105 protein-coding genes (1 of these 105 only partly in view) are annotated in these 113863 nt (G+C 54.4%); 58 read left to right on the forward strand and 47 right to left on the reverse strand.

Annotation, left to right across the window (positions count from 1 at the left end; translation table 11 throughout):
* Positions 1-103 precede the first annotated feature (103 nt).
* The 4 genes from G461_RS0119940 (at position 104) to G461_RS0119955 (ending at position 6636) form a co-directional block, all read left to right on the forward strand.
* The gene (locus tag G461_RS0119940) at positions 104-3214 is read left to right on the forward strand and encodes an efflux RND transporter permease subunit (protein ID WP_026973170.1); all 3111 of its coding nucleotides are present in this window, start codon (positions 104-106) and stop codon (positions 3212-3214) included.
* Between the two features lie 63 nt (positions 3215-3277).
* Positions 3278-3817 carry a CueP family metal-binding protein gene (locus tag G461_RS25710; RefSeq protein WP_051333717.1) on the forward strand — a complete coding sequence of 180 codons (540 nt, stop codon included), beginning with the start codon at positions 3278-3280 and terminating at the stop codon, positions 3815-3817.
* A 61-nt stretch (positions 3818-3878) separates the two neighbouring features.
* Entirely contained in the window at positions 3879-4346 is a 468-nt protein-coding gene (locus G461_RS24970) for a cupredoxin domain-containing protein (protein ID WP_051333718.1), read from the forward strand.
* 166 nt (positions 4347-4512) lie between these two features.
* Positions 4513-6636, forward strand: coding sequence for a methyl-accepting chemotaxis protein (locus tag G461_RS0119955; protein WP_026973171.1), 2124 nt, complete (start codon positions 4513-4515; stop codon positions 6634-6636).
* 81 nt (positions 6637-6717) lie between these two features.
* On the opposite strand, the gene G461_RS0119960 is transcribed toward G461_RS0119955, so the two are convergent.
* Positions 6718-7191: a YHS domain-containing (seleno)protein gene (locus G461_RS0119960; protein ID WP_026973172.1), complete on the reverse strand. Its 474-nt coding sequence runs from the start codon at positions 7189-7191 to the stop codon at positions 6718-6720.
* Positions 7192-7310: 119 nt separating this feature from the next.
* Between G461_RS0119960 and G461_RS0119965 the strand changes: the two genes are divergently transcribed.
* Positions 7311-8126 (forward strand): AraC family transcriptional regulator, encoded by an 816-nt coding sequence (locus tag G461_RS0119965; protein WP_026973173.1) that lies wholly within the window; start codon positions 7311-7313, stop codon positions 8124-8126.
* A gap of 42 nt (positions 8127-8168) precedes the next feature.
* Here the strand turns inward: G461_RS0119965 and G461_RS0119970 are convergent, their stop codons facing one another.
* Positions 8169-8810, reverse strand: a complete 642-nt coding sequence (locus G461_RS0119970; protein WP_026973174.1) for a peroxiredoxin-like family protein — start codon at positions 8808-8810, stop codon at positions 8169-8171.
* Between the two features lie 197 nt (positions 8811-9007).
* Here G461_RS0119970 and G461_RS0119975 point away from each other — a divergent pair, with 197 nt between their 5' ends.
* The 4 genes from G461_RS0119975 to G461_RS0119990 all read left to right on the forward strand — a co-directional run bounded on the left by G461_RS0119975 (position 9008) and on the right by G461_RS0119990 (position 12438).
* Positions 9008-9580: a TetR/AcrR family transcriptional regulator gene (locus G461_RS0119975; protein WP_026973175.1), complete on the forward strand. Its 573-nt coding sequence runs from the start codon at positions 9008-9010 to the stop codon at positions 9578-9580.
* Positions 9581-9856: 276 nt separating this feature from the next.
* Entirely contained in the window at positions 9857-11608 is a 1752-nt protein-coding gene (locus G461_RS24975) for a bifunctional diguanylate cyclase/phosphodiesterase (RefSeq protein ID WP_035480914.1), read from the forward strand.
* A 162-nt stretch (positions 11609-11770) separates the two neighbouring features.
* The gene (locus G461_RS0119985; protein ID WP_026973176.1) at positions 11771-12151 is read left to right on the forward strand and encodes a hypothetical protein; all 381 of its coding nucleotides are present in this window, start codon (positions 11771-11773) and stop codon (positions 12149-12151) included.
* A 47-nt stretch (positions 12152-12198) separates the two neighbouring features.
* A complete protein-coding gene (locus G461_RS0119990; protein WP_026960065.1) occupies positions 12199-12438 on the forward strand; it encodes a DUF2960 family protein in 240 nt (79 codons plus the stop codon).
* A gap of 113 nt (positions 12439-12551) precedes the next feature.
* On the opposite strand, the gene G461_RS0119995 is transcribed toward G461_RS0119990, so the two are convergent.
* The 4 genes from G461_RS0119995 to G461_RS0120010 all read right to left on the reverse strand — a co-directional run bounded on the left by G461_RS0119995 (position 12552) and on the right by G461_RS0120010 (position 15753).
* Entirely contained in the window at positions 12552-12899 is a 348-nt protein-coding gene (locus G461_RS0119995) for a DUF2750 domain-containing protein (RefSeq protein WP_026973177.1), read from the reverse strand.
* A 188-nt stretch (positions 12900-13087) separates the two neighbouring features.
* The gene (locus tag G461_RS0120000; protein ID WP_026973178.1) at positions 13088-13432 is read right to left on the reverse strand and encodes a hypothetical protein; all 345 of its coding nucleotides are present in this window, start codon (positions 13430-13432) and stop codon (positions 13088-13090) included.
* Between the two features lie 164 nt (positions 13433-13596).
* A complete protein-coding gene (locus tag G461_RS0120005; protein ID WP_026973179.1) occupies positions 13597-14574 on the reverse strand; it encodes a D-cysteine desulfhydrase family protein in 978 nt (325 codons plus the stop codon).
* 24 nt (positions 14575-14598) lie between these two features.
* Positions 14599-15753 (reverse strand): hypothetical protein, encoded by a 1155-nt coding sequence (locus G461_RS0120010; RefSeq protein ID WP_026973180.1) that lies wholly within the window; start codon positions 15751-15753, stop codon positions 14599-14601.
* Positions 15754-15951: 198 nt separating this feature from the next.
* Here G461_RS0120010 and G461_RS0120015 point away from each other — a divergent pair, with 198 nt between their 5' ends.
* Entirely contained in the window at positions 15952-16599 is a 648-nt protein-coding gene (locus G461_RS0120015) for a carbohydrate-binding protein (RefSeq protein WP_026973181.1), read from the forward strand.
* 508 nt (positions 16600-17107) lie between these two features.
* Here the strand turns inward: G461_RS0120015 and G461_RS24980 are convergent.
* From G461_RS24980 to gcvA, 5 genes are all read right to left on the reverse strand, one after another.
* Positions 17108-18481, reverse strand: coding sequence for a patatin-like phospholipase family protein (locus tag G461_RS24980; RefSeq protein ID WP_084429411.1), 1374 nt, complete (start codon positions 18479-18481; stop codon positions 17108-17110).
* Between the two features lie 266 nt (positions 18482-18747).
* On the reverse strand, positions 18748-19089 hold the full coding sequence (locus G461_RS24985) for a hypothetical protein (RefSeq protein WP_051326824.1): 342 nt from the start codon (positions 19087-19089) through the stop codon (positions 18748-18750).
* 296 nt (positions 19090-19385) lie between these two features.
* The gene (locus tag G461_RS24990) at positions 19386-20285 is read right to left on the reverse strand and encodes a DMT family transporter (RefSeq protein WP_051333720.1); all 900 of its coding nucleotides are present in this window, start codon (positions 20283-20285) and stop codon (positions 19386-19388) included.
* A complete protein-coding gene (locus tag G461_RS0120040; RefSeq protein WP_035480915.1) occupies positions 20285-21490 on the reverse strand; it encodes a M24 family metallopeptidase in 1206 nt (401 codons plus the stop codon). The genes G461_RS24990 and G461_RS0120040 overlap by 1 nt, the downstream gene beginning before the upstream one ends.
* A gap of 111 nt (positions 21491-21601) precedes the next feature.
* The gene (gene gcvA / locus G461_RS24995; protein WP_051333721.1) at positions 21602-22531 is read right to left on the reverse strand and encodes a transcriptional regulator GcvA; all 930 of its coding nucleotides are present in this window, start codon (positions 22529-22531) and stop codon (positions 21602-21604) included.
* Positions 22532-22851: 320 nt separating this feature from the next.
* On the opposite strand from gcvA, the gene G461_RS0120050 reads away from it, so the two are divergent.
* The 5 genes from G461_RS0120050 (at position 22852) to G461_RS0120070 (ending at position 27514) form a co-directional block, all read left to right on the forward strand.
* Positions 22852-23709, forward strand: a complete 858-nt coding sequence (locus G461_RS0120050; protein ID WP_026973183.1) for a transporter substrate-binding domain-containing protein — start codon at positions 22852-22854, stop codon at positions 23707-23709.
* Between the two features lie 77 nt (positions 23710-23786).
* Positions 23787-24434, forward strand: a complete 648-nt coding sequence (locus G461_RS0120055; protein WP_026973184.1) for an amino acid ABC transporter permease — start codon at positions 23787-23789, stop codon at positions 24432-24434.
* Between the two features lie 8 nt (positions 24435-24442).
* On the forward strand, positions 24443-25099 hold the full coding sequence (locus tag G461_RS0120060) for an amino acid ABC transporter permease (RefSeq protein ID WP_026973185.1): 657 nt from the start codon (positions 24443-24445) through the stop codon (positions 25097-25099).
* A gap of 2 nt (positions 25100-25101) precedes the next feature.
* Positions 25102-25917: an amino acid ABC transporter ATP-binding protein gene (locus G461_RS0120065; protein WP_051333722.1), complete on the forward strand. Its 816-nt coding sequence runs from the start codon at positions 25102-25104 to the stop codon at positions 25915-25917.
* A gap of 226 nt (positions 25918-26143) precedes the next feature.
* Complete coding sequence (locus G461_RS0120070; protein WP_026973187.1) at positions 26144-27514, forward strand: MATE family efflux transporter; 1371 nt, start codon at positions 26144-26146, stop codon at positions 27512-27514.
* 49 nt (positions 27515-27563) lie between these two features.
* Here G461_RS0120070 and G461_RS0120075 read toward each other — a convergent pair whose 3' ends face one another.
* Both G461_RS0120075 and G461_RS0120085 read right to left on the reverse strand, forming a co-directional pair.
* The gene (locus G461_RS0120075) at positions 27564-28358 is read right to left on the reverse strand and encodes a Cof-type HAD-IIB family hydrolase (protein ID WP_026973188.1); all 795 of its coding nucleotides are present in this window, start codon (positions 28356-28358) and stop codon (positions 27564-27566) included.
* Between the two features lie 139 nt (positions 28359-28497).
* Positions 28498-29181: an HAD family hydrolase gene (locus G461_RS0120085; protein ID WP_035480919.1), complete on the reverse strand. Its 684-nt coding sequence runs from the start codon at positions 29179-29181 to the stop codon at positions 28498-28500.
* A gap of 82 nt (positions 29182-29263) precedes the next feature.
* On the opposite strand from G461_RS0120085, the gene G461_RS0120090 reads away from it, so the two are divergent.
* The 5 genes from G461_RS0120090 to G461_RS0120110 all read left to right on the forward strand — a co-directional run bounded on the left by G461_RS0120090 (position 29264) and on the right by G461_RS0120110 (position 34957).
* Positions 29264-30658, forward strand: coding sequence for an alpha/beta hydrolase (locus G461_RS0120090; protein WP_157360378.1), 1395 nt, complete (start codon positions 29264-29266; stop codon positions 30656-30658).
* 137 nt (positions 30659-30795) lie between these two features.
* Complete coding sequence (locus G461_RS25000; RefSeq protein ID WP_051333724.1) at positions 30796-31944, forward strand: glycoside hydrolase family 5 protein; 1149 nt, start codon at positions 30796-30798, stop codon at positions 31942-31944.
* Positions 31945-32152: 208 nt separating this feature from the next.
* Positions 32153-33319 (forward strand): glycoside hydrolase family 5 protein, encoded by a 1167-nt coding sequence (locus G461_RS0120100; protein WP_051333725.1) that lies wholly within the window; start codon positions 32153-32155, stop codon positions 33317-33319.
* Positions 33320-33465: 146 nt separating this feature from the next.
* Positions 33466-34380 carry a GGDEF domain-containing protein gene (locus G461_RS25715; RefSeq protein WP_051333726.1) on the forward strand — a complete coding sequence of 305 codons (915 nt, stop codon included), beginning with the start codon at positions 33466-33468 and terminating at the stop codon, positions 34378-34380.
* Between the two features lie 88 nt (positions 34381-34468).
* Entirely contained in the window at positions 34469-34957 is a 489-nt protein-coding gene (locus G461_RS0120110) for an SRPBCC family protein (protein ID WP_026973192.1), read from the forward strand.
* A gap of 199 nt (positions 34958-35156) precedes the next feature.
* Here G461_RS0120110 and G461_RS0120120 read toward each other — a convergent pair whose 3' ends face one another.
* Positions 35157-36089 carry a permease gene (locus tag G461_RS0120120; RefSeq protein WP_035480921.1) on the reverse strand — a complete coding sequence of 311 codons (933 nt, stop codon included), beginning with the start codon at positions 36087-36089 and terminating at the stop codon, positions 35157-35159.
* 159 nt (positions 36090-36248) lie between these two features.
* On the opposite strand from G461_RS0120120, the gene G461_RS0120125 reads away from it, so the two are divergent.
* Complete coding sequence (locus G461_RS0120125; protein ID WP_026960046.1) at positions 36249-36557, forward strand: ArsR/SmtB family transcription factor; 309 nt, start codon at positions 36249-36251, stop codon at positions 36555-36557.
* On the opposite strand, the gene G461_RS0120130 is transcribed toward G461_RS0120125, so the two are convergent.
* The 4 genes from G461_RS0120130 to G461_RS0120145 all read right to left on the reverse strand — a co-directional run bounded on the left by G461_RS0120130 (position 36554) and on the right by G461_RS0120145 (position 39972).
* Entirely contained in the window at positions 36554-37456 is a 903-nt protein-coding gene (locus G461_RS0120130) for a M14 family metallopeptidase (protein ID WP_026973194.1), read from the reverse strand. The genes G461_RS0120125 and G461_RS0120130 overlap by 4 nt on opposite strands.
* Before the next feature lie 110 nt (positions 37457-37566).
* Positions 37567-38946: a serine hydrolase domain-containing protein gene (locus tag G461_RS0120135; RefSeq protein WP_051333727.1), complete on the reverse strand. Its 1380-nt coding sequence runs from the start codon at positions 38944-38946 to the stop codon at positions 37567-37569.
* A 66-nt stretch (positions 38947-39012) separates the two neighbouring features.
* Positions 39013-39429, reverse strand: a complete 417-nt coding sequence (locus G461_RS0120140) for a hypothetical protein (protein WP_026973196.1) — start codon at positions 39427-39429, stop codon at positions 39013-39015.
* A gap of 198 nt (positions 39430-39627) precedes the next feature.
* Positions 39628-39972 (reverse strand): hypothetical protein, encoded by a 345-nt coding sequence (locus G461_RS0120145; protein WP_026960043.1) that lies wholly within the window; start codon positions 39970-39972, stop codon positions 39628-39630.
* 180 nt (positions 39973-40152) lie between these two features.
* On the opposite strand from G461_RS0120145, the gene prfB reads away from it, so the two are divergent.
* Together prfB and lysS are read left to right on the forward strand one after the other, a co-directional pair.
* A protein-coding gene (gene prfB / locus G461_RS25010) for a peptide chain release factor 2 (RefSeq protein ID WP_157360379.1) occupies positions 40153-41251 on the forward strand; the annotation gives its coding sequence in 2 pieces (ribosomal slippage) (positions 40153-40227 and positions 40229-41251; 1098 coding nt in all).
* A 24-nt stretch (positions 41252-41275) separates the two neighbouring features.
* Positions 41276-42799 carry a lysine--tRNA ligase gene (lysS, locus tag G461_RS0120155; protein ID WP_026973197.1) on the forward strand — a complete coding sequence of 508 codons (1524 nt, stop codon included), beginning with the start codon at positions 41276-41278 and terminating at the stop codon, positions 42797-42799.
* A 175-nt stretch (positions 42800-42974) separates the two neighbouring features.
* Here lysS and G461_RS0120160 read toward each other — a convergent pair whose 3' ends face one another.
* Positions 42975-44207: a hypothetical protein gene (locus G461_RS0120160; protein ID WP_026973198.1), complete on the reverse strand. Its 1233-nt coding sequence runs from the start codon at positions 44205-44207 to the stop codon at positions 42975-42977.
* A 295-nt stretch (positions 44208-44502) separates the two neighbouring features.
* Here G461_RS0120160 and G461_RS0120165 point away from each other — a divergent pair, with 295 nt between their 5' ends.
* The 5 genes from G461_RS0120165 (at position 44503) to G461_RS0120185 (ending at position 46742) form a co-directional block, all read left to right on the forward strand.
* Complete coding sequence (locus tag G461_RS0120165) at positions 44503-44754, forward strand: HP1242/YdcH family protein (protein WP_026973199.1); 252 nt, start codon at positions 44503-44505, stop codon at positions 44752-44754.
* Between the two features lie 134 nt (positions 44755-44888).
* On the forward strand, positions 44889-45134 hold the full coding sequence (locus tag G461_RS0120170; protein WP_026973200.1) for an HP1242/YdcH family protein: 246 nt from the start codon (positions 44889-44891) through the stop codon (positions 45132-45134).
* Between the two features lie 235 nt (positions 45135-45369).
* Positions 45370-45813: an ABZJ_00895 family protein gene (locus tag G461_RS0120175; RefSeq protein WP_026973201.1), complete on the forward strand. Its 444-nt coding sequence runs from the start codon at positions 45370-45372 to the stop codon at positions 45811-45813.
* 29 nt (positions 45814-45842) lie between these two features.
* Positions 45843-46004, forward strand: coding sequence for a hypothetical protein (locus G461_RS26185; RefSeq protein ID WP_157360380.1), 162 nt, complete (start codon positions 45843-45845; stop codon positions 46002-46004).
* Positions 46005-46061: 57 nt separating this feature from the next.
* Positions 46062-46742, forward strand: coding sequence for a DUF3157 family protein (locus G461_RS0120185; protein WP_026973202.1), 681 nt, complete (start codon positions 46062-46064; stop codon positions 46740-46742).
* On the opposite strand, the gene G461_RS0120190 is transcribed toward G461_RS0120185, so the two are convergent.
* The 5 genes from G461_RS0120190 to G461_RS0120210 form a co-directional block, all read right to left on the reverse strand.
* A complete protein-coding gene (locus G461_RS0120190) occupies positions 46739-46966 on the reverse strand; it encodes a hypothetical protein (protein ID WP_157360381.1) in 228 nt (75 codons plus the stop codon). The two genes, G461_RS0120185 and G461_RS0120190, sit on opposite strands and share 4 nt — an antisense overlap.
* 140 nt (positions 46967-47106) lie before the next feature.
* Complete coding sequence (locus G461_RS0120195; RefSeq protein WP_084429415.1) at positions 47107-49044, reverse strand: 5'-nucleotidase C-terminal domain-containing protein; 1938 nt, start codon at positions 49042-49044, stop codon at positions 47107-47109.
* A 166-nt stretch (positions 49045-49210) separates the two neighbouring features.
* The gene (gene panF, locus G461_RS0120200; RefSeq protein WP_026973205.1) at positions 49211-50635 is read right to left on the reverse strand and encodes a sodium/pantothenate symporter; all 1425 of its coding nucleotides are present in this window, start codon (positions 50633-50635) and stop codon (positions 49211-49213) included.
* Positions 50628-50837, reverse strand: coding sequence for a DUF997 family protein (locus tag G461_RS0120205; protein ID WP_026973206.1), 210 nt, complete (start codon positions 50835-50837; stop codon positions 50628-50630). Before G461_RS0120205 ends, panF begins: the two co-directional genes overlap by 8 nt.
* A 180-nt stretch (positions 50838-51017) precedes the next feature.
* Positions 51018-52223, reverse strand: a complete 1206-nt coding sequence (locus G461_RS0120210) for an ammonium transporter (protein ID WP_026973207.1) — start codon at positions 52221-52223, stop codon at positions 51018-51020.
* Positions 52224-52594: 371 nt separating this feature from the next.
* On the opposite strand from G461_RS0120210, the gene G461_RS0120215 reads away from it, so the two are divergent.
* The gene (locus tag G461_RS0120215; protein ID WP_026973208.1) at positions 52595-53047 is read left to right on the forward strand and encodes a DUF1499 domain-containing protein; all 453 of its coding nucleotides are present in this window, start codon (positions 52595-52597) and stop codon (positions 53045-53047) included.
* A gap of 18 nt (positions 53048-53065) precedes the next feature.
* Here G461_RS0120215 and G461_RS0120220 read toward each other — a convergent pair whose 3' ends face one another.
* Entirely contained in the window at positions 53066-53629 is a 564-nt protein-coding gene (locus G461_RS0120220; RefSeq protein WP_026973209.1) for a DJ-1 family glyoxalase III, read from the reverse strand.
* On the reverse strand, positions 53622-54539 hold the full coding sequence (locus G461_RS0120225; protein WP_026973210.1) for a ketopantoate reductase family protein: 918 nt from the start codon (positions 54537-54539) through the stop codon (positions 53622-53624). The genes G461_RS0120220 and G461_RS0120225 overlap by 8 nt, the downstream gene beginning before the upstream one ends.
* 189 nt (positions 54540-54728) lie before the next feature.
* Between G461_RS0120225 and G461_RS0120230 the strand changes: the two genes are divergently transcribed.
* Complete coding sequence (locus G461_RS0120230) at positions 54729-55061, forward strand: PBPRA1643 family SWIM/SEC-C metal-binding motif protein (RefSeq protein WP_026973211.1); 333 nt, start codon at positions 54729-54731, stop codon at positions 55059-55061.
* Here the strand turns inward: G461_RS0120230 and G461_RS0120235 are convergent.
* Together G461_RS0120235 and G461_RS25015 are read right to left on the reverse strand one after the other, a co-directional pair.
* Positions 55058-55426: a DUF1622 domain-containing protein gene (locus G461_RS0120235; protein ID WP_026973212.1), complete on the reverse strand. Its 369-nt coding sequence runs from the start codon at positions 55424-55426 to the stop codon at positions 55058-55060. The two genes, G461_RS0120230 and G461_RS0120235, sit on opposite strands and share 4 nt — an antisense overlap.
* A gap of 98 nt (positions 55427-55524) precedes the next feature.
* Positions 55525-55935 (reverse strand): BLUF domain-containing protein, encoded by a 411-nt coding sequence (locus G461_RS25015; RefSeq protein ID WP_051333728.1) that lies wholly within the window; start codon positions 55933-55935, stop codon positions 55525-55527.
* Positions 55936-56075: 140 nt separating this feature from the next.
* On the opposite strand from G461_RS25015, the gene G461_RS0120245 reads away from it, so the two are divergent.
* The gene (locus tag G461_RS0120245) at positions 56076-56558 is read left to right on the forward strand and encodes a YajQ family cyclic di-GMP-binding protein (RefSeq protein ID WP_026959256.1); all 483 of its coding nucleotides are present in this window, start codon (positions 56076-56078) and stop codon (positions 56556-56558) included.
* Positions 56559-56637: 79 nt separating this feature from the next.
* Here the strand turns inward: G461_RS0120245 and G461_RS0120250 are convergent, their stop codons facing one another.
* From G461_RS0120250 to G461_RS0120265, 4 genes are read right to left on the reverse strand one after another with little or no spacing between them, the layout of a single operon-like run.
* Complete coding sequence (locus G461_RS0120250) at positions 56638-58089, reverse strand: AmpG family muropeptide MFS transporter (protein WP_211236304.1); 1452 nt, start codon at positions 58087-58089, stop codon at positions 56638-56640.
* 17 nt (positions 58090-58106) lie between these two features.
* Entirely contained in the window at positions 58107-58691 is a 585-nt protein-coding gene (locus tag G461_RS0120255; RefSeq protein ID WP_026973214.1) for a peptidylprolyl isomerase, read from the reverse strand.
* A complete protein-coding gene (locus tag G461_RS0120260) occupies positions 58688-59275 on the reverse strand; it encodes a YajG family lipoprotein (protein ID WP_026973215.1) in 588 nt (195 codons plus the stop codon). The genes G461_RS0120255 and G461_RS0120260 overlap by 4 nt, the downstream gene beginning before the upstream one ends.
* A gap of 14 nt (positions 59276-59289) precedes the next feature.
* Positions 59290-60435: a methyltransferase gene (locus tag G461_RS0120265; protein WP_026973216.1), complete on the reverse strand. Its 1146-nt coding sequence runs from the start codon at positions 60433-60435 to the stop codon at positions 59290-59292.
* Positions 60436-60561: 126 nt separating this feature from the next.
* On the opposite strand from G461_RS0120265, the gene G461_RS25020 reads away from it, so the two are divergent.
* Positions 60562-60948 carry a MerR family transcriptional regulator gene (locus tag G461_RS25020; RefSeq protein WP_035480927.1) on the forward strand — a complete coding sequence of 129 codons (387 nt, stop codon included), beginning with the start codon at positions 60562-60564 and terminating at the stop codon, positions 60946-60948.
* A 49-nt stretch (positions 60949-60997) separates the two neighbouring features.
* On the opposite strand, the gene G461_RS0120275 is transcribed toward G461_RS25020, so the two are convergent.
* Positions 60998-61942: an aldo/keto reductase gene (locus G461_RS0120275; protein WP_026973217.1), complete on the reverse strand. Its 945-nt coding sequence runs from the start codon at positions 61940-61942 to the stop codon at positions 60998-61000.
* A 235-nt stretch (positions 61943-62177) separates the two neighbouring features.
* On the opposite strand from G461_RS0120275, the gene G461_RS0120280 reads away from it, so the two are divergent.
* From G461_RS0120280 to lacZ, 13 genes are all read left to right on the forward strand, one after another.
* Positions 62178-62510, forward strand: coding sequence for a hypothetical protein (locus G461_RS0120280; protein ID WP_026973218.1), 333 nt, complete (start codon positions 62178-62180; stop codon positions 62508-62510).
* 15 nt (positions 62511-62525) lie between these two features.
* On the forward strand, positions 62526-63104 hold the full coding sequence (locus G461_RS0120285; RefSeq protein ID WP_026973219.1) for an alpha-ketoglutarate-dependent dioxygenase AlkB family protein: 579 nt from the start codon (positions 62526-62528) through the stop codon (positions 63102-63104).
* A gap of 14 nt (positions 63105-63118) precedes the next feature.
* Complete coding sequence (locus G461_RS0120290; RefSeq protein WP_026973220.1) at positions 63119-63427, forward strand: BolA family protein; 309 nt, start codon at positions 63119-63121, stop codon at positions 63425-63427.
* 566 nt (positions 63428-63993) lie between these two features.
* A complete protein-coding gene (locus G461_RS0120295) occupies positions 63994-65334 on the forward strand; it encodes a Na(+)-translocating NADH-quinone reductase subunit A (RefSeq protein ID WP_026973221.1) in 1341 nt (446 codons plus the stop codon).
* 2 nt (positions 65335-65336) lie between these two features.
* Positions 65337-66551 (forward strand): NADH:ubiquinone reductase (Na(+)-transporting) subunit B, encoded by a 1215-nt coding sequence (locus tag G461_RS0120300; RefSeq protein ID WP_026973222.1) that lies wholly within the window; start codon positions 65337-65339, stop codon positions 66549-66551.
* Complete coding sequence (locus G461_RS0120305) at positions 66541-67320, forward strand: Na(+)-translocating NADH-quinone reductase subunit C (RefSeq protein ID WP_026973223.1); 780 nt, start codon at positions 66541-66543, stop codon at positions 67318-67320. Before G461_RS0120300 ends, G461_RS0120305 begins: the two co-directional genes overlap by 11 nt.
* A complete protein-coding gene (locus tag G461_RS0120310) occupies positions 67320-67952 on the forward strand; it encodes an NADH:ubiquinone reductase (Na(+)-transporting) subunit D (RefSeq protein WP_026973224.1) in 633 nt (210 codons plus the stop codon). Before G461_RS0120305 ends, G461_RS0120310 begins: the two co-directional genes overlap by 1 nt.
* 4 nt (positions 67953-67956) lie before the next feature.
* Positions 67957-68565, forward strand: coding sequence for an NADH:ubiquinone reductase (Na(+)-transporting) subunit E (gene nqrE, locus G461_RS0120315; protein ID WP_026959242.1), 609 nt, complete (start codon positions 67957-67959; stop codon positions 68563-68565).
* 29 nt (positions 68566-68594) lie between these two features.
* Complete coding sequence (nqrF, locus tag G461_RS0120320) at positions 68595-69818, forward strand: NADH:ubiquinone reductase (Na(+)-transporting) subunit F (protein ID WP_026959241.1); 1224 nt, start codon at positions 68595-68597, stop codon at positions 69816-69818.
* A gap of 3 nt (positions 69819-69821) precedes the next feature.
* Positions 69822-70850 carry an FAD:protein FMN transferase gene (locus G461_RS0120325; protein ID WP_026973225.1) on the forward strand — a complete coding sequence of 343 codons (1029 nt, stop codon included), beginning with the start codon at positions 69822-69824 and terminating at the stop codon, positions 70848-70850.
* 41 nt (positions 70851-70891) lie between these two features.
* On the forward strand, positions 70892-71128 hold the full coding sequence (gene nqrM, locus G461_RS0120330; RefSeq protein WP_026959239.1) for a (Na+)-NQR maturation NqrM: 237 nt from the start codon (positions 70892-70894) through the stop codon (positions 71126-71128).
* Between the two features lie 374 nt (positions 71129-71502).
* Positions 71503-72870, forward strand: coding sequence for a melibiose:sodium transporter MelB (gene melB / locus G461_RS0120335; protein WP_026973226.1), 1368 nt, complete (start codon positions 71503-71505; stop codon positions 72868-72870).
* A gap of 45 nt (positions 72871-72915) precedes the next feature.
* Complete coding sequence (lacZ, locus tag G461_RS0120340) at positions 72916-75990, forward strand: beta-galactosidase, LacZ type (protein WP_026973227.1); 3075 nt, start codon at positions 72916-72918, stop codon at positions 75988-75990.
* Between the two features lie 75 nt (positions 75991-76065).
* On the opposite strand, the gene G461_RS0120345 is transcribed toward lacZ, so the two are convergent.
* Positions 76066-77070, reverse strand: a complete 1005-nt coding sequence (locus G461_RS0120345) for a substrate-binding domain-containing protein (protein WP_026973228.1) — start codon at positions 77068-77070, stop codon at positions 76066-76068.
* A gap of 358 nt (positions 77071-77428) precedes the next feature.
* On the opposite strand from G461_RS0120345, the gene G461_RS0120350 reads away from it, so the two are divergent.
* Both G461_RS0120350 and G461_RS0120355 read left to right on the forward strand, forming a co-directional pair.
* On the forward strand, positions 77429-79546 hold the full coding sequence (locus tag G461_RS0120350; protein ID WP_026973229.1) for an alpha-galactosidase: 2118 nt from the start codon (positions 77429-77431) through the stop codon (positions 79544-79546).
* Between the two features lie 210 nt (positions 79547-79756).
* Positions 79757-81004, forward strand: coding sequence for a carbohydrate porin (locus G461_RS0120355; protein WP_026973230.1), 1248 nt, complete (start codon positions 79757-79759; stop codon positions 81002-81004).
* An 83-nt stretch (positions 81005-81087) separates the two neighbouring features.
* Here the strand turns inward: G461_RS0120355 and G461_RS0120360 are convergent, their stop codons facing one another.
* From G461_RS0120360 to cysK, 5 genes are all read right to left on the reverse strand, one after another.
* On the reverse strand, positions 81088-81573 hold the full coding sequence (locus G461_RS0120360) for a GNAT family N-acetyltransferase (protein ID WP_026973231.1): 486 nt from the start codon (positions 81571-81573) through the stop codon (positions 81088-81090).
* 129 nt (positions 81574-81702) lie between these two features.
* A complete protein-coding gene (gene crr / locus G461_RS0120365; RefSeq protein WP_026973232.1) occupies positions 81703-82212 on the reverse strand; it encodes a PTS glucose transporter subunit IIA in 510 nt (169 codons plus the stop codon).
* Positions 82213-82257: 45 nt separating this feature from the next.
* Entirely contained in the window at positions 82258-83985 is a 1728-nt protein-coding gene (ptsI, locus tag G461_RS0120370; RefSeq protein WP_026973233.1) for a phosphoenolpyruvate-protein phosphotransferase PtsI, read from the reverse strand.
* 49 nt (positions 83986-84034) lie between these two features.
* A complete protein-coding gene (locus G461_RS0120375) occupies positions 84035-84292 on the reverse strand; it encodes an HPr family phosphocarrier protein (protein WP_026959230.1) in 258 nt (85 codons plus the stop codon).
* Between the two features lie 397 nt (positions 84293-84689).
* A complete protein-coding gene (cysK, locus tag G461_RS0120380) occupies positions 84690-85658 on the reverse strand; it encodes a cysteine synthase A (protein WP_026973234.1) in 969 nt (322 codons plus the stop codon).
* Between the two features lie 267 nt (positions 85659-85925).
* Between cysK and G461_RS0120385 the strand changes: the two genes are divergently transcribed.
* The gene (locus tag G461_RS0120385; protein WP_026973235.1) at positions 85926-87392 is read left to right on the forward strand and encodes an HD-GYP domain-containing protein; all 1467 of its coding nucleotides are present in this window, start codon (positions 85926-85928) and stop codon (positions 87390-87392) included.
* 19 nt (positions 87393-87411) lie between these two features.
* Here the strand turns inward: G461_RS0120385 and G461_RS0120390 are convergent, their stop codons facing one another.
* Entirely contained in the window at positions 87412-87732 is a 321-nt protein-coding gene (locus G461_RS0120390) for a hypothetical protein (RefSeq protein WP_026973236.1), read from the reverse strand.
* Between the two features lie 25 nt (positions 87733-87757).
* A complete protein-coding gene (gene cysZ, locus G461_RS0120395) occupies positions 87758-88540 on the reverse strand; it encodes a sulfate transporter CysZ (protein WP_026973237.1) in 783 nt (260 codons plus the stop codon).
* 95 nt (positions 88541-88635) lie between these two features.
* On the opposite strand from cysZ, the gene smc reads away from it, so the two are divergent.
* From smc to G461_RS0120415, 4 genes are all read left to right on the forward strand, one after another.
* Positions 88636-92061 (forward strand): chromosome segregation protein SMC, encoded by a 3426-nt coding sequence (gene smc, locus G461_RS0120400; protein WP_026973238.1) that lies wholly within the window; start codon positions 88636-88638, stop codon positions 92059-92061.
* 20 nt (positions 92062-92081) lie between these two features.
* Positions 92082-93320, forward strand: a complete 1239-nt coding sequence (gene zipA, locus G461_RS0120405) for a cell division protein ZipA (protein WP_026973239.1) — start codon at positions 92082-92084, stop codon at positions 93318-93320.
* A gap of 63 nt (positions 93321-93383) precedes the next feature.
* On the forward strand, positions 93384-95399 hold the full coding sequence (gene ligA, locus G461_RS0120410) for an NAD-dependent DNA ligase LigA (RefSeq protein WP_026973240.1): 2016 nt from the start codon (positions 93384-93386) through the stop codon (positions 95397-95399).
* Positions 95400-95566: 167 nt separating this feature from the next.
* Complete coding sequence (locus G461_RS0120415; protein ID WP_026973241.1) at positions 95567-95956, forward strand: hypothetical protein; 390 nt, start codon at positions 95567-95569, stop codon at positions 95954-95956.
* 141 nt (positions 95957-96097) lie between these two features.
* On the opposite strand, the gene G461_RS0120420 is transcribed toward G461_RS0120415, so the two are convergent.
* Both G461_RS0120420 and G461_RS0120425 read right to left on the reverse strand, forming a co-directional pair.
* Positions 96098-97546 carry a lyase family protein gene (locus G461_RS0120420; RefSeq protein WP_051333729.1) on the reverse strand — a complete coding sequence of 483 codons (1449 nt, stop codon included), beginning with the start codon at positions 97544-97546 and terminating at the stop codon, positions 96098-96100.
* 123 nt (positions 97547-97669) lie between these two features.
* Positions 97670-99151, reverse strand: coding sequence for a DASS family sodium-coupled anion symporter (locus G461_RS0120425; protein WP_084429417.1), 1482 nt, complete (start codon positions 99149-99151; stop codon positions 97670-97672).
* Positions 99152-99291: 140 nt separating this feature from the next.
* Between G461_RS0120425 and G461_RS0120430 the strand changes: the two genes are divergently transcribed.
* Together G461_RS0120430 and G461_RS0120435 are read left to right on the forward strand one after the other, a co-directional pair.
* A complete protein-coding gene (locus G461_RS0120430) occupies positions 99292-100224 on the forward strand; it encodes a LysR family transcriptional regulator (RefSeq protein WP_084429419.1) in 933 nt (310 codons plus the stop codon).
* A gap of 210 nt (positions 100225-100434) precedes the next feature.
* Positions 100435-103065, forward strand: coding sequence for a LuxR C-terminal-related transcriptional regulator (locus G461_RS0120435; protein WP_026973245.1), 2631 nt, complete (start codon positions 100435-100437; stop codon positions 103063-103065).
* 49 nt (positions 103066-103114) lie between these two features.
* On the opposite strand, the gene G461_RS0120440 is transcribed toward G461_RS0120435, so the two are convergent.
* The 4 genes from G461_RS0120440 to G461_RS0120455 all read right to left on the reverse strand — a co-directional run bounded on the left by G461_RS0120440 (position 103115) and on the right by G461_RS0120455 (position 107812).
* The gene (locus G461_RS0120440; protein ID WP_035480932.1) at positions 103115-104449 is read right to left on the reverse strand and encodes an MATE family efflux transporter; all 1335 of its coding nucleotides are present in this window, start codon (positions 104447-104449) and stop codon (positions 103115-103117) included.
* A 157-nt stretch (positions 104450-104606) separates the two neighbouring features.
* Positions 104607-106646, reverse strand: a complete 2040-nt coding sequence (locus G461_RS0120445; RefSeq protein ID WP_035480934.1) for a 2Fe-2S iron-sulfur cluster-binding protein — start codon at positions 106644-106646, stop codon at positions 104607-104609.
* A gap of 15 nt (positions 106647-106661) precedes the next feature.
* Positions 106662-107315: a glutathione S-transferase family protein gene (locus G461_RS0120450; RefSeq protein WP_026973248.1), complete on the reverse strand. Its 654-nt coding sequence runs from the start codon at positions 107313-107315 to the stop codon at positions 106662-106664.
* 32 nt (positions 107316-107347) lie between these two features.
* Complete coding sequence (locus G461_RS0120455) at positions 107348-107812, reverse strand: nuclear transport factor 2 family protein (protein WP_026973249.1); 465 nt, start codon at positions 107810-107812, stop codon at positions 107348-107350.
* Between the two features lie 168 nt (positions 107813-107980).
* Between G461_RS0120455 and G461_RS0120460 the strand changes: the two genes are divergently transcribed.
* The 4 genes from G461_RS0120460 to G461_RS0120475 all read left to right on the forward strand — a co-directional run.
* Positions 107981-108889, forward strand: coding sequence for a LysR family transcriptional regulator (locus tag G461_RS0120460; protein WP_026973250.1), 909 nt, complete (start codon positions 107981-107983; stop codon positions 108887-108889).
* 296 nt (positions 108890-109185) lie between these two features.
* On the forward strand, positions 109186-111723 hold the full coding sequence (locus G461_RS25025; protein ID WP_051333730.1) for an ExeM/NucH family extracellular endonuclease: 2538 nt from the start codon (positions 109186-109188) through the stop codon (positions 111721-111723).
* A 283-nt stretch (positions 111724-112006) separates the two neighbouring features.
* Positions 112007-113056, forward strand: coding sequence for an NAD-dependent epimerase/dehydratase family protein (locus tag G461_RS0120470; RefSeq protein ID WP_026973251.1), 1050 nt, complete (start codon positions 112007-112009; stop codon positions 113054-113056).
* Positions 113057-113115: 59 nt separating this feature from the next.
* Positions 113116-113863: the 5' portion of an SDR family oxidoreductase gene (locus tag G461_RS0120475; RefSeq protein WP_026973252.1), read on the forward strand. Its footprint extends 68 nt past the window's final position; the window shows 748 of its 816 coding nt (coding positions 1-748); its start codon is at positions 113116-113118; the stop codon falls past the right edge of the window.

A 113863-nucleotide genomic window follows, 5' to 3' on the forward strand; every position in this document is an offset into this window, starting at 1 on the left:
CACAGCAGCATGGACCATTCGAGCATGAATCACGCGGAGATGGATCATAGCAGCATGGACCACGGCAGTATGAACCACAGCGAGATGGGACATGGAGGTGAGCATGATTGAAGCAATCATCCGCGCCTCACTAAACAACCGTTTCCTGGTGTTATGTGCGGCGTTGCTGCTCGGCGTGTATGGTCTGTTCTCGCTGCGCACCACCGCGGTGGATGCGATCCCAGACTTGTCTGACGTTCAGGTGATCATCAAGACCAGCTACCCGGGGCAAGCGCCGCAGGTGGTGGAAGATCAGGTGACCTATCCATTGACCACCGCCATGTTGTCGGTGCCGGGAGCGACCACGGTGCGTGGTTATTCGTTCTTTGGCGATTCTTATGTGTACATCCTGTTTGAAGATGGCACCGACATCTACTGGGCGCGTTCGCGAGTGCTGGAGTACTTGTCGCAGGTGAGTGGCAGACTGCCCGCTACCGCTAAACCCGAGCTGGGCCCGGATGCCACCGGGGTGGGCTGGATCTTCTCCTACGCCTTGAGCGATCGCAGCGGTCAGCATGATTTAGCCCAGCTGCGCAGCTTGCAGGACTGGTTCCTGAAATACGAGCTGCAAACCGTGCCGGGGGTGTCGGAGGTGGCCACCGTTGGCGGCATGGTGAAGCAGTATCAGGTCAGCGTCGACCCAGACAAGCTACGCGCCTACGACCTGCCGCTGAGCGCCATTAGCATGGCCATCAAACGAGGCAATCAAGAAAGCGGCGCCAGTGTGATTGAGCTGGGCGAGGCCGAATACATGGTGCGCAGCGGCGGCTATTTGAGCAGTATCAGCGATCTTGAAGCGCTGCCGCTGAAAGTCAGTCAGCGCGGTACCCCACTACTGTTGGGCGAGGTGGCTAAGATAAGCCTTGGGCCACAGATGCGACGCGGACTATCTGAGCTGAACGGGGAAGGCGAGGTAGTCGGTGGCGTAGTGGTGATGCGCTATGGCGAAAATGCCCGCGAGGTAATCGCCGCAGTAAAAGCCAAGTTAAGCGAGCTGCAGCGCAGCTTGCCGGAAGGGGTTGAGCTGGAGGTGACCTACGACCGCGCAGGCTTAATCGAAGAGGCAGTCAGTAACCTCAACCAAACCTTACTCAAAGAGTTGGCAGTGGTAGTGCTAGTGTGTGCGCTGTTCCTGTTCCACCTGCGCTCATCGATGGTGATCTTGCTCAGTTTGCCTTTGGGGATCTTAGCCGCCTTTGTGGTGATGCGCCTGCAGGGCATCAACGCCAACATCATGTCGCTGGGCGGGATTGGTATCGCCATTGGCGCCATGGTTGATGGCGCGATCGTGATGATTGAAAACCTCCACAAGCACAACGAGCGAACACCACTTAACGAGCACAACCGCTGGCAAATCGTAGGCCTAGCCGCCAGTGAGGTGGGCAAGCCGCTGTTTTTCTCACTGTTGATCATCACCCTAAGCTTTGTACCGGTGTTCGTACTGGAGGGGCAAGAGGGCAAGATGTTCGCGCCCTTGGCCTTCACCAAGTCCTATGCCATGGCGGCCGCGGCGATACTGGCGATTACCCTAGTGCCAGTGCTGATGGGCTATTTTGTGCGCGGTAAGATCCTGGCCGAGCAACGTAACCCGCTAAATCGCATGCTGATCGCTGCCTATCGGCCGATGCTGAACTTTAGCCTGCGCCGACCCAAAACAGTGATCTCCTTGTCGTTGTTGGCGCTGGCCTCCTCTTGGTATCCCTACTCACAGATGGGCAGCGAGTTTATGCCGCCGCTGGATGAGGGCGACTTGATGTATATGCCCACCACCTATCCGGGGATCTCCATTGGTAAGGCGCGCGAGCTGTTGCAGCAAACCAACAAGCTGATCAAAACCGTCCCGGAAGTGAAAAGCGTTTGGGGCAAGGTTGGACGCGCCGACACGGCCACCGATCCTGCGCCGCTGACCATGATTGAGACCTTCATTCAGCTCAAACCGCGATCCGAGTGGCGGCCCGGACTGACCAGCGAAGGGTTGCGTCAGGAGCTGGACAGCTTGGTGCAGTTCCCGGGCTTGAGTAACGCCTGGGTGATGCCCATCAAGACCCGCATCGACATGTTGGCCACCGGCATCAAAACCCCGGTGGGCATCAAGATTGCGGGGCCTGACTTACAGGTGATTGAAGGGCTGGGCGAGCAGCTGGAAGAGCTACTTAAGCAGGTTCCCGGTACCGCATCAGCCTACGCTGAACGGGTAGCGGGCGGGCGTTACATCACCATCGACATCGACCGGCAGCGGGCGGCCCGCTATGGGCTGAGCATCAGCGATATCCATGAGCTGACCAGCGCCGCGGTGGGTGGTATGAACGTCTCCGAAACCGTGGAAGGGCTGGAGCGCTACCCCATCAACCTGCGCTATCCCCAGCGTTATCGCGACTCATTAGAGAAGCTGAAATCGCTGCCGATCATCACACCCGCTGGTCAGCGTCTTCTGTTAGGCGACATCGCCGAACTGCGCTTTGCCGATGGCCCGCCGATGATCAAAACCGAAAACGCGCGCCCCAATGGTTGGATTTTCGTCGACATTGAGGGGCGTGATTTGGGCTCCTACGTGGCAGACGCTCAGGCCTTTGTGGGTCAGCATCTCACCCTTCCCGCCGGTTATTCGCTGAGTTGGGCTGGGCAGTATGAGTACATGCAACGAGCTATGGAGAAGCTGCGAATGGTCATTCCCGCCACCATGGTGATTATCGGCCTGCTGCTCTACATGAGTTTTCGCCGCTTTGCGGAGGTGGCCATTATTGTCGGAACCTTACCGCTGGCCTTAGTGGGGGGCCTTTGGTTGATGCACTGGCTGGGCTTCAACATGTCTATCGCGGTTGGGGTGGGCTTTATCGCGCTAGCCGGGGTGGCGGTGGAAACCGCCATCATCATGTTGGTGTATCTCAATCAAAGTTGGCAAGCCGCCCAAGCTAGCGGCCGCCAGTTAGGGCGCGAGCAGTTGGAGCAGGCGATCCGTGAGGGGGCTGGGCAGCGGATCCGTCCGGTGATGATGACCGATCTGACGGTGATTATTGGCCTGATCCCAATGTTAATCAGCAGCGGCACCGGCTCGGAGGTGATGAGTCGTATCGCCGCGCCAATGCTCGGCGGCGCACTGTCATCGGCGCTGTTAACGCTATTGGTACTGCCTGCCATCTACAAGCTGTGGAAACAGCACAGCCACCAACTTTAACCGAACCTAACAACGTTAATCGCATTTTATGCCCCGCCACGCGGGGCTCATAAGGAGAACAACATGACTAAATCACTACTTATTGCCACACTGTTGGGCTTAACTGCACACTCGGCACTGGCGATGGACGCCAGCGAGTACCGCAAGCTGTCAGCTGAGCAAGCACTGCAGCAGGCCCATCAGTGGCACCGTAGCGGTGATGCCAGCGTTAAGGTGCTGCCGCGTCAAATCGATACCGAGTTTGCCAATGGCGAGAAGGTGAGCATTCCCACCGAGCGCCACTTGCTCTCTATCGCGCCCTTCGTGAATCAAACCCACCCTTGCACCTTTCATGTGCCAACCGGCTGCCAAGGTGAGCTGGTCGATGCGCAAATGCACGTGATGGTGAAAGACTTGGCCACCGGAGAGCTGGTGCACAACACCATGGTGCGCACCCAGCACGATGGCTTTATTGATTTCTGGATGCCTAAAGATGGTCGCTATGAGTTTATGTTCCACTACGGCGACTTGATGGCCAGCGAAGTGCTCAGCACCGATGCTCAAAGTCGCACCTGTATCACCAACATGCAGTTGACCAAAACCGACCATAAACACCACCACTAAATCTGGCCGGGTCACTGGCTTTAAGCGCTGCCAGTGACCCGTTCTTCAGGGAGCAGCAGGTATGACTAAAGGGAAAACAAAGCGGCGCAGTGCATTGCTGGCAATGCTAATCGCCGCCAGCCCACTTGCATGGGCCAGTGAATCGCAGGTGCGCAGCGTGTCGGTCACCATGCTAGATAGTATGCGTTTTCAGTTCGAGCCAGCGTTATCGGAGCTCAAGCCCGGCGAGCAGGTCGAGTTTGTGGTGACCAACCAAGGACAGATCGTACATGAGTTTGTGTTGGGCTCGCCGACTGAGCAGGCTGAGCATCGCGAGCAGATGCGCAACAGTGGCCATCATCACCATCATCATTCAAGCAATGCCGTCACTCTCGAAGCTGGCGAACATGCGACCTTGGCGTGGCAAATGCCGCACAGTGGTCAACTGGAAGTAGCGTGTAACATTCCCGGCCACTACGAGGCAGGGATGTTTGAGGTTTGGAAAATAGAGAAAGAAAAGAGTAGAGAAGGACCATTAGCAGCCCCATGACCTTGTTGGTTGCTCCGGGGACATAGTGACTTAGTTTGCGTCCTTTGCTCGGGAGAATGTTTTCGAGTGGATGACAAAAATATGCACACCATGCTGGATAAGTAATTAATTTATAAGTAAATTATTTAGCTTGGACAGATTGGGAATCATGAACTAAGGAAAGACTATGAATCTTAGCGAGCGCGAGCGTCGTTGGTTACCCCTGTGGGGCAAGACAGGAAAACTGGCGATGCGCTTTGCCTGCCGGGCGAACCGTCATCGAATTGGGCAAATCAAACAGACCTTTGAGGGCATTGCCCAGACTCGGGTGAAGCTGATGCAGAGCTGGGCCAATACCCAGTGGGAGTTCTTGCAAGACGCTGAGATGTATCTATCCACCAAGTCGGCCGATGAGCGCACTACGGTGCTTACCCAACTATTGGCGCGCAATGCCGATTTCTCAGAGCTTGCGGTAGTTGACCCGCGCGGCCGGGTACTGGCATCCAGCTTTAGCGGCCACTTAAGCGAGCAGATTGTCGACCCGGATAAGGTCGCGCGCGGTCTGGATAAACCGTTTCTGCACGGCCCCTATATCGATAAACGCTCCTTGGCCGTGGGGGCATCCAGCTCCAGCTTCCATGACGAAGTGACCCTGATGTTCTTCCAGCCCTTTGTGCAGCAAGGCGAAGTGGTGGGCTGCCTGTGTGGGCGGGTGCCCAACGATGTGCTGGGCGATCTGATCCAGCGCGAAGCCGGTCATATCTTTAATGAATCCGGCGATAACTACCTGTTTATGGTCGATTCGCAAGTTGACCCAACCATTCGCCCGGGCACCGCCTTATCGCGCTCACGTTTTGAAGACTCCACTTTCTCCCATGGCGAGAACCTTAAATCCGGCGTGCACACCCGCTGGGGGACGGTGAAGGTGCAAAAGCACACTGAGTTTGAGATCCGCTTTACCGATCCCGCCACTGGCGAGCTGCACCCCGGGGTGCGCGAGACCATCAAAAACGGCAGCAACCTGTATGTAGACTACCCCGGCTACTCGGATTACCGACATATTCCAGTGATCGGTAAAGGAGTCACCTTCCAGCTACAAGGTTCTGAAGACCGCTGGGGGATGATGTGCGAGGCCGATCTGGAAGAAGTGCATCGATATCGCTCGCTAGGGCAGCGCTTAGCCGGTGGTTATTTCTGGGGACTAATGGCAGCGGCGATGTTGCCACAAGTGCTTGGGGTGGTGTTCGACCTGTCGCACATCAGCCAACTTGGTATGGCGGCGGTGATTGCGCTGCTGTGTTTTGCTGGCTTCTATTTCGTGAAGGCCAAGCCACTAGCGGCGTCCATCGCCCAGATGAGCCAGATGCTGCAAGATGTCTCCGAGGGGGGCGGTAACTTGAATCGCCGTCTCGATAGCAGCCAGTTCCGCGCCGACGAAGTGGGCGATCTAGGGCGGTGGATCAACAGCTTTATCGACAATCTGGAGACGGTGGTGCGTGACATTATTTATGCCACCGGCGAGCTGGAGCAGGTGAGTAGTTCGATGCTGCGTCGCTGTAACATGGTGGACGATTGCAGCCGGCAAACCGCCGACTCGATTGAGTCTTTGCTGGGGCTGACCCAACATCAGCTGCAGGAGATCAACCAAGCCTCGCATACCGTGGAAGAGCTGCAACAGGCGATGAATGATGTGGTAAGCAAGGCCGCCCAAGAGTATCAGGTGGCGGTGGAGAGCAATGAAGCGATCCGCAATATTGTGGAAGCATCGGCGGCCAGCGTGAATGATGTGAACGCCGATATGAAACAGATTGGCGATATCGTCAGCCTGATTAGCGAGATCACCGACCAAACCAACCTGCTGGCACTGAACGCCGCCATTGAAGCGGCCCGTGCCGGTGAGCATGGCCGTGGTTTCTCGGTGGTGGCCGACGAGGTACGCAGCCTGGCCAGTAAGACTGCGCAGGCGGCCAACCACATCGGTGAGACCATGAGCAAGCTGCGCGCGAAATCGCAAGAAGCGGTGCGCCAGATGGAGCAGGGCGTGACCAACGTGGACCGCAATGCCAATTTAGTGGAAAGTGGTGCGGGCAACCAGCAGCTACAACAAGCGGTGAGCGATATGCATGGCGCCATCGCGCAACTGGCGGGCCAGAGTGAGCAGCACAACTCCACGGCCACCGAAGCCAAGCATACTACCTCGTCGCTGGAGGTCTCTTCTGGTCAGTTGACTCGCCGAACCACCTTGGTGAAAAACGCCATCGTGCGCTTGAGTAAAGTTGTCGGCCGCTTTGAGGTTGATCGCGTCGCCTAACAGCCTTACCCAAGCTGTCTAAATGCAAAACGCCAAGCATCATGCTTGGCGTTTTTTTTACAGGGAGGGAACAGCAAGTGCCTACAGCTTGGAAGGCGATACCGTTTTAATCTCCAGCCAGTTGCTATCGGCATCATCGATAAACTCGGCGGTATTCTCCAGCCAGCGCTTCTGAACCTTCTCATCCAGATTCAGGTAGAGCTTACCATCGACGATCCGCCACGCTTGCGGGTCGGTGTCGAACTTCTTCTCCATGGCCACCCCAAAGGCGCAATAGCCGCCATATTGCGGGGCGTATTTCACCGGATCGGCGCGAAAGGCATCGCGATTCTCGGCGCTGCTGAAGTGGTAGATGGCGTTGTTGTAGGTCGCGCTATACTCGCTGCTGCCTTGGGTAGCCTGGCTGTCGGTGAAATAGGCAACCGGGTCATAGCCTTGAATGGCCAGATCGTTGCCATCGACACTCATACCCGGGTCGGCGGCAAATACCGATGAGGACAGGGCGAGCGCGCCGAAAACGAATGAGCGACGAAGGGTTTTGGTTAGTGCGTTCATAAACTTCTCCTTGTGATGCGTTGAGGTCAACCTCGTTACACAAGTAAATTTACGCTGGCTCGCAAGGGGAAAAGAGGACTATCATCCGCAAAAGTGTGCCAATCGTACAAACGGGATTCATGGACGAACTTTCTAGCCTATTACAGCGCCTCGCGATTAAAGCGGGCGTGTTTCACTCCGGCCCACTCTGCGGCTTGAGTCAATTCGATAAGGCCCAAGGTGGGCATTTGCATCTGCTACAGAGCGGCCGCTTGGAGCTGCAAATCAGTGGACACGCAGTGCAGAAGATTGACCAGCCGCACCTGCTGTTTTTCCCGCGCGCTAAAAGTCATCGGCTGTTTAGCCCCGACGAATCGGCCAGTCTGGTGTGTGCTGATCTGAGCTTTGGCAGCGGCAGTGGCCGCTTGATTGAGCAAGCTCTGCCCGAGTACTTGTTGCTGCCGCTAGCCGAGTTCCCGCAGCTGCAGCGCTGCTTGGAGATGTTGTTCGCCGAGGCCTTTGCCAGCGAGCCGGGCCGGCAGCTAATCAGCGATCGGCTCAGTGAGGTGTTGATTACCCTGCTGCTTCGCGAACTTTTAAGCCGCGGCAAGTTTCAACAAGGGGTGTTGGCGGGGTTGTGTCATCCCAAGCTGGTGAAGGCTCTGAACGCTATCCATGAGGATCTTAGCCAAGTGCACAGCCTGCAGAGCCTGAGCGAGCAGGCGGGCATGTCGCGTAGCAGCTTTGCCCAGACCTTCTCTGAGGTGATGCAATGCTCGCCGGGGGATTATCTGAGTGAGTTGCGTTTAGCCGAGGCTCAGCAGCTACTGTTAGCGGGTAGGCCGCTGGCCATCGTGGCCGAAGAGGTGGGTTACGCCAGTTTGTCAGGCTTGAATCGAGCCTTTCGTGGCCGCTTTGCCTGCTCGCCGAAGCAGTGGCTGGCGCAGCAGTCTTAGTCACAATGAGGGCCTGGTAAGGCCCTCATTGTGACTCGCATCTTACTTGCTTAGCAGGGCCACAATCTCGCTTGGCTCTTGGCGCTTGGTGTAGTCGGCATCCACAAAGGCGCTGATGATGGTTTTATCTTGCGCTACCACAAAGGTTGCCGCCAGTGGCAGGTCAAACTGGCCTTCACCGTTATGCGCTTCCACATCGATACCAAAGCTCAGGTAGATCGGACGCAGCTCTTCGGGTAGCGAGAACACCAAACCTAACTCCTTGGCATAACGCGACTGTGGATCGCTCAGCACTTCAAACTGCAGCGCATTCTTCTCGGCGGTCGACAGCGATTGGTCTGGCAGCTCAGGGGTGATTGCCACTAGGTTAGCACCGGCTTGTTTTAGCTCGGGCAGAACGTCTTGATAGGCCTTGAGCTCCAAATTGCAGTAGGGGCACCAACCGCCACGATAGAAGGTGATCACCAGTGGCCCTTGCTCGAGCAGTTGCTCAAGGTTACGGGTTTCGCCTAGCTGGTTGTTCAGAGTAAAGCTGGCTAGGGCCTCGCCTTGCTTGGGGGAGGCGTCACTAATGCCCGACTCAAGCAGTGTTTGAGTGGCGTTGGCCATGGTTTGCTGGATATCTTCGGGCACCTTGGCTTTGAATCCGGCGCGGTAGTCAGCGATAGCTTGTTGCAGTGTCATGGTAGCGTCCTTTCAGTGATGTCAGTGATGAAAAAGGTCTTTGAGCCGTTAACGCCGCTGGTTAACTTGAATGTTCGTTCAAAATTATTCAAGCAGAGCTTGAGCGATCATTCAAGTTGATTTTGAACATTCATTCAAAATTCATTAAACTCAAATTAACATTCACAGATTCAATTGCCCCTAGCGCAGGAGAGCAGATGGCCAGAGCGCAGTTTGACCGAGACCAAGTGATCGACAATGCCATGCAGTTGTTTTGGCAGCGCGGCTTTGCCGGGGGCTCAATGCAGCAGATAGTTCAGGCAACCGGTCTCAAGCCCGGCAGTATCTACCTAGCCTTTGACAGCAAAGAGGGGCTCTATGCCGCGTGCTTAAAACGCTATGCCGAGCACAGCAAGCAGATGATCGATAGCCAGTTATCGGGTGCCCCCGATGTGCCATTGGCGCTCTGTCAGTTACTACTAAAGCTGGTGGATGAGTCGCGTTGCAGCGACTACTTCAGCTGCTTTTTGGTGCGTAGCTGGCTAGAGCTGGAGGCAGATTCTGAGCTGCATCAATTGGCGGGACAGTTACTGAGCGAGATCGAGCAGCGCTATGTGGCTTACCTGACTCAGGCCTTCTCTGCTGAACAAGCCGCGGCCTATGCCAGTAGTTTGATGATGCATATCTTTGGCTTGCGGGTGTATGGCTTTCATCAGCAGCGGGCGGCGGCAATGCGTCAGTCATTGGAGCTAGGCTTATCGTGGCTACCGTGGCAAAAACTGCACAACTAGCCAGTAGCGCACATCCAAATATGCGGTAACTTGCAGCCTACTCAGTATTAGATGCTTTGTCCTATCTGTACCCACATGCCACGTACTATCGGCAGTTTATGTCGCCAAACCCAGCGCAAACCACTGCTTCTGCTAGCCCAAAGTAGCCTGTCAATCCAACGTAACAGTAAGGCGTAGTACATACTTACTCATCAGGCAAGCCTGTAAAGATAATGTCATACATCTAATTCATCATATAAATCAGTTACTTTAGCCGTTTTCCAGGGAACCACGGAAATGGAACACGATCTACACGAGTTAAAACGGATTTTAACTGAGCGGCTGTTCACCACCTTATTCCAGCCCATCATTGACTGTAAAAGTGGTCAATTACTGGGTTTGGAGGCCTTGGTGCGTGGCCCCGAGGGCAGCAGTTTATTCTCTCCAGAACGCATCTTCGCCACCGCCCAACAGTACGACCTACTATTTGCGGTTGAGCGCGCGGTCAGTGAACAGGCGATTGCTTGTTATGTACTGCTTGGCAAACCGGGGCGACTATTTCTCAACTTCTCGCCGGTGGTGCTAGGGGATAACTCAACCCTTGAATGGCTGGAGAATATGGTTGAGCGCTACCAGCTGCGCAGTGGCGACTTGGTGATGGAGCTCTCCGAAAGTTATGTGATTGGAGATATTCAGGCCCTGGCCAAGCAGCTTGAGCGTTGCCGCGAACATGGCTTCGTGTTTGCCATCGATGATTTGGGCGCGGGTTATTCGGGCTTGCGACTGTGGTCGGAGTTACACCCCGAGTATGTGAAAATCGACCGCCACTTCATCAAAGACATCGACAAAGATCCGGTTAAGCATGAGTTTATGCGCGGCATCGTCGAGCTCTCCCAGCGTTTGGGCTGCGGCATTATCGCCGAGGGGGTGGAAACCCGCGCCGAGCTACAAACGGTCAATCAGTTGGGGATTAATCTTTGTCAGGGCTTCTATCTGGGGCGGCCCAGCACCAAGCCCAAGCTTAGCTGCGAGCTGGACGACGACAAGCTAAGCGCGGTCACCGCGTTGCCGATCAAGTACAGCGAAACGGTGCAGGTGCTGTGTAGTTATGTGGAGCCGCTGCCGATCAACGTGACGCTGGCCAAGGTGTGGGACCGCTTTAAAAACCGCGAGCAGTACTCCTCCTTACCGGTGGTGCACAACGGGCGATTGATTGGCCTGATTCACCGCGCCTTGGTGCTGGAAATGCTATCTGGCCCCTATGGCCGTGCGCTGTATGCCAAGAAACGCGCCTCTGAGCTGGTCACCGATAATGCGATTGTAGTGGAGAAGATGGCCAGCCTTGGAGAGGTGTCGCAGATGGTGACCGACGAAGACGACATGTACGTGCGCCAGCACTTTGTGATTGTTGACCAAGGCCGTTATGTGGGCATGGGCAACACCCGCGACTTGCTGCGGCGGATCACCGAGGTGCGCCTGATGCACGCCCGCCATGCCAACCCATTGACCCTGCTACCGGGCAATGTGCCGATCAACCAACATATCCAGCAGCAGATTGACGTAGAGGCTGACTTCACCGTGGCCTACGTCGACATTAACCACTTTAAGCCCTACAACGATTTGTACGGCTACCAGCGCGGTGACGAGGTGATCCAGCTGGTGGGCAAGCTGCTGCGCCGCCACTGTGAATCGCGCGGGCACTTTGTCGGCCATGTCGGCGGCGATGACTTTGTCACGGTGTTTAACAGCGAGAGTGGCGAGGAGATCTGTCAGCAAATCTGTAAAGACTTCGTTCACTCCCAACGCGAGTTGTATAACGACAAAGACTACAACCACGGTACGGTATCGGCACTGGACCGCAGCGGCGAGAAACGCGAGTTTCCGCTGGTCTCACTGTCGATTGGCTTGGTGCCTGCCCATCCGGCGCTGAAGCGGGTCGATGACTACGCCTTGCAGCTCTCGGAAGCGAAGAAGCAGGCCAAGTCGGCAGGTCAAAGCAGTGTGGTGGTATACCGCCCTGAGCCAACGCGTTTGTGCGTATCGGTTTGAAGCTTGTTGCATCCATCAGTTATACCCGAGCAACCTCAAGATGCAGGATTCAGAGGTGCTCAATGTCCATAGCGCGAGGCGAAAAGACGAAGGAATGACGACTCATTTCGAGTGTTTTCTATACTATTGATTCTGCTATCACCACTTATCGAAGGAGGGTCGATGCGAAACTGGATGTTGCTGTGCTTAACTAGCTTTCCGCTGCTGGCCGGACAGGTCACTATTGAAGACGTAGTGTTTACCCCGGGGGCTAGCCGCAGCTGGAACGTGGCGGTAACCTTGCGTCACCAAGACAGTGGCTGGCAACACTATGCCGATCGCTGGCGAGTGGTGGATGCCCAAGGCACCGTACTCGGTGAGCGGATCCTGCATCACCCCCATGTGGAAGAGCAGCCCTTTACCCGCAGCCTGCGCGGCGTCACCATCCCCCGGCATCTGCGGGTGGTATATATAGAAGCCCACGATAAGCAGCATGGCTGGTCGGCCCAAAAGGTCTCGGTCGAGCTGGACCACAGCCAGCGTGTGGCAAAACGCCTTCCCTAAGCTGCCGTTCATGCTATGCTTGCGCCGCAATTTACCGGGAGACCAACATGGCCAGACTCATTCATTACCGTTTCAAAGGTCAGGAAAAAACCATCAGCTTTGCCAATGATCGCTTTCATGACCTGCATCAGGCTGTGGCGGCGGCTGAAGGAGTCGATTTGACCCAGTATCTGGCGATGGAACGGCAGGTAGAACAAACCACCCGTGGTGGGGCTGCACTTAGACAGTTTCGCGATGCGGAGTTTAAACGGATGGGCTTTACCGATATCCGCTTTGAGAAGAAGTAATTAAGTTAGGGCGAACAAGCCTGTGCCTGTTCGCCCCGATTACGCTGGCTGATCGTGCGTTCTGATAGCACACTCTTATAGATAGCTCTTATGTAGCTCTTATAAAGAGTTTTTTAGCTGGCTTCTTGGTCAGCCAAGGCCTTGCCCAAGGCAAAGGCTTCCACCTCATCGCCTTTGAGCATCTCGTCGAAATCTACACCGACCATCACCCCATCTTCATCCAGATTCGGCAGCCACTCTTCAAAGAAATCATTGAGATCGACCTTTTGCGCTGAGTACTCAGCCCAGTCTTCGGTGCACAAGGCTTTGGCGGCACTTTCGCTTGAGAATACCGGCAGTACGTCGGTGTCTTCAAAGTCGATAGAGTCGATCACCAGATAGTCTTCGTCGCTGCTCAGCAACCAAAGCACGCCAGTCTCGATGACTTCAGCGGCAAAGGCTTCAAGGGTAGTTTGGCTCATAGTTAGCTCCTGATAAATTCGCGCCGATCCTTGCGCAGTAAGCGAGAGTTGGCAAGTGCTAATCACAGCTTAGTTGTTACAGCGCAAGCCGCAGCAGGGAATCGATGAAGTTTTTAGGTAATACACAAGGCTTATCCCCGCCGAGTGGAAAGCGGGGCTAGATATGCGCTCTGTCTGCTAGCTATGGCTCAAGAGGCAACGCGTTGATGGTAGTGGTGGTAGCACAGTCCTGCGATAGCACCAGCCAAGGGTAGCAGCGCAGACATGTAAGTGGAGAGTATGTATAGCGAGCCGTGAGACTCTCCCAGGCCTTTGCTGAAGTTATCTGATGCCACATGAAACAGCGTTCCGGTGACCAGCACCCCAATGAGCCAGCAAGCAGACACCTTTGAGCACAGTAGGCCGATTAAGATGGCCCATGTTGCGGCATGCAGCCACAAGGTTTGCAGGCCAAGCTGCTGCTGAGGCTCAGCCCATGCCACGCCTGAGCTGAGTAAGGTAGCGGTGAACACACTGATAGCGGGATGTGTCATATGCCCCTCCATTATCCAACGTCATGATTTACATTGGTTATTCACCTTTAATTATGTAGATAAACAGGATTGGTAAAGGTGAGGGCCTTCGCAACTTAATGTTTAATCAATAAGATTGTGGCGAAAATTTGAACGGGGTGCGGTTTTTAGCGTGGCAATGGCAGCTACGTCAGTTGCAGTTGGTCTGCATAGGCAAACAGCGCTGGGGCGCCGCCGGTGTGCCAAAACAGTACCCGGTGTTGCTGGTTCAGCCTGCCTTGGCGGATCAGATCGATAAGTCCTGCCATGGCGCGCCCGGTATAGACTGGGTCTAGCAGAATCCCTTCATAGCGCGCGCACAGCGAAATCGCCTCTCGTTCAGCATCGCCCACCACGCCATAGCCTTCGCCTAAGTAGTCATCCAACAGATGCAGATCGGCGCGCTTTATGGTGGTTGTCGTAGCGAGTAACTCTGAGGTCTGCTGAGTGAGTTGATAGATACGCTCATCAAAGGGCAGCTCACCGGGCTGCTTGTCGATATTGATGCCGAGCAGCTGGTAATCATGCCCGAGCTGAGCGCGGCCAACCAGCATACCGGCATGGGTGCCTGCCGAGCTGGAGGCGAACACGACATGGCTGGGCAGCGCTTCTGCCATCTGTTTATCCAGCTCATGGATGGCATCCACAAAGCCGAGTGCGCCTATCGGACTGGAGCCGCCATAGGGCACTAAGTAAGGGTTCAGGCCTTGGGATTTAAGCTGTGCCAGCAAGGCAGCGGCATCCTCGCCTTTGCGCTGCTCGCCACACCAGTGGACCGTCGCGCCAAACAGGTGATCGAGCAGCAGGTTGCCACTTATATCTTTTGGTGGCTCGCCGCCTAACAGCAGGTGACAAGGCAGTCCAAGCTGGGCGCAGGCGGCTGCCGTTTGACGACAGTGGTTCGACTGGGCTGCGCCGGCGGTGATGATGCAATCATGGCCCTTGGCTAGGGCATCCGAGAGCAAGTAGGCAAGTTTACGCACTTTGTTGCCACCCAAGGCTAGGCCAGTTAAGTCGTCACGCTTAATTAATAGCTGTGGGCCACCTAAGGCTTGGGATAGGCGCGGCAGTGTCATCACCGGCGTGGGTAGTTGCCCCAGTGGCAGACGTTGTGAGAGTGGCATTGCGGTTCCTTGTGCTAGCAGGCCCTAGCCTGAGTTGAGCTGTTGCGCTATCTGTGTGCGCAGTTCCTCGGCGCAGGCTTTCGGGTTGGCTTGGCAGACATACAGACCTATCTGTTCGAAGCCACCCATCAACTGGGTCTTGGCCAGAAACTCGATGTACAAGCCACAGCCGGGGCCGTTGTTGACCATAAAATTAAAGGCCGGGACCTTGCCCATTTGCTGCATCAGAGCGATCAGGCTGGCGCATACCGCCTGGATCGCCTTAACGACTTGCTGCTGTTGTTTGTCGCTAAGCTGGTGCAGATAGCGCACCTCGGTATCTTTAACCAACAGTAACATATCGAAGGGGCGCTTCATAAAGTAGGGCACCACCAACAGCACCTCGCCGAAGTCCCAGACCTGCAACTCCTTGGGGTTCTCCTCCAAGATAAACTGGCTGAATGGTTTGTCGTTACGCTTGCGAAAGCGCAGGTTGTTAAAGAACTGCTGGGGCAGGATGTTGCTATAGCCAATCTGCTGGTGGCCATGGGTAAGCGAAGCTCCCGCCGCAGCGCCATAGTTTTTAATGACTGACACATAGCCACTGACGCTCTGCTGGGCCATCTGAATCATCGAGCGCGACATAAACTCACTGGGCTGATGTAGCAGGCTGTGCTCAATCGCAGCCAGGCGTTGGAAGCTAATCAACGCATCGCCAAACGGCATATTGTGCCAGTCGCGGGTATGGATAGAAGAGGTCCACTGCAGCAGATGGAAGCCATAGGAGCTGCGGCCACGGTGCTCGGGATCTTGATGTTCAAAGTAGTCCGCCGACTCGCAGGGCAGCTCATCGATGGGCAAAAAGATCGGATAGAGGTTTTTGTTAACGAAGGTGAAGCCTTCGCTGTGCTCGGCATAGTCGAGAATATCGCCAACGTGACCGTCGCAGATTGGGCAGGCGCAATCCACCAGATTATTGGGGTTAGGGCTGGCAGTGGTGTGTATCCGCTTCGCTCGGGCCGAGTTGTAGATGACTAAGGTGCCATTGCGTGGGTCTATCTGGCAGATCCCGTCTGGGGCAAACTGCTGCAGCTGAGGATCGTCGCTAATGTTTTGCAGCAAATCGGAAAAGGGGAGTTGGGTGAAGTCTTGGCTGAGTAGCCGAGACTGTATCTGGGCAAGGGTGAGCTGACGTTCCATGGGCATCTCCGCGCAGCAAGCTAATGGTGAGTATAGAAGAGACTAGTCACTTACTGAGACTGAATGGTTATCTCTTATTGAGTAGGCAAAAAGAGATTTTCTGAAACCGGTTTCAGTTTTTGGGCGCAACCTCACTGTTTGAATAATTTTTAAACATAAAATAAAACTCGAAATTCAGGCAAAAAGGAATGTAGCCAAATGGAAAAACACGCCAACGTATATCAATACAGCCTCTTTGCAGGGCTGTGTGCCACTTTACTGGGCGCATGTGCGCAATATGACAAGCAAGAAACCGCGGAAGCCGCCGTTGAAGCCGGCCCGGCTGCAGTGTTCCCTGCGGAAACTGGCAAGTCGACCCCTTATCGTGGTGAAGCCTTTGTTATCCCCGGACGTATCGCTGCCGAAGACTACGATTTGGGTGGTCAAGGTGTGGGCTACAGTGATAACGGCACTGAAAACCAAGGTTGGAAAGAGTGGAAGATTGATTACCGCACCGACGAAGCGGTAGGTATTGGTACTGCTCCCGGCGGCTTCGTTGTTGGCTGGACTGAGCCCGGCGAATGGCTGAACTACAGCGTAAACATTCAGGAAGCGGGCTCCTATCAAGCCAAGTTCCATGTAGGCCACGGTGGCGGTACTGCTGGTACCCTACGGGTATGGCTAGACCAAGAAGTGATTCTGGATAACGTTGAGATGGAGCCGACTTACGACTGGAGTGTGTACACCACTGTGGATGCAGGCTCGGTTGAGCTGCCAGCAGGCGAGTACACCATGAAGGTTGAGTTCCTAACCGGTGGCAGTGGCGGTTCGCCAGGTAACGTTCACTGGTTTGAGTTCCTTAAGTAACTCTCGCATTGCTTGCTAGCTCGAACAGAGAAGAGCAAAACGCCGCTAGAGATAGCGGCGTTTTGCCATATTTTATATCGCAATATTGGCTCATGTTCAGTGGTTCGAGCCGTCAGTGTGCTTATTAGGCAAAATCTTCATTTCATTGCTCGCCGTTACATGATACATATTATGGCTAATTCCCCGACGCCCTGCGTACTTGCTTCCAACCGCCTTTTACTCCCATTAGAAAAACTAATTTTACCCTGGGTTTTGCATAAGAAAATCTTGCTCATGGCCTTGCTGGCTGTTTAATATTGTTGTGCATCAGGTGCTTAGCACGAACGCTTGCGCATGATTGCCTATCATCAAGGATTAGAGTTAAGGAGTATCAACATGGATAGCCGTCAAGAAATGTCGCTGATTTGGGAAGAGTACTGCGAATCGGTAGAACAAGGCGAAGATGCCGTGCTGGAAAGCGCGGAGTAAAGCGCAAGGCCTTACTCCGGGCTGACTCTAACTTAACGATTTACTTCGATTTCGCCGGTGCCTTGGTGGTTTTTCTTGGGGTTCTGGCTGTGGTCTTTTTGGCAGCCGTCTTTGCTGCAGGTTTAGTGACCGCAGCTTTAGTGGCTGGTGCTTTAACTGCCGCTTTTTCCTCTTTCGCCACCGCTTCTGCGACCGCTTCTACTTTCACTTCATCGTTTGCTGCTTGGGCTGTTGCCGTTTTGGCCACAGGGGCTTTCTTGGCCGGGGCCTTCGCTGCAGGTTTACTGGCTGCTGCTGCCTTGGTGATCGCCTTGGTAACCGGATCGGAGCTGCGCAGCATATGGCAGCGAACCGGTAGCACTTGGTTGTCTTGCTGCCATGGCGAGTCTGCCAAGGCGCGCTGCATATCCTGATAGCCACACTCACGGCGCAGACGGATCGAGCGGCGCGAGAACTCAGTGTCGCTGAGTGGGATATGCCCGGCGATGGCATCGTAAGTGATGTGCACGATGTTGATCTTGTTCCCGGCCTTGAGGCGGTCAGCATCGGAGACCGCCTCACTGGCGATCAGCTCTCCGGAGTCATCCACCAAGGCCTTGAGGTTGTGCTTGGCAACCACTTGCTCGATATGGTGGCTAGTGCGGCTGGCGTACTGGATCTCTTTTTGCCGCCACAGCACCTCGTTCATGGTGCGGGGCATCTCGCCGCGGGCATTCCACAGGTCCACCATAAAGATCAGCAGCTCTTCGTCTTTGGCCAGATCGAGAATGCCGTTTAGTGGGGTGTTCGATACCACACCGCCATCCCAATAGAAGTCTTCCCCCACTTGGGTGGCCGGGAAGCCCGGTGGCAGCGAGCCACTGGCAACTGAGTGAGCGGGCTGCATGGTGTCGCTTTCGCTATCGAAGAACACCAGCTCGCCGTCGGTGACGCGGGTTGCGCCCACTGTGAGCCGAGTTTTGCTGCTGTTAATTAGATCGAAGTCGGCCAACTTTTGCAGGGTTTTAAAGATTGGGCCGGTGTCATAGAAGCTGGTGGCCGCCTGACCGGGGAAGGCAAAATAGGGGTTGATGGGGCGTGGGAAAAAGAAGTTGGGCTGACCGAACATCAACGCACTAGTGGCACTGGCGGTATTAAACAGGGTCGCCGCATTGGGCTCCATCTCAGCCGGGAGGTGCACATCGGTGCCAGGGCGTGAGATGGCATCCCAAAACGCTTCTAGCTTGGCCAAGCGTTGCTCGGGTGGGTTGCCCGCTAGAATGGTCGCGTTAAGCGCACCGATGGAAATCCCCGCAAGCCAATCGGGGGTGTAGCCCGCTTCCTCCAATGCCTGATAGGCACCGATATGATAGGCCCCGAGTGCACCGCCGCCTTGCAGCACTAAACAGACCTTAGGTTTTTTCGCTGTTGCCATACTGAGCTCCTTGTTATCAAACGAGAGTACTCTTTGATTTATAGAACAGGCTCAGGCGCTTAGTGAGTGAATATTTAATTAATCATGATATTTCTATCAATTAATTGATTTGTCGTCGCTATTGCATGGCCGGTTTGCGAGTCAACAAAACAGGAAGGAGGCGGTGGAATGTGGGTTAGCTGAGATAAATCGCTGAGTGACTAAAGTCATTAAAGCCACTTAGGATCAAGTGGCTTTTCTTACACTTAGTAAGGAAAGAGTGGACGTTAGCTGGCGCTTTCGTCGCTTAGCTCAGGCAACTGAGTCGGAACCGCTGGTTGCTGCGCTTCACAGTCCCAGCCCCAACCAATCTGCTTTTGCACGAAATCGATGGCTTTTTCTTCACAGTAGCCTTCGGTGTTTTGTGCGCGCCACAGGGTCTCGAATGAGCCGTCCTTTTGGTAAGTTACTTCGCAGGGAAGCCCTTGGTTTTCGCCGTGGTAAACCACGCTGATGATACGCTCGGCACTCCCATGTTTACACATGTAAACCTGGTCACTTGCTTGTGCTACACCACTGGCGAGCCCTAGGCAAAGCAACGCAGAGAGCGTGCTTAGTTTGTTAGACATGGATATTTCCTAATTTACCGTTGCTTGAGATCAGCATCGCCATTTTAGATGCTGCCTTTCCGCTATTTTATTTTATGCTAATTTAATAATGGCCCGAGGAGAATCGCAAAAAACCAACTTCTTTACAAGGCCTTAGCTCGATATTGCTGAACTAATTTAGTTATCGACTGTGTTTTGCAAACCTTGAGAAAAACCGCTGGCTGCCAATAAACGCGGCGTGATTGGGCTGGTGAGTAAGCTGCCGCTTACTCACGTTTTTATTCAGTTAACCAACATTTTTATTAATACTGTGAAGCCTAGCGTCCACCATTACTGGGGCTAACTTCCAAGGTAGTCGATTGCGGTTTTGCGCCCTGTCGCTTGGCCACCCAAGGGCCAAGGCTCGCACCGAGAATCACCAGCGCTAATGCCACCATCTGACCGAGGCTCAACTCGTGTTCTGGGAACACCGCAACGATCAATAGCATCGACAGCACCGGAGTGAGATAGCTGGCTGCGCCGAGTACCCGTGGGTCGCCATGGCGCATGCAGTAATCCCAGGTGTAAAAAGCCAGTCCCATCGGGCCTAAGCCCAGACCGAGAATCGATAACCACTCACTGCCGCTTAGCTGAGGAAGTGCCAGCTGTGGTTGGGTGAGGCCATAGCTACCTAATGCCATCAGGCCTGCCACCAAGCAAAATCCGCCCACGGCCGCTACCGGCATGTCCGCCTTGCTGCTGTTGTACAGGCTGTAGTAGGCCCAGAAACTGGCCGCGATCACCGCCTCGACATAGCCGAATAGATGAGAAGGGTGCCAGTCCACTTGCTGGCCACCCAGACATAAAACCACTGCTGAGAAGCCCAGTAGGGCGCCGGTGCTATGCCCCCAGTTAAGGCGTTTGCCAGAGAACAGCGGGCTGGCCACCACGATAAACAGCGGCCACAGGTACTGCACCAGATTCACATTGACGGCGGGTGAGCGGCCAAAGGCATCGAACAGCAACACATGGTAGCCGAACATGCCAATCAGCCCGGCCAGCCAATGGCCGGGGCTGAGTCGCCAGCAGCGCCACTTGGGCCAGCTGGGCAGGGAGGCAATCAGTAACACCAAGCCAACGCTCAGCAGCGGGTCGAGATGGCTGACACTGATGCTCAGTACCGCCAGTGACGACCACATGGCGATGGTAAGCACATAGATGAGGTTGGCTTTGTTCATTAGCTGGCCTTGATGATGTTATGTTCTGGACCCACCGGGAAGCCGGTAATGTTGTCACCACCGTCTTCGGTGATCACCACAATGTCGTGCTCGCGGTAACCGCCGGCGCCCGCTAAGTGCTCAGGTAGCATCAGCATCGGCTCCATCGATACCACCATGCCCGGCTTGAGCACGGTGTCGATATCTTCACGCAGTTCCAGGCCAGCTTCCCGTCCGTAGTAATAGCTGAGTACGCCAAAGGAGTGACCATACCCGAAGGTGCGATACTCGAGCAAGCCGTGCTTGGCGTAGATCTCGTTCAACTCGGCGGCAATATCACAGCAGCGGTTACCCGGTACCAGCAGCTCCAGACCGCGGCGATAGACCTCACAGTTGATCTCCCAGATCCGTAGCTGCTCATCGCTACAGTGATCGAGGAACAAGGTACGCTCTAGTGCGGTGTAGTAGCCGGCCATCATCGGGAAGCAGTTCAGGCTTAATACATCGCCCTTTTGCAGGCGGCGGCTGGTAACCGCATTATGCGCGCCGTCGGTGTTGATGCCTGACTGGAACCAGGTCCAGGTATCGCGCAGCTCCATATGCGGGTAGGTCTTGGCGATCTCACGGGTCATCGCGGTATTGGCCGCCAGCGCGACTTCGTATTCAGGGACGTTCTCGGCAATCGCCTCAACACAAGCTGCACCGCCGATATCGGCAATACGCGCGCCGTGTTTAATCAGGGCGATCTCCTCGCTCGATTTCACCATGCGCAGGCGCATCACCGCTTTGCTGACATCGCTCAGGGTTGCTTCTGGCAGCGCTAAAGCCAGCTTGCTTTGCCCTTGTAAGGTGAGATGATCGTCTTCAACCCCCACCCGTTTTACCTTGCCCAGCACTGAGCTGATGGCACGGTAGAAGTTGTCGCGCTGCCAATCGGTGTAGATCAGGTGTTCGCCAAAAGCGCGCCGCGAGGCTAGCCCGCCATCGATGTTGGCACTAATGGTGACCGAGCGCTGCTGGGTGACCAACAGGCCGAAGGGGCGACCGAAGGAACAGTAGAAAAAGTCGCTGTAGTAATTCACGTTTTGGATGGAGGTGAATACTACGGCATCGAGGTTTTGCTCGGCCATCAGGGTGCGCAGGGTGGCCAGTCGCTGTTGCATTTCGCGGTCGGAAAAGGTGCCTTTGACCCGTTCGCCGTTGCGGATCTCCAATAAGTCTTTCATGCTCAGTACTCCTTTTAGGCAGGCCTCAGTCGGAGGCGTTTGTTGAGAAAATACTGAGCAAAGCGGCGGATCAGGACAAACGGTGATTGCTTATGTTCGCATAATCGATGCTTATACGGGGTCGTTAGCGATCACCGAATGGTGGTTCTCAAACTCTTCGGCCTGTGAGCGGATCCAGCTGATAAACGCTTGGATCTGCGGGCGTGCCAGCAGCTTGCGCAGGCATACCAGATAGACCGCGCCATCTTCAATCACATGATCGAGCAAGGGCACTAAGCGGCCCTTGGCCACTTCACGAGCCACTAGCGCATGCCGGGCCAGCGCTACGCCTTGGCCTGAGAGGGCCGCGCGCACGATATGGTCGGCTTGATTAAAGCGATAGCCGCGTGAGCAATCTATCTCACTCATACCGATAGCGTTAAGCCAGCTTTGCCAGGAGGTGGCGAGGCGCGCTTGCGGCAGGGCGTCGTGCAGCAAGGTGCAGCGCTGCAGATCGCCGGGGGTATTCACCGGATGGCTTTCCAGATACTCCGGGCTGGCGACCGGGTAGATGTAGTCGCGAAACAGTCGCACCTGCTCGAGTGCGGGGTGATCGCCCACACCGTGGCAAATCCCAATATCCACCTGCTGCTGGTAGAAGTTCGGCTCACTCACTTGGGCGTTGAGGTGCAGCACCACCTCGGGATAACGCTGGTTAAAGTCACTCAGGCGCGGCAGTAGCCAGCGCGAGGCGAACGAAGGCATGCAGAACAGCTCCACCGGACTGAGTTGATGGCTCTGGTTGAGGTCGTTAAGGGTGTCGTGGATCTGCAATAAGGCAGCGTTCACCGCCGGGTAGAGGGTGGCGCCACGCTGGGTGAGCAGCAGCTGACGGGGTTTTCGCTCAAACAGTTTGTAGCCCAGTCGTTCTTCCAACTGAATCACCTTTTGGCTCACCGCACTTTGTGAAATACAAAGCTCGTCGGCGGCGGCAGTAAAGCTTAAATGGCGGGCTGCAGCTTCAAAGTAGCGCAGGGCCTCTAAGGGGGGCAGCTTTAACATCGTGTGCTCTCCACATTCCGGTGTAGGGATCGTTCGTATTGATAGCTCTTCAGCGGAAACGCAAAGCCCATGCCAAGAGTAAGGAATTGATTTATAGCGTGATTTACCAACAGTTCGCGGGACTTAGCGGTGTTGTCTGAGCGGCTGCGTTGCTCGAATTTTGAGCCAACTTGGTGCAACTAAAGCCCTCTGCGCCAAGCTGGTTCATAACCCATGCTAATGCACTCGATTAGCAGATACCGTTTGTTGCACTTGGCTCTCCCTCGCAACATAGAAAGCAATTAACGCAACGGAAAGCAATGCTTCACGGGAGAAGATTTATGAAAGGTTTATCCATCAAACAACTCTGTCTGGCGGCCAGTACGCTAGCGGCCAGCTTGGGATTGAGCAGCGCGGCTAACGCCGACTTGCTGGAAGAGATTAAACAGCGCGGCGAGATTGTGATCGCCACCGAGGCTCGCTACGCGCCGTTTGAGCTATTAGAAGATGGCAAGATCACCGGCTACCACCAAGATATGCTGGTGGAGATCCTGACCGATTTGCCGGGTGTGAAACTCAAGCAGCTGGACCTGCCTTTTCAGGGCATCATGGCGGGCCTAACCGCCAAGCGCTACGACTTTGTGGTGACCTCGCTCACCATCACCAAGGCGCGTGCCGCCAAGTACAACTTCACCTACCCCACCTCGACTGCATCGGTAGCGGTGCTCAAGCGTAAGGGTGACGAACGTATCGTCCAGCCACAAGATATGGCTGGCAAGGTACTCGGTATTCAGGCTGGTGCGCCACAGGTTGAGGTGGCCAAAGAATATGAGCAGTCGGTGGTGATCCCTGAGAAAGGCGAAGGCTACAAAGACATCAAGCTGTTTACCGATTACAACGAGGCCTATTCAGCGCTGGCTTCACGCCGAGTGGATGCGGTGCCACAGGCGCTGTCGAATCTTGCTCCTATCGTGAAAGAGCGTGGTGACCTGTTTGAGATTGTGCAGCCTGCCTTTGGCCCGGCGACCTACTACGCCTGGGCAGGGCGTGACGATGCCGAATCTGAGTCGCTGGTGGCCTTCTTCAGCGAGGGTATCGAGAAGCTACAGCAAAGCGGTAAGCTCGATGAGCTGCAAATGAAGTGGTTCGGCTTCACCATGGAAGTACCGCAAGGCATGGTGCCTGCACCCGTAAACTAAAGCGCCTGCACCGGTTAACTAAGGCCGCGTTACACAAGTAATACTGCCCGGCGTCCGCGCCGGGCCAAGGATCGGCAATGTTGGATTTTTCCGTCGTTTTAAAGAATGCCCCTGCGCTATTGGAGGGGGCGATGATGACTTTGGGTATCTCGCTGTTCTCCATCGCGCTGGGTTTTATTGGTGGCGGCTTACTGTGTCTAGCACGTATTTCCGCTAAGCCTTGGCTGGTGGGGATCGCCCGGGTATACATCAGTGCGCTGCGTGGCACGCCTTTGCTGGTTCAGCTGGCGATAGTGTTCTACTTTCTGCCCTTGTTAGGGCTGAGTTTGGAGCCTGTGAGCGCAGCGATTATCACCTTGGCCATGAATACCTCCGCGTTTCAGGCTGAGATCTTACGCGGCGGCTTTCAGACTCTGCCGCGCGGCCAAAATGAGGCCGCCTGGACCATCGGACTTGGCTGGTGGAAAACCTTACGTTACATCCAAATGCCGCAAGTGGTGCGCAAAACCTTGCCATCGCTGGTCAATGAAACCATCGACATCATCAAGAACTCGGCACTGATCTCTACCATTGCGGTGACCGACTTGATGCGAATTGCCCAAACCTACTCGTCCACCACCTATCGTCCGCTGGAGTTCTTTATCACCGCCGGGCTGATGTATCTGCTGATGACCTCGGCGGTCGCAGTGGTGGGTCGCTGGGTTGAACGGCGCATGAGTTACTAGGAGCAGGCATGGATTTTTCACTTTATCTGGAATTTGGTCCGGCGCTGCTCAAGGGCTTCACCTACACCGTTTACGTGTGCAGTTTAGGGCTGTTGCTAGGGCTGGTCTGGGGCTTGGTGCTGTATTTGATTTCACTGCGCCCGGGCGCGCTGTGGCGCTGGTTTTATCGCGGCTACCTGGCTACGTTTCGTGGCACGCCGCTACTGGTGCAGGTCTACCTGCTGTTTTATGGCGGCCCGTTTATCGGCCTGTCGCTGAGTGCCGAGTTTGTCGGGGTACTGTGTCTGGCGCTGTATGTGGCGGCCTACTTTGCCGAGATTTACCGCAGCGGCTTCGAGAGTCTGGCCAAGGGGCAGTTAGAGGCAGCGCAGGATCTTGGGATGAGCCGGATCACCACCTTGGTGAAGATCCAACTACCGCAGATGCTGGCGCTGATTATTCCGCCTTGTTTGAACCAAACCATCATCATGGTCAAGGAGTCGGCCATCTTGTCGGTGATCACGGTGCCAGAGATGACCACTGCCGCGGTGCGCATGGCCACCCAAACCTTTACCGTGGTTGAACCCTATCTGTTTTTAGCGCTGGCCTACTGGTGCCTGAACTTCGCCATTGCCAAGGTCGCCAACTACTGCGAGCTGCGCGCAACCCATTACTTGAGGAGCTGATGATGACCCAGCAAACCCACGCCGACAACACTCCGCGCACCGCCGTAGAGTTGGTTAAGCTGCGCAAGCGCTACGACGACAACGAGGTGCTTAAGGGCATCGATCTGAACATATTAGAAGGGCAGGTAACCTGCATTATCGGTGGCTCCGGCTCCGGCAAAAGCACCCTGCTGCGCTGTATTAACTTCCTCGAGGTGTATCAGGAAGGCGAGGTTAACGTGTTCGGCAAAACCATTGGCTATGGCATGGACGAGCAAGGTAACCGCGAGCTGTTGCCAAAGTCTTTGGTCCAGCAGGAGCTCTCCGAGGTATGCATGGTGTTCCAACAGTTTAATCTGTGGCCCCACCTAAGCGTGCTGGAGAATGTGATGGCGCCGCTGCGTTGGGTCAAAGGCGTGCCCTTGGCCCAGGCCAAGCAGCGAGCGCTGGAGCTACTGACTAAGGTTGGCATGGAGCACAAGGCTGAGGCCTATCCGCTGTCGCTCTCCGGCGGTCAGCAGCAGCGGGTGGCGATAGCCCGCTCCTTGGCCAAGGACCCGAAGATCATGCTGTTCGATGAGCCCACCTCTGCGCTCGACCCAGAGCTGGTGGGCGAGGTGCTCAAGGTGATGCAGGAGCTGGCCCAAGAAGGGATGACCATGGTGGTGGTAACCCACGAGATGGGCTTTGCCGCTCAGGTTAGCGATCAGGTGGTGTTTCTCGCCGAAGGGAAGATTGAGGAGCAGGGGCCACCGTCGAAACTGTTTAACGCGCCCAGCTCGCCCAAGTTGCAGTCGTTTCTCGAGACCTGGTCGTCGCGCAATGGTGCAGCGGCCTGATGATAGTCTTTGCTTAAATAGCATTACAGCCGGGATAGACCTCCCGGCTGGTCTCCATCTCAAACAGCCATGCAACTGTCCGATTGCTTGGTGAATCCACCAAATGTTCAAATAGTGCCGACAAATGGCCATTTCATCCCTTTCCATCCTGCTTGCTGTTCCGGATAATTCCGTTCGCTGATTAAGGCAATTGCCTTAGCAGTGTTGTTTATTTCCTGGAGAGTCCATGTCTACTGCGTCTATCGACCTGCGCACAAGCCCCATTCCGCGCGCCTTTCTACACTATTTGCTTCCCGCACTGTCGGGCATGTTGATTAAGTCGGTTTTTATCCTTGGTGATGCCTTCTTTATCGGCATTGGCGTGGGCGCCGATGGCCTTGGCGCCATTGCGCTGGCGATGCCGGGGTTTTCGTTGTTTACCGCACTGGCCATGATGGTGGGGATTGGCGGCGCTGCACTAATGTCGATGGAGTTTGGCCGTGGGCGTGTAGCACAGGGGCAGGCACTGTTTAGCCAATCACTCTTGCTGACTGCCGCTGTGGTCAGTGTGGTGGTGATGGCGGGATTGGTCTGGCTGGAAGACCTGCTGGCCTGGCAAGGTGCCAGCGGCAATATCGCCGTGCTGGCGGCCGATTACCTGCGAGTGCTGCTTAAGTTCAACGTGGTGTATGCCCTGACGTGGGTGCTGTCGTGCTTTGTGCGCAACGATGGCAATCCGCGCTTGGCGATGCTGGCGATGTCTGCCGGCGCTATCTTCAACCTGGCCTTGGATTACCTGTTTGTGATCCGCTGGGGCTGGGGAGTCAGCGGGGCGGCCTTGGCTACCGGGCTGGCTCAGGTGCTGATGGCAGGCATGCTGCTGAGCCACTTTGTGCGCGCCAAAGGGCAGCTTCGCATGGATGTTAAAGATATCTTCCAACAAGCGCGAGGACTGGGGCGCAGCAAAGAGATCATCAGTATCGGCATGCCGACCTTCTTTATCGAAGTGACCGCTGCCATGACCATTTTGCTGTTTAACTTTGTGCTGCTGCATCACTACGGCAATGCACACTTGGTGGCCTATGGACTCACCGGCAAGGTGGGCACCTTTGCCTTGTTCAGTATGCTGGGCGTGGGACAGGCCTGTCAGCCGATTATCAGCTTTAACCATGGGGCAAAGCAGTCTGCACGAGTCTGGGCCACCTATCGTTTGGGACTGCTCTCGGCGATGGGCGCGGGTGTGGGCTTTGCTGTGCTGGTATGGGTCTTTGCCGATAGCCTTGCGGAACTTTACCTGGGTGCCCAGCGTGATCAGGCCGAGCTGGCGGCGACGGCGATGCGTTTCTACTTTTTGGCCGCGCCGTTAATGGGTCTGAATCTGGTGACTGCGACGCTGTTTCAGGCCACTGCACAGCCGAAGGCGGCGAGCATGCTGTCGCTGTGCCGGGGCTTTGTGTTGGTGGTGATTGGGGTGTTGCTGCTGCCCCGCTGGTTCCCGGTCAACGGCATCTGGGGCAGCATCTTATTTGCTGAAGCACTCACCGCCATGCTGAGTTTGGCGTTGTTGGTGAGGGGGCTGCGTCGCGCGGAGTTACCGGCACAGTATCAGAGCGTGTAATGCTAAACAGGCCAGCGAGGCTGGCCTGAACACGGAGGAGTGAACAGCCTTAGAACAGGCGTTTTAACACCTGCAGCACCCCAGATTCAGCATTGCTGGGCGCTTCGAAGCGGGCCAGCTTTTTCACCTCGGGATGGGCATTGGCCATGGCGTAAGAGTGGTAGCTGGCGGCCAGCATCTCCACATCGTTAAAGTAGTCGCCAAAGCTCATGGTTTGCTCGAAGCTAAAGCCAAGGGTTTGCTGCAGATGCTTAATCGCGCTGCCCTTGGAGGCCTCGGCATTCATCACATCCAGCCAGATGGCGGCACTCACTACCACTTGGTGAGATTGGCCAAAGTGCTGATTGATGCTCGGATAGACCAAAGCTTCGGTGCCGTCGAAGTGACAGATCGCCACCTTGATAAACTCATCGTCCACCGCCAGAAGATCTGCCACGCTCTCGCGGCGGTGGTAGTACTTGCTGATCTCGGCAATCGCTTGGGGGTCTTGGGTCTCGATATAGGCCGAGCGCTTACCGCACAGCACAATATGCGCGCCGTCGATAGCGCGCGCCTCAGTGATTACCTGCTCAATCTCTGCTTTGGCAATGGTGCAGCTATACAGCTCCTGATCTTGATGCATCACCAAGGTGCCGTTCTCGGCAATAAACAGCATTTGCTCGGCGATGGGAGCGAAGGTTTGCTTGAGGCTATAATATTGGCGACCAGAGGCGGCAGCAAAGCGGATCCCTTTATCGCTAAGCTGCTGGTAGATATCGAAAAACTCAGGGTCGAGTTGACCATCTGGATTGAGCAGGGTGCCATCCATATCGGCGGCGATAAATGCAATTTGCTTGGAAGCCATAGTTAAGCCTTTGGGTACAACATTAGTGAGATGAAGCGCGAGTGAGCACTTGCTTTAAGGGCGAGTTGCCCGCCCTGGAGCTGTGCCTCCCACATCAGCGCCGCCAGCATAAGCTTGCCCCCTAAAGATTGCAATCATCTCAATCTGCCGAGGCCACTAACCAGTCGTGAATCGGCCAGTCACGCTGCTCGGCCAAGGCATGCAGGCGTGGGCAGGGGTTAATCACCTCCACAAAATCGGCCTGCTCACACATTGGCAGGTCGTTGATGGAGTCGGTGTAAAACCGTAGCTGCTGATAGTGTTGCTGGCGCTCTGTCAGCCACGCTTGCAAGCGGGTCACCTTGCCTTCGCGAAAGCTCATGGTGCCTTTGACCTCGGTGCTGTAATGACCGTTGTCTTCATGCAGGTCGATACCTAGGGCATGCTCTACATCTAGCAAGCGGGCAATCGGTTCGACCAAGAAGCTGGCGCTGGCGGAGATGATCAGCAGATCGCTACCCGCCTCACGCAGTTGTTTGAGCAATAGCCGCCCATCGGGGTAGAGGCGCGGTCTTATCCGTTGTTGGCAGAAGGCGTCAACCAAGGGGGTGAGCGCCGCGATAGAGTGGTGCTGCACCGCCTGCATACTGAAGCGGATGTATTCGCGCATATCTAGCTGGCCATCGGCATATTGCGCCATCAGCGCTTGGTCGCGCTCGATAAAATCGGCTTGCTCAACCAAGCCTTGGTCAACGATGAAGCGATGCCACAGCATCGAACTGTCCCCGCTGAGTAGGGTTTCATCTAAATCAAACACTGCGAGTGTGTGTGCTGTTCTCGACATGATAAGGGGCTTCCATTTGCTCGGCCTTACAGTATCAGAGTAAAGTATGACGGTTTTCTTTCAATACCTTAGGGAGTAGCCTTTGTTGCGTAGCAGACGGATTTTTTCAGCGATTTGCTTGATATGGAGTGGGCTTGTCGGGAGTGGGCAGGCCGCGGCGGTACAGTTTGATTGTGTCACCATCAATGCCGATACCGATTGGATGCAGCGCGCCCAGTCTGAGGGCTACTACCGCCACCCGCTTGAGAGCGAGCTCAAGCGCTTTGATTTTGCCAAGCAAGGCAGTGCCAGCTATCAAGATTACCTGGCCCATACCCGTCGCTACCTTGCCGAGGTGAACCCGCGTGCCGATTGGGCGTGTCCGCTCAACTCGCCGTTGCGCGAGGCCTTAGCCGAGCAATATGGTTGGCAGCACCCACCCAAGGTGCTCGATTTCGTTGCCCCCTATGAGCTTAAATCCGCAGACGATAATAAGCTGGCGTTACTGGTACATGGCCTGACCGACTCACCGTTTAGCTACCACGATATGGCCTTTGATTTGTGGTCACAGGGCTATACCGTGCGCACCTTGCTGATCCCCGGCCATGGCGAAGCACCTGCCGCGATGCTTGGGGTGAGAGTGGGTGACTGGCGTGCTGCGGTGGATTATGCGCTGGAGCAAGCGGTCGCCGATTACTCCCACGTGGTGCTCGGTGGCTATTCCACCGGAGCTACCTTGCTGGTGGAAACCTTGATGGAGCACGCCGACTCGCTCCCCGAGCAGCTCAAAGGCGTGATGCTATGGTCGCCCGCGGTGCAATCCACCAATCGCTTTGCCTGGATCTCCCCGTGGGTGAACCCGCTGTTTACCCCGACTCGGCTAAAGCAGTGGCTGGAGAAAGATGCCGATACCGACGTGGCCAAATATGAGTCCTTCACCCTAAAAGAGGCTGCCGAGGTTGAGAAGCTGATGCGCAGCCTGCGTGGGCGTTTAAGCCGCGGCCAACATGGCGCTGACTTGCCGATGTTTGTGGCGCTTAGCGAGGTGGATGAGACCACCGTAGTTGGCGAGGGCATCGCCATGCTGGAGAGCTGGCACAACACTCCGGGGCGCACCACAGCCCAGCGCGATAAGCTGTTCTTAGTCGCCCCCGAGGGGCAAGTGAGCGCCGTCGAGAATGGGCTTACCACTGTGCTCTCAAGCTGCCCTAGCGAGGATCAGTCCCATGCTTGTCACCGGGTAGTGGGCGCCTCCCATGCCTTGGTGCTGGCACCTGAGAACCCACTGTATGGCGAGCAGGGCGCCTATCGCAACTGCGGCCACTATCTGGGGGATTGGCCACGCTATCAAGCCTGTAAGAGCACCGCCCCGATCGTGTTTGCCGAGAAGACCGAGCAGAACCTGCAGCGCTACCAACCGATGGCGCGGCTGATGTTCAACCCCTACTATCAGCAGCAGTGGCAGGCACTGGAGCAGTTTCTCGACGACCTGCAATAACCAGATATGTTAGTTTCACCAAAGTATGCGCTGAAACTAATTATGCTCATATTATCAATCGCTTGTGACCGGTATCGCAGCGCTATAACAGGCGCTGTGCTCCACTGAGGCCAGAGATGCTTTATGGAGTAATACAAGTGAAATTAGGTAATGTGGCCGCGTGGGCTGGTTTGTTCGCAGGCGTTACCATGCTGCTGGGGTGTGGTTCTACCGGGGCCAAACAAGATGCAGAAGTGGTGCTGGATCCAAGCTATTACAGCGATATCTATAACTGGAATGACAGCCGTGGCCTCGAGCAGACCTTTTTAGGGCGTGGCATCAATATGGGTAACTTCTTCGAGTCGCCCAGCTATGAAGGGGAGTGGAACGGCAATCTAACCATCAAGGACAGCGATTTTGCCAATATCCGTGCCGCCGGTTTCGCCAGTGTGCGGATCCCGGTGCGCTGGAATGCCCATGCCTTGAACGATGCCCCCTATACCATCGACCCGCAGTTTCTTGAGCGGGTGCAAGAGGTAGTGGACCAAGCGCTTGCCCACGACCTGCGGGTAATCATCAATACCCATCACTATAACGAGCTGTTCTACAATCGCCGCGAGCTGAAACACCATATGGCGCGCTTGCATGGGATTTGGGATCAGCTGGCGGATCACTTTACCTTAGCGGACTACCCGGAAGACCAACTGGTATTTGAGTTTCTCAACGAGCCCCACGAGGCGGTGGGCGTACGCGAGTGGAACACCATGGTGGACGATCTGGTTGAGCTGATTTGGCAAGACAAAGCGGCCACCCAGAACAATGAGCTGGGACAGCGCAAAATAATGATCGGCACGGCCGACTGGGGCGGTCCCTTTAAGCTGCCCGACCTGCGCCTGCCAGAAGCCTGTAACGCCGACAACACCATTATCACCGTACACTTCTACGAGCCGATGCCTTTCACCCACCAAGGCGCTGAGTGGACCCCCGGTGCCATGGATTGGGTGGGCACCCGTTGGCTTGGCAGCAAGCGTGAGCAGCAAACCCTATTTAACTACCTCAATGCCGTATCGCGTTGGAACGAAAAGCCGGGCCGCGGCTTTGAGATAAACATTGGTGAATTCGGTGTCTACAGCAAGGTGTCGCGCCCGGAAGACCAGCGCGCCTGGACTGCCTTTATCGCCCGCGAGTCAGAGAAGCGTAACTTTAGCTGGCACTACTGGGAGTACAGCTCCGGTTTTGGTGCCTATGACCCTTACGCCAAGAAGTGGCGGAGCGCCCTGATTGAAGGGCTGATACCCCAGCAGTAAGCTCGCAGCTATCGAATAGAGCCACCGCATCTAGAGGGCGAAGTAGACTTCGCCCTTTTTTTATCTTTCCATGACAGGTCTTAGTTTCATCAAAACCAGAGCCGCCGCCGATTTTAAGTAAATAGTCGCAAGCATGTGACAAGCGTCGTTGAGTGCTAAGGAGCGGCTGTGCTCCACTAGTGATAATATATTTCGAGGGAAGAATTAAATGGAATTAAGACGCTTACTTCCGCTGACGGCGGTATTCGCAACACTCGGTATTATTGCCGCCTGTGGTTCATCCAGTGGTGACAGCAGTGGTGAAGATGGCGCTGAAGTGGTGCTGGACGAGGCCTACTACAGCGATCTCTATAGCTGGAACGCTAGCCGCGGTTTGGACCAGAGCTTCTTAGGGCGCGGTATCAATATGGGTAACTTCTTCGAGTCGCCCAACTACGAAGGTGAGTGGAATGGCGACCGGACCATCCAAGCCAGCGATTTCGAGAACATTTATGATGCCGGCTTTGCCAGCGTGCGCATTCCGGTTCGCTGGAACGCCCATGCCGCAGATACTGCTCCCTTCACCATCGATGAAGCGTTTTTAACGCGGGTCCAGCAAGTGGTGGATGAAGCCATCCAGCAAGGTCTGCGGGTGATTATCAACACCCACCACTACGATGAGCTGTTCTATAACGCCAGCGAGCTGGATCACCATACCGCCCGTTTGCTCGGCATTTGGGATCAGCTAGCAGCGCGCTTTACCTTGGCCAACTACCCCGCAGACCAACTGGTATTCGAGTTTCTCAACGAGCCCCACGAGGCGGTGGGTATTGATGAGTGGAACGTCATGGTGGCGGACTTGACTGAGCAGCTATGGGTCGACAATGCCGACACTCAAAACAACGACTTAGGCCAGCGTAAGGTGATGATCGGTACCGCCGATTGGGGTGGCCCGTTCAAATTGCCTGACTTAGAGTTGCCCGCCGCAGCCAATGCCGACAACACCATTATTACCGTGCATTTCTACGAGCCCTTCCAGTTCACTCACCAAGGGGCTGAGTGGGTATCTGGCGCTAATAGCTGGATAGGAACCCGTTGGCTGGGCACTGCCAGCCAGCAGCAAGTGCTGTTTGATTATCTGGATGCGGTATCAAGCTGGAATGATCAGCCGGGGCGGGGCTTTGAAGTCAACATTGGCGAGTTTGGCGTGTACAGCAAGCACTCGGCTCCGCAAGACCAGCGCGCCTGGACCGCTTTTATCGCCCGTGAGTCAGAGAAGCGTAACTTTAGCTGGCACTACTGGGAGTACAGTTCTGGCTTTGGCGCCTTTGACCCGCAAGCTGAGCAGTGGCGCACTGCCTTGATTGAGGGCTTGATCCCTACCGATTTGCCTTAGGCGATTCTGCCAAGGTGTTTACAAGGGCTGGCGTTTGTCGGCCCTCTTTAGTCTAGGGTTGCAAAGATTCAGCGACAAGTTGGCAGGTCTTGCCAGCGCCCCCTATCCTAAGAAGTCTTTACTCGGAGTAACTGCAGGAGCCGCGTATGGACCATCCGCTGGGGTCTTCCCTGTCACTGGCGATTCTTGACATCCTTCCTAACCCGGTGCTGGTTAAGGGCAGCGACCTTCGCTATGTGTGGGTCAACAAAGCCTTTGAAGAGCTGTTTGCGGTGCAGCGTGAGCAGGTTATTGGTCAGCTCGATGTGGATATCTTCCCCGACCGCCAAGCCGCCCAATGCAATGGCGGCGACCTGCGGGTGCTATCTAGTGGCAAGGTCGACGAGGCCTACGAAACGGTACTCAAAGATGGCGTAACTCCGTGTATCACCATTACCCGAAAAAGCCGGCTAAGCATGGGGGATATGGACTTTTTGGTGGGGGTGATGCACGACATTACCGATGTCACCGAAACCAACCGCGAGCTGGAGCAGGCCAAGCAGCTACTGGAGGCGCAGTCTTCCAAGCTGGAGAAGATGGCCTATTCAGATCCGCTTACCGGCGTGCTTAACCGGCGGCGCTTAGAGCAGCTAGCGGACGCCGCCTTCGCCAGTCACCATCACCGCGGCTGTGTGCTGCTGTCAGATCTCGACCACTTTAAGCGGGTCAACGACCAATGGGGGCATGATGCTGGCGATGCGGCCCTCATCCACTTTGTCGAGATCGTGCAGTCGGTATTTCGCGACAGCGACCGGATTGCCCGTATCGGCGGCGAAGAGTTCGCTTGTCTGCTGCCGGGGGCGGATAAGCAACAAGGCTGGCAAGTGGCCGAGAGGATGCGCGAGGCGCTGGAGAGTTCGCCCTTAGATTACAAGGGCGAGCAGATCCCCATGACCGTAAGCTCGGGCATGGTAGTGCTCGCTGAAGGTGAGGCGATTCAATTGGCAGAGCTGCTGTCCAGAGCGGACAAGTGCCTCTACCAAGCCAAACAGACCGGGCGCAATAAAACGGTGTGTGAGTAGCATCGAATAAGTAAGAGTGAGTTTTCAATCATCGCTAAAACCCTCATAATTACATTATCTTCCGTGATACCACTTGCCAGGATGCCGTGTGAACTATTCGAAAGTTGTTAATTGGCCTGCCTACTATCACCCCAAGCATGCCAGCTTCCACATCAAGAACAGTATTGTGACGGAACATAAGGTCTCGGATATCTGGATGGAGCTTATTCGCGCCCACTCGTGGCCATCCTTTGGTAAGCACCGCACCTCGGTGCAGTTTCTTACCGGTGATGGTGAGCACCTTCGAAAGGGCAGCGTGTTCCGCTGGAAGACCCGAGGGCTGGAGTACGAGTGCACGGTGGTGGAGTTTATCCCCGACGACCGCCTAGCCTGGCGCGGCAAGTGTGGCCGGGTCGATTTGTATCATGCTTGGCTGCTGTGCCCCACTGACGAGGGCTGCGATATTGTCACCGAGATTACCCAGCGCGGCGGTTTAACCCGCTTTACCGCGCCGCTCCTGAGTCGACGCTTTAGCGCCTATCACCAAAAATGGCTGCGAAAGCTGCACTGCGACCCGAACAAACAGCCCGTCCAGTAGCCTCTTTAAAGGAACCGCTTCGATGTTCAGGGAGATGAATAAGCAAGATTTCATCGATTTTTGGCCGACTTTCTCAGCGGTGATTCGCGCTCGCGACAGCTTGGTGATGTGTAAATGGCTGGCAGAACCCGCTGACTGACGATGGCTCAGCGGCGCCGGAGTAACAGTGCTCCGACGCCGAAGGTTTCTCTAAGCATCGCTAAAACAACAGGGTGTAGGCCACCCCAGCTGCTATCGCCATACTCAGCACCACGCCAACAAAGGCCGCAATTAGCGGGTTCTTAAACAGCGACTTGAGCAAGATAACCTCGGTCAGGCTAGCCCCGGCAGAGCCGATAATCAGCGCCATTAATGCGCCAGTGCTGGCGCCTTTGGCGATCAGCGCGGCTGAGAGTGGGATCACCGCCTCTGCACGCACATACAGGGGAATACCCACCACTGCCGCAAACGGGATCGCCAGCAGGTTGTCGGTGCCCGCATAACGGGCAATCAGCTCGGTTGGCACAAAGCCGTAGATCAGCGAACCAACACTGATACCAATCAGCAAGTAGGGCAGGGCCTGGCGAAAGTCTTTCCAGGTGCTTTGCCACAGGCCGCGCCAATCAAGCTTGCGACGCTTAGCGCTGCTAGCACCACAGCTCGAAGTCGCGCTTGCTGATGCGCATGCGCTGCTCTCTGCCGGGGCATAGGCCTCTTCGCGCACAAAGCGCTCAAACCCGAGTTTCTCCAGCAACCAGCCCGCGACCAGCGATACTCCCAACGCAACAGTGAAGTACAGCGCGGTCACTTGCACGCCAAAGCTAAATGCCAACAATCCGATGATCACCGGGTTGAGCAGTGGGCTGGCAAACAGAAACACCAGCATGGTGCCAAAGCTGGCTTGTGCGCGCAGCAAGCCCTTGAGAAAGGGAATGGTGGAGCAGGAGCAAAACGGAGTGATTGCCCCCAGCCCCGCCGCGAACAAGTAACCGCGCCCGCCCTGACTGCTCAGCAGCTGACGGATCTTAGAGGGCGGGATGTAGTGTTGCAGTATCCCCACCAAGTAGGAAATCGCCAAAAACAACAGGCTGAGCTCTGCAGCCAGAAATAGCCACATGCCCGCAGCGTGGGTGACTGATGGATCAATATTCATGCTTGTCTCCGATATTCTCTGTAATAGAAAACTATATTTCTAGAATGTTCGAAATATAAGCCTGGCTATTGGATTGATCAAGATATTTCTAGTAATATCGAAATATATTTTTTGGCTACGGGCTACGGGCTTAAGGTTAAGGGTTGAGAGAGAATGATGATGGAACTAGATGATGTGGCTAAGGCCCTCAAAGAGCTGGGCCATCCTACCCGCCTGCAGGTGTTTCGCCGAGTGGTGCGTGCTGGGCATCAGGGGATTGCGGTGGGGGATATCCAAGCGCAGCTACAAGTGCCTAATTCCACCTTGTCACACCATATTGCGGCGCTAAACAAGGCGGGATTGTTAGAGCAGCGCCGCGAAGGGCGCACCCTGTTTTGTGTGGCCAATTACGCCTGTCTGCTAGGCGTGATTGGCTTCTTGCAAGAAGAGTGTTGTATCGATGAGCAGGACTTAGCTGCCAGCGATTAGATCAAAAAATCCAGCGCCGCGCAGATAGCGGTCACTTGCGCCTGAATACAGTTCTCTGCATCTACCCGCTCGCTGTCAGGATAGACCTCGGTGGTGGTAGAAAACGGCGCGCCGGTGATCCCGGTACACAGGTGCAGGTTCTCCACCGGGTAGTGGATCACTCCGGGTTGCTTCATCTGGGCGTCGTAGAGGCGGCCTTGATTGTCGGGCTCGGCGATATGGGTCACCTTGGCCACTTCGCGAATAATCGCCTGATGAAACTCCGGCTGGGGCTGGGCCTGATTACCCACCAAGTAAAAACCATCGGGGATGTAGCAGGGCTCAAACTCTTTGCCATCGCGCGCCGCCAGCGCTGGGCGGAACTCACTTTCGTCGCTGTCGGTTGTCTCGTGTAGGTCAATATGCATCAGGAACTTACAAGAGAGCTCGCTCAGTTGGCTCATTAGCAGTTGCGACTCTTCACAGTCTGAGTGAGCAGAGAAGCTGCGGTTTGGATCTTGGGCATGCGGGTTCCAGCGGTTCACCGTTTCAAAGGCCCATGGGCTCACACAAGGGGCAATCACAAAGCGGAAATCATCCAGATAACGGCCCAAGTGATGCTTGGCAAAGCGCAATGCACCGAGCACGCCGCTGGTTTCGTAGCCATGCACTCCGCCGGTGATTAGCACCGCCGGCTTATCGCTGTGCCAGTTGGATGATTGCAGTAGGTACAGCGGGTAGCGCTCGCTTTGATAGCTGAGTGCGCCGTATTGCAGCACCTTCATGTCGTAGCCAAGTTCTTGTAGCGGGTCGAGCACCAAGCTTTGGTAACTGCGTTGCAGCTTGGCCTGGTTTAGCCAAGTTTGCTTGTCGCGCTGCTGCCAGGCTTCGCCTGGGGTTCCTATCGGGTAGTGTTGCATTTAAATAGCCATCCTATACTGCGCTGGCAATGCTCTAAGTGTTTAAAAATGGGGAAGTATTGTGACTGATAGCGACCCAACTAGCCATTAAAACTTTGCTTAACAATTAATCACTGAGTGCCTTGTTCAGCTTTTGTGAGCAAGTGCGCGATATGTTGCTCGAAGGGGTAATGGCCCTTGGTCCAGCCAAGCCGCACAAACACCGTGTTGTGTGAAGGCAATATCATTACCAGCTGTTTACGATTGCCGCGCATGGCGAAGGCATCGGCGGGCAGGGCTGGCCAGCGCAACTCGCCCGGGCCGTTTAACCAGAGCTGATAGCCATAACGGGGATCGTTATCGCTGCCATTCGCCGTGGTGGCGCGCTTCACCCACTCTTGGGTAAGCAAGCGCTGGCCATTCAGCTCGCCTTGATTGAGCAGCAACTGACCGAGGCGCGCCCAGTCGCGGCCACTGGCGTAGATGTAGGAGCTGCCCACCAGATAGCCGGCCGGATCGGTCTCCAGAACGGTGTTTGCCATGGCCAGCGGGCCTAGCAGTTCGCGCTGCAAAAAGTCTGCGGCTTGTTGGGGGCCTCCCAGCAGTTCGCTCAAGTAGTAGCTCAACAGGTTGCTGCTGCCCGACGAATACGCAAAGTGCTCGCCACGCGGATGATCGGGCGTTTGCGCGAGCGGAATGCTGGCAGCCTGATGGGCAAAGAACAGCATCTCGGTGGCGTCGCTGCCCGGTGTGTAGGCCTCGTTAAAATCCAGTCCACTGGTCATCTGTAGCAGGTCGGAGAGGGTGATCTCTCGCCGCTGGTCGTCTTGCCATTGGGGAAACAGTGCATGGTTTTGGGCGCTCGCCAAGCCCATGGCCTCTATACGCCCCTCCCAGATCCCACTCAGGCTTTTGGCCATCGACCAGCCGAGCAGTGGGGTGTATGGCGTTACGCCATCGGCATAGACCTCGGCCTGCAGCTCGCCATCTTGGATCCACAGCAGCGCGCGGGTATTAAGGTGTTGTTGGTTGTCATCAGTAAAAACCTGCTCAAGCTGTTCTTGCCAGAAGGGGTCGATAAGGGTGGTTTCCCCGGCTGGCCACAGCGAACTGGTGGTGGGAATATCGTTAAGCGCGAGCTGCTGGTGAGCCGGCGCATCGGGCTTTTGGCTGACCAAGGTGCAGCCCTGATTGTCCTTAAAGCGCGCCTGTGCCGGGTACAGCGACGAGCCCAGAGTCGCGGTAACTGTATCGTCGCTCAGGCTTAGCTCGACCAAGCGGGTGGCTGGCGAGTAGCTGGCGATATCGTCGGCCAGCTGCTCAAGGCTTTGATCGGAGATAAAGTAACCCGAGCAAGCCAGTTTAGCCGAGAGTGCGGTGGCGGTACGCAGGGCGGCGGGCAGCTGCCAAGGGGAGAAGCCCAACAAGGGCTGGGCAATCAGTGTGAGTAACAGAATACAGGCCAGCAACAGCATTAACACTGGCCGCAGCATAAAATCGCCCAAGCGCATCGAAAGTCCTTTTTCCAGTATTTGCTTAGAACTTAACAGCTTACGCGGTATATGGGTATGAAAGTTTTATGGTTGGCTGCGTTGCCACTGGGTGCAGTAGGTGCCAGCGATGTTTTGTGCGTCGCGAATAAAGCGCGGCGGCGCCTTTACCCGGTTGCCAAAGCCATCCACCTGATGAAAGCGTAGTGAGGCGATAGTATGGATACGCGCTAGGGTAAATACCTGCTCGCGACTCAGTTGCTCGCTGTAGATGGTTTGCTGCTGAAAGCCATCGCTGGCCGCGCCATATTGCTCCAGCAGTGCAGCGGTTTGTGCGTGCCCTTGGTGCTCTGGCTCTTCGTGCTGCAGCAGCGACAGGTAGCTGAGATAGCCCGCGCAATTGGCCCAGCTTTGCAGTGAGTTGGGCAGCTCGGCGGCGGCAGTGCTCAAGGGGGAGAGCAGTACGCCCGCAAGCGCACAGCGGAAAAGGTGTTTGATAGGCATAAGGGTACTCAAATCAGTGCCTTGGATGAACTGCCCGCTACCTTAGCACAGCCCGCATCGCACAGGCATAAGCCGGTGGTGAAAGTGTTATACCAATCCGGATAAGTAAGTGGTCAGGTATTGCGCAGGATAAAGCGCTGACGCAGTCATCAATGATTTTAACCAGCAAGCATGTTCAGTTACTTGTGTGGGTTGGTATTAATCTTGGTTTATCTCGGAGACGGTCAGCACCAGGCCTTGGCTGCCCCAATCGAGCATGCCTTCCACCTGCCAGATGGCTCCGGGTTCAAAATCCACCGGCTCGCTGATAAGGCGGATTTTGCTTTGGCCGACATCGGGTAGCTGCGCAATCATCCCGTTGCGGGTGCTGGCGGTAAGCTGCAGCTCGCCACTGACAAAGGCCGGGTTGTCGTGGTGTGGGTCGAGGTTGCGGATCTTGCGGAAATGGCTATCGGGGGAGAGCGTAAAATAGCTGAACAGACCGATAAACAGGGCCATTACCACGAACACGCGTTTATCGAGTTGTTTTGGATCTTTGTGCATGTAGATACCTTGCATTCCAGACATCTGGGAGTTTAGTTGGTATACGAACAGTCTGGAATTCGAGATTGCCAAAAAAAGCCGCTATTTTGCATCCCTTACGACACCATAGCTATGTCTATTCGTTACTATTTTGGTTAAAATTGCGCGTTTTTAGTATTTACCGGATAGGTTTACGCGAAGATGTTTGAAGTCAACGCCATCAACAACACCATCGCCGATATTAAAGCGCGTACCGACGTGCTTCGGGGGTACCTTTGACTACGATGCCAAACGCGAGCGCTTAGAAGAAGTTAGTCGCGAGCTTGAGCAGCCCGAAATCTGGAACGAGCCCGAGCGCGCCCAAGCGCTGGGTAAAGAGCGCTCCAACCTCGAAGCGGTGGTCGACACCGTCGATAAACTCGAACAAGGCTGCGAAGACGTAGCTGGCCTAGTCGAGCTAGCGGTTGAAGCTGAAGACGAAGAGACCTTCGAGGAAGCCGAAGCGGAAGCCGCCGAGCTACTCACCCAGCTAGAAGGGCTGGAGTTCCGCCGGATGTTCTCTGGCGAGATGGACGAGAGCGACTGCTACATCGATATCCAATCAGGCTCGGGCGGTACCGAGGCCCAAGATTGGGCCAGCATGATGCTGCGCATGTACCTACGTTGGTGTGAAGCCCACCAGTTTAAAGCCGAAGTGATTGAAGTCTCCGACGGTGATGTGGCCGGTATCAAGAGCGCCACCGTGCGGGTAAGCGGCGAGTATGCCTATGGCTGGCTGCGCACCGAAACTGGGGTACACCGCTTGGTACGTAAATCGCCGTTCGATTCGGGCGGGCGTCGCCACACCTCGTTTGCCTCGGCCTTTATCTATCCGGAAATCGACGACAGCATCGAGGTCGATATCGACCCCAGCGATCTGCGTATCGACGTATACCGCGCCTCGGGTGCCGGTGGTCAGCACGTAAACCGCACCGAATCGGCAGTGCGGATTACCCACTTGCCGACCAACACCGTGGTGCAGTGTCAGAACGATCGTTCTCAGCACAAGAACAAAGATCAGGCGATGAAGCAGCTTAAAGCTAAGCTGTTTGAGCTGGAGCTGCAAAAGCAGAACGCCGAGAAGCAAGCCGCCGAAGACAACAAGTCGGACATCGGATGGGGCAGCCAGATCCGCTCCTACGTATTGGACGACGCGCGCATTAAAGACCTGCGCACCGGCATTGAAAACCGCAACACCCAAGCGGTACTCGATGGCGACCTAGACAAGTTTATCGAAGCCAGCCTCAAATCAGGGCTGTAAGCTAATTTTAACCAGGACCAAACAATGACAGATCAAGTAGAGAATCAAGCCCAAGCGCAAGAAGAAGAGAACAAGCTGATTGCTGAGCGTCGCGCTAAACTGGATAAAATTCGCGAAACCTGTAAGGCCAATGGCCACCCCAATGACTTCCGTCGTGAAAACCTGGCTGCCGATCTGCAAGCCGCCCACGGCGAAAAAGAAAAAGCTGAGCTGGAAGAGCTAAACATCCAGGCGTCTATCGCTGGCCGTATTATGGCGAAGCGTGGTCCCTTCCTGGTACTGCAAGACGTAAGCGGCCGTATTCAGGCTTACGCACCGAAAGAAGTGCAAAAAGAGCTGAAGGCCATCGGTGGTCTGGATATCGGTGACATCATCGGTGTAAGCGGTGCGCTGCACAAATCGGGCAAAGGCGACCTGTACGTGAACATGGATCAGTATCAACTGCTGACCAAAGCACTGCGCCCACTGCCAGAGAAATTCCACGGCCTGACCGACCAAGAGCAGCGCTACCGCCAGCGCTACGTTGACCTTATCGTGAACGAAGAGTCGCGCGCTGCCTTCCAAATCCGCTCTAAGCTGGTTGCCGGCATTCGCCGCTTTATGGAGTCGAAAGGCTTTATGGAAGTGGAAACCCCAATGATGCAGGTGATCCCTGGTGGTGCGTCGGCGCGTCCGTTTATCACTCACCACAACGCGCTGGACCAAGAGATGTTCCTGCGTATCGCGCCAGAGCTTTACCTGAAGCGTTTGGTAGTGGGTGGCTTCGAGCGCGTATTCGAAATCAACCGTAACTTCCGTAACGAAGGTCTGTCGCCACGCCATAACCCAGAGTTCACCATGATGGAATTCTACATGGCCTACGCCGACTACAACGACCTAATGGACCTGACCGAAGAGATGCTGCGCACCGTGGCCATCGAGGTGCTGGGCAGCTCGGCCATGCCTTACGGTGACGAAACCGTTGAGTTCGGTGGTAGCTACCCACGCCTGAGCATGCTGGACGCCATCAAGCAATACAACCCAGAGCACGCCGACATCCAAGCACTGGACTACGACAAGGTACAAGACCGCGACCACATGGTAGCGATTGCCAAGTCGGTAGGCGTTGAAGTTGAGAAGTTCTGGAACTGTGGCCAGCTACTTGAAGAGATCTTCGGTGAAACCGCCGAGCCTAAGCTGATTCAGCCGACCTTTATCACCGAGTACCCTGCCGACATCAGCCCGCTAGCGCGCCGCAACGATGACACCCCGTTCATCACCGACCGCTTCGAGTTCTTTATCGGTGGCCGCGAAGTGGCCAACGGCTTCTCGGAGCTGAACGATGCAGAAGACCAAGATGCGCGCTTTAAGGCTCAGGTTGACGCCAAAGACGCCGGCGACGACGAAGCGATGTTCTACGACGCAGACTACATCACCGCACTAGAGCACGGCCTGCCACCAACCGCAGGTCAAGGTATCGGTATCGACCGTTTGGCAATGCTGTTCACCAACACCCACACCATCCGCGACGTAATCCTGTTCCCAGCGATGCGCCCACAAGGTAACTAAGCCTTAGGCTGGTGTTCCCCATCTTTCGGATGGGGTAGTGAGTTCATTAAAAGCTATCAAGTTTTGCAACTTGGTAGCTTTTTTTGTGTGTTGGTTGGTGGTGGTTTGAGTTGGTGTGGCACATATGGGGGACAGTCGTTTTGCTGTCTTTTGAAGCCCTGATAATGGAGTTGAGTTAGTCATCATTTTCTAGTTGCACACTATCAAGTGCTTTACTTACTGTGTGTGGCATCGAGGTTACGTTCAAGCTATCAATCGCTTGAGATACTGTGTCTGGCACCGGACTCACGTTCAAGCTATCAAGAGCTTTAGAGACTGTGTCTGGCACCGGGCTCACGTTCAAGCTACCAAGAGCTTTAGATACTTTGCCTGACACAGTTTCCACCTTCTCGCCTTCAAGTATGTTAGCGCTCTTTTTCTGTTTAGTGCTTGCCTTCAAACCATGATGCCCTTCTTTTGAGGCTGAACCATTACTCGAAGAGCTTTCTAACGCGTGAGTGGTACTGTGATTGGCAAATACCCTAGCTATCGAAGCTGCAAGATTATCAGCAGCCGGTGACACTGGCGAGGTAAGTGGGGACTGAGCTTTGCTTGATATTTGATGCTTGATTGCTGAAAGGATCTCGTGGGTTAATCTGTTAAAGACCATTGTTATGATTGCTTCATTCTCAGTGGAGGTATTGAGCTTTTCAAGTTCTTTGCTGAGTGCTTGCTGACCTTCATTGCTTAAATGCTCGCAGTAGCTGTAGATGCTTGCTAACACATCTTTATCAGCCTGACGTAACTGACTCTCCTCTAAAGCATCTGATTCTGCTCGATCCTTTTCATTGGTCAACTTGTCCATAAGATCTTTTGAGTCTTCAAGACTCGCTCGTGCTGATGTGAGTTCTTGCTCTAGCTGTGCGATAGTGGATTTCTGAGTGCTGATTGTCTTGTTGTTGTTGTTAACAGAGGCTTCATGGCTTGCAAGTTGCTCTTGCAGTTTGGTTCGCTCCTCACCCCAGCGGTCTAAGTCTCGATTCAGCTTCTCTCGCCAATAGTCAACGCTCGCTCTCGCTTGCTGCTCGCTAGCCTTAGATAGGCTTTTGAACTTGCTCTCTAGGCGGTCATGATTGGCACTTGTTCGCTTTTCGTCGATAAATTTGTGCTTGGCCACGTCTATGTAATGCTGCACGAAGGGGAGGGCAAAAGTATAGAGCAGCGCAGCAGCCAGCGGGCAGATAACATCTGTTGTCCATGCAAACCCACTATTTTTTACGAGCGTAATTTTCGTTGCGCTGTCGCTAAAAATGAACTCAATCACAAAAACATGGTTAATAGCCAGCCAGGCCAGTATGAACGAGCCGAGAAAGGGTGAGCGAAGTCGGTTGGCTGCAGCTTGAGTAATGGCTGAAACGAGCTCTTTCATTGCAAATCCTTGCGCGTAAGCGGTTTGGTAGTGGCGCACACTAAAGAGACGCCAACAGTATTGACGAGCTTATCATAACCGTTGGCCGCGTTTTCTGATGCCCGTCGCTTTACTGTTTATTATGCTTCAAGGTTACTTAGTGTACACAGGACATCCACCCTAAGCCCTCTATCAGAAATATTCCTATTGAGCACCATGATGAGCCAACCAAGTCGGCCTGACCCAGCGCACTGGCCAAAACTGCTACAGTTTATCCTTAGGCTTATAGGCAGGCGCATATTGCGAAGGAGTAACCATGCTAGGCGAAGACCACTCTCTGGCTCACGACTTCCCCCAGCTGGCGGGAACCATCATCAAACTCAACCAAAGCGACAGCGACTTTGCTGCTGACAACCAACGGTATACGGCATTGGATAAAGAGATCCGCGATATGGAGTTGAGCGGCTCACCGGCTAGCGACGAGCGTATGAATCAACTGAAAATCGAACGGGCCAAGCTCAAAGACGCTCTGTATAAACGGCTGGTGGATGCCACCGGCTGTTTGTAGCGGTCACTGCCCTTAGCTGCCAAGCACGCTGCTCCTAAAACTAACGGAGCAAATCGGTCTGTCCAATTTATTGCTACAGTTTAACCAGCGGCTGTCAGTCGCTGATTGGCCAATTGTGATAAAAAGGAGCAGCTATGTTAGGTGAAGTTCATTCATTGAGTAATGATTTTCCAGAGTTACAAGATGTCATCACCAGCCTAATGGAGAGTGATGAGGAGTTTGCAAAGGAGAACAAGCGATACACCGCGCTGGATAAAGAAATCCGCACTCTGGAGCTCAACAATGGGCCCATCGGCGATGAGGATATGCATCAGCTTAAGCATGACCGCGCAGTACTGAAAGATGCCTTGTATCAGCGTCTGTTAAACGCCAAAGCCTAATCCAATCCCACTGAAGCTGGCCGTTGGCTGGCTTCTGAAGATGCCCTTACACACTTTCATCCCCCTTCGTGACATCCTTCTGTTTTCTTATGTAATTGCCTCCCAGAACAACGATTTAGCCCCGGCTGTTATGGTGGTTCCCAAGCTGCAATGCTAGTATCGAACTCCGCTTCTAGTTAGTGATAGAAGCTGAAGAAAAGTAATGCATGGTTTTGAGGTAGAAATGGAAACATCAGTGACAACCCAGCAATCTCCGTCGGCTTTTGTGGTCGCATTATGGCTAACCCTAGCCTCGCTGGGCTTCAACTTATTGCAACTTGGCCTTAGCTGGCTGCTTTCGATTAACCTCTCCTCGACCAGCATGCTCTCAGCCTTTGTGCCTGCGATTATCGTCGGCTATGGGCTTGGCTATAAACATGGCGTTATCCTCAGTCGCAAAACCCGCTTACAGGGCCTTGTGCTTTGGCTAGTGCTGAGCCTGCTGCTTACCTTGAGCCTGCTGCTGCTTGGCGGCGCAACCATGGCCGAGGTGGTTGCCACCATCGATGCGCTGGGCATGATGGTGATGTTTGTGATTGCCGTGTTGGCGATGACCATTCTGCCGGCGTACTTCCTGTTTAAATACAGCGAGAAGCAAGGCATCAAGCTGCGCGAGAAAAAGCAGAAGTCGGCCAGCTAATCCCTTTCTAGATTTTTCCCATGAGGAGAGTGTTCAGTGAAAGAGTTACGCTGTTCACCTACTCATGGCATCTGTTCGATGTAGTCAGCAAGCAGACCACCGCGATTGTCGAGGCCGAGACCATCGAGCGCTTAATCGAGTACAACCATCAGCTAGCGAAAACGGTGCAGCGGGATGGCTTTCAACTTTAGCCGCCTTCTCGAGAAATCCGTTACACTGAGGGCTAGCCCTTAACACAAGGAAGTGAAATGAAACTATCGGGCCTATTACTTTGCCTGCTGACAGGCTTTGCCAGCGCCGCTGAGCGGCTGGCCACATTGGATGACGGTACTCAAGTCTGGCTGGCGGATGACTTTACCTGGCGCTTTGTAGAGGCGCCCAAGGCGGCCAATGCCGCTGCAACCATCGCTACCACAGAGCAAGGCCTGACGGTAGTGGCCGAGCCGCAAGCGCAGGCTCAAGCCCAAGCCCAAACCCAAACAACGGCCACCGCCACTGCAGCCTCTTCAGCCGTCGCCGCTGAGACTGTCGCTACCGAATCCGCACCCGTTGCCGCAACCAAGCCCCTGCTAACTGGCTGGCCGATCCAAACCGGCAGCACCGAGCCGCTGCACCTGCAAGAGGGGGATGTGGAGGTGTGGCTGAGCAACCCTACGCGAGATGGCGATAACCTGGTGTTTGATACTCGGGTGAAAAACAGTGGCCGTCAGCCGGTTATCTTAATTGATGTGGCGGTAACGGTGATGGGGCCGTCGGGTGAGAAGCTCTACAGCAAACCGCGCATAGGGGCCTGGCGTTCGATTAAGCGCATGGCCGAGACCTACCTGCGAGAGGGCCAAGAAAAGGCAGGCTTGCAACTCAGCCTGCCGGTGAAAGCGATGGACAGTTATCGCATTGAAGCCGAAATCAGTGAAGTGAAAAAACGCTAACGTATATTCACTTCAACGATGTCTTTGGCGGTCAGTGCCAGTTCCACATGCTGGCCGCTTTCCACCATCCCCTGACTTATCCGACTATTGCCGAGCATTGCAAACCACGGGCTTTGCCCTTCGATGGGCAGGCTTAGTTCCTCGCCGCGTTCCAGCGGGGTAAAGCCATGCACATGGTTTTCGGCAAACACTTCAACCTCAACCGGATTACCACTGTGTTTCATATAAGCTCGAAAGTAGCAGGCCATAGTGCTCTCCACGTGTGTTGGCTAGAGATGGCTAAAAAGTATAGATGGGCTGGATTGGCGCTATTAACAAAAAAACCGGCCTTTAGGCCGGTTTTGCGTAGCAGATCGAGTTGCGCTTACTGCGCCGCTGGCGTGTAGTGTTGCACGCTCATATCTTCCAGCGCTGGCGCGGTCACTGCCTCGCCATTGGCGTCAAACTGCTTGATGTAGTTCACCAAAGAGTCGGTGTAGAGCAGGCCGGTATGGTCGACTCGGCCATCATCGGCATACCAGATATCTCCCATGGTGTAGTAACCGTCACGCCCTTCGGCAATAAAGTCATTGGTCACCACTACGTAGGTTTTCTCCTGCTCGATTGCCTGCCAGCTTGAGCCGGCTTGCTTGGCGCGTACCTGCACGTTGCTGATCTTCTCGCCTTCATTGGCGTTCATATCCGCATCGAAGCGCAGGAAGGCGGTGGCCGGGAAGGCGCCAGTGGAGGTGCTCAGGGCGTAGTCGGCGGCTTCATTGAGAACCTTAACGATCTCGGCGCCGGTCATCTCTACGTTCACCAGCAGGTTGTCAAACGGTAGCACCTCGATGGCATCGCCGTAGGTGATGGTGCCCGGGTACATGCTGGTGCGCACGCCACCGGTGTTCTGGATGGCTAGGTCAGATAGCTTCGACATATCGGCAAAGGCTTGGGCAACCACTACGCCCATTACAGAACCGTGCTTATCGGTCACCTCGTTGTGACAGCCTGCGCCCGAGGAGTGGTGGCTGCCCGGCAAGCGCTCGTTACATAGGATGTCAGCAGCAACGCCGATCTCTTCTTTCTTGATTTCGTCCACTTCGTCGCGGAACACTTGCAGGGTCTCTTCTGCCGACTCATTTAGCGCAACAAAATCAGCTTCCGGCAGTTGCTCAGCCACGTAATCCAGCAGCTCTTGGACGATAGCATCGGAGACATAGCGGCTCATTGCGCTTTGCTCATCGCTGACTGGCGTCACGTTGGGCGCGCCGGTATCGCGGTCGTAGGTTAGGTCACCCAGCAATAGGTGAGGCTGGCCGCCACAGCTAAGGATACGAGAGTCGGTGTCGAAGCTTACTTGCAGTTCGCCCACCACCTGCGAGTTGTCCATGGCCTGAACGATACATACGTCGTCACCGCTGGCGCTTTGTACCACGGTTGGGTACTCGCCGTGCGGGTTCAGGTTGTAGTTGGCATAGTTGCTACCCAGCAGGCTGTGGCTGTCGCCGCCCACGATAACGTCAACCCCTCTTAGCTGCTTGGCCATGGCGATGTCGTTGCTGTACATGTAGTGGGTCAGCAGAACGATCTTGTCGATGCCCTTGGCTTTTAGCTCGTCGATGTAGAACTGGGCGGTGCTCACTTCATCCAAGAACACGGTGTCGCGATCGGGGCTGGATGAGCCTTGGGTTTTATCTGAAATAGTCAAACCGATCACCGCAACGTGCTCGCCGTCGATGTTGTGCAGGCTGTAGGGGGTGTACTTGCCGTAAATCGGGTTGTTGGCCGGGACTTCCACGTTGGCCGAGATCACCTGAGTGCCACAGGCGCCCAGCTCTTGGCTTGGGTCGTTCAGGTAGTCGATAAAGGTGGCCAGTTGCTCGTTGCCGTCGTCGAACTCGTGGTTGCCCAGCACGAAGCTGTCGAAGCACACTTCGTTCATCATCGCCGCGTCGGCTCTGCCCTTGGTCAGGCTGTAGTAGGGAGTACCGGTAATGGCATCGCCCGCATGCAGCTTCAGCACGTTGTTGTTGGTGCGTTCCAGTTCAGCAAACTTCTCTGCCACACGGCTGAAGCCGCCAACCTCAAATTCTGCTTCGTAGCGCTTGCCTTGGGTGTCTGGTAGGTGCAACTTGAGCTTCACTGGGTCCAGATTGGAGTGGTGATCGTTGATATGCAGAATGGTCATCTCCATACCCAGCTCACGAGGAAGCTCGGGAGAATCAGAGTCTGAATTACAGGCGCTCAAGCCGAGCAGGGAAATTAGGGCTAATGCGATGGGGCTTTTGTTCAACATCGATACTTCCATTTGTGTTGTGTACATCGGTTTCTCGATGATGGTGCCTAAACTCTGTTACTCATCAAGGTGGCTTTGGTTAAATATTTCTTAAATATCAATAGTTTATATTTTAATGCTGAAGTGGTGATGCGGGTGTGATGAGATTGCGAGCCGGGGGCCCGGCTCGCAATCTATCGAAGTGAGAGTGAGGCTATACGCCGCGAGCATTGCCAAGGCGATTAAACAGCACAAATGCAGCCCCGGATGCGGCCAGCGCTGGCACGATAGGATGAATACCAAAGGGTTTAAACCCACTATTCAGCATCCACAAGAAGCCACCTGCGCCCACCAACATGGCGCTGATCGCACCGCTGGCATTGGCCTTGGGCCAGAACAGACCAAGAATAATGGGCCAGAGGAATACCGCCTGCAACACGCCAAAGGCGCCAAGGTTGAGCCACACAATCATCTGCGGGGGATTGAGCGCCAACAGGCCGCTACCGGCGACCAGCAATAACATGGTTAGATGGCTTAAGCGGCGCTGCTGCACTTCATTGAGAGTGACAAAGCGGCCAGCCAAATCGCTGACCAAGGTGGAGCCGGTTTGCAGCAGCATGGAATCCACCGAGGACATGATCGCCGCCAAGGGGGCTGCCAACAGCAAGCCACCTAACAGCGGTGGGAACACGGTAATCATCAGTGTGGGTAGCACGTTATCTGGGCTGTCTATCTCCGGCAGGATGGCGCGGGCCAATACGCCACTAAGATGGGGCAGTAGGATCACCACCACCGAGACCATGCTGCCCAGCACCATGGCTTGCTTAAGTGCCCGGCCATCTTTAACCGCCATGGCGCGCAGAGCGGTGTGTGGCAGGCCAAGGGTACCAAAGCCCACTAACACCCAAAACGACAATAAGAACGGCCAGCTAAGGAAGTCATTGGGGCCGCGGTGGGAGAGCAGGGCTGGGTCGATTTCATGTAGCTTGGCGGTAATCGCCGACATCCCGCCGCCGTAATTGAGCACCGCGATAAACAGTGCCACGGTACCAAATACCATCACTAGCCCCTGCAGGGCATCGGTATACGATACCGCGCGAAAGCCGCCCCACAAGGTGTAGATAAGCACGGTGCTGACAAACAGCGCTAGCGCCCAGTGGTACTCGACACCGGTCATCACCGAGAGCATGCGTGCGCCGCCGGTAAACTGCACCACCACCATGCCCATAAAGGCGCCCACCAGGCTGATACCGGCGATCACCAATAAGGCCTTGCTGTGATAGCGTTGCTCGAGGATATCTAAAATGGTGACCGCTTGGTGTTGCTTGGCGAGCCGCCAGATCTTCGGGCCAATCACCCCCAGCGTTAGGATGGCCACCGGCACCTGAATCATCGCTAGCAGCACCCAGCCAAGCCCAAAGTTGTAGGCGGCTCCCGGCCCACCAATAAATGACGAGGCGCTGGTATAGGTGGTGACCAAGGCAAAGGCCAGCAGTGGTCCGCTCATAAACTGGCCGCCTAAGAAGTAACGGCGTTCAAAGCTGCCCTCGCTAGTACCACGGCTCGCGGCATAGCGAGACAAGCCCAGAGTGGCGATCAGGTATAGCAGGATTGGGGCGAGCAGGCTCCAGTTAGTCATTGCCGCGCTCCCTTAGCCAGGATGCTGCGATAAGGCAAAATGCTATTGGTGCGACAATGCATGACAGCCAGAACCACAGCGGCAAGCCGAGCCACATCGGCGCTTCGGCCAGCAGCAAGGGGCCAGCCAGCCAGACAACGACGTAGCCCAGAGTGAGCGCGATGGCGCCTAGCGCAAGTTTGGTGGGATTGATTCCATGCATCGTATTAAGCAAAACCTAATCAGCCAATTTTCGCTGCATGGTAAGCAAAGCGCGATACGCTTGCAAAGTCGATTGGGAGGGGGATTGATCTAGCGCAGACCTGAGTGGTGTCTTGGGAATTGAGAAAGCAAAAGGGCCTGTGTAAACACAGGCCCTAAATAGACTAAGTACTTACTTGCATTAGCGATCGTTATTGGTCGCAGCAATCTTATGGATACTTAAATCTGCGCCGCGGTATTCATCTTCATCACTTAGGCGCAGGCCGCTGATCTTGGCGATAATTCCGTAGACAATCACACCGCCCACCAAGGCCACCACGATGCCCGCGATAGTCCCTAGCAGTTGCGCCATAAAGCTTACGCCACCTAAGCCGCCAAAGGCTTGCTGACCGAAGATACCAGCAGCCACACCGCCCCAAGCACCACATAAGCCATGTAGGGGCCACACACCTAGTACATCATCGATGCGCTTGCTGCGTTGCAGCCAAGTGAACAGCAGCACAAACAGGCCGCCCGCCACTGCGCCGACAAACAGCGCACCAAGGGGGTGGAATAAGTCTGAACCGGCACATACTGCCACTAAGCCAGCCAATGGACCGTTGTGGATAAAGCCCGGGTCATTCTTACCTGCCAGCAGCGCCGCGATGGTGCCGCCTACCATGGCCATCAGAGTGTTAACTGCCACCAGACCACTGATGCCGTCCATGGTCTGCGCCGACATTACGTTAAAGCCAAACCAGCCAACGGTCAGGATCCACGCGCCTAGCGCCAAAAAGGGAATGTTAGAAGGTGCGAAGGCGATACCGGGCTTGCGGCCTTGGCGCTGACCAAGTACCACGATGGCCACTAGCGCCAGCCAGCCGCCCATCGCGTGAACTACTACCGAGCCGGCGAAGTCATGGAACTCGGCGCCGGTGGTTGCGGCCAGCCAGTCTTGGAAGCCGAAGTTGCCATTCCACACAATGCCTTCAAACAGCGGGTAGACAAAGGCCACTAACAGCGAAGAGGCCAGCAGGAAGGGACCAAACTTGGCGCGCTCAGCGATACCGCCGGAGATGATCGCCGGGATGGCGGCGGCAAAGGTCAGTAGGAAGAAGAACTTCACTAGCTCGTAGCCATTGTTGGCCACTAGTGCGTCGGCACTGGCAAAGAAGTGATTGCCGTAAGCGATTTGATAGCCAATCACAAAGTAGGCGACGGCTGAGAAGCCGAAGTCGGTGATGATCTTCACTAGCGCATTGACCTGGTTTTTGTGGCGGACGGTACCGACCTCCAAAAAGGCAAACCCGGCATGCATGGCCAAAACCATGATCGCGCCCAGTAGAATAAACAAGGTGTTGGCACTTTGGCTCAAGCTGTCGATGGCAGCACTGATGTTGGTGTCCATGGTAAGTTGAAATCTCCCTATAAGTATTAAATTGGTGCAGGTCTTTGCACTAAAATTGCAATTAGCGTGCCTTGATGCTCCAAAATGGCGCTCTCTTGTGGTGCGGCCTTGCCAGTAAAGGGATTTAACGTCTAATTAACATCCTGAAAAGATTAAATAAGTGCTAACAATGACCCAGGTTGATGATGTTGCGCGCGATATTGGTGCATTTTGATTCATCTTGGTGCGATGAAGGCATTTAGACGGTCTGCTCTGAGGGATTGGGTTTATTGGCGCAAATGGCTAGACTTGAGGCAAGCAAGCGTAAGCGGCTACTAAGCCCAAACGAAACAGTAAGATAAGTTAAACAGTACGATAAGTTGGAAGATGCTATGAAATGGATTTTGCTCATTGTGGTTGCGGCGATTGCTGCAGTGGTTGGCTATATGACCTGGACCAATAGCCGGGTACCTGCCGGGCTTGGTGTGCAGCAAGGGCGTTTGGCGCCATTGCCGTCTTCACCCAATGGGGTATCAAGCTTTGCCAGCGACCCCAGCAAGCAGGTCGCAGCGCTGCCGTTTAAAGAGGACCTACAACAGTCGATGTTGGCGGCATTGGCCAGTCTGGCTGCACTGGGAAACAATGAGACGGTAACCCGCGACAGCGACTACCTACATGCGGTGTTTGTTAGCGAGCAGATGCGCTATCGCGACGACTTTGAGTTGTACTTCGATGAAGCGCAGGGCGTGGTGCACCTGCGCTCGCAATCGCGTGTTGGTCATTCGGACATGGGGGTTAACCGTGCCCGTTACGAGGCCTTTGCTGAAGCCTACTTGTCACGCTAGGCTGGCTATCAGCACTTATTAGTAATTGATCAGCATGGGCTCGGCGACCTGCCGGGCCTTGTCTTTGCCCAGTAACTGCTCAACCAGCGCCAAGGCGAACTCCATAGCGGTACCGGGACCTTGCGAGGTAATAAGCTTGGCGCTGCCATCATTAACCACCGCTTGGGTGCTTAGCTGCTCGCTCGGCACTGCGCCTAAGCTGCCGGGATAGCCGGTAATGGTGGCGCTGCCCAGCAAGTCATGGCTGGCCAACACAAAGCCCGGGGCTGCACAGATGGCACCTAACCACTGCTCGCTTGGCCGTGCTTGCAGCGCGGCAATCAGCCCGGGGTGATCGCGCAGGTTCTCCACCCCGGGGAGGCCGCCGGGCAGGACCAGCATCTGATAACTGGCTGGCTCGACCTTACTCCACGGATAGTCGGCTTCCAGCTTTACGCCCCGCGATGCGGTTACCGACAAGCTGTCATCGGCGTTGATGCTAACCACATCCACCTCGATCTCAGCTCGTCTGAGTACATCGATAACTGTTACCGCTTCAATCTCTTCACAACCCTGAGCCAGGGCAACCATTACTTTAGACATAGGTAGCTTCCCTCTCCTTGATCGCTGAATACAGCGCTTGATGACTCGCAATTGTCAGGCCCTGCTGTGCGGCCTGCTTGAGCAAGAACCCGGTGATATGCTCGATCTCCGTCGGGCGTTGCTTGTGTAAATCTTGATGCATAGAGCTGAAGTTGTCAGCCGTCATTTCGGCCACTTGTTTGACCTGCGTTAGGGTTTGCGCAGATGTCAGTTCTACCCCGCAAGCATTGGCAACTTGGCAGAACTCCTGACATAGCTTCTCGAGCTGTTGTTCAAAACGCGGTGCGAGCAGTGCGCCATTGCGGATATCGTAAAGTGCGGTGAGTGGATTTATGCAGCAGTTCACGGCCAGCTTGCGCCACAGCGCAGCCTCGATTTGTCCATCCCAGCTTGCACCAAGGGCTTCAGCCATCGGTGCGAAATGCGCTGGCACATCAGGCGCCCCAGCGTTGCCGATGATGATTTTGCCGATGCCGGTGTGGCGGACTTGCTTTCCGCTAACGCCAGAGCCGTTTTCTAGAAGCGAGCCGTGGCTATTGCTGCCAAGCCATAGTGGGCGCTCGCTCCAGCTTAGCGGCAGGGATTGCTCTGCGCCCATGCCATTGACTAGTAACACCGCTTGGCAGTGCTCCGGCAGTGCCAACCCTTGGGTTGCTTGAGCCACTTGGTAGGCCTTAACGCAGACTAGCAGGTAGTCTGCATCGGCAATGCTTGGACGCTGCAAGAACTCGAAGCGTTGGGTCTGGGCCTGCGGGTCAACAAAGTCGAGAGTCAGGGTTGTGGGCTGAGCCAGTCGTTGGTCGACAAAGCAGACGCGGGCACCAGCAAGTGCCAACTTCGCAGCGCACAGACTACCGACAGCGCCAGCGCCGATAATTGCGATAGAAGGGGGAGTATGGAGATCGTTCATAGCCGCACTTTAGCAGAGTTTATTGGTAGAGTTCATTAGCACTGCACGAGAGCGTTTCAGGCCGGAACAAGGCGCTTGTCGCGTTTGAGTAAAACTTGAACTCGAAAGATGGGTGGCGGCTATGTATAATCGCCGCCCTTTGATTTTTCCCATTATTTGTTTTCCATTAACCGTTGAAGTGAGTTCGCCATGTCGAAAATGTTTTATAAAGGCCGGATTGAGACCAGAAAAAGCTATGTCGGCACCGGCTACAACGTTAACCGCGAAGTCAAAGCGGGCACTGCAGAAGCGCCACTGACCGTTCGCGTGGCCAGCGAGCAACGTAAAGCTGAGCTTGCCGAGTTGGCCGCTGAGCATGAGCTGGTGGCCAACATCGAAGTGGATGCGAATCAGCCAGAGTACACCGTCGAGCTGGATACCGTGATCAGCCAGCCTCAAACCGTGACGCTGGCGAAAACCCCGGGCCGTAACGACCCATGTAGCTGTGGTAGCGGTAAAAAATACAAGAAGTGCTGCGGCTAAGCACCCGCGGACTCGCTGCTTTTTTCAGGCTGCCACGGCCAACGGCCTTCCACTTCAAGGTGCAAGGTCATACTCAAGAAGCCGCGGATAACAATGATCAGCGCCAACACACCCACATCTTCCAGTGAGTTGGCCACCACCACCGTGCGAATGATGTCGCCGGCAATCAAGAACTCCAGACCGAGTATGATTGAGCGGCCCAAATCTCTTCGGTATTGCTTGTAGGCAATCTCTTTAGTCTGCTTGAAGTAGGTTTTGATAAAGGTGGTGGTGGTAGCTATCGAGCCGATGATCACCACCAATACGCCAAAGGCCTCGATTGCATAGCCTGCCACAGAGATCAGGCTTTTAAACTCCGCTTCCATCTTGTCCCCTGAATCAACAACGCTGATGATTAGTGATAGATAAGTTATCACATCCATCACGTGGGCAACGCGCTTTAGGTCACGCCAGCTGGCTTGTCTTATTCTGACAAGCGCAGTTTTAAGGATTGATAGATGGGGTTGATCTTGGCTTTAGCGACGTCGTCGGATTCGAGGCTGAGGATTTTCAGATAGCTCTCAATCATCGAATGCTCTAGCTGATCGAGTAGCTGATAGGACATAGACCAGGAAGGAAAGCGGCGATAGGCAATGGGCCCTTTATGCACCAGTGTCACATTAACATGCCGGGGGTCTTGCTCGATGCGCTGATAAAGGGCGGTTACTTCTGCTGCTGGGCCTTCCAGCTCCTGAAGGAAGTGTTTGCCTGCGCTGATCAACAGGCCGGTTAGCTGGTGGCTAAGGTTGTGTTCGCGGGCTTTTACCAGCAACTCGCTTATCTCTATTTCAGACAAGGCCTTGGCTTGCTGGCTTACGTAGATTAGTCGGATCATCCATTCTTCCTGATAGTTCTGTCGTTGTTAAGTAAAGTGGCTGCTTGAGAATTTCGCAAGCGGGTCAATGTGTTGGCATGGCAATGCTAAGGACTGTTATGATGGCCGGCACCCCAATTAATCATTATCCAGGAGCTGTAATGCCATCCTTTGATATCGTTTCTGAAGTAGAAGTCAGTGAAATTCGCAACGCTTGCGAGAATGCCAACCGCGAGCTGGCCACCCGCTTTGATTTCCGTAATGTGGAAGCGGAGTTTGAGCTAGGCGAAGAGCTGATCAAGATGACCGCGGAAGCGGATTTTCAACTGCAACAGATGCTGGATATCCTGCGCAACAATCTTGTGAAGCGTAAAATCGACACCCGCTCCATCGACCTTGCTGATGTAGAGCATCGCGGCAAGCTGTTCTCGCAAGTGGTGAGCTTTAAAGTCGGCATCGATCAGCCCACCGCCAAGAAGCTGGTTAAGCTAATCAAAGAGAGCAAGATCAAGGTGCAAACCGCGATTCAGGGCGACCAGCTGCGAGTAACCGGCAAAAAGCGCGATGATCTGCAGCAGGTAATGGCCTTGGTGCGCGAGAGCGATATGGAGCAGCCGTTCCAGTTTAATAACTTCCGCGATTAAGCGGCCGGTGGGGCAAGCTATTACGCTAAGCCAGCAAGCTAAACCTTCAAGCTCAGCCATTAAAAACAGGCCCGCTCAGTTAAGAGCGGGTTTGTTGTTTTAGCAGGTCATCAAAGGCGTGTCTGAGTCGCCAAAGTAGTACCAGGCTCGGCACCACCATCACCGCGGTGATAGCAAAGAACACCGACCAGGCATCAAACCAGTCGCTCTGCATATGCCGGTGGTAAAAACCTAACAGCCACTCTGTCCAGCCCGCCTCGAAGCGGGTGTTTAGGTCGTTTAAGCCGCGCTGCAGTGGCATAGAGTCCAGCCAATCCACCAGAGCGCCACTGAACGAGGCCAGAGTCGTGCGCCCCAGATTCCCCAGCGATGCCAACAGCGCATATTGGGTGGCCGAGAAGGCCTGACCGGTGAGCAGGGAGAGGAAGGAGACAAAGGCCACCGAGGCAAAGGCCGAGGTGAAGTTGTCGACCACAATAGCGGCCAACAGCAGATCGGTGTTCGGGCCGGCAACCGCAATCCACGAGAACATTAAGTTAGACACCGACATCGCCACCCCGCCAATAAACAGCCCCTTAATAATGCCGAAGCGGGCGTTGATGGCGCTGCTGACAAAGGTAAAGCTCAGGGTTGCGCCCCAGCCAATCAGCTTGGAGTAGTGGCCGATCTCTTCGTTGCTAAAGCCTATCTGGCGGTAGAAGGTGACCGACATTCGCCCCAAAAAGGCTTGGCCGATATTAAATAGGAAGACAAACAGCAGGATGCTGACGGCAATACTGCCTTGATTGCGGCGGAAGAACTCGGCGAAGGGTTCCACCAAGGTGACATACAGCCAGGTAAACATCGAGGAGTGCTGACGCTGCTGGCGTTGGGCGGCCTTTTGCTGCAGGGCATCGCGGTCGGTATGTGGCTCGCGCGCCAACAAGGTAAACAGCATACACAGCAACACAAAGCCCGCCATGCCTAAGTACACCGTGTTCCAACCCTGTGCATCGGCATTGATAAAGGCCAGGTAGCCGGGCACCGAGTAGCCGGTCCACCATCCCATGACTGCCATGGCGGAGGCTTGCGGTAGCTTGTGCTGCTCGCCTTGGGAGAAGCTGTCGATCCGAAAAGCGTCGATGGCCACATCTTGGGTGGCCGAGGCGGTGGTGATCCCCAGCGCGAGTAGGGCAATCATTAGCAGGTGCTCGCTCGGTTGCAGTTGGGTAATCGCCAGCGTACACGCCAAGATGCACAGCTGACAGAGCAAGATCCAGCTACGTCTTTGCCCTAGCCGGGCGTACAGCCAAGGCAGCTTGACCCTATCTAATAGGGGGGCCCAGATAAAGTTCAGGGCGTACACCACAAAGATTGAGCCAAACAAACCGATGCTAGTGCGGGTAAAGCCGGCATCGGTCAGCCAGCCAGTCATATTGGAGCCGACTAAGGTCCAGGGAAAACCGCTGGCACAGCCCAGCATAAACACCCACGCCAATCGTTTATCCCAATACGAGGCAAGGGTTGCTCTCCAGCTACTGGCTGAATCCATGTTAGCCATGCGCGGGCTTATTCGTCAGCGGTGACGGCGTCGAGGCGGATAACCTGTTCGATGATCACTTTTTGCTGAGGAACATTGGCCATGCCCGGGAGCGGACCGTTCTTGGTTGGCTGCTTAACGATGATGTCAACGATCTCCATGCCCTTGGTGACTTCACCAAACACGGCATAACCGGCGCGGCGCTTTGAGCCGTCCAGGTGGGCATTGTCGACCACATTGATAAAGAACTGGCGGGTTGCCGAGTTAGGATCGTTGGTGCGGGCCATGGCGATAGAGCCGCGGGTGTTACTCAGGCCATTGGATGACTCGTTCTCGATTGGTGGGTAACTCGGCAGGTTCTCATAATCGGCGGTGTAGCCACCGGCTTGCGCCATAAAACTTGGGATGACTCGGTGGAACAGGCTACCGCTGTAGCTGCCATCGTCCACGTAGCGCAGGAAGTTGGCCACGGTCTTCGGTGCGTTCTCAGCGTCGAGGGTGATTTCAAAGCTGCCCAAGTTGGTGTCGACCTGAACGACTTGCGCATGCGAGAGCTGGCTGAAGGAGAGCAGGCCCAAGGCCAAAGAGAGGATTTTTATAAGGGATGACTTCATTGTTCATTCTCCAAGACTTCAAAAAACTGGGGATCGTTGGCGATCTGGGTAAGTAACTCCGAGAGCTGGGCGCTGAGGTATTCCTCTTGGCGCTCCAGGCTTAGGCGCAGCGGACCTTCGTTGTTGTGCACCGAGCGGTACTGTTTGGCCAGACTGCGCTTGGGGGTTTCCAGCGAGACTTTCAGGCGCATGGTGGATTCCACCTGATGCTTAAGGCTGCTTTGCTCGGCAGTAGCCACTAGCTCGAGGATATCAACCTGAAGCTTAAAAGGGGAGTCGGTCACAAAGCCCAAGCCTTGTTGTTGCCAGGCTTGCTTGAGTTGCTGCTCGATGTCTAGGCGCAGGTTGCTGGCACTGGCGAGTAGCTCGGCTTGTTCCTGTCCGTCGCGATGAATACTCAGTAGGTAGCGATGGTTGCGCAGATCCGCCGAGTTTAGTGCGGCGATCAGCGACGCTTTCTCGCCTTCTGCCTGCTGGACAGTAACTTCGGGTGATAGCTGCAGCTGCGGGGGCGGGGTAGAAGAGCAAGCCATCAAAGAGCCGGCGCAGCAAAGGGCTGCCAGCCAGCGTAGCGCTGGTTTCATAGGTAAACTCCGTGTTAACGCTTGTTCGCTACAAGCACGACAAATTTGTTGTTAGTCGCAAGCACCTGAAAACCACCGAATAATCGTTTCAATAGCGGTGCATAGGGCAGGTGGCGATTGGCGACGACCACTAGCTTACCTGCTTTTTTCAGGCAGCGCTTGGCATCTTTAAACATTTGCTCAGCGATGTGGGTCGACACGGTATTTTGCTGATGAAACGGCGGGTTACATAGCACTAACTGGGCCGAATCTGAGGCTTGCTGCTCTAGGCAGTTGTCGCTGCTAAAGTGGCAGCGGGCCAGCGCCTGCGGGTCGTTGTTGGTCACATTGTTGCGCGCAGATGCCACCGCCATAAACGACTCATCGACAAAGCGCACCTCGGCATCTGGGTAGTGTTTAAGTGCTGCAAGGCCCAGTAAGCCGTTGCCACAGCCAAGGTCGATGACCGAATCCACCGGTTCTTGGGGGAAGTTATCCAATAAAAAGCGGGTGCCGATATCGAACTTGCCCAAGCAGAACACGTTGGCGTGGTCGCTCAGCTGCCAGTTGTGTTCATTGAGCTGCCAGTTCAGTGGGTAGGGTTGTTCGCTTTGCATGCCTTGATACTCGGCAAATACCAGCCGAGCTTTTTTTTGCGCCAGCGAGGTGCTGACCTCGCCGATGTGCTTCTCCAGCAGGCCAAAGGCACTTTTAACCAGCGCTTTTAACATGGCTCCTACCACCAGTTTTTGGCCGGGTTGCAACACCTGCTGCAGGCAAATTAGTTGCTGCTCGAAGAAGGCGAGGTTTTTGGGCAGGCGCATCAGCACCAGCTCGGCAGCAGGGTAGGGCTGAAGGCTATCGGCAAACTGGACCCGCTGAGAAGGCAGCTCATTAGCCGCCAAGTTTTGCTCCAACGCGCGCTTAGCGATTTCGGAGTCGCTGATTGAGACAATCTCGCTCTCGGTGAAGGCGGGGTGGGCTGCTAGCGCGCAGGCCAGTGCGCCAAATTCATCATTGATCACGAGCACTCGCGCGACGGGCTCGGGCTGTTCGAAGGCATGCTGGAGCAGCAGTAAGTCGGCACCGTTCCATGCTTGCAGGGACTTATCGTGGTTATCGGGGTAGCGACTCAGAGTCAGGCTTAGATCTGCAATCTCAAGGGTGCCGGTGTTGCTCATGCTATTGGTTTAACTCGCGGGTAGGGGAACATCGGGAGTGTAGCGAAACGACCTCGGCTTGCAAGGGAATTCAGCGCGCTTATGGTAGGCTAGCCGGGTGTCTTCTCAAATCAGGTAAGCAACGCAATGCCCTGTTCCTATTCGATTGGCCAAGCCGCTGAACTCACCGAGGTTTCGGTGGATACCCTCAGGTTTTATGAGAAGAAGGGTCTGATGCTCAAGCTTCAGCGCGCCAGTTCTGGTCATCGGCGTTACAGCCAACAGGATATCGAGTGGCTGCGCTTTGTGCTGTGCTTGAAATCCACCGGGATGCCGCTGGAAGCGATTAAACGTTACCGCGATTTGCTGGAACAGGGTAAAGAGAGTGAGTTAGAGCGTTTGCAGATCTTGCAAAGCCACCGCGAGCAGACCCAGTTACAGATCCAGCAGCTAGAGGCAAACTTGGCCCATGTGGAGCGCAAGATTGCCTTTTATACCGAAGAGCTGGGACAGCAGTTTGTGAGTACTGAGTAAGTAGGCAAGCGCTAGAAGCTCAGCACTTGCCTGCGGTTTTTGGCATCTACTAGTCGCTAGCTGCAGTGATTAGCGCTAGGTCCTGCTCATCGAGTTCAATCGCTGCGCCACCAACTACGCCATTTACCTGCTCGGGAGAGCGCATTCCAACAATCGCTGCGGTTACGGCTTGATGCTTCAGCACCCAAGCGATGCTAACCTCTGCGGCACTTACGCCATGTTTGGCTCCCACCGCTTTCAGTGCCTCGACGATGGCCAGGTTACGGCTTAGCTTGGGCTCTTGAAACTCGTCGCTGCCGCGGCGCCAGTCATCCTCGGCGAGATTGGCAATACGCTCGCGGGTCATCTTGCCGGTAAGCAAGCCGGAGCCCATCGGCGAGTAGCAGATCACGCCGATATCGTTGTCCTGGCAATAGGGTAGCTGGGCCTGTTCGCACTCGCGGTTGATCAGACTGTAGTTGGGTTGCAGGCTATTCACAGGGGCTATGGCCGCGAGTTTGTCCATCTGCTCGACCGAATGATTGGATACGCCCAAGTAGCGGATCTTGCCCTCTTGTTGCAAAGCACGCATGGTCTCCCAGCCTTCTTCGATTTGCGCTTCCGGGTTCGGCCAGTGGATCTGGTAGAGGTCGATGGCCTCGACACCTAAACGCTTGAGGCTGTTTTCAAGCTCTTCTCGTACGCTGGCTGCGCTCAAATCTGGGGTGATGTTTTGCTTATCGTCCCAGCGAAAACAGCACTTGGTGAAAATCAGAGGCTTCTCACTCATGCCCTTGATGGCTTGGCCTACTACCTGTTCACTATGGCCCAAGCCATATACCGGGGCGGTATCAATCCAGTTTACGCCTTTGGACAGGGCGTGGTGAATGGTGGCGATCGAGTCTTTGTCTTGTTGCTGGCCCCAGCCGAACTCCCATTTGCCACCCATCGCCCATGCACCGATACCGATCCGTGAGATGTTCAGTGACGTATTCCCCAGTTGCTTAGTGTTCATGTGTCTTTTCCTTATCAACGAAGCATATGGATGGAGTGTAAAAGCTGGAGTTAACTCCAGGTCAAGCCTTGCGTGATCGTTGTAGCAACTGGCTGGGTGATGGCAGGTGATGCTGGCCGCGATTGCGTACAGCAAGCTCGCGCTAACGCAATGGCTGAAAGGAAGCGTGATTTGGCTCGGTCTATAGTTACAGGTAGTTGAACGGCTTGGCCGAAGGCTAAGCGAGGAGTCACCCATGTTGCATTTGGGTATCAGCGCACTGGTGTTGGCCAGTGCCTTATCAAACGTTGGTCATCTGGTTGCGCGCCCCGCGCTGGAGGCCCCGGAATACCTGCGTTACAGCGCACATACACAGATAACTAAGGCGAGCGCTTATGAGGAGCAAGGGCTGGTTAACCCCAAGCCTCAGCAGCATTACCAGCATGTGTATTCAGGCTCGCAAGAAGGTAATGCCCTAGCCGGTTCGTTTGATGCGATGGGTGAGTTTATGCCGTATGCCGAAGGCCAAGAACAGCTGTTCAACTCGATGCTGGAGAACTATCCTACCGCAGCAGGGGACGAAGATTAGGATGCGTTAACACGGATGTACCTGAATGGAAAAATCGCTAAGCTCGATGCTTGGCTTCCACAAGAACAATCTCGATCGCTGTACCAGCAGTTGCTCGCCTACCCCGGGTGGCAGCAGCACAGTATTCGCATGTTTGGAAGGCAGGTTCTTGAGCCGCGCTTGTCTAGCTGGATGGCTGACGATGGAGTCAATTATCGTTATTCCGGCAAGCTGAGAGAGGCAGCTCCGTGGCTCCACGAAGTAAAACAGGTAAACGAAGAAATTTCTGCTTACTGTGGTGCTGATTTCAACAGCGTGTTGCTAAACTACTATAGGAACGGAACAGATAGCATGGGCTGGCACGGCGACAACGAACCCGAGTTAGGCGAGTTACCTGTGATTGCATCGTTAAGCCTGGGAGCGACCAGGCGTTTTTTGTTTCGACATCGTCAAACCAAGCAAGTGATCGAACTGCAACTCGCCGATGGCGATTTGTTGATAATGAATGGGCTTTGTCAGAATCAATGGCAGCACAGTTTGCCAAAATCGCCCGCAGTACAACAACCGAGGATCAACCTCACGTTTCGCGTTACCCACCCAATTGCGTCCGGGTAGTAAAGGAAAGCATTATGCATATTGAGAGCAGAATAGTTGAGTTGTTAAACGCACAGTTTTCTCCGGAAAACCTGCAAGTGGTAAATGAAAGTCATCGGCACAATGTGCCAGCGGGCTCCGAGAGCCATTTTAAGGTGAGTATTGTGAGCCCACAGTTTGCTGGCAAACGCTTGATTCAGCGTCATCGTATGGTCAATCAGGTGTTGGCCGATCTGCTGGCGGATCATATCCATGCGTTGGCCATTCACACCTATACCCCCGACGAGTGGGCGGAGCTGTATCAGATCCCAGCCTCCCCGCCGTGTGCCGGTGGTGAGGCATAGCTAAACCGACAAACGTCGCATAGCAAAAGAGGCTCCTATATATAGGAGCCTCTTTTTTGGCTGTCACCAGCATCACTGGTGACAATAATCCTTGGCCTTGTGTGCGATTTGTTAACTATTTGCCAATCACTGATACGGTATAAATGGGGTTTATTAACGTTTTTTTCAGCCCCTCGCTAGCTGTGAAAACTGTAAATTTTGGCAATTACTAATCTTTTAAAACAATCATTGGCGATAATAGGCAGTTTTCCACTTGAAACGCTGATCACTCTGTAATCTTTAGGACCATCTATATTTTAACGCCTTAGGTGGGAGTTGATCTTGTTGTTAACTCATCTAGGCTTGAGTAGTAGCGTCGCTAACCCTGTATTAACACTTGGTCGAATGACCCGCATTTATGGCCATTTTCCTTGGAGAATGTGGCCTATTTGGTGCTAGAATACCCGCGGTTTTTGTGGCTTGTTAGCTAAATGTCTTGAAAATGTTAGCTAATTATCAGAGCGATTCTCTGTTCAAGCCACGAGAAATATCGCTCGTCTTCCGACCCAACACATGTGTAAGAGAGTATGATTACAATAAACAAAGGCTTGGATCTTCCTATTAAAGGTGGTCCAAAACAGCAAATAGTGGACGCGTCAAAAGTGACCCGTGTTGCTGTGCTCGGCGAAGACTATGTAGGCATGCGCCCTACGATGAAAGTCCGAGTAGGTGACGTGGTTAGTCAAGGTCAGACGCTGTTCGAAGATAAAAAGACTCCCGGTGTGGTATTTACCGCCCCTTGTGCCGGCGTAGTTCGTGAAGTTAATCGTGGTGCCAAGCGTGTACTGCAGTCAGTGGTTATCGAGAAGCAAGACGGTGACAGCATTGACTTTGGTGCGCTGGAACAGACCGAGATCGCTAAAGTAGAGCGTCAGCAGATCGTTGATAAGCTGGTTCAGTCTGGTCAGTGGGTTGCACTACGTACCCGTCCTTACAGCAAAGTACCTGCTATCGACAGCGTACCTTCTGCGATTTTCGTGACTGCTATCGACACCAACCCTCTGGCTGGCGATCCTAAAGTAGTTATCGAAGCAGAAAGCAATGCTTACTTGAATGGTCTGCGCGTGCTAAGCCGCCTGACTGAAGGTGAAGTATTCGTATGTAAAGGCGACTACCAGCTTCCAGTATCCAACGCGGCACGCGTTCAGGAGCAAGTGTTTGCAGGTCCACACCCAGCAGGTCTGGCCGGTACTCACATTCACATGCTAAAACCTGCCAGCGCTCAGCGCATGGTATGGTCTATCAGCTATCAGGACGTGATCGCCTTCGGTAAGCTGTTCGAAACTGGTCGAATCTACAACCAACGCGTCGTTGCCTTGGCAGGTCCTGTGGTTAAAGAGCCACGCTTGCTGCGCACCGAGCTGGGTGCTAACACCGATGAGCTGATTGCCGGCGAATTGGTAGATGGCAACCATCGTGTGATTTCAGGCTCAGTACTGAAAGGTACCCACGCGACTGGTCCTCATGCCTACTTGGGCCGTTACCATAATCAGGTGAGCGCGCTTGAAGAAGGGTATGAGAAAGAATTTATGGACTGGGCTGTGCCTGGCGGCAACAAATTCTCTCTGGCTCGCATCTTCACCTCTGGCATGAACAAAAACAAATTGTTCTCCATGACCACCACTACCGGCGGTAGTGAGCGTGCCATGGTGCCAATCGGTCAATATGAGCGCGTTATGCCTCTGGACATCCTGCCTACCATGCTGCTTCGTGACATGATCGCCGGTGATACCGACGGTGCTACTCAGCTTGGCTGTCTGGAGCTGGATGAAGAAGATCTCGCGCTGTGCACCTTCGTTTGCCCTGGCAAATACGAGTACGGTGACATCCTGCGCGAATGTTTGACCACGATTGAGAAGGAAGGTTAAGCATGAGCTTTTTAAAAGACTACATCGAGAAAATCGAACCTAACTTCCACCCTGGTGGAAAGCACGAGAAGTGGTTTGCGCTTTACGAAGCGACTGCAACCTTCTTCTACACCCCAGGTTTGGTAACTAAGAAGAACACTCACGTTCGTGACGCTATCGACCTGAAGCGCATCATGATTTTCGTGTACGCTGCGCTACTGCCAGCGGTGTTCTACGGCATGTTCAATACTGGTGTGCAAGCCAATGACGCGATTGTTGCCGGCTATGCTGCCCCAGAAGGCTGGCGTACTGCCATCCTAACCATGCTGGGCGTACCTATGGGCGCTGATGCAGGCTGGTTCGCCAGCATGATGTACGGTGCCATGTACTTCGTACCGGTTTACCTGGTGTCGTTCGTGGTAGGTGGTTTCTGGGAAGTACTGTTTGCCTCGGTACGTAAGCACGAAGTGAACGAAGGCTTCTTCGTATCATCGATGCTGTTCCCGCTGATTTTGCCTGCAACCATCCCGCTGTGGCAGGTTGCGCTGGGTATTACCTTTGGTGTGGTTATCGCCAAAGAAGTATTCGGTGGTACCGGTAAAAACTTCTTGAACCCAGCGCTGGCTGGCCGTGCGTTCCTGTTCTTCGCATACCCTACAGGCATCTCTGGTGATGCAGTGTGGACTGCGGTAGACGGTTACTCAGGTGCAACTGCCTTGAGCGTAGCGGCAGCTGACGGTATCCAAGGTCTGACTGAAGCCGGTATCAGCTGGTCTGATGCGTTCTTCGGTAGCATCGCAGGTTCGATGGGTGAAACCTCAACCCTGCTGCTGTTCTTGGGCGGTGCCTTCCTGATGTTCAACCGCATTGCGTCTTGGCGCATCGTCGGTGGCGTGATGATTGGTATGATCGCAACCAGCTTGCTGTTCAACATGATCGGTTCTGAAACCAACAACATGTTCCAGGTTCCACCACACTGGCACTTGGTACTGGGTGGTTTCGCTATCGGTATGTTCTTTATGGCGACTGACCCTGTATCTGCTTCATTCACCAACAAAGGTCGTTGGTGGTACGGCGGTCTGATTGGTGTGATGGTAGTACTGGTTCGCGTAGTTAACCCAGCCTTCCCTGAAGGCATGATGCTGGCCATCTTGTTCGCAAACTTATTCGCGCCTATTTTCGACTACTTCGTCGTTCAGGCGAACATCAAACGGAGGATTGCTCGCGATGGCCAGTAATGATTCTCTGGGTAACACCCTTAAGGTAGTACTGGGTGTTAGCCTTGTTTGTTCCATCATCGTATCAGTAGCCGCTGTTGGCCTGCGCGACATTCAACAGCGTAACATCGTTGAAGACGTGCAGCGCAACATTCTGGCGGTATCGGGCGTTGAGCTCGACGGCCGCAGTGTTGGTGACGTTTACGAAGAAGTGATTGAGCCGCGTTTGGTTGATCTGAACACCGGTGAATTCGTAGATGCGTCTGCTGAAGAAATCGCTGCTTTCGATCAGCGCGCTGCAGCTAAAGAGCCAGAGACCAGCATCCGTCTGACCTCTGAGCAAGACGTAGCTGGCATCGTTCGCCGCGCAAATGTTGCAAAGGTTTACTTTGTGCGTGGCGAAAGCGGTGACTTCGAACGGGTGATTCTGCCGATTCACGGTTACGGTCTGTGGTCGACCATGTACGCCTTCTTGGCAGTACAGCCTGACGGCCAAACTATCGACGCTATCGTTTACTACGACCAGGGGGAAACCCCGGGACTAGGTGGCGAAGTGGCTAACCCGCTATGGCAAGCTAAATTTGTTGGCAAGCAATTGTTCGACGAGCAGGGCAATCCAGCAATCACGGTTGCTAAAGGTAGCGCAGATCCTAACTCCATCCATGAAGTTGACGGTCTGTCAGGTTCAACCCTGACAAGCAACGGTGTAACTAACACCTTTGACTTCTGGCTGAGTGACAATGGCTTTGGCAAGTTCCTGGGCCGCATTCAAGACGGAGGCCTGATCTAATGGCTAATGCTAAAGAAATGAAACAGGTTCTATCGAACCCTGTAGTTTCAAACAACCCTATCGCGCTTCAGGTACTCGGTATCTGTTCCGCACTGGCCGTAACCAGCAGCCTGCAAACTGCACTGGTTATGACCCTGGCGGTTGTTTTTGTATGCTCATTGTCGAACCTGTCGATTTCGCTTATTCGAAATCACATTCCTAGTAGTGTACGTATCATCGTGCAGATGGCGATCATCGCTTCACTAGTAATTGTTGTAGACCAAATCCTTAAGGCAGTGGTTTACGACATCTCTAAAGAGCTATCGGTATTCGTTGGTCTGATTATTACCAACTGTATCGTGATGGGCCGTGCAGAAGCTTTCGCGATGAAAGAGCCGCCGCTTAAGTCGTTCATCGACGGCATCGGTAACGGTTTGGGCTACGGTCTGATCCTGATGGTTGTAGGCGCGATTCGTGAGTTCTTCGGTTCTGGTTCGCTTTTCGGTATCGAAATCATGCCGCTGGTTAACAACGGTGGATGGTATCAGCCAAACGGTCTGTTGCTACTGCCTGCGTCAGCCTTCTTCATTATCGGCCTGATTATCTGGGTAATCCGTACTTACGACCCAGCGCAAGTAGAGCCAAAGGAGTAAGCTAGTGGAACATTATATTAGTCTCTTCGTTCGCTCTGTTTTCATCGAAAACTTGGCGCTCGCTTTCCTGCTGGGTATGTGTACCTTCCTGGCGGTATCGAAAAAGATTAAAACCTCTTTCGGTCTGGGTGTAGCGGTAATCGTAGTACTGGGTATTGCGGTTCCGGTAAACCAAATCATTTACACTAGCCTGTTGGCGCCGGGTGCGCTGGCGTGGGCTGGTCTGCCTGAAGTTGACCTGAGCTTCCTGAACTTTATCGCGTTCATTGGTGTGATCGCGGCACTGGTACAGATCCTTGAGATGGTACTGGACAAGTTCTTCCCAGCTCTTTATCAGGCTCTGGGTATCTTCTTGCCACTGATCACCGTGAACTGTGCCATCTTTGGTGCCGTATCCTTCATGGTACAGCGTGAGTACAACCTGGCAGAATCTTTCGTTTACGCCGTAGGTAGCGGTGTGGGCTGGATGCTGGCAATTGTTGCTCTGGCAGGTCTTCGCGAGAAGATGAAGTACTCTGACGTGCCTCCGGGTCTACGTGGTTTGGGTATTACCTTTATCACCGTAGGTTTGATGGCGATGGCTTTCATGGCGTTTTCAGGCGTTTCGCTGTAAGCGGCCAATAACTACAAGGAAAATAGTCGATGGAAATTATTCTCGGCGTAATGATGTTTACCTTGCTCGTCTTGGCCTTGGTAGCAGTGATTTTGTTTGCTAAGTCTAAGCTCGTAGCTTCGGGTGAAATCAAGATCACCATTAACGGTGATCCAGAAAAGACCATTACTACCAGCGCCGGCAGCAAGCTGCTGAACGTGCTGGGTAGCAACGGTATCTTTATTTCTTCTGCTTGTGGTGGCGGTGGCTCGTGTGGCCAGTGTCATGCAACTGTTAAGTCTGGTGGCGGCGACATCCTGCCAACCGAGCTTGACCATATCTCTAAGGGCGAAGCCCGCGAAGGTTTGCGTTTGGCCTGTCAGGTTAACGTAAAAGAAGATATGGAAATCCAGCTTCCAGAAGAGATCTTCGGTGTGAAGAAGTGGGATTGTGAGGTTATCTCTAACGATAACCAAGCTACCTTCATTAAAGAGCTGGTACTGCAGATCCCTGATGGTGAATCGGTACCGTTCCGCGCCGGTGGTTACATTCAGATTGAAGCGCCTGCTCACCACGTTAAATTCTCTGACTTCGATATCGAAGATCAGTACCGTGGCGACTGGGACCACTTCGACCTGTTCAAGCTGGAATCAAAAGTAGACGAAGAAACCATTCGTGCATACTCAATGGCTAACTACCCTGAGGAAGAAGGCCTGATTATGCTGAACGTGCGTATCGCTACCCCGCCGCCAAACGATATGACTCTGCCTCCGGGCAAGATGTCATCGTTCATCTTCAACCTGAAGAAGGGCGATAAAGTGACTATCTCTGGTCCATTCGGTGAGTTCTTCGCCAAAGAGACCGACAACGAGATGGTATTTATCGGTGGTGGTGCTGGTATGGCGCCAATGCGTTCACACATCTTCGATCAGCTTAAGCGTCTGAAGTCTAGCCGTAAGATGAGCTTCTGGTACGGTGCCCGTTCACGTCGTGAGATCTTCTACCAAGAAGACTTCGATGGTCTGGCAGCCGACAACGAGAACTTCCAGTGGCACGTAGCCCTGTCTGACCCGCAAGAGGGCGACAACTGGGATGGCTACACCGGCTTCATTCACAACGTTCTGTTCGAGAACTACCTGCGCGACCACGAAGCGCCGGAAGATTGTGAATACTACATGTGTGGTCCACCGGTGATGAACGCGGCTGTGATCAACATGCTCAAAGATCTGGGCGTTGAAGACGAAAACATCATGTTGGATGACTTTGGTGGTTAATTCGTGAAAACGACCTTAAAGCAATGGCTGGCCCTTATCGGGCTGGCCTTTTTTATTAGTGGCTGTGAGAAATCCAGCGATCTTTACACCCTGCAGATTACCGGCTCGACCATGGGCACCTACTATCAGGTGAAAGTGGTGGATACCAAGGCGCAACTGCCCGACGGTGAGGCGCTACAGGCATTGATTGATGATGAACTGGAAGCGGTTAACGATGAGATGTCGACCTACCGCCCCAGCTCCGAGATCTCGCGCTTTAACCAGTCCGAGGGCAGCGAGCCGATGGCAATCTCATCGCACTTTGCCTATGTGATGGACGCATCCATTGCGCTCTCAGAGGCAACTGTCGGGGCGTTTGACCCAACTGTCGGCCCCTTGGTCAACTTGTGGGGGTTCGGCCCTGAAGGTCGCCCGGAAACCATCCCTAGCGATGAGCAAGTGGCACAAGCGAGTGCGAAAGTGGGTTATCAGCACCTAAGCCTGCAAGATGGCATGCTGAGCAAGGCTGTTCCAGAGCTGTATCTGGACCTGTCGGCGATAGCTAAAGGCCATGGTGTGGACCGGGTTGCCGAGGTGTTAGAAGCGCAAGGCGTGGCCAACTACCTGGTAGATATCGGCGGTGAGCTGCGCCTGAACGGGCACAACGACAAAGATGCACCTTGGCGCATTGCGGTTGAGAAACCGGTGGCAGGTGGAACGGGCGCTATCCAGAAGATCATCGCCCCGGGTGATGGTGGGCTGGCAACCTCCGGCGATTATCGAAATTATTTCGAGCATGATGGGGTCCGTTATTCACACACCATCAATCCTGCGACTGCTAAGCCAATTGCCAATAAGATCGTATCCGTGACAGTGGTAACCCAAAGCAGTATGATGGCCGACGCTTATGCAACCGCCTTCACCGTTATGGGTGTTGAAGCGAGTATGGCCATGGCAAAGGAGCGGGCACTGGCTGTGTATATTATCGAGAAACAGGGTGAAGAGTTTGCTGAACATATCAGCGACGCATTCGCTCCTTTGATTCAGCAGTAGCCAAAAGTCGGGCACTGCTGAGGGCAAACTAGAGGTAATCAATGGCGTACTTTATCGCGACCTTCGTATTTTTCCTGGTGATCATTGCCGCCATGGCAATTGGTTACATTGTGCAGCAGAAAACCATCAGCGGCAGCTGTGGTGGACTGGCATCGGTGGGCATCGACAAAGAGTGTGACTGCCCAGAGCCTTGTGATCGTCGTAAGGCGAAAATGGCTAAGGAAGCGGCCAAAGAGAAGACTCGCCAGGCGATGCAAAAAGAGAATCGCATTATCTAGTGCAACCCAGCCCTGGATGACCATAAACGGCCCTATGCGGCCGTTTTTTTGTGGCTGCGATATGCTCCCAGCACCTTGTTTTATCTCCTTCCCCAAAACTTTTGGCCAAAGCCCAAAGCTGCTGTGTATACGGTTACATGTCGGTTAATAATTAAGTTACACGGCAAGTCTGAAAAGCAATCAATCAGAACGTTTATACGACATGGCCCCGCTTAATAAGGGACTTGTAGTGATATTTTGTAACTATGATGCAAACAAAGATACTTGAGAAAGAGGTGTAAACGTTTCCATTTATGTCTTTTCGATCACAGAAATGCCAGTGGGAATGTAGATAATGCGCACTGTAACTAATTCGTAAAACAAGGGCAGTACGAGTGTCTGACTCAACGATTTCATTTAAAACTAAACTCTCTTACGGTATCGGTGCCTTGGGCAAGGACTTCGGTTGTGCACCTATCTACCTGTTTCTAATGTTCTATTTCACCGATGTAGCGGGTATTTCAGCTGCATTCGTGGGTACTATCTTTTTAGCAGCGCGGATCATTGACGCGATCACCGACCCGATGATGGGCATGGTGGTGGATAACACCCGCTCGCGCTTCGGTAAGTTCCGTCCATGGATTGTGATTGGCACCCTGATTAACTCTGTGGTGTTGATTGCACTGTTTAGCACCCACAACTTTGAAGGCACTGCGTTGCTGGTCTACGCAACGGTGGCTTACATCCTTTGGGGCCTGACTTACACCATTATGGATATCCCATACTGGTCAATGATCCCGGCACTGAGCAACGCCCGTGAAGAGCGTGAGAAGCTGGTTGTTTGGCCGCGCTTGTTCGCTAGCTTAGCGTGGTTCCTAATGGGTACTTATGGCCTGCATGTGGTGGGTGTACTGGGTGGCGAAGACCAAGGTCAAGGCTTTACCTATCTGGCAATGGGTGTTGCGGTATTCTTCGTATTCAGCGCCATCCTTACCGGCATCAACGTGAAGGAGCAGGCTAAGGTCTCTGCAGGCGTAACCGAGCGCTTTAACGTACGTGATGTTATTCAAATCATCGGTGGCAACGATCAGCTTAAAGCGCTAATCGGTACTGTATTGTCGTTCCAAGTAGCAAACATGCTGGTTAGCGGCTTTGCTATCTACTACTTCGCCTATGCACTGGGTAATGAAGCGCTATTCCCAATCTACATGATGGTAGCGGGCGCTGCTGAGATTGCCGGTGTATTCTTGTTCCCTCGCTTGGCGGCATGGCTACCACGCAAGAACCTATGGATTATCGCCTGTGGCGCTGCGATTGCGTCTTCAGTGATTCTACTGGCGATGAACCTTGTTATGCCGGGTAACGCAATTTTGATTGGTCTTGCTGGTGCAGCGATTAAATTCGGTGTAGGTATTACCAATGCACTTCAAACCGTAATGCTGGCAGACGTTGTGGATTACGGTGAGCACAAAACTGGCCGTCGCAGTGAGAGTGTTATCTTCTCAGTGCAAACCATGTTGGTGAAATTTGCCGGTGCACTGGGTGGCTTTATTGTAGGTGTGGGTCTGACCTTGGTGGGCTATCAACCAAACGTGGTGCAAACCGACTCAACCATCTTCGGTATCCAGTTCATGATGCTAGGCATTCCAACCGCGCTGATGTTACTGAGTGTTTGGATCTATAAACGCTTCTACCGCTTGCATGAAGGCTTTACGCCGGAGCAACAAGAAGTCAGCCCCAACGCGGCACCAGAACTCGCATAAGCATAAAACGGCCCCTCTAGGGGCCGTGACTCTTTGAGGTAACGAATGAGATCTTTCAACGATATCATCGCCAGCCAAGACTGGCAGAACCAGCAAGTGGTTAAGCTGAACACGGTGGTGCCTCATACCCCGATGCACAGCTACCGTAACAGCGAAGCCGCAAAAGCCGCGCAACAAAGCCAGCGGCAGTACTTAAATGGCCAGTGGAAGTTCAGCTTGTTTGAACGCCCCGAAGCGGTGGATGCAGCCGTCATCGACAGTCAGTTTGACGATGCAGCATGGGATGCCATCAAGGTGCCCAGCAACTGGCAGATGCAAGGTTATGACAAGCCAATCTACTGCAACATCAAGTATCCATTTACTGACAACCCGCCTTATGTGCCGCAACAGAATCCTACCGGGGTCTACCGCCGCCACTTTGATGTCTGCGCTGAGCAGTTGCAAGAGCAAACGCGAATTGTCTTTGATGGGGTTAACTCAGCAATGCACCTATGGTGTAACGGCCGCTGGGTGGGTTATTCGCAAGATAGCCGCTTGCCAGCAGAGTTTGACCTTAGCCCTTACTTGGTAGAAGGCAGTAACAGCCTGACCGTGATGGTGATCCGTTGGTGTGATGGTTCATACATCGAAGACCAGGATATGTGGTGGCTCAGCGGTATCTTCCGCGATGTTTACCTATACAGCAAACCTGCCTTGGCGATTAACGATGTGTTCATCAACACCGAGTTAGACAATTGCTATCGTGATGCAGTGCTAGCGGTAAGCACCCAACTGAGTGCGAAAACCAGTAGTCACCGCGTGAAGGTTGAATTGTTTGACGCTGAAGGCGCGCAGGTTCCGATGTTAGGTGATGCCCTGTGCGGTACAGCTCAGCGTGAAGTTGACGAAAAAGGTGCCTGGGACGATCGCATTGAGCACCGCCTAAGCGTGGCAAACCCACATAAGTGGAGCGCCGAGCAGCCCTACTTGTATCGCTGTGTGGTCAGCTTGCTCGACGAGCAAGGCGCACTGATCGAGAGCGAAGCCTATAACGTTGGCTTCCGCCGGGTAGAGATTATCGATGGCTTGCTAAAGCTTAATGGCAAAGCGCTGCTGATCCGCGGGGCTAACCGTCACGAGCATGACCCAGAAACTGGTCATGCGGTCGACGAAGCCTCGATGCTGCAAGACATCAAGCTGCTTAAGCAATACAACTTCAACGCCGTGCGCACCTCGCACTACCCCAACCATCCGCGTTGGTACGAGCTGTGTGATGAGTACGGCTTGTATGTGGTGGACGAGGCCAACCTCGAGACCCATGGACAGTTCCCGATGTCGCGTCTATCCAACGACCCGACTTGGATCAGCGCCTACATGCAGCGCATGACCGCATTGGTTGAGCGCGACAAGAACCACCCGTCGATCATTATCTGGTCGCTCGGGAATGAGTCGGGCATTGGGCCTAACTTACATGCAATGTACCAGTGGACCAAGCAGCGTGACCCGTCGCGTCCGGTGCAATACGAGGGCGGCGGCGCCAATACTGCCGCAACCGACATCATCTGCCCGATGTACTCGCGCGTCGATCAAATGCAAGACCATGAATCGGTACCCAAGTATCCCATCAAGCAGTGGGTTAGTATGCCCGGTGAGCAACGTCCGCTGATCTTGTGTGAGTATGCCCATGCCATGGGCAACAGCCTGGGTAGCTTTAACAAGTACTGGGATGCCTTCCGCGAGTACCCGCGCCTGCAAGGTGGCTTTATCTGGGACTGGGTGGATCAGGGGCTGTCAAAGACTGACGACAATGGCCGTCACTACTGGGGCTATGGCGGGGACTTTGGCGATGAAATCAATGACCGCCAGTTCTGTATCAATGGTGTGCTGTTCCCTGACCGTACCCCACACCCGGCGCTGTTTGAGGCAAAACGCGCTCAGCAGTTCCACCAGTTTAGTCTCGAAGGCGGCACTCTAAATGTCACCAGTGAGCTGCTGTTTAGCGCACCTGAGTTAGAGCTGCGCTGGTCACTGAAAAAAGACGGCGAAACCATTGCCAGCAACGCACAGCGGGTAACGATAGCGGCCGAGCAAACCGAGCAGTTTGAACTGCTGGAGTCACTCCCTGAGTTCGAACCGGCCTGCGAGTATCACTTCAATGTTGAACTGGTTAGTGCAGAGCCTTGCGCATGGGCCGACGCTGGCCACAGCATCTCAGCGCAACAGTTTGTACTGCAAGCTGCGACTCGTTCGCTAGATAGCAGCGATGTTAAATCAGAGGCGCCAGTTATCACCGAGCAAAATGGTGAGCTGCAGGTGCGCGCGGGTGACAATCAGTTTGTCTTCGATACCAACAGCGGTTACCTGTGCCAGTGGCTGAACAAAGACGTGCCAGTGATTGCCAGCCCACTTCGCGATAACTTCTATCGTGCACTACTGGACAACGACATTGGTACCAGCGAAGCCGATACCCTCGACCCGAACTCGTGGATTGCGCGTTGGAGCGATGCCAGCCTGAATGCCTTAGAGCCAACGCTGCAGCACTTTAAGGTGAACAAGTTGGCAAATGAGCTAGAGCTTGAAGCCGTCTTCCAGCACCGTGCCAATGGCAAACGGGTGCTCGATAGCCACTGGTGCTACCGTATTAACGCAACAGGGCAGATCGATCTAACGGTTGAGGTGGCTGCGCAGACAAGCCTGCCTCCATTGCCTCGTGTGGGGATCGAGTTAGCGCTGCCGGCCAGCGACAACGACGTTGAGTGGTTTGGCCGTGGTCCCCACGAAAACTACCCCGATCGTATCTTGTCGGCCGATGTCGGTCGCTATGCACTGCCGTTAAGCGCGATGCATACCGACTACATCTTCCCGAGCGAGAACGGCCTGCGTAGTGATGTGCGGGAAGCCAAGGTGGGCAAACTGCGGGTTCAAGGTGATTTCCTGTTTGGCTGTAGCGAGTACCCACAAGCGATGCTTGAACAAGCCAAGCACAGCTGTGACCTACATGCCGATGGTAATACTTACCTACGTCTGGATGGCTTCCATATGGGCGTTGGTGGTGATGACTCTTGGAGCCCGAGCGTGCATCAGGAGTTCTTGCTGGAGCAGACGCAGTACCGTTACCGCTTGCAGCTAAGCGCGAGTTAACCGCGCTCAATCACTGTCGGTCAAGCACACATCCCTCGCCTCGGCGGGGGATGTTTGCTTTTTAAGACAGGGCAATTAATGAGTAAGGGGTTTAACCGAGTTACGCTTGACCAAGGTGGGCACAAACACGTGCGGGCTAGATTCTGGGGAGCTGCCTTGGGCCAACTGTAGGGCCAATCTGGCCGCTTGCTCGGCCATCGGTTGAATGGGGTAGCGAATGGTGGTCAGGCGTGGCTTCATGTACCGCGAAATCAAGCCATCATCGAAGCCAATCACCGACACTTGCTCGGGAACGGCGATGTCACTCTCTTCCAGACAGGCCATTGCTCCGGCTGCCATGTAGTCGTTGTACGCCGCGACGGCGGTGACACTCACGCCTCGTGAGAGCAGATCTCGCATCGCCTTCTCGCCGCCTTGCTCATCGGGATAACCACAGGCAATGGCATGCTCTTGTGGGCTGACGCCATGAGCCGCCAGTGCGTCGCGGTAGCCTTGTTTGCGGCTATCGGCATCTTCGATGTCGTGCTCGGAGCAGATATAGGCAATATCGCGGTGGCCTTGATTGAGCAGATACTCGGTGGCCAAGTATGAGCCTTTATAGTTATCCAGCGAGATACAGCGTTCAGGTACTTCATCGAGTTGGCGGTTGATCACCACCAAGCCCGGCACTTCTTTGCAAAACTTGGTTAGGTCCTGATCGCTGAGGCCTTTGGAGTGGATGACAAGGGACTCACAGCGGCTGTTGATCAGTATTTCAATAGCTTCTCGTTCGCTGTCCGCTTCATGATAGCCGTTGCCAATTAGCAGGTGCTTGCCCTGATCGCGGCAGACCAAATCGATCGACTTGAGCATTGCGCCAAAGAAGGGGTTAGACACATCCCCCACCAACACGCCCATAGTTTGGGTGGTTTGGCTAACTAATGCGCGCGCATTCGCATTGGGACGATAGCTGAGCGCTTCCATCGCCTCTGTTACCGCCTTAATGGCTTTTTCGCTGGTTCGAGGGGAGCGGTTTACCACCCGTGATACGGTGGCAACTGATACGCCTGCCAGCTTTGCTACATCCTTTATCGTTGACATATATCTTGTATTTGCTTGCTAATTATTGGTCTTGACTGGTGGTTGCATTCCATTACTTGAAGCGGTGCACTATCTGTACTGCACAAGTGCAAGAGCGGTACATGTTAACGTTTGCCAATTATACGCACGTGATGCGGGTCAAGCGAAGTGGCCGCTAGCATAAATTATGTGCAGCTACCTGTGTTATATCGCAGTTAACTCAGTAAGTTAATAGGGAAGGGCTAATTGTCGCTGGTTACTCAAACTGGGCGTTCCTAGTCAAACATGCTGTGTAAACGTTTACTTTTGTGCCTTGTGTCACAGTATGCTCTGGGATAAACCAGTAAATTAGCCGCAAATTCGAAATAGGGTAAACATAATGGCGCAAAGCTTAGTCCACATGCGTGGTTGCCACACTGAGGTGATACTGGAGATCGGCGACTATGCCGAGATCTTGTATTGGGGAAAACGTTTAAACCATCCGCCAGAGCAGCTGGCATTGGCACTAAAGCGACCCGTTCCCTATGGCCGCTTGGATAAGGATGTATCGCTAAGCCTGCATCCCGAGCTCGCACGTGGCGTGTTTTCAAGCCCGGGGCTTGAGGGACACCGTGATGGCCTGGACTGGGCGCCGGCGTTTACCATTGAGCAGGTCCAGCAGCAGCCCCACTATGTGGTACTGGTGTCAGTGGACAAGCGCGCTGGTTTGCGCCTGCGCACGGAGTTGGTGCTGGAAGAAGACGACGTGCTTAAGGTTCGTCACCAGCTATTCAACGACGCTAAGGGCGACTATCAGGTCACCCGTTTGGCCTCTACCTTGCCAGTGCCTGAGCGGGCCGAGGAGCTAATGAGCTACTACGGGCGCTGGGTGCACGAGTTCCAACAGCAGCGCCACAGCCTGCAGCATGGCGGCTACATTCAGGAGAACCGACGCGGTCGCACCTCTCATGAACACTATCCTGCGTTTGTTACCGGCTCGCGTCATTTTGGCGAAACCAGTGGCGAGGTGTGGGGCTTCCACCTGGCATGGAGCGGCAACCACCGGATGCGCGCCGATGTTAAAACCGATGGTCGTCGCATGGTGCAAGGCGAGGCTTTGTACTTACCTGGCGAAATCAGCCTGAGTGAGGGCGAAAGCCTGACTACGCCGTGGCTGTACGCAAGCTACAGCGACCAGGGGCTAAACGGCATGAGCGCGCACTTCCATCAGCATGTGCGCGAGCAGATCTTGGCAAAACGCTTAAGCCACAAGGCGCGGCCTATTCATCTCAATACCTGGGAAGGGATCTACTTTGATCATGACCCAAGCTACATCATGAAGATGGCCAGTGAGTCTGCCGAGATGGGCGTTGAACGTTTCATTATCGACGACGGTTGGTTTAAAGGTCGCAATGGCGATAAGGCTGCCTTGGGTGATTGGTTCCTCGATGAGCAGAAATACCCTGAGGGCTTGGGTAAGATCGTAGAGCATGTTAATCAGCTCGGTATGGAGTTCGGTCTCTGGTTTGAGCCGGAGATGATCAACAAGGACTCGGATCTCTACCGCAGTCACCCAGAGTGGCTACTCGGGGTAGAAGGCTACGAGCAGCCAACCGGGCGTAATCAGTATGCCATCAACCTGCAGATCAAAGAGGCGTTTGATTATCTATTCGAGCGACTTGATCACTTCCTGAGTCACTACAACATCGCCTACATCAAGTGGGATATGAACCGTGAGATTGTGCAGCCTGGCCACCATGGCCGTGCGGCTGGGCAAGGACAGGTGGAAGCCTATTATCGCTTGGTCGATAAGCTGGCTGCCAAGCACCCGCAAGTTGAGATCGAGTCCTGCGCCGCTGGCGGTGGCCGCATCGATTTTGAGGTGCTTAAACGGACCCACCGCTTCTGGACATCGGATAATAACGACGCGTTGGAGCGTCAGATCATTCAGCGTGGCATGAGCTACTTCTTCCCACCCGAGGTGATGGGCAGCCACATCGGTGCCAGCCATTGTCACAGCACGCGCCGTCGCCACACGATTAACTTCCGAGGCCTTACCGCACTGTTCGGTCACATGGGTATTGAGCTGGACCCGGTCCGCGAAAGCGCCGAGGAGAAGCAGGGCTTTGTAAAATACATCAAGTTGCACAAACGCTTCCGCCCGCTGCTGCACAGTGGTAAGAGCTTTCGGATCCCTGTCGACGACGAAGTGGCGCAGATGGCCCATGGCGTGGTTTGCTGTGACCGTACTGAAGCGCTGGTGATGGTGGCGCAAACTCAGATGCCCACCCATTCGCTAAGCTCTACGCTGCGGATCCCGGGCTTGAACCCACTGGCGCGCTACAAGGTCAGCTTGATCGACCATCCCGAGAATCTGTTCGAAGGTCTGGTTGCTTGCCAACCGGCGTGGACTGAGCAAGGGGTCGAGTTAACCGGCGAATGGTTAGAACGCGCCGGCTTGGCCATGCCGATTATGGACTCAGAGAGTGCTGTGCTAGTGCATATCCAGCAGCTGTAAATCCCTTAGGCCAATAACACCTACGATTCTAAGACAGGCTCTGGCAGTTATGCTGGGGCCTGCTTGCGTGCGCTTTTAACTCATTGAATATAAAGGGAAAAATAATAAGATCTTGCTCACGATTCTCGTGAAAGGCGCTGTAAACGTTTACATATGTCATTAGAATTCGCTCCACAAATTAAGAACAACTAGTGTTTGTTGGAGACATTAATGAAACATCATCGTTTGGCTAAATCGGTTGCGCTAGCAATTGCCATGGGGGCTGCGGCCACTTCTGCAAGTGCAAAGCCAGTGGTAGAAAACCTAACTTACATGGGCTACGCCAAGTGGGGAAACATTTACACCGATAACGATCTTCACAACGATGGCAAAGGCGAGCGCAACGATGTGATTCGTGCCACCGGAGGTTATGGTAACTACCGCTTGGGCAACGAGCTGAACTGGTGGGAAGCGGGTGTTAAAGCTGATGTTTGGCGTGATGGTGAGCAGTACTGGGACACCACGTTGATGTTGGGAAGCGGCGAAGACTGGGGAGATGTGAGCATTATTCAGCTTTGGGGTGCCGGCCATGGCCTGTTCTCAGGTCAAGAGCAAGCATCAATCTGGGCGGGTGAGCGCTTCTACCGTCGCCACGAAGTCCACATGATTGACATCAAGTACTGGGACACCTCAAGCACCGGTGTCGGTATCGAAAACTGGGATTTAGGCTTTGGTAAAGGCCACATCGCCTGGATGGCTCCGAACTCAAGTGCTGATGAGCGCTCTTTGCATCACCTGGATGCCCGCGTAAGCGATATTCGTTTGTCTGACTCTGCCAACCTGACCGTGGGTCTGAACTATCTGTTTGCTCAAAACAGCAGCTACGACGAAGATGACATCACCACCTCCGGTATGATGCTGTCGATGCTCTACAACCAAGGCTGGAACTATGGTCACAACACCTTGGCATTCCAGTTTGGTACCGATGCATTAGCTGGTGGCCTGATGAGCGCTGAAGGCGGTTCAAACCGTAAGTACAACACCGGTGTTGAGCATGATGGCCACAGCTGGCGTATCTTCAACCATGGCGACCTAAACATTCACGATGACTTCGCTGTGATGTACTCGATTGCTTATCAAGACAAGAACCTGGATAACAACGACGGCGAGAAATGGTTCAGCGTAGGTGCGCGTCCTCAGTACCAGTGGAACCACTTTATGGCAACCGCGATGGAAATGGGTTACGAGAGTGTAGAAGCACAAAACGGCGCGGGTACCAACGATATGTTCAAGGTTACCGTGGCGCAGATCTTCCAAGCTGGCCAAGGCCCTTGGGGACGTCCAAGCATTCGCTTGTTTGCCACCTACTCGGAAACCAACGACGAATGGATGCGTGATGGCGTATACGGCGAAGCGACCGCCATCAAAGACAGCGTGGATGAGTGGACCTTCGGTTTCAACCTGGAAACTTGGTGGTAAGCGCGCCACACACAACATCCTAAGTTGACGAAAGCCGGCATGACGCCGGCTTTTGTGTCTCTGCGCTAAGGCGTAGTCGGGTGTTAAAGGCTTAGCTGCCAATAACCCACATCCATCCACTTGCCAAACTTAAAGCCAACATCCTTAAAGTGGCCGACTTTCTCCATCCCTAACTTGTCGTGAAAACGGCTGCTGGCGGGGTTGGGCAGGGTAATCACCGCTATCAACTGCTTGATCTGCTGGGCGCGTAGCCGCTCAAACAAGGCTTGGTACAGTGGGGTAGCGAGGCCAGCACCAGTATGCTGATGGGCCAGATACACTGTTGGCTCGGCGGTAAAGCGGTAAGCGCTGCGCACATGCCAGGCTTTGGCGTAGGCATAGCCCAAGAGCTCGCCATCTTGCTCCATCACCAGCCAAGGAAAGCCGCTGGCTTCAACGTCTTTGATTCGTCTGGCCATCTCGTCAGTTGAGATGGTGTCTTCTTCGAAGGTACTGGTGTCGTGTTGAATATAGTGGTTGTAGATGGTGGTAATGGCGTCGTAGTCGCCGGGGGTAACGTCCCTTATCACAGAGGTATCCTTGTTCTAGTGCTATGGGCTGAGCCTGCCATAACTCGCGGCGAAGGGTCAACTCAGCCGCCTTGCGGGCACAAAAAAGGCCACGCATTGCGTGGCCTGATAAGCATTAAGTCGCGTGACTTACTTGGTGATGCGTAGTACCGCAGTTTCACCAACAGTTACCGCGCCAGACAGCTTGTTCATCTCTTTGATTTCGTCCATGTTGGAAATCACAACAGGGGTCAGAGTTGATTTTGCTTTCTCTTCCAGCACAGCCAAGTCGAATTCGATGATGGTGTCGCCCATCTTCACTTCTTGGCCTTCTTCAGCGATGCGGGTGAAGCCTTCGCCTTTCAGCTCAACGGTGTCGATACCGAAGTGAACGAACAGCTCGATGCCATCGCTAGACTCTAGTGAGAATGCGTGGTTGGTTTCGAAGATTTTGCCGATGGTGCCATCGCAAGGTGCAACCATTTTGTTGCCAGCAGGGCGGATCGCAATACCGTCACCAACGATTTTCTCGGCAAATACAACATCAGGCACTTCTTCAATTGCCACAATCTCGCCAGACAGTGGAGCGATAATTTCGATGCCAGCTGCGTTTGCGCCGTCGTCAGAAATCATTTTTTTGAATTTATCGAAAAGACCCATTTTTGAGCTCCTAATACTCTTAGTTCTTGTCGCTGCTAGCTTAGTTTAGTTAGCGGCCTGTTGTTGAATAAAGTTATCTACCAATGCTTCTACTTCTTGTGCAGTCGGTGCAGCCAAGGCTTGTTCGGCCATGCGCTGTACGTCGGCAAAGTTTGCATTGCGGATCAGTTTCTTCACGCGAGGAATCGAGATTGCGCTCATCGAGAATTCATCTAATCCCATACCCAGTAGCAACAGTGTTGCACGTTCGTCGCCAGCCAGCTCACCACACATGCCAGTCCACTTGCCTGCGGCGTGCGAGGCATCGATAACTTGCTTGATTAGAGTAAGAACTGCTGGAGACAGCGGGTTGTATAACTTAGAGATTAACTCATTACCACGGTCTACGGCTAGTGTGTATTGGGTTAAATCGTTGGTACCAATACTAAAGAACTCAACTTCTTTGATTAAGTGGTGGGCAATTGCAGCTGCAGCTGGTGTTTCAACCATGATGCCCACTTCAACGTTCTCATCGAAGGCTACGCCTTCATCACGCAGTTGTTGCTTCAGTGTTTCCAGTACGTCTTTAAGCTGACGGATCTCTTCAACAGAGATAATCATAGGGAACATGATGCGAACTTTGCCGAAGGCAGAGGCGCGTAGCAGGGCACGCAGCTGGGTGTTCATGATCTCTTCACGGTCGAAGAAGATACGCACTGCACGCCAACCCAGGAATGGGTTCATCTCTTTTGGCAGGTCCAGGTAAGGCAGGTCTTTGTCACCACCGATATCCATGGTACGGATAATCACTGGCTGGCCTTGCATGGCTTCAACAACTTCTTTGTAGGCGTTGAACTGCTCGTCTTCGGTTGGCAGCGAGTCACGGTCCATAAACAGGAACTCGGTGCGGTATAGACCTACGCCTTCTGCGCCGTTGCGGTGAGCGCCGTCAACATCTTTGATGGTACCGATGTTTGAGCATACTTCAGCGTGGTGGCCGTCCAGGGTTACGGCTGGTAGGTCTTTAAGCTTCGCCAGCTCAGCCTTTTCATCGTTGTAGGCTTGTTGGCGCTGCTTGTAAGTATTCAGTTGGTCTTCGCTTGGGTTAATCACAACTTCGTTGTTGATGGCATCCAAAACGATGATGTCGCCGCTTTTCACTTGTTGAGTGATGTCGTTTGTACCTACGATGGCTGGAAGCTCCAAAGAGCGCGCCATAATCGAGGTGTGCGAGGTGCGGCCGCCGATGTCGGTGATAAAGCCCAGAACTTTGTCCAGGTTGATTTGCGCGGTCTCCGACGGGGTCAGGTCGTTGGCAATCAGGATCACTTCTTCGGTGATGGTGCTCAGAGATACGATCTCCAGGCCCAGGATGTTTTTAACCAGACGCGAGCCGATGTCACGGAAGTCAGTGGCACGTTCACGCAGGTAAGGGTCGTCCAGTTCAGACAGCATTTGCGCGTTCTGCTCAATCACGGTGTTCACCGCGTTGTCGGCAGACAGCAGCTGTTCTTTGATACAGGCTACGATTTCTTCTTCGAGCTCTTCATCTTCCAAAAGCATGATGTGGCCTTCGAAGATGGCTTCTTTCTCTTCACCGAAGGTTTTGCCGGCCATTACCTTGATCTCTTCAAGTTGGCTAGCGGTGGTGCTGCGACCATCGAGGAAGCGTTGGATCTCGCTGTCGATTTGCTCAGCAGAGATGTTCGCTTGGTTGATTACTACTTCTTGCTCTGCAAGCAGCAGGGCTTTACCAAACGAGATGCCTGGCGATGCCAGAATACCTGAAATCATAACCTGTACCTATCTGTTAATTCGTTTAAAGACTTTGGGGGAGAGGGGCTTATTCCAACTCGTCCATCAGAGCAACCAGGGTTTCAACCGCTTTTTGCTCGTCTTCGCCTTCAGCGCGAATAACAACAGTGGTGCCTTTGGTCAGGCCTAGAGTCTGCAGCTTGAACAGGCTCTTAGCGCTGGCTGATTTGCCGTTGCTTTCAACGGTGATGTTTGCAGAGAAGGCTTTAGCTTCTTTAACAAACTGAGCAGCTGGGCGGGTGTGCAGACCATTTTCTGCAGTAATGACAACACTCTTCTCGAACATGTGTGCATTCCTTATTAGTGAATTAGCTATAAGCTTAGACGCTTAAAGTTAGTACGTTCGACCGGGACCTTAGCTCAAATCTTGTCATCAAAATTTAACCTAAATCAACAAATCTCGGCCGTACGCCAATGATACATTGGTGAAATCTTGCGTGTTTCGCCAAAAATCTCTTTATTAACAGCGCTTTAAAGATATTTCACGATAAAAACTATGTCTCAGGAATGATACATAATGTTACATTGAGAAACATTTCACAGCGCCCTTTTGACGGGGTGGAGTATAGGTATTTCTCAACTCCTGCTCAATACTTTCGATGTTATTTATAGTAAAAAATTAAGTTTGGTGCGCATAAAAAAGCAGCACTGGGTGCTGCTTTTGTGTTCGTTCTGTGCGGTGATTACTGAACGGTTTCTTGGTCAGTAAAGATGTTAGCGAACAGCGCACTACTTAGGTAACGCTCGCCCGAGCTAGGTAGAATCACTACGATGTTCTTATCGGCGTACTCTGGCTTAGCGGCGATACGGTTAGCCGCCACCACTGCGGCACCTGAAGAGATACCGGCCAGGATGCCTTCTTCTTCCATCAGACGCTGCGCCATCTCGATGGCGTCGTCGTTGCTAACTTGCTCAACCGCGTCAACCATTTCAAGGTCCAGGTTACCCGGGATGAAGCCGGCACCGATACCTTGGATCTTATGTGGACCCGGGGTGAGGTCTTCACCGGCTTTCGCCTGAGTGATTACTGGCGAGTCGGTAGGCTCTACCGCAACACTGGTAATCGCTTTGCCTTTTTCCAGTTTGATGTAGCGGCTCACACCGGTGATGGTACCGCCGGTACCTACGCCGGCTACAAATACGTCGATCTCGCCGTCAGTGTCTTCCCAGATCTCTGGGCCAGTGGTTTGCACGTGGATCTCTGGGTTGGCGGGGTTGTCGAACTGCTGCAGCAACACGTACTTGTCTGGGTCGCTGGCTTGGATCTCTTCAGCTTTCTGAATCGCGCCTTTCATGCCCTTGGCGCCTTCGGTCAGTACCAGGTTTGCGCCCAGTGCTTTAAGCAGCTTACGACGCTCCAAGCTCATGGTGTTCGGCATGGTCAGGGTGATGGGGTAGCCACGAGACGCTGCAACAAAGGCCAGCGCAATACCGGTGTTACCACTGGTTGGCTCGATCAGCTCTTTGCCTTCGCTTAGCAGGCCCTTTTTCTCAGCATCCCACACCATGTTAGCGCCAATACGGCATTTTACGCTAAAGCTTGGGTTACGTGCTTCGACCTTAGCTAGTACCTTACCGTTGCTTACTCGGTTCAGGCGTACCAGTGGCGTGCGGCCAATGGTCAATGAATTGTCTTCGTAGATTTTTCCCATGACGTATCCTTTATTCCTTTACTTGAGGAAGGTTCAATAAGACCAGCGGGTCTGTTTACAGTACCTAGCTTAACTATCTGATTTCTAGGTTGAAGTAACGAATTTTCATAGCTTATGTGATTAGGTGATATGACCTTGAATTTGCCGCTTTTGTTGTGACTCAATGCGCAAATTCTTTGCTGAGCAAACTAATATTAGCTAAAAGCTCTGGAAAAGAAGAACTTAGTCGGTTGAGATCGACAAGCAGCATTTACCCAGGGAGGGGTTATGAGTTTCAACATCCATCTGTTGCTCGCGATGGCGCTTTTTTCGATCTACGGCGTACAGGTATGCCCGTTCTTAGAGACCCAGAGCGTTAGCCAGTTGCTATCGCCGATTGTGATTGCCTTTGCATTGATTGCGCTGTGCCGGGCTCGTTTTCAGCGTTGGGTTGAGCAAGCTCGCGTGGAGCGCCGTCTGCAACGTAGTTTTGTCCTGTATATCGGGCTGTTTGCTGGCGCTGGTGTGCTGATCGCAACGGTAAATGGCGTCGGCTATGGTGCGCCATGGCACTCTAACGCCAAGGTGATTCTCGGCATGCTCTGTCTTGGTTATTTTATTGCGTGTGACCAGGTGCTCGGTTTTCAGCTGCAGCAAGCCAGAATGCTTAAGCAGCAGCAGCAGCAACAGCACCTGCCATTGATCCCACCGCTGGGCTCGTTTGTGCAGCAGTTTATCGGCTTCTCGCTATGTTCGTCGCTGGTGATGGCCTCGCTAGTGTTTTTGGTGGTGAACAAGGACCTCGACTGGCTGGTAATGGTGGGTAGCGAGCGATACCCATTGGCACAGGCTCAGCGTTACATCGTCACCGAGATTGGCTTTGTGACCGCGGTTATTCTGGGTTACGTGATGCGGGTTATTTACAGCTATTCGCGGGTGCTTAAACACCTCCTTCAAGAGCAGCAGCAGGTAATGAGCGCGGTGGGCAACGGCCATTTAAACGACCAAGTGACCGTGAGCCGCAGTGACGAGTTTGGCGTGATCGCCGATCAAACCAATCAGATGATTGCCAGTTTGGCCACCAGCCGCCAAGCGCTGACTCAAACCCGCGACATCGCCATCCTCAGCTTGGCCTCTTTGGCTGAGACCCGTGACAACGAAACAGGTGCGCACATTCTGCGCACCCAGCACTATGTCAAAACGCTGGCTACCCATCTCAGTCAATTGCCGCAGTACCAGCAGGAGTTAACGCCTGACAACATCGAGCTTATCTATAAGTCGGCACCGCTGCACGATGTGGGCAAGGTCGGGATACCCGATGCGGTACTGCTCAAGCCCGGTAAACTCGATGACGAGGAGTGGGCCATCATGCGTCAGCACCCACAGATTGGCGCCGATGCCCTCGAGCAAGCCGAGTTGCAGTTCAGCGAGCGAGACACCGCCTTCTTGCGCTACGCCAAAGAGATCTCGCTCTATCACCACGAACGTTGGGACGGCAAGGGTTATCCCCAAGGCTTAATCGCTGAAGTCATTCCCTTGAGTGCCCGGCTGATGGCATTGGCCGACGTTTACGACGCACTGATCTCCAAGCGGGTGTACAAGCCGGCGTTCTCCCACGATAAGGCCAAGGCCATTATCTTAGAGGGGGAGGGGAATCACTTTGACCCAGCGATCGTGCAAGCCTTTGTGGCCTGCGAACAGCAGTTTGTTGAGATCGCCAAACGCTTCCAAGACGGCGCCCACGTTGCCGCGTGAGCACCAGAGTCTGTGCAAGTTATTGGGTGTAGGCCACCGCTGATACCCGATAGATATCCCGTTTGCGATTAAGGGTGGTGATGTGAAGCGTGTAGTGACTGGCTTGCTGCTCAGTCACCCACTGCCGGGCACTGTGCTTGGCCCCTTCTAGGCTGACAGTGTCTCGGAACTGCTTCTTGGCGATACGGTTTAGCTCCAGGCTCTTGGCTTGTTGGTAGGAGATCTGCTCGGCGGCAGAAGCCATCGCCGCTGGCAGGCTCAGCCCTGCAAGCAAAAGAGCCAAAAACGCCAGTAGCGCGGTGTGTTTCCAATCGATTATTAGTGGTAATCCCCGAATCATGTGTGGCCTCCCCGGGGATATCCCCTTAGCTGGCTATGTCGTCGCGCGATATGCTGTTCGCGACATGTTGTGGGCGATAGTGCTCAACCCAGATGGCGGTGGCGGCCGCTACTGCAATGGGCATCACCAGTATGTTCACCAAGGGCACTGAGCTTAGTAGCACCACCACGGCACCAAAACCTAGATTACGTAGCCGGTCCTGCTTGAGTTCATCGCGCATGTTGGCGAAGGCCACCTTGTGGTTGTCGAAGGGATAATCGATGTATTGAATCGCCATCATCCAGGCGGTGAACAAAAACCACAGCAGCGGCGCGATGGTTTGACCCACCGCTGGAATTAAAAACAGCAGCAGTAGCCCCAGTGCTTTGGGTAACCAGTACCATAGCTTTTGCCATTCGCGCTTTAGAATACGTGGCAGGTCTTTCATCACGGCCCAGATGGTGGTGTCGCCGAGGTTCTCGCCGCTTAGGCTGGCTTCCACTTTTTCTGCCAACAGGCCGTTAAAGGGTGCGGCGATCCAGTTGGCGAGTATTCCAAAGCTAAAGCCGGTTAACAGCAGCACTGTGGCGGTAATTAGCGGCCATAACAACCACTTAAGCCAAGACAGCCATGAGGGCAGCTCTGCCAAGATCTGGTCAATCCAGGCTCCGAGGTTGTAGAAGATATAGATATACAGCCCGAAAAATAGCAGCAGGTTAACCAGCAAGGGCAGCACCACAAAGGGCCGGATCCCCGGCTGCTTGATGATGTTTAGTCCTTGAAAAAAATAGCTAATTCCGCTTTTTGAGGCAATTTGTTTGTGGTTCATCGCTCATTCCTTGTGCCTTTATAGTGCGTCATATTACAAAGCGTCGTGAGCTTTGGTAAAGTGCTGTGCCAGCAAGAACTGATCAACAAGGCCCGATGCGACTTAAGCAAATCCGTTTATCAGGATTTAAGTCTTTTGTAGAGACCACCAAAATCCCTTTCCCCACCGATATGACGGCGATTGTCGGGCCGAACGGCTGTGGCAAGTCGAACGTGATTGATGCGGTGCGCTGGGTATTGGGGGAGAGCAGCGCCCGCAACCTGCGTGGCGATGCCATGACCGACGTGATCTTTAACGGCTCCACCCGCCGTGCGCCGGTGTTCAAAGCCTCGGTGGAGCTGGTGTTTGATAACCAACAGCAGCGCCTCGGCGGCGAGTACGCCAGCTATAGCGAGATTGCGGTACGTCGTGAGGTCACCCGCGAGGCTCAGAATACCTATTTCTTAAACGGCGCCAAGTGCCGTAAGAAAGATATCACCGACCTGTTCTTGGGCACCGGCCTCGGGCCGCGTAGCTACGCGATTATCGAGCAGGGGATGATCTCCCGACTCATCGAATCCAAGCCCCATGAACTGCGGGTGTTTATCGAAGAGGCCGCTGGAGTCTCCAAATACAAAGAGCGCCGCCGCGAAACCGAAAACCGCATCAAGCACACCGAAGAGAACCTGTCGCGCCTTAAAGACATCGAATTCGAACTGCAGCAGCAGGTCAATAAGCTAAAGACCCAGGCCTCGGCCGCGCGCCGCTATCGCGAGTACCGCGAGCGCCATCGCCAGCTAAAAGCACTGATCGCCCAACAAGAGCTGCAACGCCTCGACTACCAGTTGGATAACTTCGACAGCCTTATCGAGCAGCAGCAAGACCGCCAGCAGGCTCTGCAAACCGAGATTACCCAGTTGGAGAACCAACTGGCCTTGGCGGCGAATCAGATTGCCGACTCACAGGCTCAGGCCCAGCAGAGCCAGCAGCAATTGTTCGAGCTGAAAACCCAACTGGCCAAGCTGGAGCAACAGCAACGCTTCCACGCCCAGCAGCAGAGTCAGGCGGAAGAGCAGCGCGCTCAGCTCACCCAGCAACAGCAGCAAATCAGCGAGCAGTTGACTGAGCTCAACGAGCAAGCTGAAGAGCTGGCTATGGAGAGCGAACAGGCCGAAGAAGCGATGCTGGTCGCCGAAGCCGCCATCGAAGAGCAGCAGCAGGCACTTGAGCAGCAACATGGTGCATCGCAAAGTGACAGTAGCCAGCTCGCGCAAACCCAACAGCAGTGGCAACAGCTACAAAGCCAGCAGCAACAACTGGCGGCCAAGCGCCAACACTTTGCCCAGCTACAAGGGCGACATAGCCAACAAGTGGCACAGGTTGAGCAGCAGTTGGCCCAACTGCCTGCAGAGCAGCAGCACCGCCTCGAAGAGCTATTGCTGCAACAAGAAGAATCCCAGGCCCAGCTACTGGAGCTCGAAGAGCTTAAATTGGCCGAGCAGCAAACCCTGCAGCTGCAGCAAGCGCAAAGCGAGCAGGCCAAACAAGCGCTGGAGCAGCAGCGCCAAGCCCACCTGACCATCAGCCTCAAGCTGGAGAATGTTGAACAGCTGCTGGCCAATGTGCCCTCGGCCGCCGACCAACCGCTGCGCGATGCCTTGTCCATCGACCCTAACTGGGCCAAGGCCTGTGATGCCATGCTGGGTCAGTGGCTGGAGGCGGAGTATGCCGATGAGCTGGCCGCTGAGCATGCGCTGGCACTGCGCAGCGCCCACGCCGAGCCTTTGCCGCGCGCCGAGCTGCTAGCAGGCTTGCCAACGCTGGCAGCACAAATCGATGGGGCCGACCTCAGTTACCTGTGCGGTGAAGTGATGCTGGTTGAGCAGCTCGAGCAGGCCTTTGCGCTGCGCCAGTATCTGCTCCCCCAGCAGTCCTTACTCACGCCACAGGGTGAGTGGCTGGGCCGCGATTGGCAGTGCCTGAACGTAGGGCAAGGCCGACCTGCGGTGATGAGTCTGCGCGCCGAGCAGCAACAGCTACAGACTGAGGTTGATGAAAGCGCAGCGTCGTTGACGACGGCAGAGCAACACTATCAGCAGCAACAGCAAGCATTGGAGCCGATTCAGCAGCAGTTGGATACACTCACCAGCAATATCGGCGGCCTGAATCAGCAGCTTAACCAGCTAAAGCTGGATGTCTCTTTAGAGCAGCAACAGCAACAGCAAGGTGCGCAGCGCGCCGAGCAACTGAACCAGCAGCTGGAACAGCTACACCTGCAACAGGCGGAAGACGAAGAGCAGCTATTGCAGTTAGAGGCCAGTGAGGAAGAGCTGCAGATCCAACTCTTGGAGCTAGAGCCGCAGCTGGCAGAGCTGCAGTCGCGCAGTGAACGCGCCCACAGTGCACTGCGCCAAGCCGAACAACAAGCGCAGGCGCTACAGCAGCAGTACCATCAAGCCCAGCTCAACGCTCAGCAGCTGGCCAGCCGCCAGCAACACCAGCAGCAAAGCCGTGCCCAGCTCGAGCAGCAGCTTGGCCAGCTCAATCAGCAGTTGGAGCGTCTCGCTACCCATCAACAGGTCGAAGACCCCGCCGAGGTGCAAGCGCAGATCGAAGAGATACTGGTGCAGTTGGTGGAAAGCGAAGAACAGCAACAACAGATCCAGGCTGAGCTGCTGAGCCATACCGAGGAGCAGCAACAGCAACAGGCACGCCTCAAAACCGCCCAGCAGCAGTTGGGCGAGGTCAATCAGCTCAATCAAGATCATCAGCTACAGCAGCAAAGCCTGCTGACCCGCCGTGGGGTTATTCTCGAGCAACTAGCCGAACAGGGCCAAGACTTAAAAAACCTCACCATGGACTTGCCTGAGGCCAGCCTTGAGCAGGACTACCACAAAGAGCTGGAGCAAGTAGACCAGCGCTTGCGTCGCTTGGGCGCGGTTAACCTGGCCGCGGAAGAAGAGTTTGAGACGCAGAATCAACGCTACCAGGAGCTGGTTGGGCAGATCGCCGATCTGGAAGCGGCGTTGGAAGTGCTGGCCCAAGCCATCACCAAAATCGACAAGCAAACCCGGGCACGCTTCAGAGAAACCTTCGACAAGGTGGATGCTGATTTACGTCAACTGTTCCCGAAGGTATTCGGTGGCGGTACCGCGTGGTTGGAGCTGAGCTCAGAAGATCTGCTGGAGACCGGGGTGACCATTATGGCCCGGCCTCCGGGTAAGAAAAATGCCAGTATCAGCTTACTATCTGGCGGAGAAAAAGCCCTTACCGCACTGGCGCTGGTATTTGCTATATTCCGTCTTAATCCCGCACCATTTTGCATGCTCGACGAAGTCGATGCTCCGCTTGACGAAGTTAATGTAGGACGATTTGCTGATTTGGTGCATAGTATGTCTGATACGGTTCAGTTTATTTTCATCAGTCACAATAAGGTGACGATGGAGAAGGCCTCGCAGCTTGCTGGTGTTACCATGCAAGAGCCCGGGGTTTCACGATTGGTCGCTGTGGATATCGCGGAAGCGTTCGCCATGGTGGAATAGGATACAAAGAGAAGAATTACATGCAGGAACTACGCATCGTACTGATCATCGTTGGCATTATTTTGATCATTGCCTTGTTGGCCCATGGATTTTGGAGCAGCCGTAAGCAACGCCCAGAAAAATTGGTCAGTGCCAAATCGAGTAAGTCGAAAAAGGGCAATGTACCGCGTGATGATCAAGGCTTTGACGAGCTAGGTTTGGGCGAAGCGCGCGTGATTGGCGGCGACCCCATCGATCAGGCGGTGGAGCACGCGCAAGCCAAAGAGGCCGCCGATTTCCAAAAACAGTTCCAGCAAGCCCAGCTGGCTGAGCAAGCTGCTCAAGCTGAACCAGAGCCCGCGCGCGTGGAGCCACAAATTAGTGATTCAGTTGCTGCCAGCGGTGCAGAGAAAAGTACCGGCCGCGAAGAGCCGCAATTCCACTTCAGTGCAGTTGACGAGATTAAATCTGAGCCTGAAACCAAGCCTGCCGTGGCTAAACCTGCTGCCGATCCCGCACAACCTGCCAGCCTAAGCCAGCAGGTTAAACAGCGTATTCAACGTGGCGAAACCGCCGCCCCGGTTGCCCAAGCTCCAGCCAAAGAGCCGGCAGTACCGCCAACGCTCGAAAGCAGCCTGTCTGATGACGCGCCGCAAATCGAAGGGGTGAACAGCGAGCCTGCGGTCGAACCCGCACCAGAAAGTGCGCCGTCTGTGGCCGACACGCCAGCACCGAGCAAGCCCAGCGCCGATATCGAGCCGCCTTCGTTTATGGAAACCACAAATCCACTGCCCGAGGGTATGGACAGCGCTGAGCCCGAGCCGGTGGTTGAAGAGAAAGACCCGAATCAGCCCGACGATGTGTTCGTGCTAAATATCTCAGCGCCACGCGGCAAGCCGTTTAAAGGCGAGGTATTGCTGGAGTGTCTGGCCTCGCAGGGCATGCAGTTTGGCGAGATGGATATCTTCCATCGCCACCTCGATCGCAATAGCGACAGCCCGGTGATCTACAGCCTGGCCAACTCGGTGAACCCCGGCACCTTCGATATCGACAATATGGATGATTTCGAAACCACCGGCATCACCCTGTTTATGACCGTGCCCTGTGCCGGCATGCCAACCAAGAACTTTTCGCTGATGTTCAATACCGCCAGCAGCCTGGCGAAGAACCTTGGCGCGGTGCTGCTTGATGATCAACGTAATCCGTTGACCAAGCAGACCGTTAACCATTACGAGCAGCGGGTACGCGAGTACGAACGTAAGCAACTGGTTACCCACTAGTTTTAACTTAATATGATTCAGGGCCTTTCCTTGGAAAGGCCCTTTGTGTTTCAGAGAGCAGCAATGACCGATATTCAGCAGCAGATGGCGACCCTGCGCCAACAGATTGAAGACTATAACTATCAGTACTATGTGCTGGATGACCCCTCGGTGCCCGATGCCGAGTACGACCGGGTATTCCGCGAGCTGAAAGCCTTGGAGCAGCAGCATCCTGAGTTGGTGGGGAATCACTCGCCGACCCAGCGGGTCGGAGGTCAGGCGCTCGAGGCCTTCTCGCAGATCCAACACGAGATGCCGATGCTGTCGCTGGACAACGTATTCAGCGAAGAAGAGCTGCAGGCCTTTGAAAAGCGCATCCAAGACCGCCTCTCCAGCACCGAGACACTGAGCTACTGTGTCGAGCCCAAGCTCGATGGTCTGGCGATCAGCCTGATGTATGAGAACGGTGAGCTGCAGCGCGCCGCCACCCGTGGTGATGGTACTACTGGCGAAGACGTTAGCGAGAATATCCGCACCATCCGCGCCATTCCCCTTAAGCTGCGCGGCGAAGGCTGGCCGGAGCGCTTAGAAGTGCGCGGCGAGGTGTTCATGCCAAAGGCTGGTTTTGACAAGCTCAACCAACAAGCCCGCGAACGTGGCGATAAAACCTTCGCCAACCCGCGCAATGCGGCCGCCGGCAGCCTGCGCCAGCTCGATCCCCGGATTACCGCCACGCGCCCGCTGGCGTTTTATGCCTACTCCATCGGTGTTGTCAGCGAAGCGCTGACCGATAGCCACTACCAGAATCTGATGCAGCTTAAAGAGTGGGGGCTGCCAGTGTGCCCTGAAGTACGCACCGTGGAGGCGGCCAGCGCCTGTCAAAGCTACTACCAAGAAATTGGCGAGCGCCGCAACAGCTTGGCCTACGAGATTGACGGGGTGGTTTACAAGGTCGACAGCCTGCCCTTACAGCAACAGCTTGGTTTTGTTGCGCGCGCGCCGCGCTGGGCCACCGCTCACAAGTATCCGGCTCAAGAAGAGATCACCATCCTGCGCGATGTGGAGTTTCAGGTGGGCCGCACCGGCGCGATTACCCCGGTTGCGCGGCTGGAACCAGTGTTTGTCGGCGGTGTGACGGTTAGCAATGCTACTCTGCACAACGCCGATGAGATTGAGCGCTTAGGCGTGAAGATTGGCGATGCCGTTGTGGTGCGCCGCGCGGGCGATGTGATCCCGCAGGTCGCTCAGGTGGTGCTAACTCGCCGCCCGGATGATGCCGCCGATATCGTCTTCCCCGAGCGCTGCCCGGTATGTGACAGCCATGTCGAGCGTATCGAAGGCGAGGCGGTGGCGCGCTGTGTGGCCGGTTTGCAGTGTGGCGCCCAGCGTAAAGAGGCGCTTAAGCACTTTGTCTCGCGCAAGGCGCTGGATATCGATGGAATCGGCGACAAGTTGGTGGAGCAGCTGGTGGACGCCGAGCTGCTATTGCGCCCCAGCGATCTATTCCACCTCGATGAGCAGCGCACTAAGCTGCTGCAGCTTGAGCGAATGGGCAAGAAGTCAGTGGACAAGCTGCTGGCAGGCGTGGAAGTTGCGCGCGAGACCACCTTGGCCCGCTTTATCTACTCACTGGGCGTACGCGAAGTGGGCGAAGCCACCGCAGCTAACTTAGCGCAGCACTACAAGAGTCTGGAGGCGATTATTGGTGCCTCGGTGGATAGCCTGCAAGAGGTGAGCGATGTCGGTGAGATTGTCGCCAAGCATGTGCACTTCTACTTCAAAGACGAAACCAATCTTGAACTGGTATCCCAGTTGGCCGAAGAGCTACGCTGGCCCGCCATCGAAGAGCCCAGTGACGATCAGCCCCAGCCGCTAGCGGGTAAAACTGTGGTACTCACCGGCACCCTGAGCCAACTCGGCCGCAGCGAAGCTAAGCAAGCGCTGCAGGATCTGGGCGCTAAGGTGACCGGCTCGGTATCCAAGAAAACCGATCTGCTGGTGGCTGGCGAAGCCGCAGGCTCCAAGCTTGCCAAAGCCCAAGACCTGGGTATTGAAGTGTGGGATGAGCAGCAACTGCTGAGCATGCTCGGGCGCAGTTAAGCGTATTTAGCCACCCAAGAGCAGCCGCTAGCTAGCGGCTGTTCTTGTTGTTGCCTGTTCTTAGTTAGCGAGTATCTGGCGTTTGCCAATCTAGCTTGAGGTAGCCCTTGCTCAGCTTGGTTTGCCTTTAAAAGATCGACTCTGTGTTAAAGAAATGCGGTATTAACATGTCGAAAAAAATCAACATCATCTTGGGTGATATCTGGGTAATCTGCTTGTTTGGCTATTTGCTGATTGGCTTACCCCTTACCCTTATTGCTTACAGCCTAATGGTATTTGGTGAAAGCTATCTTTCAGGATTAACGCTCTTTGTAACGGTAGTCAGCGTTCATCTGTTGCTGGTCTTTGGGGCTCCCGAGGTCCTTCATCGACTACCCATTGAGTATCGGACCTACTCTAAGATCAAATCGTCTGTTGAGCATTTACTGAGTTTGATTGAGTGCCCGTTTTATAAGTCCGAAAAACCAGGCATCCTTATCTTGGCCTACCTAATGTTGGGCTGGATCCCACTTATTCTCGCTTTTGTTATCTACTCCGTTGCCTACTTGTTTATCTAAGCGTGTTTGAGTGGTTTTGTAGCTGCGAAGTCACAAACAGGACGGGTCTGCATTATTAAAAAGGCCACTTAAACAAGTGGCCTCGCTGCGCTAACTCTTAGTCAGCAGCACTGTTACTTGAGTAACCGCGCTATCGTTCGATCAACCGCGCTTGGCACGCAAACGGCTAACTGCTCGCTCCACGGTTTGCTCAGCCACACCCAGGTAGTTGGCTGGGTTTAGTGCGGCAGCGATCTCTTGCTCGTTCATCACATCGGTGATCGCAGGCGTTTGGCGCACCACATCATTGAAGTGGGTGCCCGGCGCTGCATCGGCAATGGCATCTTTTACCACGTCGTAGGCTTGGGCGCGGCCGATCTTCTCAGCCAAGTCATTCATCACCGACTCCGACATCACGTAGTTCTGTGAGGCCTCGAAGTTCTCCAGCATACGGTCTTGGTTGACGATCAGTTGGTCGAACAGACGCTGGGCGCGGTGGATGTTTTGGTCGGTCACCATAAACGAGTCAGGGATCACCGACCACTCCAGGATCCACGGTGAGCCTTGGCGGGTATCGCTGTGGCTAAGCATATCCATAGCCGCGCTGTTGTACATGCTGGCCATACGAGTCAGGCCGCCCATAAACTCGGAAGCGCGTGGGTTGCGTTTTTGCGGCATGGTAGAGCTAGCACCGCCTTCACCTTCTTGAACCTCAAGGATCTGAGTGCGGCTTAGGTTGTTTACATCGATGGCGATGCGGCCAAAGGTACCATTCACCAGCGCCAGGGTTTGCACTACCTCAGCGAAGGTATCGCGGCTTGGGTTCCACGGCGCCTCGGGCACCTTAAAGCCAAGCGCTTTGGCTACACCGGCTTGCAGCTCTAGGCCTTGCTCATCGTAGGCGGAAAGGGTGCCCACGGTTCCGCCGATTTGCACGGTCAGGCGCGCGGCAACCTCGTCTAAGCGGTCGATATGGCGGTCCAGTTCACTCATGTAGGTCAGCAGGTACAAACCAAAGGTCGTTGGAATAGCATCTTGGCCATTGGTGCGTGACAGCATCACTGTGGCCTTGTGTTGCTCAGCCAGATCCGCCAAGTGCAAGGCCAGCTGTTGCAGCTCTTGGCGCACCTGCTTGATGCCTTTGTCGATTTGCATCACGGTGGCGGTGTCCATGATGTCTTGAGTGGTGCTGCCAAAGTGCAGGTAGGTTGCCACGTTCTCGTCGCCCGCTTTGCGCAACTGACCAAGCAGCGGGTTAATACCTCGACCTACCCGGTTGGTGTTTTGGCGCATTACATCAAAGTCGATCTCCACCTCGTCGGCAGCTTGCTTGATGGAGCGATAGGCCGCCTGAGGGATCATCCCCATCTCAGCTTGGGCCTTGGCCAGCGCCACTTCGACCTCTATCCAATGTTGCACTAAGGCTTGGTCGCTGAAGATATCGCGCATCACCTGCGTGCCGAACAGGTCGCGGTAGACCCGCGAGTCGAATACGCTAACGGCGGCGTGCTCAGTGTGGGCATCCGCCAAAGCGGGAGCGCTGCTGATTAAGGTGGCGGGTAGGCTGCTTAGTGCCAGCGCACTGGCAATCACAAGCTTGTTAAGTTTCATGGTTTATCTCTTGTTGTTAGCGGTTGCCCGAGGGCAACCCGTAAAGGAGGCGAGCAGCAGCTAAGGGCACGCTACTGCTCGCAAGATAGCTATAAGTCGCGAAAAGCGATAAGCGGCAAAGCGTTATAAGCCCAGAGCGCGCCACCACAGCAGGCCGCTGCTCATAAAGATCGCCATCGCCGCGATTGCGATAACCAGTCCGAGCTTCATCCACTCGCTGTCACTGTGATAGCCATAGCCCATCAGCAAAGGGTTACGCGCATGGCTATAGGTGGTGAGGTTGCAGCCAAGGTTGGTTACCCCCGCCACGCACAGGGTGGCCAGTAGTGGGTCGACGTGTAGGCCGATGAGTGCGCCCAATAGAACGGGGGCCAGCGCGACGACTTTGGCGGTAGCAGAGGCAAAGAAGTAGGCGGTAAACAGATAGAAGCACATCATTGCCAGCAGCAAGAGCATTGGTGAGGAGGCGCCTAGCAGAGCAGACAAAGCTTCTGATACGCCATCTCCGACCCAGCTGGTAAAGCCCAGATTGCGCAGATGCTCAGCCATGCCCATCAGTACCGAAAACCACACCAAGGTATCCCAAGCACCTTTCTCTGATTTGACGTCATCCCAGCTAAGCACGCCCAACAGCAGCAAGGCAGATAGGCCGATGAAGGCTGCGCCGGTGGCATGAATACCGAGTGCATTGCCGCCGACCCACATGACGATAAGCGCAATAAACACGCCGATGAGTACCCATTCATCGCGGGTGGTAGCCCCCATCTTGGCCAGTTCACGCTTGGCGAATGCAGGGGCCTCCGGCGTTTGCTGGGTTTGTGGGCGGATAACCCGATACAACACCAGCGGCAGTGACATCAGCAAGGCCAGTGCGGGTACCAGTAAATAGCCCAGCCACTGAGTAAAGCTCAGGCTGATGCCGGCAACTGTAGTGGCAATGCCCACCAGTGCCAAGTTGCCGGCAAAGCCGGTCTGGAATGCCACCGCGGAGGCATCGTTCATGGCGCTGGAGCTAGACATTAAGAATTGCCCAAGCTTGCGGTCTTTCGGGTTAATAGTCTGGGCTAACGAGTGAGAGATCGGTGAGATAATCGCTGCACGTGCGGTGTTACTCGGGGTAGCGGGGGCAATCAGAAAATCTGCCAAACCCAAGCAGTAGGCCACCCGCAGACTCGACTGACCGAAGCGGCTGAGCAGCAGCAGCGCAATACGCCGACCCAGTCCGGTTTTGCTAAACGCGCGGGCAATCATAAAGGCGATCACAATCAGCCAGATCAGCGCGTTATTGAAGTTGGTCAGCGCATTGTTTACCGCCAGTGCGGCACTGGCCTCCCCGGCAGGGCGGAGAATGCAATATGCAGCCATAGCGATAATCGCAATCGCGCCAGTGCTCATCACATTGGCCACAATGGCGGCAATCGTGGCAATAAACACGATCGCTGTATGAAAGGCGGCTTGGCTCAGCGCGCCCGGAGCAGGTAGCTGCCATGCGATAGCGGCGACCAATAATATGATGACCAGAGGTAGCGGCCGTGCTGCCAGTTGGCGGCTCGGAGCGAAGCCCGTGTCGGCTGCGGGCGAGGATAGTGTGGCGGAATCTGACATGAAAGTAATTAACGTATTAAGGATGTACGTACGTTAATCCCGAGGGTAACTTTGAACAATCGCATAGATCGCAGTAGTATTTGCAATAAATGCAAGTAATCAGCCGTTGCGCATTTAAGCGCGCTGTTTAGCGAGTGCCCATGTCCCTTAATCCCAGTCTGAAATCATTACAAATTTTCACTTCTATCATGGACTTAGGTTCGCTCTCCAGAGCGGCAGACAACCATCATCTGAGTGAGTCTGCGGCGAGTCGGCAGTTGGCATCGCTAGAGGGGCAGTTGGGATTTGCCTTGTTCTTTCGTGACAAGCGTCAGCTTATCCCCACCCAGCAGGGCAAGCAGTTCTACCGCGAAGCTCAGCGGCTGCTCTACGCCTTGCAGGAACTTCCTGATATTGTTGAAGATATTAAGCAAAGCCAATATCAGCAGCTACGCTTGGTCAGTGTTCCGCGTTTGGTCAGGCAGATCGTCTCGCCGGCTTTGGCGTGTTTATCACAGCGCTCGCCGGAACTGAAAATCCACTTCGATGTGCAGCCAATGCGCTACATCCAACGTTGGTTGGCGGGCTTTCAGTTTCATATCGGCCTTGGGCGTTTACCCGCTCAGCACTCTGACATCGTGACCGAGCGCTTTGCCAGTTTGCCTGCGGTGGTTATCCTGCCAAAAGGCCACCGCTTGGCCAAACGCAGTGAACTAAGCCTAGACACCTTGCAAGACGAAGCGCTGATAAGCTGCTTTACCCAGCAAACCTTGCTAGGGCGCAATCTGGTTAGCATCTTCAACCTGGCTGGATTGCAGCCCAAGCCCACCATCGAAACGGCCAGCTCGCAACAGGCCTGTAGCATCGTCGCTAGCGGCTTCGGCTATACCATTTCCGATCCACTCAGCGGCCACGACATTGGCGATGATGTGGTGATGGTGCCACTGACCAGCGACTTCGTGTTTGATTTTGCCTTCTTCTTACCGCAAAGCAGCCAATCTCCACCGATGGTGCGCGAGTTTGCCGATGAGGTTCGTGGAGTGTCTGAGGATTACCTTAAGCGACTTAACGCAGAAGGCTTAACTGTTCGTTGAGCAATCGACAGGTCCCTATCTCCTGAGGTTAAATCTGAGAGGCATATTCGCCTCACTGGATTCCATCTGTAGCGTGAAGTCGCTAGTATTAGCCTTAATAATCAAATTGTTATTTAGAGGTGGAGGGCAGCTCACTGTGCGAGACAAATGGCTCGTTAGTTGCCGAGCGCGTCACCCGCTTCGATAGAAATGGAAGTTCAGGAGTTGTCTTTGGATACCGAGCAGTACCCCATCGCAAGCTTTAAGATTAGTATTCCCCATGTTCACGGCAAATTGCTGCCGCGCCCGCAGTTACCCGATCCCTTTTCCCTTCCTATACCGGTTTGGGCCTTGGTTGCTCCCGCGGGCTTTGGGAAGACCTCATTGGCTTTGAGTTGGACCCAGCAAAACGATCGGCAGGCGGTTTGGTATAGCTTGGATGAGACCGACAACGATCCCGGGCGTTTTTTCTCGCACTTGTTCGCCGCCTTGCAGGCGCAGGGAGTTGAGCAGCTCTCGCTTGCTCCTTCTTTGCTCCATACACCGCAGTTGTTTCTGTCACATATCTTGGCCCAGTTAAAGCTCAGCTGCAGGCCATTATTGATTGTACTGGATGATTTTCATGTTATTGAAGAAGAGGGGATCCATAGCCTGCTTCAGCAATTAATGTCCCATTTGCCAGTGCATGTGCGTTTAGTACTTACCTCTCGAAGCTTACCGCCTTTGGGCATTGCCAAACTGAAAGCCAAGGGTTTGGCAATGACTTTGGGGGCGCAGATGTTGCGCTTTAGCCGCGAAGAAACTGCTGACTGGTTTCGCTGTTGCCTTGGGAGCCCGCAATCGGAAGGCAATACTGAGCAGCTTTGGGAAAAAAGTCCGGGCTGGCCGGGGGGGCTGCGTTTACTGAGTATGAGCACCCATGCAGTGGGGATGATGACCATTAGTGACTTACAGAGCCATGATCAAACCTTGCTCCAGCACTATCTGACGGATGAAGTCTATTCCCACCTATCGTCGCAGCTACAAGAATTTTTGCAGCTGACCTGCGTACTCGAGTGGTTTGATATTGAGTTAGCTCAGAGCTTGAGCGAAAGCGCTCAGGCATCCGAGATGATCGTTTATCTGGAAGCGAACGGCTTGCTGATTCGACAGAGCTCGCAACCGCTGTGTTATCGCTACCTAAGCCTGTTTAGAGAGTTTTTGCTGACTCGTTTGAGTGCTTGTCCCAGGCGTTATCAACAGGCTCATCAACGTGCTTGTGAGTTGTTGGCCGTTAGGGCTCGTACTAGTGAAGCTCTGCATTTAGCGATGCAAATGCGCTCGCGGGAAAGCGTAATCGCTTGCTTGCTCAAGCATGGCGACGCCATGATCTTACAAGGTCAATCCCGAAACGTTCAGCAAGGGCTCAGTCGGCTTCGATTTGACGAGTTGAGCGCTCATCCTCAGCTCCTGCTCATGCAGATCCGCTGTGCGCTGTATCGCTATGACATGGAGTCATTGAGTGATTGGCTTCCCGAGGTTGAGCCCTTTTTAGAGCAGCACGCTCAAAGTGAGCTCGCCCAAGACCCAAACATGCAAGCAGAGCTGGCGATTGCCAGGGCGCACATTGCGATTAAACGGGAGCACTGGCAGCTCGCCGACCGCTACCTGCGCGATCTAAGCTGCGACAATCAGCGCATTCAAATGCAAATTTACTCGCTACGCGGCGAGTATACCTTAGCGATGGGTCAACCCGAACAGGCGCTAGTGCTGCTTAATGACGCCTTGAGACTGGCCAATGAGCAGCAAGCGTATGTACTGGTACTATGGCTGTTGGGCTTGATGGCAGAAGCCGAAATGCACACGCTCAAACTGGCGTCCGCAAAAGCGCGCCTGACGATGGCGAAGTCCTTGGCCAAGAGTCATCACTTAGAGGGGCTGCGTATCATGGAGTTTGTCTATCGCTGCCACTTTAAGCTGGCATTGCTTAGTGATGATGTGGCGGCGGCACAACGCGATCTGCAGGCAACCGAGGCGTTAATCGGCGGGCTTAACGGAAAGTGGCAACTGCCACTGCTGATGGAGCAGCTACATCTCGCCCTTCGACATCGACAATGGCTTGACGTACAGCAACTAGGCGTGCGTTTGGATAGCTTGTTAAGTGGTCTGGCAGTGCACCGAGAGTGGACAATTAACGCGGAGACTCTATTACTGAGTGTATGGTTTCAGCAGCGTGATGATGCACGAATTCGTCGCTGGCTCCTCGATCACGCCAACAGCGAGAGTATTGGCAACCATTATTTGTTGCAGCACGGTATCAACAAACTGCGAGCGCTACTCATCCTTAACAAGCCCAGAACAGCGCTGCGCTTGAGTGAGACCTTGCTGGAGAGCGCGGAGCCCCAGCAGCGCTTGGCCAGTTTGAGTATCGCGCTGTTTCGCTGCTTGGCGAACCAACGACTGCAGCGTTCACAAACACAGCTGCAAATGCATAGAGCTTTGCAGCTTGTTGGCGATACGCAGGCATGGGGACTGTTGTTAGAGCCTGACGGAAGCTTTATTGAAACACTGCGCGAGCTAGATATAGGCGACTCACCCGTTGCAAACCAGATCCTCCAAAGAAGCCAAACGAACCGCGATGTTTCAGCCAAACGACCTAGCTTGCTTGTGCACTGTCCGCCAGCCGCCACGCAGCTCGGGGTTTCGCATCGGGAGTGGAAGGTGCTTACGCATATTGCCAATGGTAAAACCAACGAGCAGATTGCTGAGAGCCTGTTTATTGCTCACAGCACGGTTAAGAGCCATATACGACGGATTTACCGCAAGCTAGAAGTATCTGAACGTCAGCAGGCTATTCAGGCAGCCCTGCGGTTACAGCTTTAGCGATGTCCTTCCACCGTATCTCAGGCTGATATGTGAGTACAGCTGCGCACTAGTTTTGATAGCTAAGCAGAGATTTAGATCGCCAGCTTCCTTTGGTCCAACGCAGCCCCATTAGCAGTGCGCGAGTGCATTCATCGATACCAAGGGCAAGCCAAATCCCTAGCAGTCCATAATTAAAGTGAAACACCATCAAGTAGCTAACCGGAACGCAGATGGCCCACATGCACGATACGGTTACCGCCGCGGCAAATCTCACATCACCACTGGCGCGCAAACAGGCGCCCACAACGAAGTTGTAGGATTTGATAAAGGTTACCACGGTCGCAATTACAAACAGCTGACTGCCCAACTCAATCATGGCTTGGTCGTTGGTAAACCTGGTCATAATTGCTTCGCGCCAGTAAAGCAGAGGCGCGGCAAGTAAAGTGGTCGCAATCAGCGCCAGTTGTACCGCTCGCCATTTCTGCTGGCTTGCCCGTTGCCAGTTCTTGGCCCCCACCAAGTGTCCGGTTTGGATTTGTGCGGCTTGCGACAAGGCGAAGGCGCCGACTTCCATCATGGCAATTACGCTGATGACATAAGTTCTGGTGGCGAGCGCGATCACACCAATGGTCGCTATCAAGCTGGTGAGCACCAGTTGGTTTCCGTAGTAAGACAATGGCTCCAGGCTTGCGGGGATAGCGATTTTGCGGATTTGTTGTGCTTGAGTGGATAGCTGTTGCCGGGTCACTTTAAGTGAAACCTTGATAGCGCAGCGGTGCTTGAGTTGATAGTAAAGATTCATCCCGCCCAGTATCCGCGCTAGCACTGTCGCTGCTGCAACACCGCCAACTCCACACTGCAGCTGACTTACCAGCAGGTAGCTAACAACCACATTAAACAGATTCATAAAGACGGCGTTGTACATGGTATAGCGGGTAAAACCATGAGCGTTGAGCATAGATGAGAGGGCCCATACGCCCCCTTGAGCCAGCATGCCACCGCCGACTATCGCGGTGAATACACTGCCATCGCGATTGAGCGAAGGGTCAACGCCTATAAGTTGTGGAAGCACCGGGCTTAGCAGCACTAACGCTAAGCTTAACCCTGCACCAATAAGCAGATTAATCACCAGTATGGTGTTGCAAAGCGTCTTGGCGTTATGTCGGCGGTTCGCTCCCAGATACTGGGTGAGTACGATTCCGCCACTGTTCGCGGTAGTTCCCAACAAAGTGATGGCCAACACAAGTACCACGTTGACCGCGCCAACGGCAGCCGCTGCGTTATCTGAAATCAGACTAAGAATGATGACATCGAGTAGACCCATGGATACCGTAAGGGTCCACTCGATAAAGATCGGCCATGCCAGGCTATGTAAGGTCATCGATTTGTTAACGTGGCTCATTGCTGCTCGCAAGATGATTGAGAAAGTGGTTAGCACCAGTGTGTCCTCTCGCACAGCCTTTGAATATCCTCCGGGGGGCGTAATCTGGGGGCGTAATCTGGGGGCGTAATATCGAAGAAAAGTAGGTATAGCTCAGGTTTATGGCTGGTGCGCGACGCTAGCAATCAATCACGATCTTTGTGCTGCCCAAAGCTGGTCGCGCACTGCAGATTAATACCTCGTCATCAGCGGGGGTAAACCCCGGGCGTGATGGGTAGACCACCTTTCCCGCTGTCAGCTTGCAGGCGCAGGCGCCACAGTTGCCGTTACGGCAGCTGTGCTCGGGGCTAAGACCCTGTTGTTCTGCAAAATCCAGTAGGCTGCCGTGTGTGGGGTGCCAGCTGGCAACAAGGCCGCTTTTGGCGAACTCGACCTCTGCGTGCTCGGCGGTTTGAACAGGCGCTTGTTCTTCTAGCGAGCCTTCAGCAAACAACTCGTAGTGGATGCGCTGGCGGTCGATGCCTCGCTTGAGCAGACCTTGGTATAGGCTGCGCATAAACGCCAGCGAGCCGCATAGGTAGTAGTCGAAATCGCCATTCGGAAGCAGGGGCTTAAGGGTGTCTGCACTCAGGCGGCCTTGGCTGTCGAAGTCTATTTCGGGCCTGTCTTGGGGAAGTGGGCGCGATAGTGCGATATGCAAATTAAGCCAGGCGTGCTGTTGGCTAAGCTCGCGCAAGCGCTTGGCAAAGGGAAGCTCGCCGCTATCGCGTGAGGCATGGATAAACCACAATTGCGCCACCGATAAGCCAGCGGCGGCATCGAGGGCGCGCTGCTCTAGCATGGCCATCATCGGAGTTACGCCCACACCACCGGAAATCAATACCGCAGGCCTGTTTGAGTCGGTCAAGTAAAACTGCCCACTTGGCCGAGCAAGTTGAACGCTATCGCCAAGGCTGAGCTGGTCGTGCAGAGCCCGAGACACAGCGCCGCTGTCCTCGCGCTTTACGCTGATTCGGTAGCACTCGCCATTGGCCGCTTGCGACAGGCTATAGTTGCGCACTAATGGTCGAGTATGTCCGGCAACCTTAAGCTTAAGGGCTATCGACTGACCGGGCTTAAAAGGCTCAAGGCGGCTCAGTTTGTCTTGCGGAGCCAGATAGAACGAGCTGATATGGCGGCTCTCAATCTGTTTATCGATCAGCGTAAATGGTGTGAAGGCCTGTTTAGCGGCAGGTTGCCAGCTTCCTGTTCCTTGGAGAGCTGGGGAGATTTCTTCGAGCTTACCGCGCAGCGGCAGATAATCGCGCAGTAACAGTTGGCGCTCGATACTCACTTCGACGATCCGCTCTGCGCCAGCAAACTCGGCAATGGCCTGCTTGTCCCAATTGATATGAGCGCGGCCCGAGAGCAGCAGCATATCGCCGCTGACAAAGTCGGGAAACAGCAGGCCAACCCGCCCGTCTGCCTCGATATTGCCCAAGGTGTTAAAGAAGCGGTTTCCGCTAAAATCGGGAAACGACAGGGTGTTGCCCTCAACCTTTACAAAGCCAGGCTTACCGCCGCGGTGGGAGGCATCGATGCCATTTTGGGGGAGTTCGTGGGATGAATCATCAAGTTGCGCACTGCGCGAGGCGATATAGAAGCTATCTGCTGCCTCAACATGTTCTACAAGCTCAGCCCCGAGAGAGCCGTTCACCGCCATCGGTATCGCATCGTGGGGCGCTGGCATGGCCTTCACCCAGTGAAGCGTGCGGGTTTGAATGTATTGGGGGCAGTTCCCAAAGCTCTGCTCGACCGTGATGCTAAGGCCCTTGGGGCCAGCTACCTGGATCCGACCGTTCATCCGATTGCGCCGCCGTGTGGCCAGCTCAATACCTAGCAGCCCCACCTTGGCGTTGGTGCGAGTATCGAGCGCGAGCTGCTGGACTAGCGGAAGCGCACTTGCAAGCTGCAAGGTGGTGGCGCTGGGCGATTCAATAAACGGCGCTTGGCCTACGTATTGACCCAAGTGTTGAGCAAAGTGCGGCAGCGCCCAAGGGTAGCCCTGCTGGTCGGCAAGGCCGAGGATGACAAACGGTAAGCTTTCAAAGAACTGGCGATGCTGCTCGGGCATTGCCGGGCGGATAAATGCCGCTCGGCGCTCAGCATCGGCCTCGCTAAGCCCATCGCGCTGCTGAATGGCAATCTCTGCGGCATGAAAGCGTTGCTGTCTTATCATCACAGGGCCTCTTGGCTAGCTTGCTGTCGCTTCAGGAAGCGGTGAACGTTGCATCCCCACAAAGCGCGGTTGCGCTTCGATACGCGCCAGCCAAGCACGAATGGCCGGGTAGGGTTCCAGGCTTACTCCACCTTCAGGGGCGTGGGCGATATAGCTATAGCCCGCCACATCGGCAAGGGTGATGTCATTGCCCACAAAATAGTCTTGCTGAGCTAGCAGCGGTTCGAGAATCGCAAATAGCGCGTGGGCTTTTTTGATGGCGAGCGGGTGGTCGAGTCCGGCGCCAAACACTGTAACCAAACGCGCCGCACAGGGGCCACTAGCTATCTCTCCGGCCGCCACCGACAGCCAACGCTGCACCTCCGCGGCGTGTTTCGGCTCGCTCGGCATCCACGGATGGCCATCGCCATATTGCGCCGCCAGATAGCAGATAATCGCGTTGGAGTCGGCAAGGATGGTACCGTTATCATCAATCGCGGGCACCTGACCAAAGGGGTTTTTACCCAGGTACTCGCTGCCCTTGTGCTCGCCATTGGCCATATCCAAATCAACACTTTGATAGGGCAGATCCAGCAGCGCCAGCATTAGCTCGACCCGGTGGCAGTGGCCGGAGAGTGGGTTGCGATACAGCACGATCGGTGTGTGGTGTGTGGGAAAATGTGGATTCATGGTGGTCTCCTTACTCAGTACACAGGGTGGGTTTACAGGTTTAGCTCGCTGAGCCCAGGATGGTCGTCGGGGCGGCGGCCCAGAGGCCAGTGGAACTTGCGTTCGCTTTCGCTAATCGGGTGCTCGTTAATGCTGGCGATGCGGCGTTGCATCAGCCCATCGGTGGCAAACTCCCAGTTCTCGTTACCGTAGGCACGAAACCACTGTCCGGAATCGTCGCGAAACTCATAGGCAAAGCGCACCGCAATGCGATTGTCGGTGTATGCCCACAGCTCCTTAACCAGTCGATACTCCAGTTCGCGGGTCCACTTGCGTTTAAGCAGGGCTTCGATCTGGCTACGACCTGTAACGAACTCGGCGCGGTTACGCCATGGGCAATCCTCGGTGTAAGCCTGGGAAACCCTCTGTGGATCGCGGCTGTTCCAGGCATCTTCGGCCAGGCGGATCTTGGCTCTTGCCGAGGCCTTATCAAAGGGTGGCAGTGGTGGTCTGGACATCGTTGTAGTTCCTTAATTGAAAGTCTGAGGAAACTATAGCGAGCTGATTTGGTGAAATAATTGGCTATTATTGAAAGATATAATTTCATCTTTTGTAATAAAGAGCTTGTAACAAAGAGCTTGTAATGAAACGGCTGTAATAAACGCTGCGACTCAGGGAGGAGTCCTATGGACAAGTTGGAAAACATGCGGGTATTTGTGGAAGTCGCCCGGCAGCAAAGCTTTGTTAATGCCGCGCATCAGCTAAGTATGACCTCACCGAAGGTCACCCGTTGTATCGCCGATCTTGAATCGCGCCTTGGTGTGAAGCTGTTTAACCGCACCACCCGGTTGGTGCGGCTAACCGAGCCGGGGGCGCGCTTTTTACAAGACAGCAAGCAGATCTTGGAGGCCTTGGAAGAGGCCGAAGCCGCGGTCTCTGGGGTGTACAGCCAGCCAAAAGGCAAGCTCACCGTCACCGCTCCGGTGCTGTTTGGCCAAAAGTATGTGACGCCGCTGATCAGCGAGTATTTGGAGCAGCACCAAGAGGTCAGGGTAGAAGCGCTGTTCTATGACCGCCTGACCAGCATGCTGGAGGAGCAGATCGATGTGGCGGTGCGCATCGGCCACCTCAAAGACTCCGGCCTGTATGCCAGCCAGGTGGGGCAGGTGCGGCGGATGATCTGTGGCTCACCTGACTACTTTGCCAAGTATGGGGTGCCGACCAGCCCGGAGCAGCTGGCAGCGCATCGGATTATCTTTCCGATTAACTCAGAGACCAGCAACGTTTGGCAGTTCGCCGGCAAAGGGAAGAAGCAAGCCATTACCCTCAAGCCCCAGCTACGTTGCAACCAAAATGCCGTGGCCTTAAATGCTGCGGTGCAGGGGTTTGGGATCACCCGGCTTATGTCCTATCAAGTTGCCGAGGAGCTGGCCAAGGGCAGCCTGATAAGCGTGTTAAGCGAGTACGAAGAAGCTGTACTGCCGATCCATGTAATTCATCTTGAAGGGCGCAAAACCAGCGCCAAGATCCGCGCCTTTATCGACTTGGCGGTTGAGCGATTGCGCGCTAATCCTTTTCTTAACCCCAGTCCCTAGGCGTGATTTCGGGCGCAGGCCAAGCGAGTGCTCACTTGTCCCTGTGACATAAAAGTTCCGGTATACACTGAGTTTATTGTCAACTATATTAGCGGCCGAAAGGCTAAGGCGTTGATGTTAAACAGTTCACTAGGGCTAACAGCAAGTGGCTTTCGCTAGCTCCCTTGCCCTCAAGTTGATGGCTGCCTTTGACCTCTGTCGTCTCGTCGTTTTCACCCCATACACCGTGCGGCGGTTATCCCCTGTTGTCGGGTGGTTAATTGGGTTTTGGTAGATAGATATTTCAATGGAGCTGTATGAAAAATAAAATCTTATCTTCGCTCATTCTCTTTCAGTTATCGCTTCCGGGCATTGCTGAGGTTATTTCTTCAGACGCTAATTTAAAGCCGCGCTCCGCAGGCGCGACTGCTCACCACGAGCTGGTTTCCGTCGATGGGCTAGGCATTCCGGATGATGCAATCAGCGCTACGATTATGCAGCTACAAGGGGAGGGGCATTACTCTCCCTATACCAACCCTCCGGCTAAGCAGTTTGAATCGGAAGAGCGTTTTGTGGTGAGGGGTGTTGTGACCGCCATTCAACAAAGCGCCCTGGGCCGCGACCTGCCGGTTGGCTTTTTTATGCAAGATGAGCTGGGTGATGGTAACCCGCTAACCTCGGAGGGGATCTTCGTACCCGGGTTTACCGAAGGTCTGACAGTTGGCGACGAGGTTCTCGCCTATGGCCCGGTTTATGAGCACTACTACTGGACCCAGCTTAAAGCGTCCATCGTTGCGCCCACCGGACGTAGCAACATTGCCATCACCCCAACTGTCGTGTCCGCGCATGAGCAGGACGCCCATTTCAGCGCCACCTTAGAGCGCCATGAAAACATGCTGGTGCAGTTTGCCGCAGAGTCCGACATGCATGTGACCCGCACCTATGGCTTTGACCACAGCGCCAAGCGCAGCAATATAGTGATTGCGCATGGCGCCGTTAACGTTCATCCCAATCAAGAGTTTGCCCCCGGCAGTGAACAAGCGCACCAGCGCCACCAAGATAACGCTGATCGCCGGGTGGTGGTTGAGAGCTTTAGCAAAGCGCCAAAAGGCGTGTTGCCGTGGTATCCAGACTTTGGCCTGAATAATGGTGAAGGCCAGACCGATGATTATATTCGGGTCGGTGCCACGCTTGATGGGGAAGGGTTAATTGGCCCGTTAAATCGCTCCTTTAACGAGTACCGCATTTTTGTGATGAACCAAGCCCAGCAGGCGACCTTTAATCACGACAACGCCGCGCGCAGTGCCAAACCGCAGCTACGTGAAGATGGCGAGCTAACCATTGCCAGTTTTAACGTGCTCAACTACTTCAACTCAGATTTTGGCGGCAACCCCAACCCCTTTGGCGACAGCCGAGGAGCTGCCAGCGAGCAAGAGTTCGCCCAGCAAAGCGCCAAGATTGTAAATGCCTTGCTGGCCATCGATGCCGATATCGTCGGCTTGATTGAAGTGGAGAACAACGGCTTTGACGAGGGTTCGGCCATCTTTGACTTAGTCTCTAAACTCAATCAGCAGTTGCCCCCCGCCAAGCACTACCAAATCCTAAGCAAGCCGGGTGTTGATTATATCGGCCGGGATGTGATCACCAACCACGCCATCTACCGCCCAACGGTGGTGTCACTGGAAGGCTTTGACACCATCGAGCTGCCCCAGCAACACGTTGATTTGGGCAACGGTAAGTTTAAACGCGCCAAGCAGCGCGACACGGTAGTGGCAAGCTTCCGCCTGCCTAGCAGCGAGCAAGCCATTACCATTGCGGTGAATCACTTCAAGTCGAAGGGCTCTAGCTGCTGGGAAGACGACCAGCAAAACGGCGACCCGGATCTGCAAGGTTCCTGTGAGAACTTTCGGGTGTCGGCGGCCTACCAACTCGGTGAGCAGATGGCGCAGTTTGATGGCTATAAGATCCTGATGGGCGACCTCAACTCTTATGCTGGCGAAGACGCCATCATGGTGCTCACCAACCGCGAGCACGCGCCAGCGGATTACTCTATCCATGCCGCCCGCGATACCTATATCGGAGGCGATCAGGTCACGGGTACGCCACTACACGGCGAGCGAGGCGCCTTGATTGAGCAGTCCTACGGCTATGTGAATGTTATCCAGAGCATGCATCCTGGCTCTTTCAGCTATGCCTTCAACGACACTGTCGGCTCCCTCGATTACTTCTTGGCTGAGCCTGCGCTGATGCCCCATATCATCGATGGCACCGACTGGGCGATTAACTCGGTGGAGTCCACCTGGTTTGAGTACGAGCGCAGAAACACCAAAGCCTTTGAGAAGTTTGATGACCCTTATCGCTCCTCGGATCACGACCCAGCGATAGTGGTGTTGCGTTTCAACCAAGCACCTAGCGAGAGGGTGCAGCTTCCGGAGCAGCCCATCGCACTCCCCGACATCGCAAGGCCACAGCCGGAACAGCCGGCGCAGCTGTTGTTTGATTTGACGTCTTTGGCGCAAGTGCAGATTCAGGTCGGCAGCGAGATCCGCGTGCATATTATGGTCGATGACAATGCGCCAGCGGGGCTGCGCAATTATGTGGTGAATGCGGCGAGGCTACTCACCCATGACGAGATTGAGCAAGGCTGGGCGATCTTGGAGCTTGGCGAACTCGCGGCGGGAGACTATCAGCAAAACCGCTTTCTAGCAGGTGAGTTGCTTGATACGCAAACGCTGCGCGTTAGCCGAGGCGGCATTTTCGCGGCCTTCAACGGCAGTGCTTCATCGCTGCTGTTGATGGCAATCGGGCTGTTGCTGGTCATTGGCCTGCGCATACGGCTCCGAGCTAGCCGCTAGTGCATTGATGCCGCGGCGGGCTGGTGAGCCCGCCGCGGCATACAGGCCATAGGCTTTCCCTCACCTTTACAACTTCTCGTCGTAAAGCCATATTCGCCAGATGGCGTCATCGGCTATCACCTTGGCATCATCTGCCATCCCATCTTCCCGCCGGGAACTCTAGAGTAGTGACAACTGAATAGGCCGCACCTGATAGGCGTGCTTTGACCCGATCTTGGCGCGCTTTGGCGCAATAGGGCTAGCCATCCTGACTAGAGTAAAGCCAAGCGAATAAGGAGTTGTTATGCAAGTACCCGTGATTGACCCAAGTAAACCGATTGCCGTAACCGGTGCAACCGGCTACGTGGCAGGCTGGGTCATTAAACTGTTGCTGGAGCAGGGCTTTAGTGTGCATGCCACGGTACGCGATAGCAGCGAGCAGCGGGTTGGCTATCTCAATGAGCTGGCTGCATCCTTGCCTGGCGAGTTGCACTTCTTTGAGGCGGACTTGCTTGAGCAAGGCGCGTTTGATGCGCCGTTTGCCGGCTGTGAGCTGGTGTATCACACCGCCTCGCCGTTCACTCTGAGTTTTAAGGACCCACAGCGCGAGTTGGTCGACCCTGCCCTTAAGGGCACACGTAATGTGCTGGAGTCGGTGAACCGCAGTGAGTCGGTTAAGCGGGTGGTTCTGACCAGTAGCTGTGCCGCAATCTATGGTGACAATGCCGATGCTATGGGCCTGCAGCTCAACGAGGGCATGTGGAACACCAGCTCCAGCTTATCGCACAACCCTTACTCTTACTCTAAAACTGTCGCCGAGCGCGCGGCGTGGGAGATGCACGCCCAGCAGCAACGCTGGCAGCTGATTACCATCAATCCCTCGTTCGTACTGGGCCCCGGAATTAAACCGATCGCCACCTCTGAGTCGTTCAATATCGTCAAGCAGATGGGTGATGGCACCATGAAGGTAGGCCTGCCCCATGTGGGCATGTGTGCGGTGGATGTGCGTGATCTCGCTCAGGCCCAGTTAAAAGCCGGACTGACTGCCGCAGCCAAGGGCCGCTACATCATCAGTGGTCACGATTCCTCGTTTCTTGAGCTCGCCGGTCAACTGTTGGACAAATATGGCGACCAATATCCCATCCCACGCCGTCGTCTACCGAAGTGGTTGATGATGTGCATTGGGCCGCTGGCAGGGATGAGTCGCCAATACGTGCGTCGCAACGTTGACTATTCGCTGCATGCAGATAACAGCAAGAGCCGCATGGAGCTGGATATGGAGTACCGTCCGCTCAAGCAAACCATGGAAGATTTCTTCCAGCAACTTATCGAGAACGGGGTGTTTAGCAAGTAGCGAAGCCTGAGCAAGCCTAACCCTACATAACATCGTACCTAACACAGTAAGGAGCAAACATGGCCAAGACAATTTTGATTACCGGTGCCAGCAGTGGTATCGGCAAGGCAAGTGCCAAGCGCTTTCAGGCGGAAGGCTGGAATGTGATTGCCACCATGCGCAAGCCGGAGCAAGAACAGGAGCTGTCGCAACTGGACAACGTGCTATTGGCGAGGATCGATGTTACCGAGCCGCAATCGATTGCTGATTGCGTTGCACAGGGCATTGAACACTTTGGGGCTATCGATGTGCTGCTAAACAACGCTGGCTATGGCGCTTATGGGGTGCTGGAAGCCACCCCAATGGAGAAGATCCACCGCCAGTTCGATACCAATGTGATTGGCCTGTTTGAAGTCACCAAGGCAGTATTGGGACATATGCGCAGCAACGGCAGTGGCAGCATCATCAATGTCTCCTCGATGGGTGGCAAGGTTGCCTTCCCACTCGGTGCGCTCTACCACGGCTCTAAGTATGCGGTTGAGGGCCTGTCGGAAGCGTTGTACTACGAGCTGGATGCAATCGGTGTGAGGGTCAAGCTGGTGGAGCCCGGCCTGGTGAACACTAACTTTGCCGGTAGTTCTTTTGATTTCAACAACGACGAGAGCATGAGTGAGTACCAAGGCGTGGTCGCGAATCTTATGCAGGGCTTTGCCAACTCGCCCACTCAGCCTTCAGAGCCGGAAGATATTGCTCAAGTCATTTGGACTGCCGCCACGGACGGTAGCAGCCAACTCCGCTACATCGCTGGCGCCGATGCCGAGGCGATTA

The sequence above is a fragment of the Aliagarivorans marinus DSM 23064 genome (assembly GCF_000429485.1).
Taxonomy (GTDB): domain Bacteria; phylum Pseudomonadota; class Gammaproteobacteria; order Enterobacterales; family Celerinatantimonadaceae; genus Aliagarivorans; species Aliagarivorans marinus.

Excerpts from the sequence above, each read along its gene's own strand:
- G461_RS0120075 (WP_026973188.1), bottom strand. The coding sequence starts at position 28,358 with ATGGCTTCCAAGCAAATTGCATTTATCGCCGCCGATATGGATGGCACC.
- G461_RS25015 (WP_051333728.1), bottom strand. The coding sequence starts at position 55,935 with ATGATCCGACTAATCTACGTAAGCCAGCAAGCCAAGGCCTTGTCTGAA.
- nqrF (WP_026959241.1), top strand. The coding sequence starts at position 68,595 with ATGGAAATTATTCTCGGCGTAATGATGTTTACCTTGCTCGTCTTGGCC.
- G461_RS0120055 (WP_026973184.1), top strand. The coding sequence starts at position 23,787 with ATGTTGGATTTTTCCGTCGTTTTAAAGAATGCCCCTGCGCTATTGGAG.
- G461_RS0119940 (WP_026973170.1), top strand. The coding sequence starts at position 104 with ATGATTGAAGCAATCATCCGCGCCTCACTAAACAACCGTTTCCTGGTG.
- G461_RS0120230 (WP_026973211.1), top strand. The coding sequence starts at position 54,729 with ATGTCGAAAATGTTTTATAAAGGCCGGATTGAGACCAGAAAAAGCTAT.
- smc (WP_026973238.1), top strand. The coding sequence starts at position 88,636 with ATGCGACTTAAGCAAATCCGTTTATCAGGATTTAAGTCTTTTGTAGAG.
- G461_RS24970 (WP_051333718.1), top strand. The coding sequence starts at position 3,879 with ATGACTAAAGGGAAAACAAAGCGGCGCAGTGCATTGCTGGCAATGCTA.
- G461_RS25025 (WP_051333730.1), top strand. The coding sequence starts at position 109,186 with ATGAAAAATAAAATCTTATCTTCGCTCATTCTCTTTCAGTTATCGCTT.
- G461_RS0120120 (WP_035480921.1), bottom strand. The coding sequence starts at position 36,089 with ATGAATATTGATCCATCAGTCACCCACGCTGCGGGCATGTGGCTATTT.
- G461_RS0120165 (WP_026973199.1), top strand. The coding sequence starts at position 44,503 with ATGCTAGGCGAAGACCACTCTCTGGCTCACGACTTCCCCCAGCTGGCG.
- G461_RS24975 (WP_035480914.1), top strand. The coding sequence starts at position 9,857 with ATGGAACACGATCTACACGAGTTAAAACGGATTTTAACTGAGCGGCTG.
- G461_RS0120190 (WP_157360381.1), bottom strand. The coding sequence starts at position 46,966 with ATGAAACACAGTGGTAATCCGGTTGAGGTTGAAGTGTTTGCCGAAAAC.
- G461_RS0120390 (WP_026973236.1), bottom strand. The coding sequence starts at position 87,732 with ATGATTCGGGGATTACCACTAATAATCGATTGGAAACACACCGCGCTA.
- G461_RS0120305 (WP_026973223.1), top strand. The coding sequence starts at position 66,541 with ATGGCCAGTAATGATTCTCTGGGTAACACCCTTAAGGTAGTACTGGGT.
- panF (WP_026973205.1), bottom strand. The coding sequence starts at position 50,635 with ATGACTAACTGGAGCCTGCTCGCCCCAATCCTGCTATACCTGATCGCC.
- G461_RS0120355 (WP_026973230.1), top strand. The coding sequence starts at position 79,757 with ATGAAACATCATCGTTTGGCTAAATCGGTTGCGCTAGCAATTGCCATG.
- G461_RS0120445 (WP_035480934.1), bottom strand. The coding sequence starts at position 106,646 with ATGATAAGACAGCAACGCTTTCATGCCGCAGAGATTGCCATTCAGCAG.
- G461_RS0120195 (WP_084429415.1), bottom strand. The coding sequence starts at position 49,044 with ATGTACACAACACAAATGGAAGTATCGATGTTGAACAAAAGCCCCATC.
- G461_RS25020 (WP_035480927.1), top strand. The coding sequence starts at position 60,562 with ATGCCCTGTTCCTATTCGATTGGCCAAGCCGCTGAACTCACCGAGGTT.
- G461_RS0120280 (WP_026973218.1), top strand. The coding sequence starts at position 62,178 with ATGTTGCATTTGGGTATCAGCGCACTGGTGTTGGCCAGTGCCTTATCA.
- G461_RS0120000 (WP_026973178.1), bottom strand. The coding sequence starts at position 13,432 with ATGACACATCCCGCTATCAGTGTGTTCACCGCTACCTTACTCAGCTCA.
- G461_RS0119970 (WP_026973174.1), bottom strand. The coding sequence starts at position 8,810 with ATGACACTGCAACAAGCTATCGCTGACTACCGCGCCGGATTCAAAGCC.
- G461_RS0120440 (WP_035480932.1), bottom strand. The coding sequence starts at position 104,449 with ATGAGCCACGTTAACAAATCGATGACCTTACATAGCCTGGCATGGCCG.
- G461_RS0120015 (WP_026973181.1), top strand. The coding sequence starts at position 15,952 with ATGGAAAAACACGCCAACGTATATCAATACAGCCTCTTTGCAGGGCTG.
- ptsI (WP_026973233.1), bottom strand. The coding sequence starts at position 83,985 with ATGATTTCAGGTATTCTGGCATCGCCAGGCATCTCGTTTGGTAAAGCC.
- G461_RS0120250 (WP_211236304.1), bottom strand. The coding sequence starts at position 58,089 with ATGGATTCAGCCAGTAGCTGGAGAGCAACCCTTGCCTCGTATTGGGAT.
- G461_RS0120005 (WP_026973179.1), bottom strand. The coding sequence starts at position 14,574 with ATGCCACTCTCACAACGTCTGCCACTGGGGCAACTACCCACGCCGGTG.
- G461_RS0120040 (WP_035480915.1), bottom strand. The coding sequence starts at position 21,490 with ATGAAAGACTTATTGGAGATCCGCAACGGCGAACGGGTCAAAGGCACC.
- lysS (WP_026973197.1), top strand. The coding sequence starts at position 41,276 with ATGACAGATCAAGTAGAGAATCAAGCCCAAGCGCAAGAAGAAGAGAAC.
- G461_RS0120470 (WP_026973251.1), top strand. The coding sequence starts at position 112,007 with ATGCAAGTACCCGTGATTGACCCAAGTAAACCGATTGCCGTAACCGGT.
- G461_RS0120420 (WP_051333729.1), bottom strand. The coding sequence starts at position 97,546 with ATGAAACTTAACAAGCTTGTGATTGCCAGTGCGCTGGCACTAAGCAGC.
- cysK (WP_026973234.1), bottom strand. The coding sequence starts at position 85,658 with ATGGGAAAAATCTACGAAGACAATTCATTGACCATTGGCCGCACGCCA.
- G461_RS0120060 (WP_026973185.1), top strand. The coding sequence starts at position 24,443 with ATGGATTTTTCACTTTATCTGGAATTTGGTCCGGCGCTGCTCAAGGGC.
- G461_RS0119965 (WP_026973173.1), top strand. The coding sequence starts at position 7,311 with ATGGACGAACTTTCTAGCCTATTACAGCGCCTCGCGATTAAAGCGGGC.
- G461_RS0120275 (WP_026973217.1), bottom strand. The coding sequence starts at position 61,942 with ATGAACACTAAGCAACTGGGGAATACGTCACTGAACATCTCACGGATC.
- G461_RS0120260 (WP_026973215.1), bottom strand. The coding sequence starts at position 59,275 with ATGAAACCAGCGCTACGCTGGCTGGCAGCCCTTTGCTGCGCCGGCTCT.
- G461_RS0120185 (WP_026973202.1), top strand. The coding sequence starts at position 46,062 with ATGAAACTATCGGGCCTATTACTTTGCCTGCTGACAGGCTTTGCCAGC.
- G461_RS0120345 (WP_026973228.1), bottom strand. The coding sequence starts at position 77,070 with ATGTCAACGATAAAGGATGTAGCAAAGCTGGCAGGCGTATCAGTTGCC.
- G461_RS0120235 (WP_026973212.1), bottom strand. The coding sequence starts at position 55,426 with ATGGAAGCGGAGTTTAAAAGCCTGATCTCTGTGGCAGGCTATGCAATC.
- G461_RS0120255 (WP_026973214.1), bottom strand. The coding sequence starts at position 58,691 with ATGAAGTCATCCCTTATAAAAATCCTCTCTTTGGCCTTGGGCCTGCTC.
- G461_RS0120310 (WP_026973224.1), top strand. The coding sequence starts at position 67,320 with ATGGCTAATGCTAAAGAAATGAAACAGGTTCTATCGAACCCTGTAGTT.
- G461_RS0120290 (WP_026973220.1), top strand. The coding sequence starts at position 63,119 with ATGCATATTGAGAGCAGAATAGTTGAGTTGTTAAACGCACAGTTTTCT.
- G461_RS0120160 (WP_026973198.1), bottom strand. The coding sequence starts at position 44,207 with ATGAAAGAGCTCGTTTCAGCCATTACTCAAGCTGCAGCCAACCGACTT.
- G461_RS0120130 (WP_026973194.1), bottom strand. The coding sequence starts at position 37,456 with ATGCAACACTACCCGATAGGAACCCCAGGCGAAGCCTGGCAGCAGCGC.
- G461_RS0120300 (WP_026973222.1), top strand. The coding sequence starts at position 65,337 with ATGAGCTTTTTAAAAGACTACATCGAGAAAATCGAACCTAACTTCCAC.
- crr (WP_026973232.1), bottom strand. The coding sequence starts at position 82,212 with ATGGGTCTTTTCGATAAATTCAAAAAAATGATTTCTGACGACGGCGCA.
- G461_RS0120455 (WP_026973249.1), bottom strand. The coding sequence starts at position 107,812 with ATGTCCAGACCACCACTGCCACCCTTTGATAAGGCCTCGGCAAGAGCC.
- G461_RS0120215 (WP_026973208.1), top strand. The coding sequence starts at position 52,595 with ATGAAATGGATTTTGCTCATTGTGGTTGCGGCGATTGCTGCAGTGGTT.
- gcvA (WP_051333721.1), bottom strand. The coding sequence starts at position 22,531 with ATGTTAAAGCTGCCCCCCTTAGAGGCCCTGCGCTACTTTGAAGCTGCA.
- G461_RS0120425 (WP_084429417.1), bottom strand. The coding sequence starts at position 99,151 with ATGTCAGATTCCGCCACACTATCCTCGCCCGCAGCCGACACGGGCTTC.
- G461_RS0119955 (WP_026973171.1), top strand. The coding sequence starts at position 4,513 with ATGAATCTTAGCGAGCGCGAGCGTCGTTGGTTACCCCTGTGGGGCAAG.
- G461_RS0119990 (WP_026960065.1), top strand. The coding sequence starts at position 12,199 with ATGGCCAGACTCATTCATTACCGTTTCAAAGGTCAGGAAAAAACCATC.
- G461_RS0119975 (WP_026973175.1), top strand. The coding sequence starts at position 9,008 with ATGGCCAGAGCGCAGTTTGACCGAGACCAAGTGATCGACAATGCCATG.
- G461_RS24980 (WP_084429411.1), bottom strand. The coding sequence starts at position 18,481 with ATGGCAACAGCGAAAAAACCTAAGGTCTGTTTAGTGCTGCAAGGCGGC.
- G461_RS24990 (WP_051333720.1), bottom strand. The coding sequence starts at position 20,285 with ATGAACAAAGCCAACCTCATCTATGTGCTTACCATCGCCATGTGGTCG.
- G461_RS0120450 (WP_026973248.1), bottom strand. The coding sequence starts at position 107,315 with ATGAATCCACATTTTCCCACACACCACACACCGATCGTGCTGTATCGC.
- ligA (WP_026973240.1), top strand. The coding sequence starts at position 93,384 with ATGACCGATATTCAGCAGCAGATGGCGACCCTGCGCCAACAGATTGAA.
- G461_RS0120415 (WP_026973241.1), top strand. The coding sequence starts at position 95,567 with ATGTCGAAAAAAATCAACATCATCTTGGGTGATATCTGGGTAATCTGC.
- G461_RS0120065 (WP_051333722.1), top strand. The coding sequence starts at position 25,102 with ATGACCCAGCAAACCCACGCCGACAACACTCCGCGCACCGCCGTAGAG.
- G461_RS0120460 (WP_026973250.1), top strand. The coding sequence starts at position 107,981 with ATGGACAAGTTGGAAAACATGCGGGTATTTGTGGAAGTCGCCCGGCAG.
- G461_RS0120170 (WP_026973200.1), top strand. The coding sequence starts at position 44,889 with ATGTTAGGTGAAGTTCATTCATTGAGTAATGATTTTCCAGAGTTACAA.
- G461_RS0120050 (WP_026973183.1), top strand. The coding sequence starts at position 22,852 with ATGAAAGGTTTATCCATCAAACAACTCTGTCTGGCGGCCAGTACGCTA.
- G461_RS24985 (WP_051326824.1), bottom strand. The coding sequence starts at position 19,089 with ATGTCTAACAAACTAAGCACGCTCTCTGCGTTGCTTTGCCTAGGGCTC.
- G461_RS0120375 (WP_026959230.1), bottom strand. The coding sequence starts at position 84,292 with ATGTTCGAGAAGAGTGTTGTCATTACTGCAGAAAATGGTCTGCACACC.
- G461_RS0120125 (WP_026960046.1), top strand. The coding sequence starts at position 36,249 with ATGGAACTAGATGATGTGGCTAAGGCCCTCAAAGAGCTGGGCCATCCT.
- G461_RS0120135 (WP_051333727.1), bottom strand. The coding sequence starts at position 38,946 with ATGCGCTTGGGCGATTTTATGCTGCGGCCAGTGTTAATGCTGTTGCTG.
- G461_RS0120385 (WP_026973235.1), top strand. The coding sequence starts at position 85,926 with ATGAGTTTCAACATCCATCTGTTGCTCGCGATGGCGCTTTTTTCGATC.
- G461_RS0119985 (WP_026973176.1), top strand. The coding sequence starts at position 11,771 with ATGCGAAACTGGATGTTGCTGTGCTTAACTAGCTTTCCGCTGCTGGCC.
- lacZ (WP_026973227.1), top strand. The coding sequence starts at position 72,916 with ATGAGATCTTTCAACGATATCATCGCCAGCCAAGACTGGCAGAACCAG.
- G461_RS0120210 (WP_026973207.1), bottom strand. The coding sequence starts at position 52,223 with ATGGACACCAACATCAGTGCTGCCATCGACAGCTTGAGCCAAAGTGCC.
- G461_RS0119960 (WP_026973172.1), bottom strand. The coding sequence starts at position 7,191 with ATGAACGCACTAACCAAAACCCTTCGTCGCTCATTCGTTTTCGGCGCG.
- G461_RS0120070 (WP_026973187.1), top strand. The coding sequence starts at position 26,144 with ATGTCTACTGCGTCTATCGACCTGCGCACAAGCCCCATTCCGCGCGCC.
- G461_RS25715 (WP_051333726.1), top strand. The coding sequence starts at position 33,466 with ATGGACCATCCGCTGGGGTCTTCCCTGTCACTGGCGATTCTTGACATC.
- G461_RS0120140 (WP_026973196.1), bottom strand. The coding sequence starts at position 39,429 with ATGCCTATCAAACACCTTTTCCGCTGTGCGCTTGCGGGCGTACTGCTC.
- cysZ (WP_026973237.1), bottom strand. The coding sequence starts at position 88,540 with ATGAACCACAAACAAATTGCCTCAAAAAGCGGAATTAGCTATTTTTTT.
- G461_RS0120265 (WP_026973216.1), bottom strand. The coding sequence starts at position 60,435 with ATGAGCAACACCGGCACCCTTGAGATTGCAGATCTAAGCCTGACTCTG.
- G461_RS0120285 (WP_026973219.1), top strand. The coding sequence starts at position 62,526 with ATGTACCTGAATGGAAAAATCGCTAAGCTCGATGCTTGGCTTCCACAA.
- G461_RS0120100 (WP_051333725.1), top strand. The coding sequence starts at position 32,153 with ATGGAATTAAGACGCTTACTTCCGCTGACGGCGGTATTCGCAACACTC.
- G461_RS0120430 (WP_084429419.1), top strand. The coding sequence starts at position 99,292 with ATGTCCCTTAATCCCAGTCTGAAATCATTACAAATTTTCACTTCTATC.
- nqrM (WP_026959239.1), top strand. The coding sequence starts at position 70,892 with ATGGCGTACTTTATCGCGACCTTCGTATTTTTCCTGGTGATCATTGCC.
- G461_RS0119995 (WP_026973177.1), bottom strand. The coding sequence starts at position 12,899 with ATGAGCCAAACTACCCTTGAAGCCTTTGCCGCTGAAGTCATCGAGACT.
- G461_RS0120220 (WP_026973209.1), bottom strand. The coding sequence starts at position 53,629 with ATGTCTAAAGTAATGGTTGCCCTGGCTCAGGGTTGTGAAGAGATTGAA.
- G461_RS0120245 (WP_026959256.1), top strand. The coding sequence starts at position 56,076 with ATGCCATCCTTTGATATCGTTTCTGAAGTAGAAGTCAGTGAAATTCGC.
- G461_RS0120205 (WP_026973206.1), bottom strand. The coding sequence starts at position 50,837 with ATGCATGGAATCAATCCCACCAAACTTGCGCTAGGCGCCATCGCGCTC.
- G461_RS0120225 (WP_026973210.1), bottom strand. The coding sequence starts at position 54,539 with ATGAACGATCTCCATACTCCCCCTTCTATCGCAATTATCGGCGCTGGC.
- G461_RS0120085 (WP_035480919.1), bottom strand. The coding sequence starts at position 29,181 with ATGTCGAGAACAGCACACACACTCGCAGTGTTTGATTTAGATGAAACC.
- G461_RS0120145 (WP_026960043.1), bottom strand. The coding sequence starts at position 39,972 with ATGCACAAAGATCCAAAACAACTCGATAAACGCGTGTTCGTGGTAATG.
- G461_RS0120350 (WP_026973229.1), top strand. The coding sequence starts at position 77,429 with ATGGCGCAAAGCTTAGTCCACATGCGTGGTTGCCACACTGAGGTGATA.
- G461_RS0120295 (WP_026973221.1), top strand. The coding sequence starts at position 63,994 with ATGATTACAATAAACAAAGGCTTGGATCTTCCTATTAAAGGTGGTCCA.
- G461_RS0120010 (WP_026973180.1), bottom strand. The coding sequence starts at position 15,753 with ATGGAACGTCAGCTCACCCTTGCCCAGATACAGTCTCGGCTACTCAGC.
- G461_RS25710 (WP_051333717.1), top strand. The coding sequence starts at position 3,278 with ATGACTAAATCACTACTTATTGCCACACTGTTGGGCTTAACTGCACAC.
- zipA (WP_026973239.1), top strand. The coding sequence starts at position 92,082 with ATGCAGGAACTACGCATCGTACTGATCATCGTTGGCATTATTTTGATC.